Here is a 115,343-nt window from a genome sequence, read left to right as displayed (position 1 = left end):
CGCGGACTGGGCGCTTCGCTGCGCAAGAGAACGCACCTCACCGGCAACGACGGCAAAACCACGGCCATTCTCACCGGCCCGCGCCGCTTCAACCGCCGCGTTCAGCGCCAGAATATTGGTCTGGAACGCGATGCCATCAATTACGCTGATGATTTCCACCACTTTTGAGGATGAATCATTGATGTTGCTCATTGTGGCAACCACGTCATTGACCACTGAAGCCCCCGCTTTCGCCGCGTCGGAAGCCTGTGTCGCCAGCCTGTTCGCCTGCAACGCATTCTCCGCATTTTGCCGTACGGTGCTGGTGAGCTGCTCCATCGACGCCGCCGTTTCAACAATGGAAGCGGACTGTTCTTCCGTACGGGAGGAGAGATCCAGGTTTCCTCCGGCGATCTGCCGCGAAGCGGAAGAAATTGCCGAGGAGCTGTGCCCAACCTGCTGCATCAAATCCTGAAGGAACGCGATGAATTTATTAAAGTTATTGATGATGGCATTAAATTCCGGGCTTTTGCTTTCCACAAGCCGTTGCGTGAGATCGGCGCCGCCGCCGGATAGCGCCTCTATGTTCCTGTTCAGCAGCGTCACATTCCTGAAAATGTTGCGCACAATCAGCATCAGGACAAGAACAATGATAAGGCCGATCACCGTCTGCACGAGCGTGAGTGTTGTCAGTATCGCATTAGACTGGCGCACCAAGTTGCTGCTGGGCGTATCAATCACCAGATACCACGGGCTGCCTTCTATCGACAAAACAAACAGCGAATGGGCACCGTCTTCGCCGTCATAGCCGCCCTCATATTCCGCTTTTTGCCCCTGGCTCAGCAGATTGAGCAGCGGTAAAGCTGACGGAATATTCAAATCGCGCACATTCATCAATGCGGTATTGCCTTGAGTCGGCGCGCCGTTCCCAACAATTTTGCCATCAGACTCAACAATTAATACGGTTCCCTCGACCGCCTTCCCCATCTCTTTTGCCAGTTGGTTAAAAAAGCCCAACGTCACATCGATAGTGGCGACACCCCAGGCCTTTCCCTCTTTCCAGATTGTCATCGCGCAGTTGGTTCTCGGCTGCGGGCTGGCCGAATCCTGGTAGGCTTTGGCCCATGCACACTCACCTTTTGACGCAGCCATACCGTCTTTATACCACGGCTGTTCCCAGTATTTTTCTGACTCCGGCTGGTTCCAGACCGTATTAAGCTGGAGCACGCCACCAGCATCGCGCGCATAAAAAGTGCTGAATTTGTCGCGGCCCGGCTCGCGCAGCCCGGGTAATGGCCAGATGCCGCCGCCAAAAACGTTCAGATCGCCATACTGGTTCACAAACAGCGGCAAGAGCGCGTCAATTTGATCGCTCTGAAGCCCGGAAACCAGTTCGGTGATCGTGCGCTGCTGCGCTTTAACGCGGTTCATTTGCTCTTTTATCGCGTCACTTTGCAGCTCGACCGTGGCTCTTATATTTCTGGTTTCCGTTGCAATAATCTGCGGAGAGACGAATTGTTTGATAACAACAAACGTAACCAACAGTAATATAACAAAAAAACTTATAAGCAGGAGTGTCACTCGGGCTTGAGTTGTTTTCCACATCATGGGGTAGGGTCTCGATCGGTTTGGATAAGTGTTATAACGACATTTATCCGCAATTCTTTACTTATTTCGATCGCTCCGAATAAGGTTTTCCTCACATAAAATAAAAACAGCATTTTAATTAACCGTCGTCCATCTGACCTTGTATAAGGCCGCACATCCGCTTTCAAAAATAATTAAATACATATCATGAAGTTGCACAATCCGCGCAATGCATCGCAGGCTAATGAAGTTTTATTTTTCAACTTATGATGTCAGTTTTATTCCTTACCTTTATTTTTTATCGTCTTGTATTTTTTATTAATACGCCCGTCCCCGCTCCGGCGCGACTGCCGAAGCGGGGCATTCATAGCCAAAAACTAGATAGCACGGCGTTTATAAGGACGATAGTGCGGTAGCCAAAAATGCGCCGTAATGCGCTGTGTTAGCACTGCATCATCCAGCGCATCCGCTACGCCGGACAGCTGCGCCGCCTTCCCCACTTCAAAGGCAATACGGCGGGTTACATCGCATATCATGTTGATTTCCGGCAGCAGTCCTCCGCCATGATGACTCGCCAAAGGCGAGGCGTCGGCAAGCGCGCGGCTCGCCGCCATCAGCATCGTTTCCGTGATCCTCCTGGCGCCGCTGGCAATCGCGCCAAGACCAATGGCAGGAAAGATATACACGTTATTACACTGCGATACCGGTATCGTACGTCCGGCAAAATCTACCGGCTCACAAGGGCTTCCCGTTGCGATAATCGCCTGTCCATCAGTCCAGCGGACAAGGTCCTGCGGCCGGGCCTCCATTCTGGAGGTCGGGTTAGACAACGGCATAATAATCGGGCGTTCGCAGTGGCGATACATCGTACGCACCACCTCTTCAGTGAACAGCCCCGCCTGCCCTGAAACGCCCAACATCACGCCAGGTTTCGCGTTATGAATGACCTCCAGCAAGGACGGCGTCGCGCCAGCGTATGCCCATCCAGATAGCATTTCAGGAGGCTGCGCCAGCGGAACCTGAAAATCAGCCAGCGACGAGGCGGTGGTCATCACCAGGCCGTCGCGATCCACCATGAAAATCGTTTTGCTGGCCTCTGCGGCGTCCATACCTTCGGCCACCCGGCAGGCGATGATATGGCGGGCAATGCCGCAACCCGCCGCCCCTGCGCCAACGATGACCATCGTCTGCTGATTAAAATCACGCTGGCTGGCGCGGCAGGCCGCTAAAATTGTCGCCAGCGCGACCGACGCCGTTCCCTGAATATCATCATTAAAACAGCACAGCTCATCACGATAACGATGCAGCAAAGGAACCGCAGTATGCTGGGCAAAGTCCTCAAATTGCAGCAATACATCCGGCCAGCGACGTTTCACCGCAGCGATGAACATACCGATAAACGCAAAGTAGTCTTCACCGGTGATGCGCGGATGTCGCCAGCCCATATAGCGGGGATCGTCTAATAATCGCGGATTGTTTGTCCCGACATCCAGCATAACGGGCAACGTATGCGCCGGATTTACCCCGCCACAAACGGTATACAGCGACAGTTTGCCAATCGGTATCCCCATTCCCCCAACGCCCTGATCGCCCAGTCCCAGAATGCGTTCCCCGTCCGTCACCACAATCACTTTGATATCGTGTCTCGGGATATCATGCAGAATATCGTCAATACGTTCGCGATCGGGCCACGAAATAAAGACCCCTCTGGCGCGACGGTAAATCCCGGAAAACTTTTCACAGGCCGCGCCAACAACCGGGGTATAAACAATCGGCAGCATTTCCGGGAGATGTTTTTTCAGCAGGTAATAAAATAGCGTCTCATTCGTATCCTGGATATTACGCAAATAAATATGCCGCGCGTTATCAGACTCCGCCTCCAGATATTGTTGGTAAGCGCGTTCCGCTTGCTCATCAATATTTTCGATAGCGCAGGGCAGCAATCCATTAAGATTAAAATCATTCCGCTCTTGCTGAGTAAAACTGCTCCCCTTATTCAATAACGGCGATTCCAGTAACAGTTTCCCCGTAAACGGGACGTATAAAACATCGTGTGTCACGTTGCTGTCCATGAGTTAAACCTGGTAATAAGAAAAGCGTTAAATCAGCACATAGTTGGCAATCAACATCGTGGCAATCCCCGCCAGCGCCGGGAGCAGCGTTCTTCTGACGATCATAAACGGTGAGCATTCGCCCGCTTTGCTCACGGCGATAATGATGCCCGCAACCGGAGAAATAGAGCGCCCCATTCCCGCCATCAGTTGCATAGGCAGAATCATATTGACCGCGCTTTCACCAAACTTCGCCGCGATAGAGGGCGCCAGCCCGGAAAAGGAGAAGAATGCCGCCACGCCAGAACCGGTTAATACCGCAGTAACGCCCACCAGCGCCGTCATCACCAGCGTCATACTGGTAAAGCCCAGACCGGCGCTTTGTACGGACTGAAGGAGATAGTCCACTGCGCCGATCTTCTGTAGCCCCTGGGCATAGATATCCGCGCAGACCAGTAAAGAAACGATACTGGTAAACATGCTTCCCATTCCTTTGAAAAATACCTGCAACCCTTTGCAACAGGCGCGGAAATCACGCGTGGTGAACAGCTCGAAGAAAAAAGCGACCACCGCCCCGAGGATCATCGCCGTCACAACGTCAATTTTGATGGATGCGATCGCCAGCGGGCTGAAAACCAGAACCAGAATGACGGGCAATACAGGCAGCAGCGCATAAATGGCGGGCACTTTGCGTCCTTCTTCTTCCGCTTCAGCAACCTCTTCCGTCCCCGGAACAAACCCATCTTTTTTATCGAAATATTTGGCGGTAAAGAAAATCACCACCGCGACGGCCAGCATAACCACAACCGCCACCGGCATCTGATAGTGCGCAAAGTAAATCGCGCTTTCCATTCCGGCATGTTTGGCCGCAAGATTCGCCGTTCCAACCGCCGGGCCAAGATCCATAAACGCGCACAGGCCGATCATCGCGGCAGCGGACGCTTTACTGACGCCCAGCCGCACCAGAACGGGAAAGAACGTCACCAGTAATAACATCGCCAGCCCGGCTGCGCTGGAGATCGCCACATGCAGAAGCTGCGCGCAAATGTAGCCCAGCGCAAGAATAAGATAAGGCGCTTTAATGACCTGCAAGGGACGAATACACATATTCACCATCGCATTCGAGGCTTTGATGTGATCCATATAACTGGCGAATCCCCCCGCCGCCATAATAATTAAGCCGATACCCGCGATTTGCGTGGTCAAAGACTCTTTTGCAAAACTGAAGATATCCAGCCAGGTTGACCCGGTAGATTTTGCTTTACCATAAAGAATACTATTCTCTGGGTAAAACAGAACAGTAACTGTTAATAACGCCAGCCCCGCGAATAATAACACAGTTTGCGGCTGGTAATTTTTCACAATTAACCACGCGGCAATTACTGTTATCACTATTGCTATAATAAATGCAGTCATAACAACAATCCCTATACCATACAAATCAGAGATGTCAGCCTTATGCAAGCAGCGTTTTCACCAACAGCTAAAAACCTGCTCATACATATTGCCATGAGAATATGTCCGTCAGTTCACGGTATTAAATAATTGTACTGTCGATTTAATCGTAATAAACCACCGTGCTATAAAATATGGGAAAGGGCTTTTCCCATATTTTTTTGTGAGTAAGATCGCATCTTATCTACATGGGGCGCGATTCCGCAGAAAATAAGACTTTTTACTAAATTGCCAGCCACGGAATGATTGACGGCAGAGGTATCTTTTCATATAACAATCTCAATATAAAACGTCACCGGGTACTGCACATGTACAGAAAAAACACATTAAGTCTGGATGAGTATAATTCACTCACCCAAAATATTGGTGACCTGACCGAGTCTGAATGTCGGCTTAATGACTATATTAATAAACACTTCAGCGAATTACCTTATCATGGGATTGTCGATCTTTCCCAGAATGCCGCCGTGAGCAAAGCAACCATCGGGCGCTTTCTGAATAAAGTCGGTTTTACCGGCTATGCAGCTTTCAGAAGAGCGCTGGATACCACGCTGTCAAAAAACAAAATCGCCGCGCCTTTTGAGAAAAACAGTCGCCAGCGGCCTAAAAACACCACCAAAACAGAACAGATTGTTGAGACCTTTAATAATAAAGTCACTTCATTATTTAATGGTTTTAAACAGACTATCAGCATCGATAGCCTGAATAAATTCATCGAACTGGTACTCAACAGCCAGCGCCATATTTATGTGGTCGGCCCTTCCTCCTCCCATGCGATGGCGCTGCATTTTTGTACGTTGTTAAAGTACTTTCGCAGCAACATCACTCTTCTGCCTACCGACATCAGCGAGTTGCCCAAGTGCCTGATAAACATCGAACCAGATGATGTTCTGATCGTATTCTCCTACTATCGCTTTAACCGGGTCGCACTCAATATCGCGAAATGGTTCAGAAAGAAAAATGCGACCGTCGTGCTGATCACCAATTCTGATGCCAATCCTTACGGTAAATTCTGCGATCTTCAGTTTGTACTGCCAAGCGACGTGGAGTCCATTTTTCAAAGCCGAATTCTCGGTTTCTTTTTTATCGAACTGATTCTGCATCTGGCTTATGAGAAGAGTGACAATGAAGGCAACTTTGCCCAACTGGAAGAGTTGTTTCTCTTCTTTGAGACATTTTCCGCTTCTTCACATAATACCTGACCAGCAGAGTCGGGAGGGACGCTCCCGACATAAAGCGCTACGCAATATCGATGACTTTCATTTCATCAAACCGCGCGAGGGTCTCGGCAATCAGCGCATCGTTGCAACCAATATAAGACAACGGCTCGCAGGCATCGGCAATTTCTTCTGCGGATAACGACACCCGAATTTCCGGGCTGGCGTGGACAATGTCGATAAGACTTTGCTCACCATTCGCCTGACTGAGCAGCGCTTTAACTAAATTATAAGCGGGTTCTCGCCCTATTTTGTTCGCCAGACTCATCGTAATCGATTCCGACATAATGAAAGATTTCGAGCAGTCAAAATTAGCGCGCATTCTGTCTTCATTCACAATAAGGTGGGAAAGCAGCTTTTTGGCCCGGCTAAGACTGACCGATAAGGCGTTCGACGCCTCGGGTAGAATCGTCCAGTTCAATACTCTCATCGACGCCGCGCGCACATCCTGCTGATCCAGCATCGCAGGCGCGCCGGAGGCATACATCCAACCCATCCTCGCCAGCGTCTGAATCATATTGCTGGCGCGCGGATTAGCCTTGTGCGGCATGGTACTGGAGCCCCCGCCGCCCTCGCCTTCAAGCACTTCCGCGATGGGGGTGCGTCCCAGGGTTTCCACGTCATTCGCCAGGCGGCAGAGCGTACCGTGAATCAGCGCAAAGCATTGAACCACTTCAACAATTGCATCCTGGCTGGCATTGTTTATACCACAGGGAACGTTTAGCCCCAGCGCCCGCATCAACCGCTCACGCGTCGCCATTCCCTGAGAACCGACGGAGGCAAGATTCCCCACCGCGCCGCCAAACAGACCCGTAATCGCCCGGGGATAGAGCTGTTGCAGCCGGTTCAGATGCCGATTCACCTCCGCCAGATAGCCGGAGACATGCAGCCCCCAGGTCGTGGCGGAGGCATCAACCGAATTGGTGCGCGCAACCATAACGGTGCGGGCATGCTTTAAAGCCATGCCCTTCATCTCTTCCCCTACCTCAATCAGTTGCTGATATACCCGTTGCAGCGTCTGCTGTAATCGCATCGCCACGCCGGAGTCCAGCAGATCCTGGGTGGTGCATCCCCAGTGGAGATAGCGGCTAACCAACGGAGAGCCAGCAGCCGAAATCTGGTCGATCAAGGGTTTAATCGCCATGCCCACCGTTTGCGTTCCCTGGGCTAAGGCAGGCCAGTTTATCTCGATGTTCTGACATGCCTGCTCGATTTCAATCGCCGCCTGTTCAGGAATAATGCCCAGCTCGCTTTGCACGCGCGCTACCGTTGCTTCAAACGTCAACCAGCAGCGAAGCAGATTGTCGTCAGACCAGATCTCCCGCATCCGACTCTCGGTAAAGAGCGATGAATAGAGGTCGGAATCAAATACTGTTGTTTGCTTACCGTACATACTGCGACTCTCCGGCAATATAAAGTATCTTAATATAAAAGGTCGTGAATGAATCTTGCGGGATCGGCCAACTGATTAACAGGGGAAAATAAAATTCCCATTCATAAAATACGTCATGAGAATTTTGTTTTCCCTTTTTAACGCCCGAAAAACACAAAAATGAGATAGCTATCACAATGAGTTGCTTTGTTAGTGCAACGCGTATTCCGCTTTACTTTAACTTTTCGCAAATAAGCATCATTAAATTTAGCAACACGATAAAACAGGACATCGTTATGCGCTAAAAATCACATTTTGTAATGAGAAAAAATAATTCCCATATCATGACTTTCCTTTTTTCCAGAACAATCCCTCCTGCGATAAACCGCTCACTCGAACAGACAAATAAGCTAACTATTGTTTTCTGGGGATGCTATGAAAATAAAAATGATTTCACTCATTCTACTGACGGGGATGACAACCTCCTCATATGCGATGAGTATCTATAATAAAGATGGAAATACGCTGGATATTTATGGCCGTGTGGAAGGTAAAATTGCCAGCGGAGAAAACTCTTATGCCGGAAGCGAAACACGAACGAATCTGGGTGGCCGTCTGGGGATTTACCTCACCCGGGATTTGGATTTTATCCCCGAGACAAAGATCGTGGGCCGTCTGGAATGGCAGGTGCGAACCGAAAAAAACGACAGCAATACCGGGGATAGCGATTTAAAAGCGCGCTACTCCTATATTGGTTTGTCCAATAAAACCTGGGGCGAACTGATTGTCGGCAGGACCAAAAACCCGTTGTATCAGGTCATGAAAATGACTGATAAATATAAAAACTTTACGCCGAATATTTACAGCTACGGCATCACCACCATTGATGACTCCTACCAGTTCAACCGCCAGGACGGCACCGTACAATGGAATGCTAAATTTGCAGGCAATGAGATACAGCTGGCGTGGGTCGCGGGCAATGGCAGCAGTAATGAAGCTCTGGATTATGGCGCAATGGCCAGTTACAGAAACACGCTCAGACTGGGGGATTTCAGACTCACACCGGCGATTGCCGCCAGCCGTTATAAACGCCAGGATGGCGTAAAAACCACCGATGGCCGGAATCAAAACGACCAGATCATGGCAGGCTTGCAGCTCAGCTATAAGAACGTTGAAGCCGCCGTCACCGCATTACGCACATCCATTGCGCGCGATAATAAAAGCGACAATGACTTTAAAGGCATGGATTCATTACTGTCCTGGAAATACGGTAAATTTAAATTCCTTACCGGTTACAGTTTCCTGGATGAGAAAGATAAATCCGTCTATGAAAAAGAGGACTGGCGTGTCGAAACACAAATAACATTAGCCGATGATACCTGGTTATCATTTACTTACGATAAAGCCTTCGCCAATAAAAACCAAAAAGTCAATGATGACGCGCTCATCGTTGGACTCCGCTATGACTTCTGACAGGTGATTTATGAAAAGAATAATGCAGTTATCCCTTGCATCAACTTTTTTATTTGGCAGTTTATGTGTGCATGCTGATGCGCTATTAGCGCCCTCACCCTATGCAAAAATAGAGGGGGATAATAAAATTGTCGCGCTGTATGGCAACTCTTTCACGTTCTATAACAACAATATTAATACCCGGTTGCGGGATCTGACGCGCTCTTTACTGCCGAACCACGCGAAAGGGTATAAATATCGGGGGATCACCATCTCAAGCGGTCATTTAGGCTGGCAAATTCATAATCTCGCCTATCAGAATACATTGCAAAAATGGGACGTTGTCATCTTGCAAGGCAACTCCACGGAGACGATCTCACAGAAAGAGAGCACCCGGCAGAATTTCATCGAATCCGCGACAAAAATGGCGGATATGGCGCATCAGGCAGGTTCAAAAGTCGTGTACTTCATGACCTGGGCAAAGCGGGATCAACCAGAGGATATACAGAAACTTGCTGACGCCTATGTTTCCATTGCGCAGAAAACTGGCGGCTATGTCGCGCCGGTCGGCCTGGCTTTTGAAAAAGCGCGTAAAGCACACCCGGAAATTAATCTTTATTACCACGATGGCGTACACCCTTCCATTGCAGGAACCTATTTAGCCGCCTGTGTGTTCTTTGCCACGCTGTATAACCAGTCGCCAGTGGGCGGAGCGCTGCCCGTAGACACGGATATGACCCCAGCCACCGCAAAAGCATTGCAGCAGATTGCGTGGGAAACCGTCAGCGAATTTCAGAAATCATCATAGCCGGTTCGGTTGCCCGATGGCGCAAGCTTATCGGGCCTACAATCTCACCACACCGTAGTACCGTAGGCCGGATAAGGCGAAGTCGCCATCCGGCATTACCCGCACCATACCGTAGTACCGTAGGCCGGATAAGGCGAAGCCGTCATCCGGCATTACTACCGGGCATCCCTGCCCGTTTTTAACTCAGAAGTCGTAATTAACAGACAGCTTCAGGGTACGCGGTTCGCCACGGAACACATACACGCCATCGTAGTCGGATACGCCAGACCAGTATTGCTCGTTGGTGACGTTATCCACCCCTAAACGCCATACCATCTCATTCTGCTCCTGGTTTACGCGCATCCGGTAACGAACGCCGAGGTTAAGCGTGGTGTAACTGTCCAGCTTCTTCTCATTAGCGGCGCCGTCATACTGCGAGCCGGTGTGATTCAGTCGCGCGGTAGCGGTCAGCCCATCAACCTGCCGGATATCATATTCAGCACCGAGAACGGCGGTGAAACGTGGAGTACCGGAAGCATCATTCCCCTGGTTGACGCCATCCTGCGTTTTGGTCAGTTTCGGCTGTAACCAGGTCGCACTGCTGTTCAGACGCAGACCGTAGACCGGCTCACCAAACAGGTTAACTTCCACACCCCGGTTACGCTGCTCGCCATCGGTCGAATATTCCTGCGTCGTCTCGTTCTTAATCACGGACGGTTTCTTAATCTCAAACAGCGCCAGGCTACCGCCGACGGTGCCGAAATCAATTTTCACGCCCACTTCATTTTGCTTAGAGTGCAGAATACCGATGCTTTTACCGTAATCCGGCGACTCCTGATCGGTAATGTTTTCACCCGGCTGTAATGCCTCGGTGTGGTTGGCATACAGTGACACCGTGTCCCACGGCTTATATACAATACCGTAGGTCGGCATCCATCGACTTTCCGTATAGCGAGAGTCAGTGTCTTCTTCACCGGTCGCATTGCTGTAGTTACGCACCACCACTTTCTGATTACGCGCGGCGACAGTCAGCAGCACCTGGTCATCAAAGAATCCCAGCGTATCGCTGAGGAGATAACCCTGAGTACGGTTTCGGGAGGTTGTCAGCGGATCGTGATAGTTGCCGCCGGCGAGATCCCACTGCGGCATCGGCACGTCATGGTTGTCATAGATATTGGTCATGGAGCCAGGGTTGGCCCAGTTCATACGCCATGCCGTTTTATCGCGTTTGATCACCGCCGAATAGCCCAGGTTCACCTTATGGCTGACCGACCAGGTATCAAATTCGCCGCGAATACCCGCCATACTGCTGAACGCGTCAATAATACGGTTGGTATACAGCACATTGACGACAGCATCACCCGATCTGTCCAGTAATTTTGGCGCGGTATAAATCCCGGTTTCATGCGCATGTTGCGCCCCGGCGCCGCCGTAGACCGTCCAGTTATTCAGGATGTCGTATTCAGCGCGCGCCATACCGAACTGGTTAGTGATATCACTGTAGCCCCACTTCTGGCTGTAGTTATCCGTGTTGTTCGGTACATCCGGCACGAAATCGACGCCGCTTAAGTTAATTCCCATCGTCCCGCCGTGGAACGTCTTTTTCTGGGCGGCGACATCCAGCGAGGAGCGCAGTTTATCGCCGCGATAATCCAGCCCGAGGGCGGCCAGCGTCGTGCGCTTTTTCTCGTTATCAACGGCGGTTTCGCCTTCACGATGCAGAATGTTTACTCGCGCGCCAAACTGATTGTTATCGCCAAAACGACGACCGGCATCCAGCGTGGTGCCTACCTGAGTTGAAGAGGTGTAATCCACTCCCAGGCGCGTCAGCGGCAGGTCATCAGCATGTTTCGGCTCCATGTTGACCATACCGCCCACGCCGGAACTTGCCGCGCCGTTCACGAAAGAGCTGGCGCCTTTAAACACTTCCACGCGCTCAAACAGCGAAGCATCCACGACCTGACGCGGCAGTACGCCAGCCAGACCGCCCCAGGTCACGTCATCCCCCGCCAGCTCAAAGCCGCGAATACGATAGTTTTCTGAGAAGTTCCCGTATCCCTGTACGGGCTGTACTGCGGCGTCGTTTTTCAGCACCTCGCCGATGGTCTTCGCCTGCTGGTCTTCCACCAGTTTTGAGGTGTAACCGATAACGTTAAACGGCACATCCATCGCTTTTTGTTCGCCCAGAACCCCCAGTCGTCCTCCGTGGGCAACCTGCCCCTCCAGGAACGCGGGCACCTGCGCGTCGCCACCGGCTTTAAAACCACTGTTTGCGGATTTGGCCTCAACGACCATCGTATCTTCTTTCCCGGTAGTGTCTTCTGCTGCGTAAACACCGTGAGCGGCGGCACCAATCGCGAATGCCAGCAAGGATTTTTGCAGAGAATAATTATTTTTTGCGCTGCTTTTCATCATTAATCTCATGAATACAAGGACACGAAAAAAACCCTTTAAAATGGGGTTTTATTGAATGAAACCCGAACAAAAATGCTCGTTTTATGTATGGGAAGGGTTTTCCATATATATGTTCTGTGTCCATCCTTGATACGAAGAATAATCACCGAAACCCGCACAGCCAACATGATAATGAGAGTAAAACTCATTATCAATGTTATTTAGATTTTTCATTGTGTGAACAACGGTTACGGGATTTATGGCATTGACACGATTAGCTGTAACGTTACACTAAACCGTTGTAGTTTATACTCTGCTATCCAGATGGCGATACTGAATGAGCCGCCATTCACCGATTGCTGCAAAGGAGATGTATGGCAAACATTCGAGATGTCGCAAAGCATGCGGGCGTTTCCGTCAGCACGGTGTCCAATGTGCTTAACGGCCGCGCCGATCAAATGCGCCCGGAAACGCTGGCGCGCATTCAGCAAAGCATGCAAACGCTCAACTATTTCCCCAACCGGGTCGCCCAGCAACTCAAAACGGGGCAGGCAAAAATGATCGGGTTGCTGGTGCCATCCATCGTGAACCCCAGCTTTGCGGCACTGGCGCGTGAAGTGGATCTGGCCGCCAAAAAACACCTCTACCGCGTGCTGATCGGCAACACCTATCGCCAAATCGAAGAAGAAGAAGCGTTTCTGGAAGATATGTTTGCTCATGGCGTTCGCGGAATTATTGTGGCCGCCTGTGATATCGAAAAGCCGCATTTCGCCCGCGCGGCGGCGCAGGGCATGATAATGGTGAACTACGATGGCCGTATGCCCGCAAGCGTTGACTCTGGCGGTTTCGCGCTGGACAGCGTGTCGATGGATAACGTTGAGGCGGGCCGAATGGCGGCAGAGCATCTTATCGCGCGCGGGTGTCGCCGCCTCGCGTTTGCGACCGTCGCAGGGATGACCCCCAGCCGCGCGCATAAAATAGAAGGCTTTCTCAGCGCGGTACGCCAGCACAACATGTATCGTGAAGGGATGATCATCGAAGGAAAAGCGATGGCCGCCTACGGAGATACCGAAATGACCGAACTGGGCCGTTCTCTGGCGCAAACCCTCTGCCAGCAATCCCTTCGTCCTGACGGCATCGTCGCCATTAACGATGCGCTTGGCATTGGTTTGATGAGTGGTTTGCACGAAGCCCGTATCCGCGTGCCGGAAGAGATCTCTCTCGTCGGTATCGACAATATTTCACTCTCTGGCCTGGTTTACCCCGGCCTGACCTCTATTATGCCGCCGCTCACGGAGATGGCGGACGTGATGGTTGAGCGCCTGATCGCCCGAATAGAGACTCCGGCAATCCCTCCCGACGAGTTTTTGTTTTCCCCTTCCCTGGTATGCCGACAATCGGTGCGGGAAGCGGAAAATATACGATGAGAATAACGCGAGAAGAACGTCGCGTTCTTCTCGTCTTCTCAGAGTAATGTCGGGCCGACGGTGAGGAGAATATTGGCAAAACGGCGGGTTTCGCCCGACGCGATCACCAGCAGCGTATCCGATGATTTCGCCAGCGCGTAAAACGCATTTCGCTCAACATGAGAAAGTTCCGTCATTTCTGAAAGCAGACCACGGTATTCACGCTCAATCGTGTTATCAAATTCAGCCGGGCTCGTCATTAACGTCGCTTTCTCTACGTTAATATAACCAAGAATTTTCTCCAGAATCATCACGCTGCCAATTAAGCCGGGAGAAAAGTTAAGCCAGATAATACGTGCCTGCGGTGACGAGTTGGTCAGGAAAGAGTAATTCGCGTCCGCGATCAGAATATTGGCTTTATGACCGCACTGCGCCAATGCCTGTAATAAATCAGGATGAATAATATCTGACTTTATCATAAAGAGTCCCTTTTAACTCAGGCGGGTTTTACAACCCGCCCGCTTTTACGCCCGATAAATACCGCCATTAATATCAATCGTCGCGCCGGAGACGAAACCATCATATTCAGAGGCGAGGAAACAGATCACCCGGGCGACATCTTCAGGCGTACCGGCGCGCCCCAAAGGAATAGCCTGAATCGTCTGGTCGGCAGAGGCCTGCGTCGTATGCTGATTGTGAAAACGGGTGCCCAGAATCAATCCTGGGGCCACGGCGTTCACCCGAATGCCAGATTCGCCCAGTTCGGCGGCAAGTGAGCGCGTCCAGGTCAAGACGGCGCCTTTCGTGGTGGAATAAACCAGAGAGCCAGCATGGCCGCCGGAACGACCGGCTAATGACGCCAGATTCACAATGCTCGCCCCATCTGGCGAGGCTTTCAGCCAGGGTAACGCCTGCTGGGTGACATTGAGCATCGTGGTCATATTCACGTCAATAACGGTACGCCAGAACTGTGGTTCGATCTCGCCGAGCCATTTTCGGGCGATAATTCCACCGACGTTATTCACCAGAATATCAATGCCGCCAAGAAACGCCGCGCCCTGCGCAACGCACCGCGCGGCATCTTCCTCATTCGTTAAATCAGCATAACCGCAAGCCGCCCGGCTTCCTTTTTGCTCCGCAATGGCCATTAATTCTCGTGGGCCTTCTTCGCCGCTGAAATAATGAATATAGATATCACATCCGGCCTCAATTAATTTTCTGGCCGTTTCTTTACCAATACCCTGTTCCGCACCGGTAATAAAAACTTTTTTACCCACTAATGATCCCATTTCATACTCCACTTATTCAGATTTAAACATCGCCAGGCGATAGCCTGTCGCGTTACTGCCATTTTCAGCGCGCGGACATCCCCGCCACTGAGCGTGGCGAATATCCGTAATGAATAATCAGTAGCCTGCCAGTCCAGGCAACCAGGTGGTTAATGGCGGCGCCATCGCCACAATGATGATGCCGACGAAAACAACCGCCAGATATTTCGCCATTGGCCGAATAACATGTTTCATCTCCACGCTGCAGATGGCGCAGGTGGTATACAGCCCTAATCCAATCGGCGGTGAAAATAAGCCAAAGCCCATCGCCAGAATCATGACAATACCGAAATGCAGCGGGTTAAACCCAAGCTGAATGGCGATTGGCACCAGGATAGGGGCGAAAATGATCAACGCTGGCGCACCTTCCAGAACCGCGCCAAAGATAATCAGAATCACAATGGTCAACAGCAGGAACAGCCAGGCGCCCTGCTTCATCCCAATCCCCACCAGCAGTTCAGCGATTTGCTGCGGAATCATCTGTATCGTCAGCGCATAAGAAAGGCTGGTCGCGCAGGCGACGATGAACAGCAGTACGCCGGACATGGCCGCGATATCAATAAACATTTTTACCGTCGCTTTCAGCGTCAGCTCGCGAAACGCCAGGCGACCGACAACGATGGCGTAAATCACCGCAAAGGCAGAGATTTCTGTCGAGGTGGCAATCCCCATCATCACCCCACGGCCAATCATAAAGATCATGACCAGCCCCACGGCGGCGCCAAGGTAGAGCTGCGCACGCGGGCGTAAAACCGGGTAAGCCTCGCTGACGTTAATTTTTCCGCCGAAACGGTTGGCCGCGATCATCAGCAGTATCAGCAGGCAGACGGCGGGAACCAGGCCGGCGATAAACAGCGCGCCGATGGAGATATTCGCCACAAACCCCATGACGATCAGGTTTACGCACGGAGGAATGGTCTCCGCCATCACCGCCGATGCGGCGAACACCCCTGCGGCCTCTTCGCTGTCCTGCTTAGCGCGACGCACCGCAGGCATCAAGACACCGCCCACCGCAGCGACATCCGCCAGTTTGGAACCGGAAATCCCGGAGAAGAAGGCCATCGACAGCACGGTCGTCATGTTTAACCCGCCGCGAAAGCGCCCCATCCCGCGCACAATCAGCTCAACCAGACGCGTTGACATCCCGTTAATTTCCATTGCCGCCCCGGCAAGTAAAAAGAACGGAATCGCCAGCAGAACGAAGTGGTCTACCCCGGCGGCAACCTGCTGAGAGAAAAAGACAAACGGTAACGACGGATCGCAAATAAAGAACACCATTGCGGACATGCCCAGCGTAAACGCGATAGGCACACCGGCCAGGATACCCAGCGCAAAACAGATCAGCATCAGTCCCGCCGCCGCGCTGGCCGGATCGGCCATCAGCGAGAGTTTCAGATACCCCAGCGCCGCCAGCACCAGGATTCCGCCGCCGCTGAGCAGAACAACCCGCGCGCGTTCATGCAGCGCATGTTCCAGTGCGGCCACCATCATTACCACGGAACCGATCAACACCGGGATAACGTAAATCGTCTGCGGCAGGCCGGTCTCGGTCGTTTGTACCCGCGCGGCCTGCACCAGGTCATAACTGGAAATCACCAGCCCCACCGACACCAGAAACAGCACCCAACGACTGGCGTGGATAACATAAGGGCGCACCTGCTCGGGCAAAAAACGCAGGAACAGATCGACGCCAATATGCCCGCCTCTGCCTGTGGACGTGGCCACGCCAAAAAAGACGAGGGCAATCATCAGCGCACGCGCCACCTCTTCCGCCCAGTGAATCGGTGAATGCAATGCGTAGCGCCAGATAACGGATGCGAATACCACCAGTACGTTGATAAACAGCACCAGTGCCCCGGCCCAGGATGTTAAGGTCGTTAAGCCTCTGCTCAGTCGGCCTAACAGCATCAGCAAAGCATTTTCATCCTTTGCTTTCATAGAGATATCTGCCATGTTGGACTCCTTTCATGGGCTTACCGGGTGATACCGCCGACCCACCCCAAAACCGGCTGAATCGGCGGCTCACGTATTACGACTTATCGCCTGGCGCCGCGGCGGTAATCTCATCAACAATCGGTTTCATATCAGGATATTGATCGAGGAATGCCTTCCAGACCGGCTGCACCTGCTGCGCAAAGTACGCGCGATCGGTCTCGCGGAATGTCACCCCTTTGGCTTCCAGGTTTTTAATCGCTTCCTGCTCTTTCTGGCTTGCCTGCTGGCGCTCGTACTCTGTGGCTTCCTGCGCCGCCGCAAGGACATCGGCCCGCAGCGCTTCTGGAATTTGCTCGAAGCTCTTCTTATTCATGGCGATCATCAGCGGGTTAAAGCTATGGCGGGTCAGGGTGCCATTCTTGATAATTTCATAATATTTGCTGGAGTAGATGGTCGGCGCATCATGTTCAACGCCATCGATAACGCCCATTTGCAGACTGGAATAGACCTCGCCGCCCGGCATCGGAATCGCCACCGCGCCCATATGATTCAGCGTGGCGATAAAGTTAGGCACCGGCAGAACGCGGATTTTCAGATTCTTTAAATCTTCAGGTTTTTCAATGGCCTTTTTGGTATACACATTACGCGCGCCTAAGTTATAGCCATAACCCAGCACCATAACGTTGGCTTTATTCAGCATTAACGCAGAAAGCTGCTCGCCCGCTTTTCCGTCCAGCGTTTTGCCAACCTGGTCGTAATCTTTAAACAGATAACCCAGATCCAGAACGCCGATTTCAGGCACCAGCGTGGCCCAAATCGAGGTGCCGGAGATCATCATATTGATTGCGCCAATGCGTACCTGCTGCGTGGCATCGGCCTCTTTTCCTAACATCCCGTTGGCGAAATAGTTGAGCTTAATTTGCCCTTTCAATTTTTCGTTTTTGTTCAGGTTCTCCTGAAAACGGGTAAACCAGATATAGTGCGCGGAGGAATCATCCCCGGGCAAAGAGGAGTAAACGCGAAAATTAAGCGCTGCCTGAGCAAAAGAAGTCACCACACTGCCCGCTATCAGCGCGGTACTTAAGCAAGCTAAAGCTAAAAAACGTCTGGTCGAACGAAGCTGTTTTATTTCCATCATGATTGTCCTTCCACATACCATTAGGGTAGCGATAACGCCGTCTGGCACCGCTAAATCGCCAGGAGAGTAAATGAGAAAAACTGCTGTATGTTTCTTCTGTAACGTTTTAGTGTAACGTTACAGAAACTATCCGCCTCCCTGTACAAAAGCAAGTCGCTTCCTTTCATCAGCGGGAGTGATATGTGAATTTTGTGGTGGACATCGCTAATTCGCGCAGGTGCGTTACATCGTTAAAACGACATCATTGCTGTTTAGTCACTGTTTAGCGCAGAAGAAAGCGACGGGAGAGAAAAAAGAGGAAAAGGATTGGTGAATGGGGGGCGTCAGTCAACGCAGGAGTGCCGTCGTTATCTGGCGGCACTCCTTTACGCTTTACCGTTCAGTGATATAGCGGGCGACCGTCGCTTTCGCGCCGTTTTCCAGCAGCGACAGGTAAGCCTGCGTTACCTGCGCCACAAACAGCGGCTCATGCGGTAATTCGTTCCCGAAAATGGCCTCCACGCCCAGCAGCGCTTTTACCCGTGCCTCGCCTTCCGCGCTCTGCATCACCGCATTCTGCAAGACCGGCAACAGCGGATCGCTAACGTCAATACGGTTTCCCTGTTCATCCACCCCGCCGACGTAACGCATCCAGCCCGCAACGCCCAGCGCCAGCAGATCAAAACGATGGTGGTGAACCAGGTGCCAGCGAACGGAATCCAGCATGCGCTGCGGCAGTTTCTGGCTGCCGTCCATCGCAATCTGCCAGGTACGGTGACGCAGTCCCGTGTTGCTGTAGCGCGCAATCAGCATATCGGCATAGCGAGTGAGATCCACCCCCGTCACGTTCAGCGTCGGCGCCTGCTCTTCCAGCATCAGCGCCCTCGCGGCGCGTCGGAAGTGCTCATCTTCCATACACTCATTAATGTGCTGATAGCCGGAAAGATAACCCAGATAAGCGAGGAAAGAGTGGCTGCCATTAAGCATACGCAGCTTCATCTCTTCAAACGGCAGCACGTCAGCCACCAGTTCGGCTCCGGCCTTTTCCCATTCCGGGCGGCCTGCGACAAAGTTATCCTCGATAACCCACTGGCGGAATGGCTCGCAGGCCACGCCTGCCGGGTCGCGCACGCCGGTAAGCTGTTCAATCTTATCCAGCGTTTCCGCCGTCATCGCCGGGACGATACGATCCACCATCGTGGAGGGGAACGTCACGTTCTGCGCAATCCAGGCAGCCAGCCCGGCATCAACGGCTTGCGCATAGGCGCATATTACGTTGCGCATAACATGACCGTTTTCCGGCATATTGTCGCAGGACATCACGGTAAACGCCGGGAGACCCGCCGCTCTGCGGCGCGCCAGCGCGGCGACAATAACGCCCGGCGCTGATTTTGGCTGCTGAGGGTTTTGCAGATCGGCAACGATAGCCGGGTGATCGAGCATCAACTGGCCGGTAGCCGGAGAGTGGCAGTAGCCTTTTTCCGTGATCGTCAACGATACAATGGCAACCTGCGGCTCGCACATGGCAGCCAGCACCGTTTCCAGACCATCCACCTGCGCATGCAGCGCGTTCTTCACTACGCCAACCACGCGGGCGGTCCAGGCATCGGCCGACATTTCCGCCACCGTATAGAGGCGATCCTGATTTTTCAGATCGGCGATCTGCTGCTCGCCGCCAATCAGGTTAACTTCGGTGTAGCCCCAGTCGCTGCCGTGTTCCGCAGCCAGAATATCCGCATAAACGGCCTGATGCGCACGATGAAACGCGCCGAATCCCAGGTGAACAATTCGCGGAACCAGCGCGTTGCGATCCCAGTTCGGAACGGTGGCTTTCGCGTGTAATAGCTTATTTTGCATCTTTCTACTCACTGTATAAAAAGAGGGATTGGCGGCAGCAGGCCTATTGCGCCCTTGCTGCCGCCAGGCTGTATCAGCTCAGTATGGAGGTGGGTTCAGCGGGCTTTACCCGTTCAGGCGCGCTTTGACACCAGAGCGAGTCATAGCTGTAGCCCGTCAGGTCTTCCACAATATGGCGGGCTTCCGGCGTCACATCCTGTTTAAGACCATCCGCTTTGAGACGTTCAATTTCGTCCACGAAAATTTTGTGCGTGCGCTTATTCAGATGGAAGGTCAGCGCTTGCCACAGTGCAATGATCAGAAGCCCGGCCGTACCAACGAACAGCAGCATGGCAATGGTCGTGATCGCTTCCTGCGGCTGCGTCTGGCTGCCTTTCACGAAGCCGCCGCTTTGCAGAAGCAGGCCCACGGCAAAGGTCGCAATAGCTACCGTTGTCTTACGGGAGAACGTCATAACGGCGGCAAACAGCCCTTCACGGCGCTGACGGGTGATCATTTCGTCAATGTCCGGGATGAACGGGAACACGTTCCACGGCGTGAACTCCAGAATGCAGCGCCCGACCTGGTAAACCCCGGCGAGAATCACCAGCAATACGATTTTGTTGTCTGTCGGGAACTGGTAAACCAGGAAGAACCCGCCCAGGCACAGCATCATCAGGCTGTAGGAGAAGACATAGAGGCGAGAAGGGCCATATTTAATAATCGCCACGCCCGCCGCCAGCGTGACCGGCAAGCCGACGATACTCATCGACAGCAATGTTCCCGCCAGCGAGGATGAAACATTCAGGCAGTAGACGCAGAAAAAGACGAATACGGTGTTGTAGACATCCTTGGCGGTAAAGGAGAAGAGATAGATCGCCAGATGTTTACGGAACGCGCGTACTTTTAACGTTGAGGCATACTCTTTGAACAGGTTGCCAAACGCCGCCAGTTTTTCGCCAGCGGTCATCGGCTGACGTTCTTTTTCCATTTCCGCCAGCATTTCCGGCGTCAGTTCACGTTCCCAGGTCACTTTCCAGGAGATAAACACACAGACCGTAAACAGCACGGCAAATACAACGCCGTTGATCAGATACGCATCCGCGTTGTTTTCACCCAGCCAGCCGATCAGCAGGCCCGGAATAAAGGTGGCAAGGAACGTCCCGGATGCTGACAGGAACATGCGGCACGTTGACAGTTTGGTACGGTCATTGAAGTCTTTGGTCATCTCAGACGGCAGCGTTTCCCACGGGATCAGCACCATAGCGGCGATAATCTCAAAGGCCAGGTACACAGCGAGATAGAACCAGAAGTTCATGCCGTTCATCCATAACAGGATGTAAACCAGCATGAGTGGCGCGCCAATGAGCAGGAAGAACCGGCGGCGGCCAAATTTCTTGCCCAAATAATGCTTATAGAAATGGTCCGTGAAGCTGCCCATAAACAGGCTCACGATCGCATCGACAATACGCGCGATCGCCACAATAGACGCCGCTTCAATCGGCGACAGACCAACAAAGGTGGTATAGAAGAAAAGCAGCCAGGCACCGATAACGGTAAATGCGCCGCCCCCCATGATATCCGTCAGGCCGTAGCCGATACTGACGGGAATGGTGACTTTTCTGTTCTTACGGGTCATCGTTTATTCCTGCATCAGTCTTATCGAAAACGGAAATAGCGGCGGGCGTTATCCACGCAGATGCCACGAATCATGTTATTGAGGATCGCATCGTCCTCCGGCACTTCCCCTCTTTCGACCCACCCGCCAATCAAATCACAGAGGATTCGGCGGAAATAATCGTGTCGGGTATAGGAGACAAAGCTGCGGGAATCCGTCAGCATACCAATAAAGTTAGAGAGTAATCCCTGATCGGCAAGCGCATTGAGCTGATTCACCATGCCGCGTCGCGTATCGTTAAACCACCAGCCGGAGCCAAATTGCAGCGGGGATTTCACGCCATCTTCACCGCTCTGGAAATTAGCGATGGTGGAGGCAACCACATCGTTATAGCTGGCGTTGAGGTTATAGAGGATCGTTTTCGGCAGACCGTTGTTTTCCGCCATTGCGTTCAGCAGACCATTCAGGCTTTCCGCAAGGTGCGTCTGATCGCCAATGGAATCAAAGCCACAGTTAATGCCGATTTTTTCGAACATTGGCGTGTTGTTGTTGCGAATCGCGCCAAAGTGAATCTGCATTGCCCAGTCGCGCTGTTTGTACATTTTGGCTAAGGCGACAAAAATAAGGCTATCCCAGGCCTGAAGTTCATCTTCACTCAGCGCATCACCTGCCAGTCGGCGCTGGAACAGCGCGGCCTGCCCGGCAGCATCAAGCGGGCGAAAACGAACGGCCAGCGGCCCATGATCCGACACCCGGCAACCCGTGCTGTGGAAAAAATCGACGCGCGCTTCAAGCGCCGCGAGAAACTCATTCAGAGTGGTAATGGTTTTTCCGGTTTTCTGCGACAGGCGAGAAACAAACGTCAGGAAGCGATCGGGATGCGTTTCAAACAGTTCATCGGGACGGAAGGTCGGCAGCACGAGCGTTGAAAAATCACGCTTTTCCGCCAGTCGCTGATGATATTCCAGATCGTCAAGCGGCCCATCGGTTGTGCAAAGCGCTTCAACATTTGAACGGGTAATTAACGCCTGCGGTAAAAAATCATCGCGACGTAATTGTTCATTACACTGCGCCATAATCGTGCGCCAGTTCTTACTGTTTAGCGTTTCCTCAATCGCGAAATAATATTTCAGTTCAAGATGAGTCCAGTGATACAGCGGATTACCAAAACTGGCCTCAACGGTTTGCGCCCACGCTTCAAATTTTTCCTCTGAAGAGGCATCGCCGGTAATTTTCCGCTCGGGTATGCCATTGGCGCGCATCGCCCGCCATTTATAATGGTCCCCTTCCAGCCAAAGCTGGGTAATATCGGCAAAAGGTTTGTTTTCCCAAATCGCTTTCGCTTCAAGATGGCAGTGATAGTCAATAATAGGTAACGTCTTAGCCAGCTCAGAATACAACCGCTGACCCGGTTCGTTATTTATCATAAAACTTTGATTTATCATGGACATAATTACTCCGCACAAGGGGATGGCTTTTGCTAAAACGTCCCCAGGTTGAGGCTAAAATCGGTGTATGACAGGTACTTAATAGCCCCGACATTACCCCTCCCGCCCATTTAAAGTCTACTACCATACAAGTGTAATTAAGAAATTTGTGACTTAAATCATGTTATGCAACTTTCAATAAAAAAATCACTTTCAGTCGTAATGGCGTGTATTAATCCCTGTGCTATAGCGGTTATTTTCACGATAAACGACAAATAAGAACAAACTGATCATTATATTTTACAAAATTAAAACACTTACCGGAAATAAGCTTTCCAGTAAAAGCTTCCCCTTAACGGAAATGTATATTCCTGGCGGCATTTAATCTTTTTTCTACGGTAAGGTTGATCAAATTGTCATTACTGAATATGCTAGTCAATACTAGTATGGTATGAAGTCAAATATACGAAATACGCAATAAGATAAGAAAGGCGGACAAAGAATGCAGATGACAATGCGCTGGTTTGGGCCACAGGAAGACAAAATCCCGTTGGAATACATTCGCCAGGTGCCGGGTGTAGAAGGCGTCGTCGGGGCGCTCTATGATGTCGCCCCTGGGGAAGTGTGGCCGGTTGAAAAAATTAAGGCGCTGGTTGAGCAGGCGCACGCTGCGGGCCTGAAGATGGAAGTCATCGAAAGCGTCAATATCCACGATGACATCAAAATCGGCACCCCGGAACGCGATCGCTATATTGAGAATTACAAGCAGACGATCCGCAACCTGGCGGGCTTTGGCATAAAGGTCATCTGTTATAACTTCATGCCGGTCTTCGACTGGATGAAAACGGACATGAACTACGTCCTGCCGGACGGTTCTCTGACGATGGCCTTTGAAAAACATGGCATTGATAAGACGCTGGAAGAGGTCGTAAAAGAGGTTCTGGATAACTCCAACGGTTTCGCATTACCGGGATGGGAACCTGAGCGCCTGGCTAAAGTGCAGGAATTATTCGCGCGCTACAGTGGGGTGGATGACGACAAGCTGCGGGAAAACCTGTTTTATTTCCTCCGGGAGATTATTCCCGTGTGCGAAGAAGTGGGCGTGAAAATGGCCATTCACCCGGACGATCCGCCGTATTCTATTTTCGGCCTTCCGCGCGTGGTCAAAAACCACGCCGACCTGGCGATGATTTGCGATGCCGTTGACTCTCCGGCGAATGGCATCACCCTCTGTACCGGTTCGATCGCAGAAGATCCAGAAAATAACGTCTATGAAATCCTGGCTGAATTCACGCGTCGCAAGCGCCTCCATTTTGCGCACGTACGCAACATTAAGCTGATCAAAGATAAAGACTTCTACGAGTCGGCCCACCCTTCGCAGTACGGTTCGCTGGACATGTACCGCGTAATGCAGGCGCTCCACGATAACGGCTTTGATGGCTACATCCGCCCGGATCACGGTCGCTTTATCTGGGGAGAAACGGGACGCCCAGGCTATGGTCTTTACGACCGCGCGCTCGGCGTCACTTACCTGTCAGGTCTCTGGGAAGCGCTGGAGAAAAAATAAAGTCCGTTGTGAATCACGATGTAACGAGATAAAAAACCCGCCATTTTGCGGGTTTTTACTTGCCGTACCCCTCAATATCACCGCTTTTCTCACCAAAGTTGATCCAGACGCTATTTTACGAAAAAACGCTTGATGCAAAAATTGATCTTGATGATAATCATTCTTGTTATCATGTTTATTATCATTTTCATAACGGATGCGCCCGCTATGCATAACACTATGGCTGCAATAATAAAAAACAACGCTCCGCTTTCTCCTTCAGGCACCAAACGCCAGATAGACAGCAAAGTATTGCTCGGCGAAGAAGGCTGGGTACTGATTGAGCATAAGGGTGAACATTATCTGCTCCGCCAGACGCAATCCGGGAAACTGATCCTGACTAAATAAATAACCAATTTCGCCAGCCACCCAGGTCTCCCCCCAGGCAGCCAGCACTTTTCAATTTCCTTATGGAGAGTTGTTATGTTACGCCTGCAATCTGCCTCTTTGCGCCCATCTCTGCTGGCGCTGGCAATCGTTAGCACCCTGCCAGGGGCGGCTTACGCGACCACAGACGATATCACCGTCACTGCGACCGGTAATGCGCGCAGCACCTTTGAAGCCCCCATGATGGTGAGCGTTATCGATACGTCCGATCCCGAAAACCAGACTGCCAGCTCGGCAGCCGATCTGCTGCGTCCTGTTCCAGGGATCACCCTGAGCGGAAGCGGGCGAACCAACGGCCAGGATATCAGTATGCGTGGCTATGATCGTCGCGGCGTACTGATTCTGGTGGACGGCGTTCGTCAGGGAACCGATACCGGGCACCTCAACAGCACCTTCCTCGATCCGGCGTTGATCAAACGTATTGAGATCGTTCGCGGCCCTTCCGCACTGCTGTACGGCAGCGGCGCGCTGGGCGGCGTGATCTCTTATGAAACCGCCGATGCGAAAGATCTGCTTCAGGAAGGCCAGAACAGCGGTTTCCGCGTCTTTGGTACTGGCGGCACCGGCGATCACAGTCTGGGAATGGGCGCCAGCGCCTTTGGCCGAACCGATAACCTTGATGGACTGGTGGCATGGTCCAGCCGCGATCGTGGCGACCTGCGCCAGGGCGACGGCTCCACGGCGCCAAATGATGAATCGATCAATAACATGCTGGCAAAAGGCACCTGGTATATTAACGATGCGCAGGCGCTGAGTGGGTCATTACGTTACTACAACAACGACGCGCAAGAGCCGAAGAACCCACAAACGATTGATGCCTCCACCAGCAACCCTCTTGTGGATCGCTCGACCATCCAGCGCGACATGCAGCTCTCTTACAGGATCGCGCCGCAGGGCAACGACTGGCTGAATGCCGATGCTAAAGTGTACTGGTCTGAAGCGCGCATCAACGCCCAGAACGTCGATAACACGGGCGAATTTCGCAAACAAACCACCAAAGGCGGAAAAGTTGAAAACCGCACGCGTCTCTTCAGCGACGCTTTCGCCTCTCACCTGCTGACGTATGGCGGAGAGTATTACCGTCAGGAGCAAAAACCCGGCGGCGTGACAACCGGCTTCCCGGAAGCAAAAATCGACTTCAGCTCCGGCTGGTTGCAGGATGAAATCACCCTTCGCGACCTGCCCGTCACCCTGCTGGGCGGCACGCGTTACGACAACTACCGCGGCAGCAGCGACGGCTATGACGATGTTGATGCCGATAAATGGTCATCCCGCGCCGGGTTAACCGTCAGCCCGACGGACTGGCTGATGCTGTTTGGCTCTTACGCCCAGGCATTCCGCGCGCCGACAATGGGTGAAATGTATAACGATGCAAAACACTTCTCCATTGGCAGCTTCTACACTAACTACTGGGTGCCAAACCCTAACCTGCGCCCGGAAACCAACGAAACGCAGGAGTACGGTTTTGGTCTGCGTTTCGACAATCTGATGCTGTCCAACGATGCGCTGGAGTTCAAAGCCAGCTACTTTGATACCAAAGCAAAAGATTACATCTCCACGACCGTCGATTTCGCCGCCGCGACCACCATGTCTTACAACGTCCCGAACGCCAAAATCTGGGGCTGGGATGTGATGACGAAATATACCGCTGATCTGTTCAGCCTCGACGTGGCCTACAACCGCACCCGTGGGAAAGACAAGGATACCGGAGAGTATATCTCCAGCATTAACCCGGATACCGTCACCAGTAAGCTGAATATTCCCGTCGCGCAGAGCGGCTTCTCCGTTGGCTGGGTAGGAACGTTTGCCGATCGCTCAACGCATATCAGCAGCGAATACAGCAAACAGCCGGGTTATGCCGTCAACGACTTTTACGTTAGCTACCAGGGACAGCAGGCGCTGAAAGGCATGACCACCACGCTGGTGTTGGGTAACGCCTTCGATAAAGAGTACTGGTCGCCGCAGGGCATCCCGCAGGACGGGCGCAACGGCAAGATTTTCGTGAGCTATCAATGGTAATCACCCGCCCCGGTTCGCCGGGGCAAACACTGGAAGGAAGAGACAATGAACCACTACACACGCTGGCTTGAGCTAAAAGAACAACATCCTGGTAAGTACGCGCGTGACATCGCTGGTTTACTGGGGATCAGCGAGGCGGAGCTGACGTTTGCCCGCGTCGGTCATGACGCATGGCGGCTGCGCGGCGACACGCGTGAAATTTTCGCGGCGCTGGAATCCGTTGGCGAAACAAAATGCATCTGCCGCAACGAGTATGCGGTACACGAGCAGGTCGGCGCATTCACCAATCAACACCTGAGCGGTCACGCCGGACTGGTACTGAACCCACGCGCGCTCGATCTGCGCTTATTTTTAAATCAATGGGCCAGCGTGTTCCACATTAAGGAAGCGACCGCCCGCGGCGAGCGCCAGAGCATTCAGTTCTTTGATCATCAGGGCGATGCGCTCCTGAAGGTGTATGCCACGGACAACACCGATACCGCCGCCTGGGACGAGCTTCTGCAACATTTTATCGTGACCGAGAATGCGCCGCTGGCGCTGAAAGCGGCTGAAACCCCTGTTAACGGAACGGCTGCCGATGCCGTGACCGTTGACAGAGAGTGGCGCGCGATGACCGACGTTCACCAGTTCTTCACGCTGCTCAAGCGCCACAACCTGACCCGCCAGCAGGCTTTTGAACGGGTCGCTGACGATCTGGCCTGCAAGGTGCCGAACAGCGCGCTGGCGCAGCTCCTCGACGCCGCCCTTAAAGACGGCAATGAAATCATGGTGTTCGTCGGCAACAGAGGCTGCGTGCAAATTTTCACCGGCGTGGTCGAAAAAGTCGTGCCGATGAAAGACTGGCTGAATATTTTCAACCCGACATTTACGCTGCACCTGCTGGAAGAGACGATTGCCGAGACCTGGATAACCCGCAAACCTACCGCAGACGGCCACGTCACCAGTCTGGAACTCTTTGCGCATGACGGCACGCAAATCGCTCAGCTTTACGGTCAGCGTACGGAAGGCGAACCAGAACAGACACAGTGGCGCAAACAGATTGAGGCGCTGATGCCAAAAGGGCTGGCGGCATGAAAAAACTGCTTGCCCTGATTGCCGCCCTGCCGCTGACGGTTCTTGCCGCAAAACAGGATAAGATCGTCGCGCTCGGCGGAGATGTCACCGAGATCGTGTACGCGCTCGGCGCACAGTCTTCGCTGGTCGCCCGCGACAGCACCAGCCAGTGGCCGCCGGAGGTCACTGCCCTGCCGGATGTGGGGTATCTGCGCCAGCTAAATGCCGAAGGTATCCTCGCCACGCGTCCCGATCTTGTGCTGGCAAGCAGCCAGGCTCAGCCCTCGCTGGTACTCAAACAGGTCGAGCAAAGTCATGTTCGGGTCATTACCGTACCGAGCCGCAACGACCTGCGCGTCATCGACGAGAAAGTGCAGGTCATCGCCAACGCCACCGACCGGGTGGCTGAAGGCGAGGCGCTGCGCCAGACGCTGAATAAAGAGATTTCCGCGCTGCCGACCACGCCACTCAATAAGCGGGTGCTGTTTATTCTTAACCACGGCGGAATGAGCGCGATGGCCGCCGGACAGCAAACGGGAGCGGATGCCGCCATTCGCGCGGCAGGGCTACAAAATGCGATGCAGGGCGTCTCCCGCTATCAGCCGCTCTCACAGGAAGGCGTGATCGCCAGTCAGCCCGATCTGGTGGTGATTCCCCAGGAGGGATTAACGGCGATGGGCGGCGAAGAGAATCTCTGGAAGTTACCGGGACTGGCGCAGACCCCTGCCGGGCGCAATAAGCAGGTGTTCGCGGTCGATGATATGGCGCTGCTCGGTTTTAGCGTGCGTACGCCTCAGGCGATTCAGCAGCTACGCGCGAAAGCGGAGTCATTGCCCTGATGCCACGGCGGATCACGCTTTCTCTGTATACGCTGGCGCTGATGCTGGCAGTGGTGACGGTCGTGGCAAGCGGTTTTGGCGCATTACGCCTGCCGCTCAGCCTGCTCTGGCATGACGGCGACGACGCGTTACGCCAGATCTGGTTCAACATTCGTCTGCCCCGGGTTCTGCTCGCGCTGGTGATTGGCGGCTCGCTGGCGCTGGCCGGGTGCGTGATGCAGGGGCTCTTTCGCAACCCCCTCGCCGATCCGGGACTGCTCGGCATCAGCAGCGGCGCGGCGTTAGCCGTTGCGCTGTGGGTCGTCCTTCCGCTCACGCTGCCTCCCCTGATTATGCTGTATGCGCCGATGCTGGCGGCATTCATTGGCGCGCTCATCGCAACGGTCGTTATTTTCCTGCTCAGCCGACAGCGGGACAGTTCGCTCTCCCGGCTGCTGCTGGTCGGCATCGCCATTAATGCGCTATGCGGCGCGGCGGTGGGCGTGTTGTCGTGGATCAGCAATGACACCCAGCTACGCCAGCTCTCGCTATGGGGAATGGGCAGCCTTGGCCAGGCGCAGTGGTCAACGCTGCTGGCGGTCGCCTCTTTGATGATCCCAACGGTATTTCTCATCTGGCGTCTTGCTGGCGCGCTTAACCTGCTGCAACTGGGAGAGGAAGAGGCGCATTACCTGGGCGTCGATGTCCGGGTTGTTCAGCGAATCCTGCTGATCTGTAGCGCGTTGCTGGTGGCGGCGGCTGTCGCCGTCAGCGGCGTGATCGGTTTTATCGGTCTGGTCGTACCGCATCTGATACGGATGTGGCTAGGGGCAGACCATCGTGCGGTGATCCCCGGCTCCGTGCTGGCGGGCGCCTTTCTGCTGCTGATTGCCGATACCATCGCCCGAACGCTGGTTGCCCCGGCTGAAATGCCCGTCGGGCTGCTGACCAGTATTCTGGGCGCGCCGTGGTTCCTGTGGCTTATTTTCCGCCGGGGAGGTCAGTATGGCTGAACGTTTTCTCGCTGACAGCGTCAGCTACGCCGCTGCGGGCAGAACAATTATTCGCGATATCTCGCTCTCCCTGACCCAGGGAGAACTGCTGGCATTAATTGGCCCCAACGGTGCCGGGAAATCGACGCTGTTAAGGCTGCTCACCGGTTATCTCACTCCGGCAGACGGACGTTGCCTGCTGGCTGGCAAACCGCTTGAGCAATGGCCTGCGCAGACGCTGTCCCGCTACCGCGCGGTCATGCTTCAGCAAACGCGAATGGGGTTCGACTGGCCCGTTGAGGCCGTAATCGGCATGGGGCGAATGCCCTGGACGCAGCAGCCCGAAGCGGCGGTGATTCATCAGGTGATGCAGCTTACGGAATGTTTGCCGCTGGCGGGAAGACGCTACGCTTCCTTGTCCGGCGGCGAACAGCAGCGCGTACAGCTGGCGCGCGCGCTGGCGCAGCTATGGTGCGACGGCTCCCCACGCGGCTGGCTTTTTCTTGATGAGCCCACCTCCGCGCTGGATCTGTTCCACCAGCAGCATTTACTGCGGTTGCTGAAAACGCTGACCCGTAAGGGCCATCTGCATGTTTGCATCGTGCTGCACGATCTCAACCTGGCGGCCCTGTGGGCGGATCGAATCGTGCTGCTGCATGGCGGCAACATCGTTGCCGAAGGCGCACCCGCCGAGGTTCTGCAAGCCGGTACGCTAACCCGCTGGTACGGCGCGGAAGTTCACGTCGGAACACACCCGACAAGCGGCGGACCGCAGATCTTCCTCGCGCCTTAACCGGAAAATGCCGGATAACGGCTTCGCCTTATCCGGCAGACAATTCTGCGGAGAATCGCTTTCCTCAGGCTATACTTTCCGCAAAACTCATCACCAGGCGGAATCATGATCGCACCAAAACAGCTTCCCTCCCTGCGTTTACCGCTGGCAGGACTTCTGATGTTGACGCTGCTGTGGGCAGGTTTCACCGTGCACAGCCATTGGGAAGCGTTTATCCAGTGGTGTCTTGCCGCCCAGATCACCCTGCACCGCTATCTGGTCATGTATTTGCTGCAACTCAATAACCACCAGTACACCGGCGGGCTATGGCTGCTGACCGGCGCGTTCTTCTATGGCGTACTGCATGCGATTGGGCCGGGGCATGGGAAATTTATCGTCACCACCTGGCTGAGTACGACGAAAGAGAGCCTGCTTGCCGCGCGGGTCGTGCCCTTTATTGGCAGCCTGATGCAGGGCGTCAGCGCCATACTGTTCGTGTTTATTCTGGCGGTCGGCTTCAACCTGGCCGCCGGCGATCTCAGCACCAGCCGCTGGTACGTCGAGAAAATCAGCGCCGTCCTGATTGGCGCGTTCGGGCTATTTATCATCTACCAGGCGCTAAAAACCCTGCGTCCAAAGCCCATTTACTCGCGTTTCTCTCTGCCGCACAGCCACGACGAACACTGTGGCTGCGGGCATCACGGCGTGGGCGCAGAACTCACCGACGGCAACTGGAAAACGCGCCTCGGCGTGATTCTGGCGACAGGCGCCCGCCCCTGTAGCGGGGCAATCATGATTTTACTGTTCTCCAACGCGCTCGGCATTGTCAGTTGGGGGATTGCCGCCGTCATGACCATGTCCTTCGGCACGGCGCTGTCGATTATGGGGCTGTCGCTGGCGGTACGTTACGCACGCAACCAGACCCAGGTGCTGTTTGCCGGGAACCATTCCCCCCTGCGCTGGCTGGGGCCGGTTATCCGCATCATCGGCGGGCTGGCGCTGGTACTGTTTGCCCTCATTCTGTTTCTGACGGTGATCCCCATCAGTGCGAACGGTGATTATATTGCGGCGGGTTGTTAACCTGTTTGCCGGGCGATAGCGTGCTTATGCCCCTGTCTTTCCCTACCTCCTTTGAATTACCCGTCCCATCAGGGATAATACCCACACAATGTGTAATCTCAGGATCACGATGAAACATTCTCTGCAACGCCGCGCTGGACGAAAACGCCAGATGAAACTCGGCACGACCGTGATATTGATGGTCAGCGCCGTGTTGTTCTCCGTGCTGCTCGTCGTCCATCTGATTTATTTCTCACAGATCAGCCACATGACGCGCGACGCGCTGGCAGACAAAGCGCTGGCGGTCGCCCGTACGCTGGCGGACTCCCCGGAAATTCGCCAGCGTATGAAGCAAAAGCCGACAGAGAGCGGCATTCAGGCGATCGCCGAGGCGGTTCGCAAACGCAACGATATGTTATTTATCGTGATTACCGATATGAAGAGCATTCGCTATTCGCACCCGGAAGCGCAGCGAATCGGCCAGCCGTTTAAAGGCGACGACATCCTGCTGGCGCTACAGGGGCATGAAAATGTCGCCATCAATCGCGGTTTTCTTGCCAAAGCGCTGCGGGTTTTCACGCCCATTTATGACGACAATCATCAGCAGATCGGCGTCGTGGCGATTGGCCTTGAGCTCAGCAGAGTAACGGAGCAGATCAACAACAGCCGCTGGAGCATCATCTGGTCGATTCTGTTCGGCGCGCTGGTGGGACTGCTGGGCACTTACGTGCTGGTGAAGGTGCTCAAACGCATCCTGTTCGGCCTGGAGCCGTATGAAATTTCCACGCTGTTTGAGCAGCGCCAGGCGATGCTGCAATCCATCAAAGAGGGGGTGGTCGCCGTTGACGACGGCGGCGAGGTGACGTTAATCAACCAGGCGGCGCAGGAACTCCTCGATTACCGCAAATCGCAGGATGACGCGCACTTATCCTCGCTTAGCCACGCCTGGTCGCAGGTAGTGAATCTGAACGACGTGCTCCGCGACGGTACGCCGCGCCGGGATGAAGAGATTACCGTTAAAGATCGTCTGCTGCTTATCAACACCGTTCCGGTGCGCAGCAATGGAAAAATCATCGGCGCGATCTCCACGTTCAGGGACAAAACAGAAGTCCGCCAGCTCATGCAGCGTCTGGACGGAATGGTCAACTACGCGGATGCACTCCGTGAACGATCCCACGAATTTATGAACAAATTACATGTCATTCTGGGATTATTGCATCTGAAGAGTTATAAGCAGCTTGAAGATTATATTATTAAGACGGCTAATAACTATCAGGAAGAGATCGGCTCACTGTTGGGGAAAATAAAGTCGCCCGTTATCGCAGGCTTTTTGCTCAGTAAGATTAATCGCACCTCCGATTTAGGGCACAGCCTGGTGATTAGCAATGAAAGTCGATTACCGGACAGCCGTAATGAAGATCAAATCACCGTATTGATTACCATTCTGGGCAATTTAATTGAAAACGCGCTGGAGGCGCTAGGTCAACAACCCGGCGGTGAAATCAGCGTATCCTTGCATTATCGGCATGGCTGGCTGCATTGTGAAGTCAACGATGACGGGCCGGGAATTGACCCCGAACGCATAGAGCAAATTTTTGACAAAGGCGTCTCGTCAAAGGGAACGGAGCGTGGCGTCGGTCTGGCGATAGTAAAACAGCAAGTTGAGAGTATCGGCGGCAATATTACCGTCGAATCGGAACCCGGGATCTTCACACAATTTTTTGTTCAAATACCCTGGGACGGGGAGAGGACCAGCATATGATCAATGTTTTAATTGTCGATGACGATGCGATGGTAGCAGAGTTAAACCGCCGCTATGTTGCGCAGATCGCTGGCTTTCACTGCTGCGGCACCGCGTCTACGCTGGAGAAAGCAAAAGCGTTTATCTTCGATGGCGAAAACCATATTGATCTGATTTTACTGGATATTTACATGCAGAAGGAGAACGGGCTGGACCTGCTGCCCGTCCTGCACAGCGCCGGATGCAAATGTGACGTCATCGTTATCTCCTCCGCCGCCGACGCCACCACCATCAAAGATTCGCTCCATTACGGCGTGGTCGATTATTTGATCAAACCGTTTCAGGCTTCCCGCTTTGAAGAGGCGCTGACCGGCTGGCTGCAAAAGAAAACGGCGATGGAGAAACACCAGTATTATGAACAATCAGAGCTGGATCGGCTGATTCACGGCAGTGCATCCAATGAGCCGGATACCCGACGCCTGCCTAAAGGGCTGACGCCGCAAACGCTGCGCACCCTGTGTCAGTGGATCGATGCGCACCAGGACCAGGAATTTTCAACTGACGAGCTGGCGAATGAGGTCAATATTTCCCGCGTTTCCTGCCGTAAATATCTTATCTGGCTGGTCAATTGCCATATTCTGTTTACCAGCATCCATTATGGCGTGACCGGCAGACCGGTTTACCGTTATCGTATTCAGGCCGAACATTATTCTTTACTTAAGCAATATTGCCAGTAGAAAAGAAGCCGCTTCGCATTATGCGTTATATAAAGGTAACAATTATTACAATAATGAAAAATAACAAAGGCACAAGTTACACCCTCAAAAATAGAGAATTTGTGCCAGATCAAATATGAACACAAATATGTTTTAATTCATCAGCTTATTATTCAGAAGCGTCACGTTGTTTTTAATTTCAAAAACGGTAACAAAAGTTAATTAAGTATTATGTGACTCGTAGAGTGTGTATTTTTAACTATAAAGGAGTAGTCTGGGATTCACCGGACACATAAAAAAAATTAAAATAACGCTATTTTTGTGAGCAGACGATATGTTCCTGAAATTCAGTGACATAGAATACAAAACACACAACCTGCCCTGCTCTTCTTTGTCAACCAGCCCATCGCCAGGGAGCTTCGTTCTCTGAATACGCCATAAACAGAAGCCAAGAATGACTCATGATTTACTGAAAAATTCTTATTTCATGTTTAGAGATTAATCATCAATACAGACAAAGCGAATATTCGTCAGGCTCTGAGGACAATTCACAAAAAACAGAACATGACTGTGATCTATTTATCAAAAATTAAACAGGTTTATCGCGAGGGTAGATAAATGTTATTTAGTATACAACTTATCATAATATTAGTGTGTTTGTTTTATGGCGCCAGAAAAGGCGGTATCGCGCTGGGTTTATTAGGCGGTATCGGTCTGGTCATTCTGGTCTTTGTTTTCCACCTCCAGCCGGGTAAACCGCCCGTCGACGTAATGCTGGTGATCATCGCCGTGGTCGCCGCCTCCGCCACGCTACAGGCCTCCGGCGGCCTGGATGTGATGTTGCAGATTGCCGAGAAGCTGCTGCGTCGCAACCCCAAATACGTCTCCATCGTCGCCCCGTTTGTAACCTGCACGCTGACCATCCTGTGCGGTACGGGCCATGTGGTGTACACCATTCTGCCCATCATCTACGACGTCGCGATTAAGAACAATATTCGCCCGGAACGTCCTATGGCAGCCAGTTCTATCGGCGCGCAGATGGGGATCATCGCCAGCCCGGTTTCTGTGGCGGTCGTTTCGCTGGTCGCGATGCTGGGTAACTTCACCTTTAACGGTAAGCATCTGGAGTTCCTTGACCTGCTCTCCATCACCATTCCATCGACCCTGCTGGGTATCCTGGCTATCGGTATTTTCAGCTGGTTCCGTGGTAAAGATCTGGATAAAGACGAAGAGTTCCAGAAGTTCATCTCCGTCCCGGAAAACTACCACTACGTGTATGGCGACACCGCCACGCTGCTGGATAAAAAACTGCCGAAAAGCAACTGGCTGGCCATGTGGATCTTCCTGTCGGCCATCGCCGTTGTCGCTCTGTTAGGCGCCTTCTCTGAACTGCGTCCGGTCTTCGGCGGCAAACCGCTGTCGATGGTGCTGGTCATTCAGATGTTCATGCTGCTGACCGGCGCGCTGATTATTATCCTGACAAAAACCAATCCTGCTTCTATCTCAAAAAATGAAGTCTTCCGTTCAGGTATGATCGCGATTGTGGCGGTGTACGGTATTGCCTGGATGGCGGAAACCATGTTCGGCGCGCACATGACTGAAATCGAAAGCGTGCTGGGCGAAATGGTGAAAGAGTATCCGTGGGCCTATGCGATTGTTCTGCTGCTGGTCTCCAAGTTTGTAAACTCCCAGGCGGCGGCGCTGGCGGCAATTGTTCCGTTAGCACTGGCTATCGGCGTAGACCCGGCTTACATCGTGGCGTCAGCACCAGCGTGCTATGGCTACTACATTCTGCCGACCTACCCGAGCGATCTGGCCGCGATTCAGTTCGACCGTTCCGGCACCACCCACATTGGTCGCTTCGTCATTAACCACAGCTTTATTCTGCCCGGTTTGATTGGCGTAAGCGTCTCCTGTGTATTTGGCTGGATCTTCGCCGCCATGTACGGGTTCCTGTAACAGCACCTTGCGTGCCGCCCGTTATCGCGCGGCACGCCATCTATACAATTCAAATAATTCAGGATAATTAAAAAGGCTGGAAGCATATGTCGAATAAAGAATTTATATATCAGGCGCCTTTCCCGATGGGGGAAGACAAAACGGAGTATTATCTCCTGACCTCCGATCACGTTAGCGTTGGCGAATTTGAAGGAGAGTCGATACTGAAGGTTGAGCCACAGGCCCTGACGCTCCTGGCCCAGCAAGCCTTCCACGATGCCTCCTTTATGCTCCGCCCGGAGCACCAGCAACAAGTCGCCTCCATTCTCCATGACCCCGAAGCCAGCGAAAACGATAAGTACGTCGCGCTGCAATTTTTACGCAACTCCGAAATTGCCGCTAAAGGCGTTCTGCCGACCTGCCAGGATACCGGCACGGCGATTATCGTCGGTAAAAAGGGCCAGCGCGTCTGGACGGGCGGCGGCGATGAAGCCGCGCTCTCCAAAGGCGTGTTCAACACCTATATCGAAGACAACCTGCGCTATTCGCAGAACGCCGCGCTGGATATGTACAAAGAGGTCAACACCGGCACCAACCTGCCCGCGCAAATCGACCTCTACACGGTTGATGGCGACGAATACAAGTTCCTCTGCGTGGCAAAAGGCGGCGGCTCGGCGAACAAAACCTATCTGTATCAGGAAACCAAAGCGCTGCTGACGCCTGGCAAGCTGAAAAACTTCCTCGTTGAGAAAATGCGCACCCTGGGCACCGCAGCCTGCCCGCCGTACCACATCGCGTTTGTGATTGGCGGGACATCGGCGGAAAGCACGCTGAAAACCGTGAAGCTGGCCAGTACGCATTATTACGACGGTCTGCCGACTGAAGGTAACGAACACGGCCAGGCCTTCCGCGATATTCAACTGGAACAGGAACTGCTGGAAGAGGCGCAGAAGCTCGGCCTCGGCGCACAGTTTGGCGGTAAATACTTCGCGCACGATATCCGGGTAATCCGCCTGCCGCGTCACGGCGCGTCCTGCCCGGTCGGCATGGGCGTCTCCTGCTCGGCTGACCGTAACATCAAAGCCAAAATCAACCGTGAAGGGATCTGGATCGAAAAACTGGAACACAATCCCGCGCAGTACATCCCGGAAGCCCTGCGTCAGGCCGGTGAAGGCGAAGTAGTGAAAGTTGACCTCAACCGGCCGATGAAAGAGATCCTCGCCCAGCTTTCACAGTACCCGGTATCAACCCGCCTGTCGCTGAGCGGCACCATCATCGTCGGTCGCGATATCGCCCATGCGAAGCTGAAAGAGCGCATCGAATCCGGCGAAGGTCTGCCGCAGTACATTAAAGATCACCCCATCTACTACGCAGGCCCGGCGAAAACGCCAGCAGGCTACCCGTCCGGCTCTCTGGGGCCAACCACCGCAGGACGCATGGACTCCTACGTTGACCTGCTGCAATCTCACGGCGGCAGCATGATCATGCTGGCGAAAGGCAACCGTAGCCAGCAGGTCACCGACGCCTGCCACAAATACGGCGGCTTCTATCTGGGCAGCATTGGCGGCCCGGCTGCGGTGCTGGCGCAACAGAGTATCAAGCATCTGGAGTGCGTGGAGTACCCGGAACTGGGTATGGAAGCGATCTGGAAAATCGAAGTGGAAGACTTCCCGGCGTTTATCCTGGTGGATGACAAAGGCAACGATTTCTTCCAGCAGATTGTCAGCAAACAGTGCGCGAACTGCGCGAAATAACCTGCCCGGCCCGGCGATCCTGTCGGGCCGTTTTTCCCTTTATTTACAGCATGGCGGATACGCCGTTTACCCCCCGATGGCGCTACGTTTATCAGTCCTGTGGCGACGATCGCAGGTCGCCCCACAACCTTAAAAACTTAAGGTTGGCTTAATGTTGCTTTGCGAGGATCGGCGCACTTAGTTGATGGACATACCATAATGCTGAAGCGCGTTTTAAAAAGACCGACCCTCGGACACATTACCTGGCTGTTACTCCTTTCATTCTACATCGCCGTCTGTCTGAACATCGCTTTCTACAAGCAGGTGATGCAAGCCCTGCCGCTGGATTCAATGCACAACGTGCTGGTGTTTTTATCCATGCCGCTTGTCGCGTTTAGCGTCATCAATATCGTACTGACGCTGGCGTCGTTCCTGTGGCTTAACCGCCCGCTGGCCTGCCTCTTTATTCTGACGGGCGCCGCCGCGCAATACTTCATCATGACCTACGGCATCGTCATGGACCGCTCCATGATCGCCAACATGATGGATACCACACCGGCAGAAACGTTCGCGCTGGTCACGCCGCAAATGGCGCTTACGCTGGGATTAAGCGGCCTTCTGGCGGCGGTAATCGCCTGTAGCATCAAAATCAAACCGACCTCTCTGACATTACGCAGCGGCGCGTATCGCGCCCTCAACGTGCTGGCTTCGCTTTTGCTGATCGTGCTGGTCGCCGCCTGCTTCTACAAAGATTACGCCTCGCTTTTTCGCAATAACAAAGAGCTGATCAAGTCTCTCAGCCCGTCGAACAGCCTGGTCGCCAGTTGGTCGTGGTATTCACATGAGCAACTCGCCAACCTGCCTTTGGTACGCATTGGCGAAGATGCGCATCGCAATCCCGCGATGCTGAAAGAAAAACGACATAATCTGACCATCCTGATCGTCGGCGAAACCTCGCGTGGGGATAACTTCTCGCTGTCTGGCTATTCACGGCAAACCAACCCGCGTCTGGCGCAGGATAATGTGGTCTACTTCCCGCACACCACCTCCTGTGGCACCGCAACGGCGATCTCGGTTCCCTGCATGTTTTCCGGTATGCCGCGTAAACACTACAACGAAGGACTGGCGCACCATCAGGAAGGGTTGCTGGACATCATTCAGCGAGCCGGAGTTAGCGTGCTGTGGAACGATAACGACGGCGGCTGTAAAGGCGCCTGCGATCGCGTGCCGCATCAGGATATGACCGCGCTGAAATTGCCGGGTCAGTGCATTAACGGCGAATGTTACGACGAAGTGCTCTTTCACGGGCTGGAGGAATACATCGATAAACTCCAGGGCGACGGCGTCATTGTGCTGCACACCATCGGCAGCCACGGCCCGACCTATTATCACCGTTATCCGCCACAATTTGCGCAATTTACCCCGACCTGCGACACCAATGAAATTCAGACCTGTTCGCAGCAACAGTTAGTGAATACTTACGATAATACCGTACTGTACGTGGACTATATTGTTGATAAGGCAATCAATATATTAAAAGCGCATCAGGATAAATTCACCACCAGCCTGGTCTATCTTTCCGACCACGGTGAATCTTTAGGAGAAAATGGCGTCTATTTGCATGGGCTGCCATACGCCATTGCGCCGGATGCGCAAAAGCATATCCCGATGCTCCTCTGGCTCTCGGAGGATTATCAGAAACGTTACCGGACAGACCTGACATGTTTGCAAAAGCGGGCAGCCCAGGAGGATTTCTCGCAGGACAACCTTTTCTCAACCATGCTCGGATTAACGGGCGTACAGACCAGGAACTACCAGGCCGCAGACGATATTCTGCAACCTTGCAGGAGGCTAACTGAATGAAAATTCTGATTGTTGAAGACGATACGCTGTTATTACAGGGACTGATACTTGCTGCACAAACGGAGGGTTACGCCTGCGACGGCGTTTCTACCGCCCGGGCGGCGGAACACTGTCTGGAGACGGGTCATTACAGCCTGGTCGTGCTGGATCTTGGGTTGCCTGATGAGGACGGTCTGCATTTTCTGACGCGAATAAGACAGAAAAAATACACCCTTCCGGTATTGATCCTCACCGCCCGCGACACGCTCAACGACCGCATCACCGGGCTGGATGTCGGGGCGGATGATTATCTGGTGAAGCCGTTTGCGCTGGAGGAGTTACATGCGCGTATTCGCGCGCTGCTGCGTCGTCATCACAATCAGGGTGAAAGCGAATTGACCGTCGGCAATCTGATGCTGAATCTGGGGCGTCGTCAGGTGTGGCTGGCCGGGCAAGAGCTTATCTTAACGCCCAAAGAGTATGCGCTGCTGTCGCGGCTGATGCTCAAAGCAGGCAGCCCGGTACACCGTGAAATCTTGTATAACGACATCTATAACTGGGATAACGAACCGTCAACCAATACCCTGGAAGTGCATATTCACAACCTGCGCGACAAAGTGGGGAAATCACGTATCCGCACGGTGCGCGGGTTTGGTTATATGCTGGTTGCCGTTGAGGAAAACTAAGTGAACCTTACGCGTTTTCTGCACAGACCGATGACCCTTCGTCAGCGTCTGATGCTGACCATTGGCTCTATCCTGCTGGTGCTGCAACTGATCAGCACCTTCTGGCTATGGCACGAGAGCACCGAGCAGATTGAGCTTTTCGAGCAGGCGCTGCTGGAGGACAGGAATAACGATCGGCACATCAGGCATGAGGTTCGCGAAGCGGTCGCCAGCCTGATCGTTCCCGCCGTGTTTATGGTCAGCCTGACGCTGCTGATCTGCTATCAGGCCGTCCGGCGCATCACCCGCCCGCTTGCCGACCTGCAAAAAGAGCTGGAAGCCCGCACGGCCGATAACCTGACGCCTATCGACATTCACAGCTCGACGATTGAAATTGAAGCCGTCGTCTCGGCGCTTAACCAACTGGTCACTCGCCTGACGACGACGCTGGAGAATGAACGCCTGTTCACCGCCGACGTCGCCCACGAGCTACGCACGCCGCTGGCGGGCGTGCGTCTGCATCTGGAACTGCTGGCGAAAGCGCACAACGTTAACGTCACGCCGTTGATTGCGCGTCTTGATCAAATGATGGACAGCGTCTCACAGCTGCTGCAATTAGCGCGCGTGGGGCAGTCGTTCTCATCCGGTAATTACCAGTCGGTGAAGCTGCTGGATGACGTGATCCTGCTCTCTTACGATGAACTGAACACCATGCTGGAAACACGCCAGCAGACGCTGCAACTGCCGGAAAGCACAGCAGACGCCACCGTGCGCGGCGATGCCACGCTACTGCGTATGCTGTTGCGTAATCTTGTGGAAAATGCGCACCGCTACAGTCCGAAAGGGTCAACCATCACCATTATCCTCAATAATGCGGAAAGCGACGCGATGATGGCCGTCGAAGACGAAGGGCCGGGAATTGATGAAAGTAAATGCGGGGAGTTAAGTGAAGCGTTTGTCCGCATGGACAGCCGCTATGGCGGTATCGGGCTGGGATTGAGCATCGTCTCCCGCATCACGCAGCTGCACCACGGGCAATTCTTTTTGCAAAACCGTGTGGGAACGACGGGAACCCGCGCGTGGGTGCTGTTGAAAAGAGATCAGTAAGTCGTGACCCAGACATACAGGAAACTGCTGACAATCAGCATACTGAACAGGGTTGTCAGACTTTCATACATTCGCGTTTTCATCACACTCTCCTCCGATGGTCTGGAGGAGAGTATGCCTGACGAAGATTAAGCGAACATTAAGATTTGTCGACCTGATAAACGCAGTCTGTAGGCCTGATAAGCGCAGCGCCATCAGGCGGTGCGCTAAAGCTTACTCGTCAATACGCGGATGCTGCTGCACTAACCGCGAACGTTTAGCCTGCAACTCCTCAATCTCCTGATCGATATCTTCGATTTTCTGCTCGATATTATCGTAGTGCTCGCCAAGGATTTCTTTCGCTTCCTGGATATCCGAGGCCGCTGGCGTCGCCCCTTTCAGCGGACGGTTGGCGGTCTCTTTCATGGTAATACCGGTAATAAAACCGACGACCGCAATCGCCATCAGGTAATAGGCTGGCATCATCAGGTTCTGCGAGCTTTCCACCAGCCAGGCGGCCAGGGTCGGCGTCAGACCCGCAATCAGCACCGAGATATTAAACGCCGCCGCCAGCGCGCTGTAACGGATGTGCGTCGGGAACATCGCTGGCAGAGAAGAGGCCATCACCCCGGTAAAGCAGTTCAGGATCACCGCCAGCATCAGCAGACCGGCAAAAATCAGGCCGATAATATTACTGTTGATCAGAATAAAGGCCGGAATAGCCAGCGCAAACAGCGCGATACTGCCCATAATCACAAACGGACGGCGACCGAAACGGTCACTGAGCAGCCCCATCACCGGCTGCACAAACAGCATCCCGATCATGATGGCGATAATAATCAGCACGCCGTGGTCTTCCGAGTAGTGCAGGTTATGCGACAGGTAGCTCGGCATATAGGTGAGCAACATGTAGTAGGTCACGTTGGTGGCAATCACCAGGCCGATACACGCCAGCAGGCTGCGCCAGTGTTTGGTTGCAATCTCTTTAAAGGAGACTTTTGGCCCTTCCTGCAAACCTTCGCGATCGCCCTGCTCCAGCTTATCCACATGCTGCTGGAAGGCCGGGGTCTCTTCCAGCGCATGACGCAGATAAAGACCAATGATCCCTAGCGGCAGTGCGATGAAGAACGGAATACGCCAGCCCCAGTCGAGGAAGTTCTCCTCGCCGACAACGGTGGAGATCAGCACCACCACGCCCGCGCCCAGCACGAAGCCCGCAATGGAGCCGAAGTCCAGCCAGCTTCCCATAAAGCCGCGTTTACGGTCTGGCGAGTATTCGGCGACAAAGATCGACGCGCCGGTATATTCGCCGCCGACCGAGAAGCCCTGCGCCATCTTACACAGCAGCAACAGTATCGGCGCCCAGATGCCGATAGAGGCATAAGAGGGGATCAACCCGATACAGAACGTACTGATCGACATAATCACAATCGTGATGGCAAGAATCTTCTGGCGACCATATTTATCGCCGAGCATACCGAAGAATAAGCCGCCAAGCGGTCGAATCAGGAAGGGAACGGAGAAGGTGGCAAGTGCGGCAATCATCTGCACGCTGGGGTCAGCCCCCGGGAAAAATACTTTACCTAACGCGTAGGCGACAAACCCATAAACACCAAAATCAAACCACTCCATCGCATTACCCAGCGAGGCTGCGGTAATCGCTTTACGCAGTTTACCATCATCAATAATGGTCACATCACGAAGCGTAATCGGTTTTACTTTTTTCCTTTTCAGCATAGCTGTCCTCGTAGACTAAGCCCTGTCTCGCTACATACTGCATTCATTGGCGCACAAAGCGCTAACGTCACCGTCGAGCGTTGGAATCGTGCGGGCACAATTCCTCGTAGAACAAGCGTAGCAGGTTTACTTACACTGACTGGTCAAGGTCTGTACAACCGAACCTGTTGACGCCTGATTGGGCGGTTAATGACCTCTTTACCCTACCAGTGTTTAAATTTGTGATCAACTTCACACATATATTGCCGTTTCGTCAGCGAGCGTAAATAAGGGCATTTTTATCTGTATTTTTACATTGTCAGCAAAGCGCATTATTGACAATAAATGAGAGGCGATTTCGTTATTCTTTTCGAAATATCACGTCCGTCACTATTATGCTGCTAGCAAAAAATCCGCCATAACTCTTCACAAACAATTTACAGCATTTTTAATAATCATCGCGTTCCCTGGCCTTTACGCAAAATATGTGATGAAGATAACTAAAACAGCGTTTTATTTTGATTGAATCAATATTCCACTGAATGCAAGATAACACCCGACGCAACATCCCTGAGGATTGTGACAAACAGACGTATGCCACATTCGATTATGTATCACGCAGGGAGAAAGAGGGTTTCCCGCCGTTCTCTTTGTGAAATAACAAATTGAAATTAAATAATATTTATCGACTTGTCCGTTAGTTCCGCGCGACAAGATGTGAGGACTTTTATGAAAATTAAAGCCACGATTGAACGCATCCCTGGCGGGATGATGTTGATCCCTCTGCTGCTCGGCGCAATTTTAAATACCCTGGCCCCGGATACCGGCGCCTATTTTGGTTCATTTACAAAAGGCATGATCAGCGGCACCGTGCCGATTCTGGCCGTCTGGTTCTTCTGTATTGGCGCCTCGATTGATTTGCGCGCTACCGGGACGGTATTACGTAAATCGGGTACGCTGGTTATTACTAAAATAGCCGTGGCGTGGGTGGTCGCGATGATTGCCGCCTCGTTTATCCCGGATACCGGTATTCAAACCGGCTTCTTCGCCGGTTTGTCCGTACTGGCGATCGTCTCCGCAATGGACATGACCAACGGCGGCCTGTACGCCAGCCTGATGAACCAGTACGGCACCAAAGAAGAGTCCGGCGCGTTCGTCCTGATGTCTCTGGAATCTGGCCCGCTGATGACAATGGTGATTCTGGGCTCCGCAGGTCTCGCCTCTTTCGAACCGCATCACTTTGTCGGCGCCGTGCTGCCATTCCTGATTGGCTTCACATTAGGCAACCTGGACCACGACCTGCGCGCGTTCTTCAGCAAAGCTACGCCGGTGCTGATCCCGTTCTTCGGCTTTGCGCTGGGTAACACCATTAACCTGAGCGTGATTGTCGATACCGGCCTGCTGGGCATCCTGCTGGGTGTCGCGGTTATCATTATTACCGGTATCCCGTTGATTATCGCAGACCGCGTCATTGGCGGCGGTAACGGCACTGCGGGCGTCGCGGCCTCCTCTGCGGCAGGCGCTGCGGTAGCGAACCCGGTGATCATCGCGCAGATTAACCCGGCGTTTGAACCCGTCGCCGCGTCCGCCACGGCGCTGGTTGCCGCCAGCGTGATTGTGACGGCGATTCTGGTTCCGATTATCACCGCCCTGTATGCAAAACGTTTCGGCAACGTCCCGGCGCCGGGCAACGCGGAGGCAAACCCAACGGAATCCCTCCATCACTAAACGTTATACGTCCCCTCTCAGCCCACGAGAGGGGACGGCGCAAAAATCTCCTCAATCATCGCATCCACCAGGCGCTGTGCCGAACACAGCCTTGGCATCCCCAACGCCACCGTCTGCCAGCGCTGGGTCACTGACCAGCACACCGGATGTTTATCGGGATCGCACCAGTCGCCAATCCAGCTCAACATGTCATTGTGCTCCCCCGCGCCGGCCACGGCGGGCGAATGAAGCCACTGATGGTAATAATGACGCGTGGTGGGCGCGGCGTGAATACTGTGCGCCAGATAATCGGTAGCCATCGCGCGCAAATTATCTTTCAGCATCGCGACCACTTCCATATTGCCCAACCGACAGGCATCGCCAAACGGCCCCCAGCGCAGTTCCTCCAGCGCGACAAAACAGCGCCCCGGCAATGACCAGCCGTCATAGGCTCCGGCGCGCCAGCGGGTAAAAATCTGCTCGCTGTGTTCGCCCGCCTGCACCGTCAATCCACGCCGGGTCAGCGCCTTCTCTTTATGTTCGCTGCGCCGGGCAAACCCGTCGCTCAGCGCCGCTAACTGCTGCGTGATGCCAGGAATAGCTTGCCCTCTGGGGCTTTCCGTCTGTTGCAGAAGGGTCAATTGCCGGGAAATGCGCGTTAGCGCCAGATGGCCGGGATCGAGCATCCCCGCCAGTTTTTCCACCAGCTTAAGACGCATCATCAGATGCTCATTGAATACGCCCGCCATGACCCAGGCGCGAAGCTGCGTCTGGCTCAGAATTTCTTGCGTCAGGCGTTCGCGAAAACGCTGCTGCTGTTGCAGGTTGCCGCCAGGTCGCTTCGGCTCTTCTCCCTGAACCAGATCGACCATAAACTTCGGGTGGATGCATTCCAGCATCCGTCCCGGGCCTTCCAGTAACACGTTCGTCATGAGTGCTCGGCTGCAAAAAGGGTCTGGATATCATCACGTAACAGGCGGGAATCTTCATGAATCCACCGGGTGGCGGAGATACTGTGCTGTAACTGTTGGCTCAGTCTGTTCACAACCGATTCATGTTGCTGGCGCGTCACCAGACTCTCGCGCAAGCTCTCCTGCAATCCCGACAGACACAACGAAAAATCGGCAAAAAAGGTCGCCATACCTGCCGTAACAGAAACATCGACCTGGGCATCTAAAGCTTTATGAATTTGTTGGAAGAAATGGCTGACATGCTGGATCAGAGTGTTATGCAATGCCGTTATATCAATGACATAGCGTGTTCTGGCTTCCACATAATCATTCCATCCCCAGTTCGGTTGATTCAGCCAGCGCGCAAAGGTGTCGCGCACGCCGCCCGCGCGAGGCGCGGCACCTTCCGGCGGGTTCTCCTGAGCGACCGCCTCGCTAAACAACGGTTGAGTATTGAAGTTAAACATACTGGCATGAAACGTCGGGAAGCTGATTCGCGCCCGGAACCCCGCCTGGCTCAGATCGTCTTTTACCCGCGCCTCAATTGGCCGCATCGCGTCATTTAACACCCGGCTTAGCGTCGATTCGAGCTGTTCGAAGCGCAGCGCCAGATCGCGGCTAATGTTCTCCTGCGCCGCCAGTAATACCGCTTCGCATGACGCACGCATTTTGCTTAAAACGACCTGCGCCTGCCTTTCGTTATGCAGCACCAGCGTTTCGCCCTCGACCACCGCCTCCTGCTCAGGGGAAAGCGGATCGCGCGGCAGCCACGCCACCACGCTCTCTTCGCGAAAAAGCGGCGCGATACGGTGCAAAATATCGGCCTGCTGCTGGCTCAGGAACGTGTTCGCCGCCTCCATCATCCGTTCAACTTCATGGCCGACCTCATCGCTCACGCGATCCTGGCTCACCTGAAGCTGTCGCATATCTTCTTCGACGCGGGAAATATTGACCTGCAACGCGTCATGCGCCACCGTCAGCCCGTGATAGCGAAAATCCAGATATTCACGCGCGCGCTGTGCGTAATTCAATAATTTATGCGACGCCGACCGGAGCGCATACAGTGAGGCGTTGGCGTAAGCGGCGTGAATCAGCCGCTGTACGGGCTGTTCAAATAGCGAATCTTCCCACAGCAGATCGGCGGCATGACGAATATGTTCGATATCATCAAGATCTGCGCTCCGCCAGCGCCTGCCGAGCGCCGCCTCGGCAAAATCCTGCACCCAGCGCTGCTCCTGATGATCCGGCAACCGCCCGTGCACCCGCAGTTCGTGACGCGCGCGGTTCGCCAGATACCCCCACATGGAAGAGACCGGAAAAATTTGCCCGGGCGTAATGCTGCCATTCATCAGCGTGCCGGAAATCAGCGCGCGAACCTGTTCTTCATCGTCGCTGTTGCGGTCTTTCTGATCGAACTTATTCACCAGCGCGTACAGCGGCACGGATTTCCCCACCGCCGCAATGGCCTGGCGCACCTCTTCATCCGAAATGGATTTCAGTTGGGTGTAATCCATCACCGCCAGTACGGCAGAAGCGCGCGCCAGCTGTTCATTAAGCATCTTTTGCAGGTGCGGCTGCCCGGCTTCATTAGGGCCGGGCGTATCCAGTAGCGTCAGTTGCCCCGGATAGTTCTCCAGCCCCGCCAGATGCACAAACTCCACCTCAATCACCGGAATATGTTCAATCGCGGCATACGCCGCAAAAGGAAAATCGACCCCCAGCGCTTTTGACAAGCGCACCAGATCGTTCAGGCTTTTCAGACAGTGGAAGATGGGCTGCGCGCCCAGGTAATGACGCTCAAAAGCCACGCCCTTTTCAATTCGCTGGAGCAGCGCATTCATGTCTTTATCGATTTCCAGCACCTGGGTCAGATGCTGGCGATCGCACGCCTGCATACGCTGTTGCAGCGTTTGCATGAGCGTATCAATCGGCGCGACGTGAGAAAAATGCAGCACCGGCTCTTTCTGCCCTGGCGTATGGCGAATCAGCGTCGGTAACGCCGTCATCGGCCGATTACGGTTGGGCAGGACTTCGGTTCCGACAATGGCGTTAATTGTCGTCGACTTCCCAGCCTTCATCGTCCCGACAATCGCCAGCACCATCTCCAGGCGCGTTATTTTACGTAGCTCATTATTGAGCGTGCCGTGCTGAGCCTCCACGTCACGCCCGCTAACATGCTGAGGCCGGGTATTTTCATTCCCTTCCCCCCCTTCCTGAGCGGCGCCATCCAGCGAAGCCACAGGCAGTTGTTGCAATAACCGGAGATGTTCCAGAGAAAGCAGCAACAATCTTTCCGCTTCCTGGCTTAATTCATATATTGTCTGTGTGTACATGGAAAATCTTTCCTTAACGCAAACTTTATTACTTTTATTTAGCCGGATGATTTTATTTGTTTGCTTTTCGGCTTTTATAATTACGTGTGGAAATAATTTTATTAAAATAACTTATTGTTAATATTAGAGATATTTTTATCAACCACACCTGTCTCTCTTACCGTGTAAAAGTAAGAGGGATAAAGATTTATAACGCGTCTGGTCGTTCCTCTCACCTTATCTTAAATAGTAAAACGTAGCAATTTCCCTTAAAAAAATAGTCATGACATTTTTCTTACCCTGGCGGCAACCTTCAGCCACAGGTTGTCGTATCCTTAAATTGCGAGTAGTCCCGACAACGTTAAGGATTTTGTGTATAATTGCGGCCTTTTTCGGCAATCTGCCATTTTTTGGGCGCTTTTGCCCCTGCTGACTTTTTTGAGGAAATCGACATGTCATTGCCCCATTGCCCACAATGCAACTCCGAATATACCTACGAAGATAACGGCATGTTCATCTGCCCGGAATGCGCCCATGAATGGAACGACGCAGAACCGGCGCAGGACAGCGACGAGCTGATCGTAAAAGATGCCAACGGCAACCTGCTGGCAGACGGCGACAGCGTGACCGTTGTTAAGGATCTGAAAGTAAAAGGCAGTTCTTCCATGCTGAAAATTGGCACCAAAGTGAAGAACATCCGTCTGGTTGAAGGCGACCACAACATTGATTGCAAGATCGATGGCTTTGGCCCGATGAAGCTGAAATCTGAGTTCGTGAAAAAGAACTGATTTTTCCAGGCCCGGTAAGGCGTTTACGCCGCCATCCGGCATTTATTGCCCGGTGGCGCTTCGCTTACCGGGCCTACGATAACTACACTTAACTGGCTTCTCTTACCTGAGGTCACGATTATGCCGTTAAGTCCCTACATCTCTTTTGCCGGTCACTGTGCCGACGCTATCGCGTACTACCACAAAACGTTAGGCGCGGAACTCCTCTATAAAATCACCTTCGGTGAAATGCCCCCGCCTGAGCAGGGCAGCGAAGACGGTTGCCCGTCAGGCATGCAATTCCCTGATACCTCCATCGCCCACGCCAACGTACGCATTGCAGGCAGCGACATCATGATGAGCGACGCCGTCGCGTCGGGTAACGCGAGTTACTCCGGCTTTACGCTGGTGCTCGACACGCAGGATGTCGCCGAAGGGAAACGCTGGTTTGATAACCTGGCCGCACAGGGACAAATCGAAATGGACTGGCAGGAAACCTTCTGGGCGCACGGTTTCGGGAAAGTGACCGATCAATATGGCGTACCGTGGATGATCAATGTGGTGAAACAGCCGCAGCCGACAGAGTAAACCGACGGGAGGCGCGCCCTCCCGTGCTGTCATCGAAGCCCCTTCAATTCTTCATCGTCAAGTAACCATCCCTTAACTAAAACGTCACATTAATCCGCCACGATGGGGCCACTTTTTTAGGGAGGCCGCATCATGCAAACGGTTATTCGCGTCGAGAAACTCTCCAAAACGTTCAATCAGCATCAGGCGCTGCATGCGGTTGATCTGAACATCTCTTCCGGTGAGATGGTGGCTCTGCTTGGGCCTTCCGGTTCCGGCAAATCCACCCTTTTACGTCACTTAAGCGGTTTGATTACCGGCGATAAAGCGCCGGACTGCCATGTCGAGCTGCTGGGCCGCACGGTACAGCGTGAGGGCAAACTGGCGCGGGACATCCGCAAAAGCCGCGCTCACACCGGCTACATCTTCCAGCAGTTCAACCTCGTGAACCGTCTGACCGTACTGGAGAACGTGCTGATTGGCGCGCTCGGCAGCACGCCGTTCTGGCGTACCTGTTTTAGCTGGTTCACCCAGGCGCAGAAGCAGCGCGCGCTACAGGCGCTGACCCGCGTCGGGATGGCGCACTTCGCGCATCAGCGCGTATCGACGCTTTCCGGCGGACAGCAGCAGCGCGTTGCTATCGCCAGGGCATTGATGCAGCAGGCGAAAGTGATCCTCGCCGATGAGCCGATCGCCTCGCTGGACCCGGAGTCGGCGCGCATTGTGATGGACACCCTGCGCGACATTAACCAGACCGACGGCATCACCGTGGTCGTCACGCTGCATCAGGTGGATTACGCCCTGCGCTACTGCGAACGCATTGTGGCGCTGCGTCAGGGGCATGTGTTCTATGACGGCAGCAGCCAGCACTTTGATAACGATCGTTTTGACCATCTCTACCGCAGCATGAACCGCGTCGAACAGAACGCGCAGGCTGCTTAACATCCCCACAATGAGGAATGGAAATGAGCTACAAAGCCGTTGCCGCGCTGGCGTTCACCAGCATGTTCAGCATCAGCACCTTGTTAAGCCCGGCACATGCGGAAGAACAGGAAAAAGCACTGAACTTTGGCATTATTTCGACCGAATCACAGCAAAACCTGAAGCCGCAGTGGGACCCGTTCCTGAAGGACATGGAAAAGAAACTGGGCGTCAAAGTGAACGCCTTCTTCGCGCCTGACTATGCGGGCATCATTCAGGGAATGCGCTTCAACAAAGTGGATATCGCCTGGTACGGCAACCTCTCGGCGATGGAAGCCGTGGATCGCGCTAACGGTCAGGTATTTGCCCAGACCGTCGCCGCAGATGGATCGCCGGGCTACTGGAGCGTGCTGATCGTCAACAAAGACAGCCCGATCAATAACCTGGACGATCTGATCGCCAAACGTAAAGATCTCACCTTCGGCAATGGCGATCCGAACTCCACCTCTGGCTTCCTCGTCCCCGGTTATTACGTCTTCGCCAAAAACGGCATCTCCGCCAGCGACTTCAAACGCACCGTTAACGCCAGCCACGAAACCAACGCGCTGGCCGTCGCCAACAAGCAGGTGGATGTCGCAACCAATAACACCGAAAACCTCGACAAACTGAAAACCTCCGCGCCAGACAAGCTGAAAGCACTGAAGGTTGTCTGGAAGTCGCCGCTGATCCCGGGCGATCCGATCGTCTGGCGTAAAAATCTCTCCGAAACCACCAAGGACAAGGTGTACGACTTCTTTATGAATTACGGCAAAACAGCGGAAGAGAAAACCGTGCTGGAACGCCTGGGCTGGGCGCCATTCCGCCCCTCCAGCGACCTGCAACTGGTGCCGATTCGCCAGCTGGCGCTGTTTAAAGAGATGCAGGGCGTGAAAGACAACAAGGGACTGAACGAGAGCGAAAAAACCAGCAAAACCTCCGCGATTAAAGCGCAGCTGGACGATCTCGACCGCCTGACCGCCGCGCTGGGCGCGATGACCAGCGTCACCAAAGCGGTGCAGTAAACCTGAGGCCCGGTGGCGCTTGCGCCGCCATCCGGCAATAAACGACGCACGGAGCTAAACATGCAAAGCATCACCGTCGCCCCGCCAAAGCGTAGCTGGTTCTCGCTCCTGAGCTGGGCCATCCTTCTCGCCGTCCTGGTCGTTTCGTGGAAGGGCGCCGAAATGGCCCCGCTCACGCTAATTCAGGATTCCGGCAACATGGCGACCTTCGCCGCCGACTTCTTCCCGCCGGACTTCAGCCAGTGGCAGCACTATCTGGGCGAAATGGCCGTCACCCTGCAAATCGCCGTCTGGGGCACTGCGCTGGCGGTCATTCTGTCGATTCCCTGCGGCCTGATGTGCGCCGATAACCTCGTGCCGTGGTGGATTTACCAGCCGATGCGTCGCCTGATGGACGCCTGCCGCGCGATTAACGAAATGGTTTTCGCCATGCTGTTCGTGGTCGCCGTTGGTCTCGGGCCGTTTGCCGGGGTCATGGCGCTGTTTATCCACACCACCGGCGTGCTCTCCAAGCTGCTTTCCGAAGCGGTGGAAGCCATTGAACCTGGCCCGGTTGAAGGCATCCGCGCCACCGGCGCCAACAAAATTGAAGAGATCCTCTACGGCGTGCTGCCGCAGGTTATGCCGCTGCTCATCTCCTACTCGCTGTACCGTTTTGAGTCCAACGTCCGCTCCGCCACGGTGGTCGGCATGGTGGGCGCAGGCGGCATCGGCGTCACGCTGTGGGAAGCGATTCGCGGCTTTCAGTTCCCGCAGACCTGCGCCCTGATGGTGTTAATCATCATTACCGTCAGCCTGCTGGATTTCCTCTCCCAGCGTTTGCGTAAGCACTTTATCTGATTAGCGAGGCATTGATGGCTATGCACTTGTCTACACATCCGACCAGTTACCCAACGCGCTATCAGGAGATTGCCGCGAGACTTGAGCAGGAGCTTCGCCAGCATTACCGCTGCGGCGATTACCTTCCGGCGGAACATCAGCTTGCCGCCCGCTATGAGGTGAACCGCCACACGCTGCGACGCGCCATCGACCAGCTCGTGGAGCGCGGTTGGGTGCAGCGTCGCCAGGGCGTCGGCGTGCTGGTGCTGATGCGCCCGTTCGATTACCCGCTCAATGCCCAGGCGCGCTTTAGCCAGAATCTACTGGAACAAGGCAGTCATCCCACCAGCGAAAAACTGCTGGCAGTGCTGCGCCCGGCATCCAGCCACATCGCCGATGCGCTGAGCGTCAAAGAGGGCGATAACGTCATCCACCTGCGCACCCTGCGCCGGGTAAATGGCATCGCCCTGTGCCTGATCGACCATTACTTTTCCGACCTCGCCCTCTGGCCGCTGTTGCAGGGCTTTAACCACGGTTCGCTGCATGACTACCTGCGCGAGCAGTGCGGTCTGGCGCTACAGCGCACCCAGACGCGCATCAGCGCCCGCCGTGCGCAGGCCAAAGAGAGCAAGGTGCTGGAAATTCCCAATATGGCGCCGCTGCTGTGCGTGCGCACGCTGAACCACCGTGACAGCGAGGAAAACGCGACGGAGTACTCCGTCAGCCTGACCCGCGCCGACATGATCGAATTCACTATGGAGCACTGACGGAATGCACTTCGATACCGCCACTCGCCAGCGCTGGATGCGCGCGCTGGCTTACAGCAACGCCGACGCGCTTAACGTGAAAATGCAGGCGCTGAAACTCACGCCGGAATATGAACTGATTCGCGCCCCGGAAACCGGGCTGATGCAGATTCAGGCCCGCATGGGCGGCACCGGCAACCGCTTTTTCGCCGGAGATACCACGCTGACCCGTGCGGTGGTGCGTCTTAAGAGCGGCACGCTGGGCTACAGCTACCTGCTGGGGCGCAACAAACACCACGCCGAGCAGTGCGCCGTCATCGACGCGCTGTTGCAGGAGCACACTCACTTCCAGACCTTAATGGAAACCTTAATTGCCCCACTGGAGGCGGAACGCGACGCACACATTACCGCTCGCCGCGCCGAAGTAAACGCCAGCCGGGTTGACTTCTTTACGCTGGTACGCGGAGATAACGCATGACCCTACAAACCGCCTTTACCCTGCCCGTTCAGGACGCGCAACAGAGTTTTCGTCGCCTGCTGAAGGCGATGAGCGAGCCGGGGGTGATTGTCGCCCTGCATCAACTGAAACACGGCTGGCAGCCGCTGAATCTGGCCACCACCAGCGTATTGCTCACTCTGGTCGACGGCGACACCCCGGTATGGCTCGCGCCGTCCATCAACAACGACATTGCCAGTCAGAACCTGCGCTTTCACACCAGCGCGCCGCTGGTTGAACAGCCGCAGCAGGCCGCTTTTGCCGTCGCCGATGAACGCATCAGCAGCGAGCAGCTAAACGCCCTTTCCGCCGGAAGCGCCGTCGCGCCGGAAACCAGCGCCACCCTGATCGTCCAGGTCGCCAGTCTGAGCGGCGGACGCATGCTGCGCCTGACCGGGGCGGGTATCGCCGAAGAACGCATGATTGCCCCGCAGCTGCCGGAGTGCCTCATCCATGAACTGACTGAGCGCCCGCACCCGTTCCCGCTGGGGGTCGATCTCATCCTCACCTGCGGCGAGCGACTGCTGGCGATTCCGCGAACCACCCATGTGGAGGTGTGCTGATGTACGTAGCCGTCAAAGGGGGCGAAAAGGCGATAGCCAACGCCCACGCGTTGCAGGAAAACCGACGCCGGGGCGACGACACCCTCGCCGAGCTGAGCGTGGCGCAAATCGAGCAACAGTTGAACCTGGCCGTGGATCGCGTGATGACCGAAGGAGGCATCGCCGACCGCGAACTGGCCGCGCTCGCCTTAAAACAGGCCAGCGGCGATAACATCGAAGCCATCTTCCTGCTGCGCGCATACCGCACCACGCTGGCAAAGCTGGCGGTCAGTGAGCCGCTGAACACCGCAGAGATGCGTTTAGAGCGCCGTATTTCCGCCGTCTACAAGGATATTCCCGGCGGGCAGCTGCTGGGGCCGACCTACGATTACACCCATCGCCTGCTCGATTTTACCCTGCTGGCAAACGGCGAAACGCCGCCGCTGCGTACCGCTGACGCCATGCAGGACGCCGCGCCGCACGTTTTTTCTCTGCTGGCGAACCAGGGGCTGGCGAAGCGTGAAGAAGACAGCGGCGCCGTACCGGACGACATCACCCGCACGCCGCCGGTTTACCCTTGTTCGCGCTCCTCACGCCTGCAACAGCTGATGCGCGGCGACGAAGGGTATCTGCTGGCGCTGGCGTATTCCACGCAACGCGGCTACGGGCGCAACCACCCGTTTGCCGGTGAGATCCGCAGCGGCTACGTCGGGCTGGAAACGGTGCCGGAGGAGCTGGGATTTGCCGTGAACGTCGGCGAACTGCTGATGACGGAATGCGAAATGGTCAACGGTTTTGTCGCACCGGAAAACGACGCGCCGCACTTTACCCGCGGCTACGGACTGGTGTTCGGCATGAGCGAACGTAAAGCAATGGCGATGGCGCTGGTGGAAAGAGCCCTACAGGCACCCGAATACGATGAAACGGTCACGGGACCGGCGCAGGACGAAGAGTTCGTGCTGGCGCATGCGGATAACGTCGAGGCGGCGGGTTTTGTTTCGCACCTCAAACTCCCCCACTACGTCGATTTCCAGGCTGAACTGGAACTGCTCAAACGCCTGCAACAGGAGGCCGCCCGTGACGACTAACCTCTCCGGCTACAACTTTGCTTATCTCGACGAGCAAACCAAGCGCATGATCCGCCGCGCTATTTTAAAAGCGGTGGCGATCCCCGGTTATCAGGTGCCGTTCGGCGGGCGTGAAATGCCGATGCCCTACGGCTGGGGAACGGGCGGCATTCAGCTTACCGCCAGCGTGATTGGCGAGCCGGACATTCTGAAAGTGATCGACCAGGGGGCGGATGACACCACCAACGCCGTGTCGATCCGCAACTTCTTTAAGCGCGTAACCGGCGTGAACACCACCGAACGCACGGAAGACGCGACGCTGATCCAGACCCGTCATCGGATCCCGGAAACGCCGCTGACCGAAGATCAGATCATTATCTTCCAGGTGCCGATCCCTGAACCGCTGCGTTTTATCGAACCGCGCGAAACCGAAACCCGCACCATGCACGCGCTGGAAGAGTACGGCGTCATGCAGGTGAAGCTGTACGAAGATATCGCCCGCTTCGGCCATATCGCCACCACCTACGCCTACCCGGTGAAGGTCAATGACCGCTACGTCATGGACCCGTCGCCGATCCCGAAATTCGACAACCCGAAGATGAATATGATGCCCGCGCTGCAACTGTTCGGCGCGGGGCGCGAAAAACGCATCTATGCCGTGCCGCCCTGGACCCGCGTGGAAAGCCTCGATTTTGACGATCACCCGTTCACCGTACAAACCTGGGATGAGCCCTGCGCCATCTGCGGTTCAACGCACAGCTATCTCGACGAAGTGGTGCTGGATGACACCGGCAAACGGATGTTTGTCTGCTCCGACACCGATTATTGCCGCCAACAGAGCGAGGCACTCAGCAAATGACGCAACCGCTGCTTTCAGTCAATAACCTGACCCATCTCTACGCGCCGGGCAAAGGCTTCAGCGATGTTTCTTTTGACCTGTGGCCTGGTGAAGTGCTGGGCATTGTCGGGGAGTCCGGTTCCGGCAAAACCACCCTGCTGAAATCCATCTCCTCGCGCCTGACGCCGCAGTCCGGCGACATTTTGTACCAGAACCGTTCACTGTACGGCATGAGCGAAGCCGACCGCCGCCGCCTGCTGCGCACGGAATGGGGCGTGGTGCATCAGCATCCGATGGACGGACTGCGCCGCCAGGTCTCGGCGGGTGGCAATATCGGCGAACGCCTGATGGCCACCGGCGCGCGTCACTATGGTGAAATTCGCGCCACGGCGAAGCGCTGGCTGGAGGAGGTGGAAATTCCGGCCTCGCGCATCGACGACCTGCCGACCACCTTTTCCGGCGGGATGCAGCAGCGTTTGCAGATCGCCCGCAACCTGGTCACTCACCCGAAGCTGGTGTTTATGGACGAACCTACCGGCGGGCTGGACGTTTCCGTACAGGCAAAGCTGCTGGACCTGCTGCGCGGCCTGGTGGTGGAACTGGATCTGGCAGTGGTGATTGTCACCCACGATTTGGGCGTGGCGCGCCTGTTAGCAGACCGTCTGCTGGTGATGAAGCAGGGTCAGGTGGTGGAAAGTGGATTAACCGACCGCGTGCTCGACGATCCACACCACCCTTATACCCAGTTGCTGGTGTCGTCGGTATTGCAGAACTGATTTTTTGTTTTGCTGATTTTTTGTTTTGCCGGGTGGCGCTTTGCTTACCCGGCCTACAAAAAGCGCACCTGTAGGCCAGATAAGGCGAAGCCGCCATCCGGCAATCAGAATTAAGAGGCCAAAATGATTCGCGTAGAAAACGTCAGTAAAACCTTTGTGCTGCACCAGCAAAATGGCGTGCGCCTGCCGGTGCTGCAAAACGCCTCTCTGGAGGTACAGAACGGTGAATGCGTGGTGCTGCACGGCCACTCCGGGAGCGGTAAATCGACGCTGTTGCGCTCGCTATATGCCAACTATCTGCCGGACGAAGGGCACATCCACATTTGTCATAGCGATGAGTGGATCGATCTGGTGCAGGCCCCGGCGCGCAAGGTTCTGGAAGTGCGTCGCTCGACGATCGGCTGGGTAAGCCAGTTTCTGCGCGTGATCCCCCGGATCTCCGCGCTGGATGTGGTGATGCAGCCGCTGCTGGATCTGGGCGTCGCCCGCGAAACGTGCGCCGCGAAAGCCGCGAACCTGTTGACGCGCCTGAACGTCCCGGAACGGCTATGGCATCTCGCTCCCTCCACCTTTTCCGGCGGCGAGCAGCAGCGCGTGAATATCGCGCGCGGGTTTATCGTCGATTACCCGATCCTGCTGCTTGATGAACCCACCGCCTCGCTGGACGCCAAAAACAGCGCCGCCGTGGTCGCGCTGATTGAAGAAGCCAAAGCGCGCGGCGCGGCGATTGTCGGCATTTTTCACGATCAAACCGTACGCGATCGCGTAGCGGATCGTTTGCATCTGATGGGAACCACATCATGATTATCAACAACGTAAAGCTGGTGCTGGAAGACGAAGTGGTGCAGGGATCGCTGGAAATGCAGGATGGGATTATCCGTGCCTTTGCGGAAAGTCAGAGCCGTCACCCTGAGGCGCTGGATGGCGAAGGCGGCTGGCTGCTGCCGGGTTTAATTGAGCTGCATACCGATAATCTCGACAAATTCTTCACCCCGCGCCCGAAGGTGGACTGGCCCGCCCATTCCGCCATGAGCAGCCACGACGCGCTGATGGTCGCCAGCGGTATCACCACAGTGCTGGATGCCGTTGCGATTGGCGATGTCCGCGACGGCGGCGATCGCCTGGAAAATCTGGAAAAGATGATCAATGCCGTCGAAGAGACGCAGAAACGCGGCGTTAACCGCGCCGAACACCGTCTGCATCTGCGCTGTGAATTGCCCCATCACACCACCCTGCCGCTGTTCGAAAAGCTGGTGGATCGCGAGCCGGTAACGCTGGTCTCGCTGATGGATCACTCGCCGGGTCAGCGCCAGTTCGCTAACCGCGAGAAGTACCGTGAATACTATCAGGGCAAATATTCACTCAATGATGAGCAGATGGCCCACTACGAAGAGGAACAGCTTCAGCTTGCGGCGCGCTGGTCGCAGCCGAACCGCGCCGCCATCGCACAGATGTGCCGCGAACGTCATCTCGCGCTGGCGAGCCACGATGACGCAACGCCCGATCATGTGCTGGAATCGCATCAGCTTGGCAGCGTGATCGCCGAATTTCCCACCACGTTCGAGGCGGCAGAGGCGTCACGCAAGCATGGGATGAACGTACTGATGGGCGCGCCCAACATCGTGCGCGGCGGTTCGCACTCCGGCAACGTGGCGGCGCATAAGCTGGCAGAACTGGGGTTGCTGGATATCCTCTCCTCCGACTATTACCCCGCCAGCCTGCTCGACGCGGCATTCCGCGTGGCGGACGACGAGGCCAACACATTTACGCTGCCGCAGGCAATGCGCCTGGTGACACGCAACCCGGCGCGCGCGCTGAATCTCGACGATCGCGGCATCATCGCCGAAGGCAGGCGCGCCGATCTGGTGCTGGCGCACCGTAAAGGCGATCACATTCATATCGACCACGTCTGGCGTCAGGGTAAAAGGGTGTTCTGACTATGGGAAAACTGATCTGGCTGATGGGGCCGTCCGGCTCCGGTAAGGACAGTTTGCTGGCGGCGCTCCGCCAGCGGGAACATACGCAGTTGCTGGTTGCGCACCGCTATATCACGCGTGCGGCTAACGCGGGCAACGAGAACCATATTGCGCTGAGCGAGCAGGAGTTTTTCACTCGGGCAGGGCAAAATTTACTGGCGCTGAGCTGGCACGCTAATGGCCTGTACTATGGCGTTGGCGTGGAGATCGATCTGTGGCTGCACGCCGGTTTTGACGTGGTGGTTAACGGCTCACGCGCCCATCTGCCGCAGGCGCAGGCCCGCTACGGCAAAGCGCTGCTGCCTATCTGTTTGCAGGTCTCTCCCGATATTTTGCGCCAGCGTCTACAGGCGCGCGGGCGTGAAAGCGAAACCGAGATTGCCGCTCGCCTGGCGCGTGCGGCCCGTTACGCCCCTTTTAACTGTCATATCCTCAATAATGACGGAAGTTTGCTACAGTCAGTCGATACCTTATTAACGTTAATGGGCCGCCAGGAGAAAAGCCATGCCTGTCTGTGAACTACGCCGGGCCACGCCGGACGATACCGACGCGGTGTATCAACTGATCTGCGAACTGAAACAAGCGGAGTTCGATCGCCAGGCCTTTCGCGCCGGGTTTGCCTCAAATTTGCAGGATCGCACGATACGCTACCAGCTGGCGCTGCGCGACGGGCAGGTTGTCGGGATGATCGGCCTGCATATGCAGTACCACCTGCATCACGCTAACTGGATCGGGGAGATCCAGGAACTGGTGGTGATGCCGCAGGCGCGAGGTCTGAAAGTCGGCAGCCGGTTGCTGGCATGGGCGGAAGAAGAAGCCCGCCAGGCCGGCGCGGAGATGACGGAGCTGTCCACCAGCGTGAAACGCCATGATGCGCACCGGTTTTATCTGCGTGAAGGGTATGCGCAAAGCCATTTTCGTTTTACCAAAGCGCTTTGAGGTGACTAATGAGCCTGACGATTACGCTTACAGGAACCGGCGGCGCACAGGTCGTGCCAGCATACGGCTGCGATTGTCTCGCCTGCCGTCGGGCACGCTTACAGGAGCAGTATCGCCGCCGCCCCTGTAGCGGCGTCGTCAAATTCAATGACGCGGTAACGCTGCTTGATGCGGGCCTGCACGATCTTACCGATCGCTGGCCCGCCGGATCTTTTCAGCAGTTTCTGCTCACGCATTATCATATGGATCATGTTCAGGGGCTGTTCCCCCTGCGCTGGGGCGTGGGCGCCGCGATTCCGGTTTATGGCCCGCCGGATGAACAGGGCTGCGACGATCTGTTTAAACATCCCGGCATCCTTGATTTCAGCCACACCGTCGAACCGTTTGTGGTCTTCGATCTCCAGGGATTACAGGTAACGCCGCTGCCGCTTAACCATTCAAAACTGACGTTTGGCTATCTGCTGGAATCTGCGCACAGCCGCGTCGCGTGGCTGTCGGACACCGCAGCGCTGCCGGACAAGACAGTAAAATTTCTGCTGAATAACCAGCCGCAGACGATCGTCATCGACTGTAGTCACGCGCCACGCGCGGAAGCGCCGCGTAATCACTGCGATGTAAACACGGTTATCGCGCTCAATGAGGTGATTCACTGCCCACGGGTCATTCTCACCCACATCAGCCACTCGTTCGACGTATGGCTGATGGATAACCCCCTGCCGGGCGGCATTGAAGCCGGATATGACGGGATGGAGATTGTGCTGGAGTAGCCTTACGCCGGATGGCGGCGCATTGCGCCTTATCCGGCCTACGATTGTCGCGCGGTTAACGATCGTACTCGTCTTCCATTCTGCGCTCTTCATCTTCCAGTTGACGACGTTCTTGATCGAGCTGGCGTTGGCGATCGTCCAACTGGCGACGCCGATCTTCAAACTGACGGCGTCTGTCGTCATATTGTCTGCGGCGATCGTCGCTCATCTGGCGCTGCCACTCTTCATCACGGCGGTCATCCTCATAATCCCGCCCGTTGTCAGATTTATACGCGTCATTGATCGCCTGCTGAATATTACCGATGGTGTCATCAACAATATCGGCATGCGCAGGAAGCGTCGTCAGCGACAACAGACCCAGAGCAATGAGCGTAGAATAGCGTTTCATAAAACCAGCCTCGCAGAGATCTTCCCCTCACGGTAGCGAATGGCCTGTTCGACGTGTAGCGGAGGAATCTCATTTGCCCTGCTGTTCTATCGCCATAATCGCCTCCACGCGCTTTTGATGGCGCCCCCCTTCAAACCCCGCATCCAGCCAGGCATCCACGATCATTTTTGCCAGCTCCAGCCCAACAACCCGCGAGCCAAAAGCCAGCACGTTGGTATCATTATGCTGGCGCGAAAGCTGTGCCGAATAGGGTTCGCTGCAAACGACGGCGCGGACTCCGGCAAACTTGTTTGCCGTTATCGAAATCCCCACACCGGTGCCACACACCAGAATACCGCCATCAACCTCGCCAGAGACAACGGCTTGTGCCACCTCGCTGGCATAATGTGGGTAATCCGTGCGCTCCGGCGACCAGGTTCCCTTATCAATCACCGTAATACCGCGCTGGGTTAAGTGCGTCAAAATATCCTGTTTCAGGATAAAACCAACGTGATCACAGCCAAATGCAATCTTTTTCATACTCATTCTCGCCCCGGTAAAACTTTACGAATAAAAAATATTTGTGATTTAAATGAATTTAAAAGAACAATAAATCGACAGAAAGACGCTGTATGGGCCTGTTCTACACACCTCCGTTCGGCAAAGCAAGAGCGACAAATACCCGACCTTGATGCTTACACAGGCTGCGCCTGAACAAGCAAAAACTATAATTCATTGTTTTATATTGACTTATTTTCATTCCGTATTTTTATCAACGTTATTAAATTCACGAAATGACAAACTTTATAAATTTAACTATTTTGTGAAGTAGTCAGCATCTTTTCTGTTCCTGCTGTGGTGATATAGTGGCGTCTTCATTTCAAGGACAAGAGAACGTAATGAGTCAGTCAGAATTTGATTCAGGGCTTCCAAACGGCATCGGGCTTGCGCCTTACCTGCGCATGAAGCAGGAAGGCATGACGGAGAACGAGAGCCGTATCGTCGAGTGGTTACTCAAGCCGGGTAATCTCAGTAGCGCGCCAGCCATTAAAGATGTCGCAGAGGCGCTGGCGGTATCTGAAGCCATGATTGTTAAGGTATCGAAACTGCTGGGATTCAGCGGATTTCGCAACTTACGCAGCGCGCTGGAAGACTATTTTTCTCAGTCTGAGCAGGTATTGCCTGCCGAACTGGCCTTTGATGAAGCGCCGCAGGATGTGGTGAATAAGGTATTCAACATTACCTTGCGCACCATTATGGAAGGTCAGTCAATCGTCAACGTGGATGAGATTCATCGCGCCGCACGCTTCTTTTATCAGGCGAAGCAGCGTGATTTGTATGGCGCTGGCGGGTCGAATGCCATCTGCGCGGACGTACAGCATAAGTTCTTACGCATCGGCGTGCGCTGCCAGACTTACCCGGACGCGCACATCATGATGATGTCCGCATCGCTATTAAAAGAAGGCGATGTCGTGTTGGTGGTGACCCATTCCGGGCGCACCAGTGATGTAAAAGCCGCGGTTGAACTGGCGAAAAAGAATGGTGCCAAAATTATCTGTATCACCCACAGCTACCATTCACCTATCGCCAAATTGGCTGACTATATTATTTGTTCGCCAGCACCAGAAACACCGTTATTAGGGCGTAATGCTTCCGCACGCATATTACAACTCACTCTACTGGATGCATTTTTTGTTTCCGTCGCCCAACTGAATATCGAACAGGCAACCATTAATATGCAAAAAACTGGCGCAATTGTTGATTTCTTTTCACCAGGCGCGCTGAAATAAAATGCTCGTTGCTCTCATTTTCGGGAGCAACACCCTACACTGAGAATACTGCTATGAATAAATATCTGAAATATTTCAGCGGTGCGGCTATGGGCTTAATGTTGTCCACCAGCGCATTTGCCGCCGCCGAATATGCCGTAGTATTAAAAACATTATCCAATCCATTCTGGGTGGATATGAAAAAAGGTATTGAAGATGAAGCAAAAACGCTGGGTGTCAGCGTCGATATTTTTGCCTCTCCTTCGGAAGGCGACTTTCAGTCTCAGTTGCAGCTATTCGAAGATCTCAGCAATAAAAATTACAAAGGTATCGCCTTTGCGCCATTATCCTCAGTAAACCTGGTGATGCCCGTCGCCCGCGCGTGGAAGAAAGGGATTTATCTGGTCAATCTCGATGAAAAAATCGATATGGATAACCTGAAAAAAGCGGGCGGTAACGTCGAAGGGTTTGTCACCACCGATAACGTCGCCGTGGGCGCCAAAGGCGCGGAGTTCATTATTGAGAAACTGGGCGCCGAGGGCGGTGAAGTCGCCATTATTGAAGGTAAAGCCGGTAACGCCTCCGGCGAGGCGCGCCGCAATGGCGCAACCGAGGCTTTCAAAAAGGCAAGCCAAATCAAGCTGGTCGCCAGCCAACCCGCAGACTGGGACCGAATCAAAGCGTTAGACGTTGCCACCAACGTGCTGCAACGCAACCCGAATATCAAAGCGATTTATTGCGCTAACGACACCATGGCGATGGGCGTCGCCCAGGCCGTGGCTAACGCCGGGAAAAGCGGAAAAGTGCTGGTAGTGGGTACAGACGGTATCCCGGAAGCCCGCAAAATGGTGGAGGCCGGACAGATGACGGCGACCATCGCTCAGAACCCTGCGGATATCGGCGCGACAGGGCTCAGGCTGATGGTGGATGCCGCGAAATCAGGCAACGTGATCCCGCTGGATAAAGCGCCGGAATTTAAGCTGGTCGATTCCATCCTGGTCGCAAAGTAAGTCCGTAAATCTGCCGGATGGCGACGCGAACGTAGGCCTGATAAGCGTAGCGCCATCAGGCAATGGCACTGATTTAGTCAATATTTTTCTTACACAAAATCATTCGAGATGCATCGAGGCGGCAACTGAGTAAATCCCCAGGAGCTTACATAAGTAAGTGACTGGGGTGAGCGAAGGCAGTCAACAAAGAGGCAGCTTGAAGGATGAAGTGTAAAAGAGGTTAATTATGGTCACGCCATATATCTCGATGGCGGGGATCGGCAAATCCTTTGGTCCGGTTCACGCATTAAAATCGGTTGATTTAACGGTTTATCCTTATGAAATACACGCATTATTAGGAGAAAATGGCGCCGGTAAATCAACGTTGATGAAGGTTCTGTCGGGAATACATGAACCGACCAAAGGCACCATTACGATTAATAACGTTAATTACGACAAGCTGGATCATAAATTAGCGGCACAACTCGGCATTGGCATTATTTATCAGGAACTCAGCGTGATTGATGAATTAACCGTGCTGGAGAATTTATATATTGGTCGTCATCTGACGAAAAAAGTCTGTGGCGTCAATATTATTGACTGGAAAGAGATGCGCGTACGGGCCGCCATGATGTTGCTGCGCGTCGGTTTAAAAGTCGATTTAGACGAAAAGGTGGCGAATTTATCCATCAGCCATAAGCAAATGCTGGAAATCGCCAAGACGCTGATGCTCAACGCCAAAGTGATCATCATGGACGAACCCACCTCCTCGCTCACCAATAAAGAGGTGGACTACCTGTTTCTGATCATGAACCAGCTACGCAAAGAGGGCACCGCCATCGTCTACATCTCGCATAAGCTGGCGGAAATTCGCCGCATCTGCGACCGCTATACGGTGATGAAAGACGGCAGCAGCGTTTGCAGCGGGATGGTGAGCGACGTCAGCAACGACGATATCGTCCGCCTGATGGTTGGTCGCGAACTGCAAAACCGCTTTAACGCCATGAAAGAGAGCACCGGCAACATCGAGCGCGATACGGTATTCGAGGTGAAAAACGTCACCAGCCGCGACAAGAAAAAGGTTCGCGATATCTCCTTTAGCGTCAGCCGGGGCGAAATTTTAGGCTTCGCCGGACTGGTCGGCTCCGGGCGCACCGAGCTGATGGATTGCCTGTTCGGCGTCGATAAACGCGCAAGCGGCGAGATCCGTCTGAACGGGAAAACCATCTCCCCGCGCTCACCCCTGGATGCGGTGAAAAAAGGGATGGCTTACATCACCGAAAGCCGCCGGGATAACGGCTTCTTCCCCAATTTCTCTATCGCCCAGAACATGGCGATCGGCCGCAGCCTGAAAAGCGGCGGCTTTAAGGGGGCGATGGGCCTGTTCCACGAAGGCGACGAGCAGCGTACCGCCGAAGCGCAGCGCGAACTGCTGGCGCTGAAGTGTCATTCCGTTAACCAGAACATCACCGAACTCTCCGGCGGAAACCAGCAGAAGGTGCTGATTTCCAAATGGTTGTGCTGTAGCCCGGAGGTGATCATTTTCGACGAGCCGACCCGTGGTATCGACGTCGGTGCGAAAGCCGAAATTTATAAAGTGATGCGCCAGTTGGCGGACGACGGAAAAGTCATCCTGATGGTGTCATCTGAACTTCCTGAAATTATCGCCGTCTGCGACCGCATCGCCGTGTTCTGCGAAGGACGACTGACGCAAATCCTGACCAATCGCGATGACATGAGCGAAGAGGAGATTATGGCATGGGCATTACCACAAGAGTAAAAGGTGACGTGAACGGGAAGAAACCGTTCAACTTTGCGCTGTTCTGGGATAAATACGGCACCTTCTTCATCCTGGCGATTATCGTCGCCATCTTCGGTTCGCTGTCGTCAGAATATTTTCTGACCACCAACAACATCACCCAGATTTTTGTCCAGAGTTCGGTAACGGTGCTGATCGGCATGGGTGAATTCTTCGCCATCCTGGTCGCCGGTATCGACCTCTCCGTCGGGGCGATTCTGGCGTTGTCCGGGATGGTGACGGCCAAACTGATGCTGGCAGGCGTCGATCCGTTCTTTGCGGCGCTGATTGGCGGCGTGCTGGTCGGCGGTGCGCTGGGAGCGATTAACGGCTGCCTGGTGAACTGGACTGGCCTGCATCCGTTCATTATCACCCTTGGCACTAACGCGATTTTCCGTGGTATCACGCTGGTGATTTCCGACGCCAACTCGGTATACGGCTTCTCATTCGACTTCGTGAACTTCTTCGCCGCCAGCGTGTTAGGTGTCCCCGTGCCGGTCATCTTCTCGCTGATTGTCGCGGTGATCCTCTGGTTCCTCACTACCCGCATGCGGCTTGGGCGCAACATCTACGCGCTCGGCGGCAACAAAAACTCGGCGTTCTATTCCGGGATTGACGTGAAGTTTCACATCCTGGTGGTGTTTATCATCTCCGGCATTTGCGCGGGACTGGCGGGCGTGGTTTCTACTGCGCGACTCGGCGCCGCAGAACCCTTAGCCGGAATGGGTTTTGAAACCTACGCCATCGCCAGCGCCATCATTGGCGGCACCAGCTTCTTCGGCGGCAAGGGGCGCATCTTCTCGGTGGTAATTGGCGGCTTAATCATCGGCACCATCAACAACGGTCTGAATATTTTGCAGGTACAAACCTATTACCAGCTGGTGGTGATGGGCGGATTAATTATCGCGGCTGTCGCCCTTGACCGTCTTATCAGTAAGTAAGGAATGGATCATGAAAATCTCTCCCTCTTTAATGTGTATGGATCTGCTGAAGTTTAAAGAACAGATCGAATTTATCGACAGCCATGCAGACTATTTTCATATTGATATTATGGACGGCCACTTTGTGCCGAATCTGACGCTGTCCCCCTTCTTCGTCAGCCAGGTCAAGAAACTGGCGAGCAAACCTCTTGATTGTCATCTGATGGTGACGCGTCCGCAGGATTATATTGGTCAACTGGCGCGCGCCGGTGCGGATTTCATCACGCTGCACCCGGAAACCATCAACGGTCAGGCATTCCGTCTGATTGACGAAATCCGCCGCCACGGTATGAAAGTGGGCCTCATTCTCAACCCGGAAACACCGGTTGAGGCGATGAAATACTATATCCATAAAGCTGATAAAGTGACGGTGATGACCGTCGATCCCGGCTTTGCCGGGCAGCCGTTCATCCCGGAAATGCTGGATAAAATCGCCGAGCTGAAAGCCTGGCGCGAGCGTGAAGGGCTGCATTACGAAATTGAAGTGGATGGCTCCTGCAATCAGGCCACCTACGAAAAATTAATGGCGGCAGGTGCGGATGTCTTTATCGTCGGCACCTCCGGGCTGTTTAACCACGCGGAGAATATCGACGACGCATGGCAAGTGATGACGGCGCAGATCCTGACGGCGAAAAACGAGGTACTGCCTCATGCAAAAACAGCATAGCGTTGTGGCGGGTGTGGATATGGGGGCAACCCATATCCGTTTTTGCCTGCAAACGGCAAGCGGTGAGACTCTGCACTGTGAGAAACAGCGTACGGCGGAGGTGATTGCGCCCGGCGTGGTGGCCGGTATTGCGCAGATGATTAGCGAACAGATCGCACGCTACGAGGCGCGCTGCCGTGGTCTGGTGATGGGATTTCCGGCGCTGGTCGGCAAAGACAACCGCACCATCATTTCGACACCCAATTTGCCGCTGCAACCTGAAGAAGTGCATGACCTCGCGGGAAAACTGGAGGATGCGCTGGGCTGCCCGGTCGCGTTTTCCCGCGACGTTAACTTACAGCTGTCGTATGACGTCGTGGAAAATCATCTCACACAGCAGCAGGTGCTGGCCGCCTACCTCGGCACGGGAATGGGCTTCGCGGTGTGGATGAACGGCGCGCCCTGGACCGGAGCGCATGGCGTGGCGGGCGAACTGGGGCACATTCCCCAGGGCGACATGACGCAGACCTGCGCCTGCGGCAATCCAGGTTGCCTCGAAACGGTCTGTTCCGGGCTGGCGCTGAAACGCTGGTACGAACAACAGCCACGGGATTTCGCGCTGGACGCACTGTTTGTCCACGCCGGAGAGGCGCCATTCGTCCAGGCGCTGCTGGAAAGCGCCGCCCGCGCGATTGCCACCAGCATAAATCTGTTCGATCCCGATGCGGTGATTTTGGGCGGCGGCGTGATGGATATGCAGGCTTTCCCGCGCGAACAATTAATTACCCTGATCCAAAAATACCTGCGCCGACCGTTGCCGTATCAGGCCGTACGTTTTATTGCCGCCTCGTCCTCCGCGTTTAACGGCGCGCAGGGCGCAGCAACGCTGGCACGCTGCCGTTTTCTGTCGTCGCGGTGATATCGCGACGCTTATCAGGCCTGCACATGCGCCGCCCGCAGCGCCTGCGCGAGCTGCGCCCGGGTAAACGGTTTACGCAGCAGCGCCACATCCGGCAGCGCGGGGTTATGCGCCGGGCGTAAATCCTGCCCGCTGATAAGCAGCAGCGTCAGGCGGGGATAATGCTTGCGGGCATGGTTGATCACCTCCACGCCGCTCAGACTGCCTGGCAGCATTAAGTCGCTGATAAGAACATCAATCTCGCCGGATGACGCCAGCATCTGCATCGCCTGCTCGCCGTTGGCGGCCTCCAGCGTCAGGTACCCCAGCAGATGAAGTTGCTCGCACAACGTCTGACGAACATCCGCCTCATCTTCCAGTACCAGCACCAGTTTCTCGTCGCTGGCGGTACTTTGCACCGCAACCGGCTCCAGGTTTGCCACCGCAGGCGCGATGGCGCGGGGAAGCTGCAATCTGACCGTCGTCCCCTGCCCCGGCGCGCTCTCAATTTCGACACGACCGCCTGACTGGCGCACAAAGCCGTAAACCATCGATAACCCAAGCCCGCTGCCGCTGCCGGTCTGTTTGGTGGTGAAGAACGGCTCGAACACCTGCGCCTTCACCTCCTGCGACATACCGCAACCGTGATCGATCACCTCCAGCGCCACCATATCCTGACGACGTCCGTCACTGCGCGTAACCCGCTGGTTCCAGGTGCGGATTTTGATCGTCCCTGTCTGCCCTTCCATCGCATCGCGGGCGTTCATCACCAGGTTGATGATCGCGTTCTCCAGTTGGCTGACGTCTATCCACGCGGCCCAGGCGGGCGACTGGGCTTCTATCTCCAGCGTCAGCGTGGCTGGTAGCGAGTGACGCATCAGTTCGCTCAGGTTTTCCAGCAGCGTTTTCAGTTCCACCGAGTGCGGATGCAGCGACTGTTTACGGGAGAACGCCAGCAGGCGTTGCGTCAGCAGCGCCCCGCGCTCGGCGGCCTTCAGCGCGCGGGTAATGCGCGGCGCATCCGGCGAGTCGGGGCTGACCAGTTCCAGACTGCCGATAATCACCGCCAGCAGGTTGTTAAAATCATGCGCCAGCCCGCCCGTCAGTTGCCCTACCGCTTTCAGTTTCTGGCTGTGCAGCAGCGCCTCTTCCAGCCCCTGACGCTCCGTTCGGTCGATCTCCATCTGGGAGGTCTTTTCTTTCAGCAGGCGGGAGGTGCGCTCCAGCGACGCCGTATTGCGGGCAAAAACGTTAAACGCGCGCGCCAGTTCCCCCAGCTCGTCCCGCCGCTGCAAGGCAGGGACGCTGACATCCGATTCGCCGTGCGCCAGCCGGGTCATGGCGCGCGAAATCGCCGTCAGGTTAGAACCGAGGTTGCGGTAGATATACCACCCGGCAAAGCCGGTAATCACCACCGCCAGCAGGGCGAAGGTCATGATAAACAACGCGCCGGAGCGCAATTCCTGATGGCTTTGCGCCACCCGCTGTTCTGAGATGATCGCCACCTGCGCCGCATACTGATTGATGTCGCTGTTTAAAATCGCCACCAACGCTTTGATGTGAAACATGTACCAGCTGATGGCCAGGTCGCTTTGCTCCAGCGCCGCCGAGAGCGGTTCAAGTTTGCGTAACTCCTGGTTAAAGTCAGACAGAATCACGTTCACCAGCGGATCGGCATGTTGCTCAGGCAGGGCGCGCATCACGCCATCCAGCTGTTTAATGACGGCGCGCGGCGTCGGCGTTTCGATGGCGGCGCGAATCAGGCGATCCATTTGACTGAACAACGCCGCATCCTGCGCCGCATCAAGCTGTTGCAGATGACGCAGGTAACTCTGATTCTGATACAGCGAACTCAGCAGCGTATTACGTTCCAGATGCCGCCGCTGCCCGCGCTGCAACATGCCCGCCACGCTGGTCTGCAACTCGTTGCTGCGTTGAATAATGCGGGCCACCAGCCCCGGTTCCTGCTGCGCCAGCGGGGCGGTCGCCAGTTGTTCGAGTGAATGCCTGAGCGCCCGCTGAGTCTCCTGCAACCGCTCCGCTTCGCCCTTGTACTCCAGCGCGCCGACCACCTGCGACAGCCGCACCGCTGCCGTCGCCACGTTCGCCGTATCGCGCGCCAGGTTCATACTGCCGGTCATGTCATCGACGGTTTGCTGCTGCACCTGCTCCTGTATTTGACTCGCATGCTGAAAACCCAGCACCGCCACGCCGCTCACCATCAGCGTCACCGCCACTACCAGCAGATTAAAAAACAGCAGTCGCCCGCGCGCACTGGCGAAAAAGTGACGTCTGTGCTGCGGCATATCACGCTCCATGAAGAAAAATCGCAATATGACAAATATGAACGGCTTCTGACATTTTGCATTTACTTTCCTGTGATGGAGTGCTGATATCGCTAACCCCGCAGGAGATCCGCCATGAGCAGGACACCGGTTCTGGAGATGCGCAATATTGCCAAAGCGTTTGGCAAATTTTACGCGCTGAAAGGGGTCGATCTGACGGTATACCCCGGTGAAATCCACGCGCTGATGGGCGAAAACGGTGCCGGTAAAAGCACCCTGATGAAGATTCTCGCCGGTGCATATACCGCCACCAGCGGCGAGATTCTGATCGACGGTCAGCCCTTTCATATTCGTGGGCCGAAAGATGCCCTGAGCGCAGGCATTACTCTGATTTATCAGGAGATGCAGCTTGCGCCTAACCTTACCGTCGCCGAAAATATTTTCCTCGGCAGCGAACTGTCGCGCGGCGGCATCGTGCAGCGTAAAGAGATGGTGTTGCAGGCGCAAAAGGTCATCGACCGGCTCGGCGCGCAGTTTAAAGCCAGCGATCGGGTAATGCGGCTGACCATCGCCGAACAGCAGCAGGTAGAGATCGCCCGCGCCCTGCATCGCAACAGCCGTATTCTGGTGATGGATGAACCTACCGCCGCCCTCTCATCTCGTGAAACCCACCGTCTGTTTGAGCTGATCATGCGCCTTCGCGATGAAGGGATGGCGGTTATCTATATCAGCCACCGCATGGCGGAGGTGTATGAGCTGTCCGATCGCGTCAGCGTCCTGCGCGACGGACAGTACGTCGGCAGCCTCACCCGCGACAAACTCAACGCGTCCGAACTGGTGCGCATGATGGTGGGGCGTCCGTTAAGCGACCTGTTCAACAAAGAACGCGACATCCCGCTCGGTAAACCGCGTCTGAACGTTCATCACCTTACCGACGGCGGTAAAGTGCAGCCGTGCAGCCTGCTGGTACGTTCCGGCGAAATCGTCGGCCTGGCCGGGCTGGTCGGCGCCGGGCGTTCCGAACTGGCGCACCTGATTTTCGGCGTGCGTAAAGCCACCGGCGGGATGATCGAGGTGGATGGCGAGCCGGTGGTGATCCACTCCCCGCGTGAGGCCATTGAGCACGGTATTGGCTACCTCACCGAAAACCGCAAAGAACAAGGGTTGTTTTTAGAACTGGCGGCGGCGGAGAACATTACGATGGCGACGCTGGAGCGCGACGCCAACTGGGGGATGCTGAACCGTAAAAAAGCCCAAAGCATCTCCGATGACGCCATTCAGTTGCTCAACATTCGCGTGCCGCATGCCCAGGTCCGCGCCGGAGGTTTGTCCGGCGGCAATCAGCAAAAGCTTCTGATCTCACGCTGGGTCGCCATCGGCCCGCGCATTCTGATTCTGGACGAACCAACGCGCGGCGTGGATGTCGGCGCGAAAAGCGAGATCTATCGCATCATGAACGAAATGGCGCGTAAGGGCGTGGCGATCCTGATGATCTCCAGTGAATTGCCGGAAATCGTCGGCATGAGCGATCGCGTCTACGTCATGCATGAAGGCAGCATTGCCGGGGAATTGTACAGCCAGGACATTACACAGGAAAACATCATGCGGCTGGCGACCGGCGTAAACGACTCCCACCTTGAGGCGGTGAAATCATGAATAACCCAACCACTCCCCAGCAGGTGGCGAAGTCCGCCTCCGCAAAAAAGATGTTGATGAGCGATCTGATGCAAACGGTCGGTATTTTACCGATTTTAGTGCTGATCGTGGCGGTATTTGGCTTTATCGCACCTAACTTTTTCACTGAAAGCAACCTGCTGAACATCACCCGCCAGGCGTCGATCAACATCGTGCTGGCGGCGGGGATGACGTTCATCATTCTGACCGGCGGCATCGACCTCTCCGTGGGGTCGATTCTCGGCACCACCGCCGTGGCGGCGATGGTGGTCTCTCTGATACCGGAGTTCGCCATGCTGTCGATTCCGGCGGCGCTGATGCTCGGCCTGGGGCTGGGGCTGGTTAACGGCGCGCTGGTGGCCTTCGCCGGGCTGCCGCCCTTTATTGTCACGCTCGGCACCTATACGGCGCTGCGCGGCGCGGCCTACCTGCTGGCGGACGGCACCACGGTGATCAACTCCAATATCAGCTTCGAGTGGATCGGCAATAACTATCTTGGCCCGATTCCGTGGCTGGTGGTTATCGCCCTCGCGGTGATCGTGCTGTGCTGGTTCATTCTGCGCCGCACCACGCTGGGCGTACATATTTATGCCGTGGGCGGCAACATGCAGGCGGCGCGTTTAACCGGCATCAAAGTGTGGCTGGTGCTGCTGTTTGTGTACGGCATGAGCGGCCTGCTGTCGGGGCTGGGCGGAGTAATGAGCGCCTCGCGTCTCTACAGCGCCAACGGCAACTTAGGCATGGGGTATGAGCTGGACGCCATCGCAGCGGTGATCCTCGGCGGCACCAGTTTTGTCGGCGGGATCGGCACGATCACCGGCACGCTGGTGGGCGCGCTGATCATCGCCACCCTGAATAACGGCATGACGCTGATGGGCGTCTCTTACTTCTGGCAACTGGTGATCAAAGGGGCGGTGATCATCATAGCGGTGCTGATCGACAAATACCGTACCCGACACCATCAAAGTGCATAGACAAACTTGCCGGATGGCGGCGCAGGCCTACCCGTTCGCAGGCCAGATAAGCGCAGTGTCATCAGGCTTATAACAACAATACCCTACGTGAGGAAAAGAGTATGCGTTTGAAACCATTAGTGACCGCGCTCTGTGCTGGCGCGTTACTGGCCGCATCGCCGTTTGTACAGGCCAAAGAACTGAAATCCATCGGCGTGACGGTGGGCGATCTTGCCAACCCGTTCTTCGTGCAGATAACAAAAGGGGCGGAGCTGGAAGCACGCAAACTGGCCGGTGATGGCGTAAAAGTGACGCTGGTATCCAGCGGCTACGATCTGGGTCAGCAGGTTTCGCAGATCGACAACTTTATTGCCGCGAAGGTGGATATGATCATCCTTAACGCCGCAGATTCGAAAGGGATCGGCCCGGCGGTGAAACGGGCGAAAGACGCCGGGATCGTGGTGGTCGCGGTTGACGTGGCTGCCGAAGGCGCAGACGCCACCATCACCTCTGATAACACCCAGGCGGGCGAAATGGCCTGTAAATACATTACCGATCGTCTGAAAGGCAAAGGCAATGTGGTGATCATCAACGGGCCGCCGGTTTCCGCCGTGCAGAACCGTGTCGAGGGCTGCCAGACCGAGTTCAAACGCCACCCGGATATCAAGGTGCTCTCCTGGAACCAGAATGCCAAAGGCAGTCGCGAAGGCGGGCTGGAAGTGATGACCGCCCTGCTGGCTGCGAATCCGAAGATCGACGGCGTATTTGCGATCAACGATCCGACGGCGATCGGCGCCGATCTGGCGGCAAAACAGGCACAGCGCAATGAGTTCTTTATCGTCGGTGTGGATGGTTCGCCCGATGGCGAAGAGGCGCTGAAGCGTGAAAATTCCCTGTTTGTGGCGACCCCCGCACAAGATCCGCAGGTGATGGCGGCAAAAGCGGTGGAGATCGGCTATGACATTCTACAGGGCAAACCGGCGCCTGGTGAACCTGTACTGATTCCGGTGACGATGATCGATAAAAACAACATCGGCAGCTACAAGGGCTGGACGGTGAAATAACGGAAAGCGGCCTCTGCGTAGGCCCGATAAGCGCAGCGCCATCAGGCAGTAAACCCATGCCGGATGGCGGCAAAAATGCCTTATCCGGCCTACAAGGCTACATCACAATAAGGAGAATTCTTTCAATGAAACGCTCCGAAATAAACGAGATTCTCGGCCACACGCGGCAATTCTTTTCCATGCATGACGTCCACCTGCCGCCTTTCGCCAGCTTTGCCCCATCGCAATGGCGTCATCTTGATGCCGCCTGGAGCGAAATATTCGATCTCAGGCTCGGCTGGGATGTTACCGCGTTCGGCGGGACAGATTTTGCCGCTCAGGGACTGACGCTGTTTACCCTGCGCAACGGCTCGCCCAAAGGCATGCCTTATGAGAAATGCTATGCGGAAAAAATCATGCATGTGCGCGACGCGCAGGTTACGCCGATGCATTTCCACTGGCGCAAACGTGAAGACATTATCAATCGCGGCGGCGGTAATTTAATCGTTGAGCTGTGGAACGCCGACTCCCGGGACCAGACCGACAATACCGACGTCACCATTGTGATAGACGGCTGTCGACAGACCCATGCGGCAGGCAGCCAGCTGCGCCTTTCGCCAGGAGAAAGCATTTGCCTGACGCCGGGCCTGTATCACAGCTTCTGGGCGGAAAAAGGGTTTGGCGACGTGCTGGTCGGCGAAGTTTCTTCCGTCAATGACGATGACCATGACAACCATTTTCTCCAGCCGATCGCCCGCTATAACGACATTGAAGAAGATGAACCGGCGCAACTGGTGTTGTGTAACGAGTACCGCCTGTTCTGCTGAACAAGGAGCACATTATGCCGTTGATTTCTCTTGCCGATGGACTCGACCATGCCCGCAAGCATCGCTATGCGCTGGGGGCGTTTAACGTTCTGGATTCCCATTTTTTACGCGCGCTGTTCGCCGCCGCCAGGCAGGAACGCTCGCCGTTTATCATTAACATTGCCGAAGTCCATTTTAAGTATGTTTCGCTGGACTCGCTGGTCGAAGCAGTAAAATTCGAAGCCGCCCGACACGATATTCCGGTGGTGCTTAACCTCGACCACGGGCTGCATTTTGAATCCGTGGTGCGGGCGTTACGTCTGGGCTTCAGCTCGGTAATGTTTGATGGTTCCACGCTGGAGTATGAGGAAAACATCCGCCAGACCCGGGAAGTGGTGAAGATGTGCCACGCCGTTGGCGTGTCGGTAGAGGCGGAACTTGGCGCGGTTGGCGGCGATGAGGGCGGTGCGCTGTATGGTCATGCCGACGAATCGCTGTTTACCGATCCGCAGCTGGCGCGCGATTTTGTTGACCGCACCGGTATTGATGCCCTGGCCGTCGCCATCGGCAACGCTCATGGCAAATATAAAGGCGAGCCCAAACTCGATTTCCCGCGTCTGGACGCCATTCGCCAGCAAACGGCGCTGCCGCTGGTGCTGCACGGCGGTTCCGGCATCAGCGATGAAGATTTTCGTCGCGCCATTACGCTGGGCATTCACAAAATCAATTTCTACACCGGTATGTCGCAGGCTGCGCTGGCGGCGGTGGAATCACGGATGACTAACCGCCAACCGCTGTACGATGAGTTCGCCGAACTGCTGCTGGGCATTGAAGAGGCGATCACCGATACGGTATCGGAACAGATGCGCATTTTTGGCAGCGCGGGGCAGATCTGATGGAACGCAAAGGCATTATCGCGGCGGGCAATATGTTGGTCGACCATGTGCACCAAATCGTACAGTGGCCGGAGCGCGGCTGGCTGGCGGAGATCACCCATAGCGAACGTTCGACGGGCGGCGCGCCGCTTAATGTTCTGCTGACGCTGGCAAAGATGCACACCGGGCTGCCGTTACAGGCTGTGGGATTAATCGGCCAGGACGCCGACGGAGACTACATTATGGCGATGCTGGAGCAGTATCACGTCAATCGCCAGCATGTCCAGCGCACCACGTTTGCCCCCACGTCGATGTCGCAGGTGATGACCGATCCCAGCGGGCAGCGCACCTTTTTCCACTCCCCCGGCGCTAACCGTCTGTTGGCTCTGCCCGCGTTCGATGAGCTTGATGCCTCGATGAAGATTTTCCACCTGGGCTATCTGCTGCTGCTCGACAGTCTGGATATGCCGGATGATGACTACGGCACCCGCAGCGCACGGCTGATGGCGCAGATGCATGAGGAGGGCTTTGAGACTTCGCTGGATCTGGTGTCCCGCAAAGGCGATCCGCGCTATCAGCCGCTGGTTTTGCCCGCGCTACGCCATCTGGATTATCTGGTGATCAACGAGCTGGAGGCCGGGGAGTTCAGCGGTCTGGAGATCCGCCAGCCCAACGGCGAACCGCATATTCCGCACATCGCCGCAGCCGCCCGCGAATTGCTGGATGCAGGCGTCCGCCAGCGGGTGGTGATTCATTGCCCGGAAGGCGCCTGGGGCGAAACGCCGGATCAGCCTGGCGTCTGGATACCATCGCAAAAGCTGGAGCAGAGGGAGATAGTCGGTAGCGTTGGCGCGGGAGATGCGTTCTGCGCCGGTTTTTTGTATGGCTGCCACGAAGCATGGCCGCTGGCCGAGAGCATTAAGCTGGCGCACACCTGCGCGCGGGTCAGCCTGCTGTGCGCCAATGCGATTGATGGCGCGAAAACGCTTGAGGAGTTACGAACGCTTTTGTAGCCAGTTCGCCTGATGGCGCTGCGCTTATCAGGCCTACAAATACGCCGCCATCCGGCAACTGCGCCTGATTACGCGGCTTTATCGTGGTGCTGCACATCGGCGGCAAAAACATACCCGAGGCCGCGCAGGGTTTTGATCAACGTCGGCTGATGCGGATTGATTTCAATTTTGCGGCGCAGACGCATAATCAACACGTCAATGGTGCGATCAAACACCTCAACGCTGTCGCTGTGCGTTAATTCCAGCAACTGCTCACGGCTGAGCACCCGACGGGCGTTTTGCGCCAGCGCCAGCAGCAAACTGTATTCCCCCTGGGTGAGATCCACCGCCTGCTGCTGCGGATTGTGCAACTGACAGCGCGCGGTATCCAGATGCCAGCCATTGAAAGAGAGGCCAGACGTCTGCACGCTTCCGCCTTCGGCGATCAGCACGCCAACCCGACGGAGTACGGCTTTCATCCGCGCCACCACCACGCGCGGGTTAAACGGTTTGCTGATGTAGTCATCAGCGCCCATCTCCAGCCCGACCACCACATCCGACTCGCTCCCCAGCCCCGTGAGCATCACCACCGGCAGCGTAGGCCTGATCTTCTGTACCTGCTGCAACACCATCAAACCGTTCGTGTCGGGCAGCATCATATCCAGCAACACCAGCGCAATCTCCGGCTGGGTTTCGACGCACGCCAGCGCAGCCTGCCCGGTATGGCAGACCGTCACCGCAAAAACGTGCTCATTCAGGACATCCTGCAACAATGCGCAGACCGCCGCGTCATCATCCACGACCAGTATGGCTGGTTTCATCACCCTTCCCCATTTCACATCCCCTACAGATGAGTGTGATTGATTCTGCCCGGAGTGACAGATATTGCGCAGCAGGAGATGCAGGAAACATAACCCTGGTCACACTGCCGGGCCGTCACCGCTTTTCCTGTTCGTCACGTCAAAACTGACGACAGCCTGTTTTTCGTCAGGGTTTTGACCAAATTTTACCCGTAATATCAGGGAAAGACCCCAATAAAAACATGGCATAAAAGATGCATAATGAGGCCGACAGCGCGTATGCGCGATTTGATTAACTGGAGCGAGACCGATGAAAAAAGTCGTCACGGTTTGCCCGTATTGCGCATCAGGTTGCAAAATCAACCTGGTGGTCGATAACGGCAAAATCGTCCGGGCAGAGGCGGCGCAGGGGAAAACCAATCAGGGTACTCTGTGTCTGAAGGGCTACTATGGCTGGGATTTTATTAACGATACCCAGATCCTGACCCCGCGCCTGAAAACCCCTATGATCCGTCGCCAGCGTGGCGGCAAACTGGAATCCGTTTCCTGGGATGAAGCGCTGAACTACGTCGCCGATCGCCTGAGCGCCATCAAAGCGAAGTATGGCCCGGACGCCATCCAGACGACCGGTTCGTCTCGCGGCACAGGTAACGAAACCAACTATGTAATGCAAAAATTCGCGCGCGCCGTTATTGGTACCAATAACGTTGACTGCTGCGCTCGCGTCTGACACGGCCCATCGGTTGCAGGTCTGCACCAGTCGGTCGGTAACGGCGCAATGAGTAATGCGATTAACGAAATTGATAACACCGATTTAGTGTTTATCTTCGGCTATAACCCGGCGGATTCCCACCCTATCGTGGCGAATCATGTGATTAACGCTAAACGCAACGGCGCGAAAATTATCGTCTGCGATCCGCGCAAAATTGAAACCGCGCGCATTGCCGACATCCACATCGCGTTGAGAAACGGCTCGAATATCGCGCTGCTCAACGCTATGGGTCATGTCATTATTGAAGAAAATCTGTACGACCAGGCGTTCGTCGCCTCCCGTACTGAAGGCTTTGAAGAGTACCGTAAGATTGTCGAAGGCTACACGCCGGAATCCGTTGAGGATATCACCGGCGTGAGCGCGCACGATATTCGCAAGGCGGCGCGTATGTACGCCGAAGCGAAAAGCGCCGCAATCCTGTGGGGCATGGGCGTGACCCAGTTCTATCAGGGCGTGGAAACCGTGCGTTCGCTGACCAGTCTCGCCATGCTGACCGGCAACCTTGGTAAGCCAAGCGTGGGCGTGAACCCGGTTCGCGGCCAGAACAACGTTCAGGGCGCATGCGACATGGGCGCGCTGCCGGATACCTATCCGGGCTATCAGTACGTGAAAGACCCGGCTAACCGCGAAAAATTCGCCAAAGCCTGGGGCGTGGAAAGCCTGCCAGCGCATACCGGCTATCGCATCAGCGAACTGCCACACCGTGCTGCGCATGGCGAAGTTCGCGCGGCGTACATTATGGGTGAAGATCCGCTGCAAACCGATGCGGAACTCTCTGCGGTACGCAAAGGGTTTGAAGACCTGGAACTGGTCATCGTGCAGGACATCTTTATGACCAAAACCGCGTCGGCGGCGGATGTTATCTTACCGTCTACGTCGTGGGGCGAGCATGAAGGGGTGTTTACCGCTGCTGACCGTGGTTTCCAGCGCTTCTTTAAGGCCGTTGAACCGAAGTGGGATCTGAAAACGGACTGGCAAATCATCAGCGAAATCGCCACCCGTATGGGCTACCCGATGCACTACAACAACACCCAGGAGATCTGGGATGAGTTGCGTCATCTGTGCCCGGATTTTTACGGGGCGACTTACGAGAAAATGGGCGAACTGGGCTTCATTCAGTGGCCTTGCCGCGACACGTCGGATGCCGATCAGGGGACGTCTTATCTCTTCAAAGAGAAGTTCGACACCCCGAACGGTCTGGCGCAGTTCTTCACCTGCGACTGGGTCGCGCCGATCGACAAACTCACCGAAGAGTACCCGATGGTGCTGTCTACGGTGCGTGAAGTCGGCCACTATTCATGTCGCTCGATGACCGGGAACTGTGCCGCGCTGGCGGCGCTGGCGGATGAGCCAGGCTATGCGCAAATCAACACGGCCGACGCCGCGCGTCTGGGCATTGAAGATGAAGCGCTGGTCTGGGTTCATTCACGTAAAGGCAAAATTATCACCCGTGCGCAGGTCAGCGATCGTCCGAACAAAGGGGCGATTTACATGACCTACCAGTGGTGGATTGGCGCCTGTAACGAGCTGGTGACGGAGAACTTAAGCCCGATTACCAAAACGCCGGAGTACAAGTACTGCGCCGTGCGCGTCGAGCCGATCGCCGATCAGCGCGCCGCCGAGCAGTATGTGATTGATGAGTACAGCAAGCTGAAAACCCGTCTGCGCGAAAGCGCAATGGGGTAATCTGCCGGATGGCGGCATGAGAATGCCTTATCCGGCCTACGACCTGTTTCCACCGTCGGCCTGATAAGATGCGTGAGCATCGCCATCAGACATTTTCCTTGCAACAGCCTCCGCCGGAGGCTGTTTTTTTATCCATACGATCTCTTTATACTGTCTACTCCGTACCCTAAATAAAACTCAAAATGAAACCACTTCTTGCATTGATGTTCTTAATGACATTCTTTGCCCATGCCACCGATACTGAGCCTGGCAGCCAGTATCTGAAGGCGGCGGAGGGCGGAGACCGACGCGCACAGTATTTTCTTGCCGATACCTGGTTCAGTTCCGGCGATCTCAGCAAAGCGGAATACTGGGCGCAAAAAGCCGCAGACAACGGTGATGCGGATGCCTGCGCATTGCTGGCGCAAATCAAAATCACCAACCCCGTCAGTCTGGATTATCCGCAGGCTAAAACGCTGGCCGAAAAGGCGGCACAAGCGGGCAGCAAAGCCGGAGAAATCACTCTGGCGCGCATTCTGGTCAACACCCAGGCGGGGACGCCGGACTATCCAAAAGCCATTTCACTGCTGCAAAACGCCTCAGAAAACCTGGAGAGCGATTCTGCCGCCGATGCGCAGATGCTGCTCGGGCTGATTTATGCCAACGGCGTGGGCATTCCTGCCGATGACGATAAGGCGACCTGGTATTTCAAACGCAGTTCCGCCATTTCCCGTACCGGCTACTCCGAATACTGGGCCGGAATGTTGTTCTTAAACGGCGAACAGGGCTTTATTGAGAAGAATAAACAGAAGGCGCTGCACTGGTTGAATCTGAGTTGTACGGAAGGGTTTGATACCGGCTGCGAAGAGTTTGATAAGTTAACCAACGGGTGAATGTAATATTGCCGGATGGCGGCGCAAGCGCCTTATCCGGCCTACAGACCACAGCTTCCCGTAGGCCGGATAAGCGTAGCGCCATCCGGCAATCTGTCATGAATTACTGATTCGCGGTCTTATCAAATTTGCCCAATACCTCGCGCTCATACGCCAGCGCTTTCTTACGGTCAAACTTGTGTTCCCACTTGGCGATAACCAGCACCGCCAGCGCATTACCCACCACGTTCAGCGCGGTACGCGCCATATCGAGGATACGGTCAACACCGGCGATAAACGCCAGCCCTTCCAGCGGAATGCCCACGCTACCCAGCGTCGCCAGCAGCACCACGAAGGAAACGCCCGGCACGCCCGCAATCCCTTTCGAGGTGACCATCAGCGTCAGCACCAGTATGATTTCCTGCCACAGCGACAGGTCGATACCGTACAGCTGCGCGATAAAGATCGCCGCAATACTCTGGTACAGCGTTGAGCCATCAAGGTTGAAGGAGTACCCGGTCGGCACCACAAAGCTGGTGATCGACGCCGGAGCGCCATAGGCCTCCATCTTCTCGATAATGCGCGGCAGCACGCTCTCAGAGCTGGCCGTGGAGTAAGCCAGAATCAGTTCATCTTTCAGGATACGAATCAGAATCCAGACGCTCAGACCGCACAGACGCGCCACGATGCCCAACACCACCAGCGCGAAGAACAGAATCGCGAAGTGTACCAGCAGCACCAGTTTCGCCAGCGGCCACAGCGACGCAAAACCAAAGTTCGCCACGGTAACAGCGATCAGCGCAAACACCCCGACCGGCGCGTAACGCATCACCATGTGGGTCACTTTAAACATGGTTTCTGAGATGGAGCGGAACACGGTGACCAGCGGTTCACGGTGAGTCGCAGGCAGGGAAGACAGACCCAGGCCAAACAGCACCGAGAAGAAGATAATCGGCAGCATGTCGCCCTTCGCCATCGACGCGACAATATTGGTCGGAACCAGTGACAAAATCGTGCCCATCAAACCGTGCGCATGGCTTTGTACTTCTGCCGTCGTGCTTTGGTATTTCGAAATATCCACGGTCGCCAGTTGCGACATATCAATCCCGGAACCGGGTTGAAACACGTTCGCCAGTGTAATACCGAGGATAATGGCGACGGTCGTGATCACTTCGAAATAGATAATGGTTTTGGCACCGATACGTCCTAACTGTTTCGCATCGCCGACACCGGCAATACCGACAATCAGGGTGGAAATAACAATCGGAACGACGATCATTTTGATCAGATGGATAAAGATATCACCCGCCGGTGACAGCAGGTTGGCAACCAGCCATTCGCGGCTGTCGCTGTGATAATGCAGATAACTGCCCAGAAGAATACCCAGCACCATGGCCAGCAAAATCTGCCAGGCCAGGCTGATTTTCAAGTTTTTCATAACAACAGACTTCCTCAATGAAGCGCCGTTCTGCATTCAAAAAAGGATGAGAACAGTACATACTGAAAGGGTATGAATTGTGTTGCGTTCGTTTGTGGAGTTTTTTAACGCGCATAATCAGTACCATTTGCATGGCATACTGCGCAACCCTTTCAGAACAGGGCATCTAACTGATTTTATGCATAATAACGCGAGTTTATCGCGATCATCATGAATAACTATTTGTTATGGAAAGATTTTTATTTCCTCAAAAACGAATAATACCTTTCTGGAATTATTTTAACGCCACCGTTCATTCGCTTACTTTTTAAACAGCAAAAACGACACAAATCACAAAAAAACAAAATTATTTCTGACGATTCTGCAACAACTTCGCCATATTAATAGCGTCAATGAGTTGCACGCGATTAACCCTTGGCGAGTTCAAATCCAGTAATTTTTGCCAGAATGCGATGGCCTGCACATAATCAGCCTGCATAAACGCATCAGCGGCCAGCAGCATTAACGCGGTGACTTCCGAAGCATCAAGCGCCAGCGCTTTATCGATCATTTCACGCGTTTCCGGCGTCATATGCTGCCCGGACTGGTAATAGCGCACCGTCGCCAGCGCCGAATAGAGCTCCGCGTTCTCTCCCCGCAGGCGCAGCGCCTGCTGATACGCCAGCAGAGCATTGTCATAGGCATTACGCCAGAGGTAGTACTCGCCCAGCGTCGCCCACTGCGCGCTGTCCTGCGGGTTTGCGCGAATCGCCGCCTGCAACGTCAGCAACTGCTTTTCCGCCGTCGGTTCATCGGTAAACGCCCGCAGCGGATCGGCCAGACGCTGCTGCTCCTGGCGAACGGCCTGCCATTTTGACGACGCCAGATAGCCGCCGACGCAAGCCATCACCATGACGATTGCAACGGCCAGCAGCGCTTTCACCGGCAGCAGGCGCGACGGCGCGTCCGAAGCCACAGGCTCCGCCAAATTATGATGCAATTCCTGTTGTAGCTGCGCCTGGTGCTGGCTGTGACGCAGCAGCAGTACGCTCACCTGATGCAGACTCATTCACTCCCCCTCCTCTTTACGCTGACGCGCTATCACTCGCCACAGCGCCACGCCCACCAGCAGCAACAGCAGGAAAGGCAGCGCCCACAGCAGCAACGTTTGCCCGGTTAGCACCGGGTTGTAGAGGACAAACTCACCGTAGCGTTCGGTCATCCAGGCGGTGATTTCCTCTTCGCTTTTACCTTCCGCCACCATGGTATAGACCTGATGGCGCATACTGACCGCTACCGGCGCGTTGGATTCCAGCAAGTTTTGATTCTGGCACTGCGGGCAGCGTAGCTGGCTGGCAATAAATAGTGATTTTTCCTGCTGTTGCGCGTTTTCAAAGCGCCAGGTGTCCACAACCTGGGCATGTGTTGCGAAGGTGATGAAAAACAAAATGATAGCCAAGAGTAAACCTATTCTGCCGGATGGCGCTGCGCTTATCTGGCCTACAATGTGTTGCGCACCCCGTACGCCGCCATCCGGCAACGCGTTGATTAATTTACTCATCACGCTTCCTCCCACGCCAGCCGCTGAGCGCCGCGCCTGCAATCATCAACAGCCCTCCGCCCCAGATCCAGCGCACGCCGGTCTGGACATACAGACGCATGGCATAGCGATCCTGCCCGGTTTTTTCGCCCATCACCGCATACCAGTCATGCAGCAGATTCCAGCGAATCCCCGGCTCCATCATCTGCTGACGGCGCGCCGCGTAAAAACGCCGCTCTGGCGTGACGTGCCCAATGTGCCGTTTATCCTGCTCAATGGCGATCTGCGCTTTCTCGGTGGTGTAATTGCCTTTCGCCTCCAGATCGAGACGTTCAAAACGAAACGTGTAGCCTGCCAGTTCCACCTGCTCTCCGGGGCGCAGATTAAGGCTGATCTCGTGCCGACTGCCGCTGGAGAAAATAATCCCGGCGGCGATAATCAGTACGCCGATGTGCGCCAGCAGCGCCGGAAGCTGGCGACGCACAGACACTTTCCGGCTTCTGATTGTCGCCAGTACGATAACTAACAGCATCAGTAGCCCAAACGGCAGCGTGGCGCGATTAAAATAGGGCGCGCCGACGGAGAGTCGCCCCCAGCCGAACAGGCCGTAAATCATCGGATAGAGCGTCCCGATAAGCACAATCAGCAGCACGGCGCTAAAAAGCAGCAGCGCGGCCAGAATCATCATCTCACGCGACCAACTGCCAAAACGCGCATTCTGGCGGACTTGCTGGCCTCGCCACGCGTACAACCCGAGCGACGCCAGGCTCAGGAGCGTAAACAGCGCGAACAGCGGCACCGCACGCACGTTGTCCAGCGCAAAGGCATGGACAGAGACCAGAATGCCGGAGCGCACAATCAGCGTGCCCAGCAGGGATAAAATCAGCGTCAGAATCGCCAGCAGCAAAGACCAGTGGCGGAAGATGCCGCGCTGGCGGGAAACGAACAGGCTGTGCAGTAGCGCGCTGGCGGAAAGCCAGGGTAATAAAGAAGCGTTTTCCACCGGGTCCCAGAACCACCAGCCGCCCCAGCCCAGTTCGCAGTACGCCCACCACGACCCGAGAATGATGCCCAGCGTCAGCGCGCACCAGCCGGGGAGCGCCCAGCGCCAGCAGACCCAGGCGGTGGCCGCGCTAAAGCCGCCGCGCAGCAATGACGCCAGCGCAACGCCCGCTGCGACCATCAGGCCGCCATAGCCCAGATAAAGCAGCGGTGGATGGAGAATCAGCCCCAGGTGTTGCAGCATCGGATTGAGATCTCGCCCCTCAATCGCGGGCGGAAAGATACGCACAAACGGGTCCGACCAGACCACGACAAACAGCAGCAGCAGGGCGGTCATCATCGACAGAATACAGAGCGTTAGCGGAAAGAGCGCATCGCGCTCGCCTTTGCAACGCCAGGCGAACAGCGCGCTCCAGCCGGAAAGGAACAGCACCCACAACAGCAGCGATCCTTCATGACCGCCCCACACCGCCGCCAGTTTTAATCCCCACGGCAGCAGGCTGTAGCTATGCTGTGCAACGTAGACAACCGAAAAATCGCTGGTAAGAAAGCAGAAAACCAGAATAGCGAACGCCAGTAATAACAGCGCGAATTGCGCCAGGACGCCGATTATCGCCAGACGTCTGATGCCCTGCCAGCGCTGGCGCAACCCCACCAGCGTGGCAAGTGGGGTCAACACGTTGACCCCAAGACTCAGTAATAATGCCAGAAAACCGGCTTCAGGAAGGAATACGTCCAGAGATCACCCTGCCTAAGCTCACGCGACCGTTAGCTGTCCCGCATAAAGAATGAAAAAGCGCAGCAGCAGGACACCGGTCAGGCTGGCGCCGCATACCGCCAGCACGCCGTGAAACGTCGAACCGCGATTCGCCCACGGCTTCAGCAGCATTGGCACAATCAGCCCCAGCCCCGCGACGCCAAGCCAGAACCACCATGTCCAGAATCCGCCGCCCAGCGCCGCAGTCAGCGCGCGCATTTTACCGTCATCGCCCAACGCCAGCCCAACGAAGAACGCCGCCAGCAGGAAGATTTCCAGCCAGACGACCGGCGTTTCCATGCGATGCACAAAATGCGCTTCAGTGCTGTGCGGATTGCTGCGATGACGCAAGGCCATCGCAATCAGCGCCACCGCTGCCCCGGAAGAGATCCCCGAGAACAGGAACAGCACCGGCAGGATCGGGTTATTAAGGAACGGATAGGACTTCAGCGCCGACAACAGGAAGCCGGTATACGCCCCCAGCAGTACCGCCAGCACCAGCATTACCGTCTCAAGCAGGCGATGGAACGGCGTCAGCAGCATCAACGCTTTTTGCACCATCCCCAGACGCGGCAACCAGCGCTGTTGCAGGGCAAGCACCTCTTTTTCAAAGATTTTCGCCAGCCACAGAACCAGCACCACCATATAGAGCTGGAACAGCATGACGCCCATCGACATCACCGACGTGAAGCTGTAGTGGAACATCAGTTTCCAGAAGGTCCACGGGCGCGTCAGGTGAAAGATCAGGATCAGCAGGCCAAGAATAATTGCCCCCGGCCCCACCACCAGCGTCGTACGCAGCAGCGTGCTGTCTGCCCCGCCCGCTTCCGGGTGAATGCGGCGCAGCAAAATAGCCAGCGTCACTAACCCGGCAGAAATACCAATCAGAAACAGATAGATGGCGATGGGCCAGTCCCACACCAGCGATTCAAAATGGAAAGCAGAAGCGTGCGTCATTGGCTCACCTCCCCAAATTTAAAGGGAACGCGGTAGACCTTCGGTTTCGTACCCAGCGCCAGCTTGTAGCGGTAGGTGGTTTTCTGCCGCAGCAGACGAGAGATATCGCTGTTGGGATCGTCCAGGTTGCCAAACGTCAGCGCCTTTGTCGGGCAGGACTCGACGCAGGCGGGCAACTTACCCGCTTTCAGGTTGGTTTTCCGGCAGAAATCGCACTTATCCGCCGTCTTGCTGACCGGATGGATAAAGCGTACGCGATAAGGACACGCCGCAATGCAATACTGGCAGCCGACGCACAGATCCGGGTTCACATCGACGATACCGCTGGCGGCATCGCGGAATGAGGCCCCGGTCGGGCAAACATCGACGCAGGGCGCATGATCGCAGTGCTGGCACGAATGACGGAAGAATTGATACTTCACGTCAGGAAACGTCCCCTGCGGCTCGCTGCGGATAATCGTCAGACGCGACACGCCCTCCGGCACCTGGTTCACTTCCCGACAGGCATCCATGCAGGCGGTACAGCCGATGCATAATGACTCATCATGCACCATGCCGTAACGCACGCCGTTGATATTCAACGTTTTCGCCACCACGCGTCCTGCTGTTCCGCTGACCGCCACCAGCGCGCCGACGCGGGTGATAAACTGGCGACGAGAGCAACTCATGGATGCTCCTTAAGCAAGGGAACGGACGCCGGGTTAAAGTGCGGATTAGTGCGCTGATCGCTGTGGCAATCGACGCAAATTTTAATCCGTCCTTTCTCATTGAGCGTCTGCATCGTGTCTTGCTGTGGATGCAGCGAGTGACAGCTGGCGCACGCCACTTTGGTCACATGGACATCATGCGGCCAGAACGCTTTTTGCAGCTGCTCAGGCAGGTGGCAGGACATACAGACGCTGTTCTGCTGCTCTACCGTATACATCGGGTCGTTAAAGCGCATCACATCTTTCACCCCTTCGCGGTGTTTAGGCGATGGCTGACCGTGACAGTTGGTGCACGTAACCGGCAGCTTGTTGTTCGGGTTAACGACAGAAGCGTGCTTACCGTGCATACCCTCGGTATCCGGCTTGTGGCAATCCAGACAAGCAGCATCTGGATTACGCTGCTGGGTGACCGTCCAGCGTTGCTCTGAGTCCTGCGGCGTTGGGGTAGCGGTTATCCCACACAGGCTCCAGAACAGACCTGACGCCAGCACCCCAGCAGTTAATAACGAACGTAATACGCTCATATTCACTCCGTTGCATAATGCCTGATGGCGCTACGCTTATCAGGCCTACAAGACTTCCGTAGGCCGGATAAAGCGCTTGCGCTGCCATCCGGCAAATTTGTCACATGTGAGGTTATTGGCTTAACAGACCGTTTTTACGCGCCTGATCTTCCCATTGCGGAATCACCGTCTTGATGAAGTCCTGCTTCTCGGCGTTGATTTGCTGCATGTTCAAACCAATCGCTTTCTGGGCTTTCTCTTTGGTGGAGATATCCGGCAGCGGGATTTCATGAGTGATGCCTTTACTGCCCAGCAGACGCACCAGTTTGGTACGGGCATCCGCCGCTTTATCCATCGCGCCGCCCAGCATACGCAGACCTTCATCCGGGGCATGCATATGGATGCCGTGCGAGGCAATCGCCAGATCCCAGCGCCACTGCGCATGACGGATATCGTCCAGAATCGGTTTCATTTCCGCTTCTGTCGCGCCCGCATCCCACGCCGCTTTCGCTTCGAAATGCGCGTGTACTAACTGATCTTCAACCTTGATTTTCAGGTCATGAATCGCCTGTTTACGCTCAGCAACCACTTTTTGCAGGGAGGCTTTATCCTGGGTGTGGCAGTTGGCGCAGGTCTGGGCGAAGTTATCAAACGGGTTGCCAATCTTATGGTCGGTGTAGAGTTTGCCTTCGGCGTTCTGCACTTTCGGCATGTGACAATCAATACAGGTCACGTTGTTCTTGCCGTGAATGCCCACGCTCCAGGTTTCATATTCCGGGTGCTGCGCTTTCAGCATTGGCGTTTTCGACAGCGGGTTTGTCCAGTCAGAGAAGGCGATGGCGTCGTAATATTTCTCCATATCCTCGACTTTTGTTCCCTCATCCCACGGGAATTTGACGGCTTTGTTTTTACCGTCAAAGTAGTACTCCACATGGCACTGCCCGCACACCATAGATTGCTGGTCAAAACGGCTGGCTTTATCAAACGGTTTGCCGATGGTTTCCATCGCGCGCTCGGCATAAGGACGGGAGAGCGTTAACGCCGGTTTGCCTTTGGCGAAATCGTCTGAGGCGGTGTTATGGCAGTCGGCGCAGCCCAGGGCATTGACGATTTCCGGGCCGCCGCGCGCCCATTTACCGTGGAAGTAGCCGTCTTCGCCATCTTTCTGGATCAGACGCGCCACATCCGGGCTTTTACAGCTCCAGCAGGCCATCGGCAATGGGCCATCTTCGGCATTTTTCGGTGCGCCGGTACGCAGGGTTTCACGCACATCGGTAACCGCATAAGCGTGCCCGCGCGGCTTATTGTAGTCACGCGAGAAGGGGTATCCCGCCCACAGGATCACCAGACGCGGGTCTTCTGCCAGCGCATCTTCACGCGTTGACTGTTCTGACGTCGCTTTCCATGAGAGATATTGATCGGGATGCTGAGGGGCGAAGGTTTCATTCTTCGCTTCAACGGTGACGGTCTTTGCGGGAACGGACGTTTGTTCAGCGTATACAGAGGAAATAAAAAAAAACGGTAATATCAGGCTGAAGAAACGGCGTGCGCGTAATATTGTCCTTGCCATAGAGGTCTCATCCAGATTGCGCCATTGCCTTCAATGGCGGTTCTTTATTTTGTTTTTCCACAACAGCAACCGCACGAATACTGTCATGACATTGCTCCCCTCTATGTGTAACAAAAAACCACATTAAAAATGTTGTTTTTAATCAATTGTAAGTGCATGTAAAATACCACTTTAGAGTTATGCCACCCTCCTTAAACCTACTCCTTTCGTTAGCATTCGACGCGGATCACTTTTTCAACAACTCGCCTGTAACTGCATGTTATCGCGGGTATTAATCCATTTTTGCGAGATTCCTTCAAAAATCACTTTGCCGTTTATTTGCACAGTTCCGTTATTGCGTGATCTGCCGCGCAAATACTAAACAAAACTGCCAAAGCCCCTACATTTAACTTTTGTGAGACATATTATTAACATCTTACAAGGAGAACAAAAGCCATGAGCCAAATACATAAACACGCTATTCCCGCAAACATTGCGGATCGTTGCCTGATAAACCCGGAGCAGTATGAGGCGAAATATCAACAATCTATTAACGAGCCAGATACCTTTTGGGGTGAACAGGGAAAGATTCTCGACTGGATTACACCGTATAAAAAAGTGAAGAACACCTCCTTTGCGCCCGGCAACGTGTCGATTAAATGGTATGAGGATGGCACGCTGAACCTGGCGGCAAACTGCCTTGACCGCCATCTGCAAGAAAACGGCGACCGTACCGCCATCATCTGGGAAGGCGATGACGCCACCCAGAGCAAACACATTTCATATCGCGAATTGCATCGCGATGTTTGTCGTTTCGCCAATACGCTGCTGGAGCTGGGCATTAAGAAAGGCGACGTCGTGGCTATTTATATGCCGATGGTGCCGGAAGCGGCGGTGGCGATGCTGGCCTGCGCGCGCATTGGCGCGGTGCATTCGGTGATCTTCGGCGGCTTCTCGCCGGAAGCGGTTGCCGGGCGAATCATCGACTCCAGCTCACGTCTGGTGATCACCGCCGATGAAGGCGTGCGTGCCGGACGCGGCATCCCGCTGAAAAAGAACGTCGATGATGCGCTGAAAAACCCGAATGTGAACAGCGTTGAACATGTGGTGGTTTTAAAACGTACTGGCGGGAAGGTCGACTGGCATGAAGGCCGCGATCTGTGGTGGAGCGACGTGATTGAGAAATCCAGCGCTGACCATCAGCCGGAAGAGATGAATGCGGAAGACCCGCTGTTTATCCTCTACACCTCCGGTTCAACCGGCAAGCCAAAAGGCGTGCTGCATACCACCGGCGGCTATCTGGTCTATGCCGCCACCACCTTTAAGTATGTCTTTGACTATCACCCGGACGATATCTACTGGTGCACCGCAGACGTAGGTTGGGTGACCGGGCACAGCTACCTGCTGTATGGGCCGCTGGCCTGCGGCGCAACCACCCTGATGTTTGAAGGCGTGCCAAACTGGCCGACGCCAGCGCGGATGGCGCAGGTGGTGGATAAGCACCAGGTTACTATTCTCTACACCGCCCCAACCGCTATTCGCGCTCTGATGGCGGAAGGCGATAAGGCGATTGAAGGCACCGATCGCTCTTCGCTGCGCATCCTCGGTTCCGTCGGCGAACCGATCAACCCGGAAGCGTGGGAATGGTACTGGAAGAAGATCGGTAACGAAAAATGCCCGGTAGTGGACACCTGGTGGCAGACCGAAACCGGTGGATTCATGATCACGCCGCTGCCTGGCGCGACTGAACTGAAAGCCGGTTCCGCCACGCGTCCGTTCTTTGGCGTGCAGCCCGCGCTGGTGGATAACGAAGGCCACCCGCAGGAAGGGGCGACCGAAGGCAATCTGGTGATTACCGACTCCTGGCCGGGTCAGGCGCGTACCCTGTTTGGCGATCACGAGCGTTTTGAGCAGACCTACTTCTCTACCTTCAAAAACATGTATTTCAGCGGCGACGGCGCGCGTCGTGATGAAGATGGTTACTACTGGATCACCGGGCGCGTCGATGACGTACTGAACGTTTCCGGCCATCGTCTGGGCACGGCGGAGATTGAATCCGCGCTGGTGTCGCATCCGAAGATTGCTGAAGCCGCGGTGGTCGGTATTCCGCACAACATCAAAGGCCAGGCCATCTACGCCTATGTCACGCTGAATCACGGCGAAGATCCGTCGCCGGAGCTGTATACCGAAGTACGCAACTGGGTACGTAAAGAAATTGGCCCGCTGGCAACACCGGACGTGCTGCACTGGACAGACTCACTGCCGAAAACGCGTTCCGGCAAAATCATGCGCCGTATTTTGCGCAAAATCGCAGCGGGCGATACCAGCAATCTGGGCGATACCTCAACCCTCGCCGATCCTGGCGTGGTCGAGAAACTGCTCGAAGAGAAGCAGGCCATCGCAATGCCTTCATAACCCTAACCGTGAAATGCCCGATGGCGCGCTGCTTATCGGGCCTACAGGTTCAACATCGCTTGTAGGCCGGATAAGGCTTCAGCCGCCATCCGGCAAAATCAAAAAATCCCCCTACCTTATCTCTGGAGACTCTGTGATGAATGACAATATTTATCAACGGATAGAAGACAGTGCGCGTTTCAGGGAGTTAGTCGAAAAACGGCAACGGTTTGCCACCATCCTGTCGGTCATCATGCTGGCGGTTTATATCAGCTTTATTCTACTGATTGCCTTCGCGCCGGGCTGGCTGGGCACTCCGCTACACGCCGGCACCAATGTCACCCGGGGTATTCCAATTGGGGTGGGCGTCATTCTGATCTCCTTCATCCTGACCGGTATTTACATCTGGCGGGCGAATGGTGAATTCGACCGTCTTAACAACGCCGTACTGCACGAGGTTAAAGCATCATGAAGAGAGTCCTGACGGCGCTTGCCGCCACACTACCCTTCGCTGCAAACGCAGCGGATGCCATTAGCGGTGCAGTAGAACGCCAGCCAACCAACTGGCAGGCAATCGTCATGTTCCTGATTTTCGTGGTGTTTACGCTCGGTATCACCTACTGGGCCTCTAAACGCGTCCGTTCACGCAGCGACTATTACACGGCAGGCGGGAATATTACCGGCTTCCAGAATGGGCTGGCGATCGCCGGCGACTATATGTCCGCCGCGTCGTTCCTCGGGATTTCCGCTCTGGTGTTCACCTCCGGTTATGACGGGCTGATCTATTCACTCGGCTTCCTGGTGGGCTGGCCTATCATTCTGTTCCTGATCGCCGAGCGCTTGCGTAACCTGGGTCGCTATACCTTTGCTGACGTCGCCTCTTACCGACTGAAACAGGGGCCGATCCGCATTCTGTCTGCCTGTGGTTCGCTGGTGGTTGTGGCGCTTTACCTCATCGCCCAGATGGTGGGGGCAGGTAAACTGATCGAGCTGTTGTTCGGTCTGAACTACCACATTGCGGTGGTGCTGGTGGGCGTTCTGATGATGATGTACGTCCTGTTCGGCGGCATGCTGGCAACGACATGGGTACAGATTATCAAAGCCGTACTGCTGCTGTTCGGCGCCAGCTTTATGGCGTTCATGGTGATGAAGCACGTCGGCTTTAGCTTCAACAACCTGTTCACCGAAGCGATGGCGGTACACCCGAAAGGTTCAGCCATTATGAGCCCGGGTGGTCTGGTCAACGACCCGATCTCCGCGCTGTCATTAGGCCTGGGGCTGATGTTCGGTACGGCAGGCTTACCGCACATTCTGATGCGTTTCTTTACCGTCAGCGATGCCCGCGAAGCGCGTAAAAGCGTGTTCTACGCCACTGGCTTTATGGGTTATTTCTACATCCTGACCTTTATTATCGGCTTCGGCGCGATCATGCTGGTCGGCGCGAACCCGGAGTATAAAGATGCCGCAGGCGCGTTAATCGGCGGCAACAACATGGCGGCGGTTCATCTGGCGAACGCGGTAGGCGGCAACCTGTTCCTCGGCTTTATCTCTGCGGTGGCCTTCGCAACGATCCTGGCGGTCGTGGCCGGTCTGACGCTGGCAGGCGCATCGGCGGTATCTCACGACCTGTACGCGAACGTGTTTCGTAAAGGCGCGACCGAACGCGAAGAATTGCGGGTGTCGAAAATTACCGTACTGGTGCTGGGCGTGATCGCCATCATTCTGGGCGTGCTGTTTGAAAACCAGAATATCGCCTTCATGGTCGGCCTGGCGTTTGCCATCGCGGCGAGCTGCAACTTCCCAATCATCCTGCTCTCCATGTACTGGTCGAAGCTGACCACGCGCGGCGCGATGATGGGCGGCTGGTTAGGCCTGGTGACGGCTGTCGTGCTGATGGTTCTCGGCCCAACGATTTGGGTGCAAATCCTCGGCCACGAAAAAGCCATCTTCCCGTATGAGTATCCGGCGCTGTTCTCCATCAGCGTTGCCTTTATTGGGATCTGGTTCTTCTCCGCTACCGATAATTCTGCGGAAGGTAATCGCGAACGTGAGCAGTTCCGCGCCCAGTTCATCCGTTCCCAGACCGGGTACGGCGTTGAGCAAGGCCGCGCGCATTAATTCAGCGCACTCCTCCGGCCTACGGGTCGGAGGACAACATCAGAACATCACTTTTGCGACCAGCGGCGCCGCCAGCACCATCATCACACCGGACAGCATCATCACCAGACTGGCGACGACGCCCTCCTGCTGACCCAGTTCATACGAACGCGCCGTACCTGCCCCATGTGATGCCGCGCCAAACCCGGCGCCTTTCGCCATCCCTTCACGAATAGACAGGCGCAAAAACAGCGCATCGCCAACCGCCATCCCGAACACGCCAGTCACCACCACAAAGAGCGCCACTAAATCCGGCTGACCGCCCAGCGGCTCTGCCGCCGCCAGCGCAAATGGCGTGGTGACGGAACGCACGGCCAGGCTGCGCTGAATCTCATCCGGCAGCGTAAACAGGCGCGCCAGCCAGACGGAACTGGTGACCGCCACCACGGTTGCCGTTACCACGCCCGCCGTCAGCGACATCCAGTGGCGTTTAATGATGGCGAGATTATCGTAAACCGGAACGGCAAACGCGATGGTCGCCGGGCCTAACAACCACAGCAGCCAGTGCGATTCACCAATGTAGTTCTGCCAGGAGATATGGCCAAACACCAGTATCAATACCAACAGCGCGGGCGTGAGCACCAGCGGCATCAACGGCAGCTTACGAAAGCGACGGTACAGCCGCTTATTGACGAAATAGATCCCCAGCGTGATGACCAGGCACAGTACGCTTAGCTGAAAATTACTCACGGTTTACCCTGCTCATCTCATAGCGGTACACGTTATCCACCACCCATGCGGTTGCGCCAAGCACCATCAGCGTGCTGATCGCAATCACGGCGAAGATGCGCCAGCCGTCCATCAACAGCAGTTGCGCATAGTTAACGACCGCTACTACGGCGGGGACAAAGAACAACAGCATCTCCGCCAACAGCCAGCGTGCGCCCGCACGAACCCAGTTAAGCGGGATCACCCGACAGACAATCAGCGCCAGCATCAGCGCCATCCCAACCAGATTGGCGGGAAGCGGCAGATGCAGCCATGAAACAAGATATTGAGCAAAAACAAATAAACCTGCATACAGCAGTACCTGAACCGGTATCTGGAGTCGTTGCATAACAGCAGGCGTAACGCGGCTTATCGCCACAGCCATGAGGGAATGTCCTGAAAAATAAAACGGAACGCCAGTATAGAGAGCGCCCGTCCGCTACTGAAATGAATTAAACTCATTGCAGGCATAGTCTTAAGGAATAATCATGGATATCAGAACGCTGCGTTATTTTGTCGAGGTGGTGCGCCAGCAGAGTTTCACCCGCGCAGCGGAGAAGTTATTTGTCACTCAGCCCACCATCAGCAAGATGCTGAAGAATCTGGAAGATGAGCTTAATTGCACGCTGCTGATCCGCGATGGGCGACGTCTGCTGCTGACGGATACCGGGCGCGTGGTGTTCGAGCGCGGCCTGGCGATCCTCGCTGAATTTCGCCAGCTGGAAGCGGAGCTGGGCGATATTAACCATCTCAATAAAGGGCTGCTGCGGCTTGGCATCCCGCCGATGGTCGGCATGTTGATGGCCGGGCCGATTAGCCTGTTTCGCCAGCGTTATCCGGGTGTGGAACTGAAGATTGCAGAATTTGGCGGTTTGACGGTACAGCAGGCGGTAATGAACGGCGAGCTGGATGTGGCGATGACCGCGCTGCCGGTGGAGGAAGAGAGCGGACTGACGACCTTGCCGCTGTTCAGCCACCCGCTATGCGTGCTGGTGCCGCGTTCCGGTAAGTGGATGGCGTGCGAGTCGATTTCCCCCGAAGCGCTGGCGGAGCATCCTCTGCTTATCTACAACGAAGATTTTGCGTTGAATCGCCAGTTGATGCGGCTTTTTAAGCAGCATGATGTGAAGCCGCGTATTGCGGTACGCAGCGGTCAGTGGGATTTCCTGGCCGCTATGGTGCAGGCCGGCGTCGGAATTGCGATTTTGCCGGAGCCGATTTGCCAACGGCTGGATAAACAAACCCTGCGTTGGCTCCCGCTGGAGAGTGATTTACGCTGGCAGTTGGGCATGATCTGGCGCGAAGGCGTTTATTTGTCCCACAGCGCCAGAGCGTGGTTGACGTGTTGTGAAGGGTTTTGGTTAACGCAGGAATAACGCCTCGCTCGCCGGATGGCGGCGCAAGCGCCTTATCCGGCCTACGGGAGTGCATTTTGTAGGCCCGCCACCGGGCAATTTCCACCCCTGTAGGCCCGGTAAGCAAAGCGCCACCGGGCAATTTAATCACCGCGTTCACCAACATTAAGCCCGGTAATCTCTCCCGCCCAATCCGCAGGGTATATCCCGTGGCGAACATCGCGATGAAATGTTGAAAAGGGCCAATCCTTTACCTGTTTAACCCAGGCATGTTTAACCGGATTGATATAACTATAATCAACATGCTGGCGATAATCGTATTCATCCCGAATCGTGTGTTCCCAGAATCGAGGTTGCCAGACCTGACGCAAACCCAGCGATTTAGAGAAATGTTTTTTAATTTCGCGCCAGCGAGAGGAGAAATCGTGCTCGTTTTCAGGGAGGGTCCATACACAATGCATATGTTCGGGTAATACAACCCAGGCGTTGATATGAAAAGGTTTACGCCGTTTAACGCTGGCGATGGCATGACGAAGCGCATGAATATGGGACGTAAGAAGACCGCTTTTACGATCCTGAAGATTAACGGTGAAAAACCACGTTCCACCATTAATGTAATAACGACGATAGTTGGACATGTTGGCTCCTTTTCTCCGAGCGTAGAGGGAAAAGGAGAAAGCCAGCAATGAGCAGAGGTAAATTCAGGAAAACGGCTCGCAAAATTGTTGCGCCGCCAGGCAATTTCCGCCCCCTGTAGGCCCGGTAAGCGAAGCGCCACCGGGCGATACGGGTGCTTACTGATTTTCGATCAACAATGCTTCCAGCAAATCCAGGTCATGCAGCAGTTTTTGCAGGGTTTCGTTACTGATCTCACGCGTCGCGCGCAGGTGGTACAACTCTGCACGTTCCGAGCGTAGCGCCGCCAGGCGGAAGCGCCGTTCAAGGTTCTCTTCCTGCATTGAGCTTTCCACATCGTTACGCCCATCGGCGCGGCGACGCAGGTTACCAATCACACGGGAGCTGACCTCGGTGAGCAACTGGTTATCGATGTTCTCTTCGGTATCCGCCGCCAGACGCTCTTCCATCTTCTGAATCGCGACAATCGCCACTTCCGCCGTGGCGGCGCGGGCGATTCGCTCCTCTTTCTGCTGCTGTGAGTGATCGCCCACTTCCAGATGTTGCAGCAGAATCGGCAGCATCACGACCCCCACAAACAGCGAGAACAAAATCACGCCCGCCGCAAGGAATACCAGCTCATAGCGCGCCGGGAAGCCGTTACCATCCGGCAACAATAGCGGGATAGAGAGCACACCGGCCAGCGTAATCGCCCCGCGAACCCCCGCAAAGGAGGCGATGAGGATTTCACGCATCGTCCAGGCGCCAAACTCCATCGGCTTTTTCTTCAGGAAGCGATTACTGAAGTTCTTCATCGTCCACAGCCAGCCAAAGCGCACCAGCATCAGCGCGGCATAAATCAGCACGATATCGGTGAACAGCATCCAGGTTTCAACGTTGGGATCGGCTTCCGCCGCCACCAGCGACGACTCCAGAATCCCTGGCAGTTGCAGACCCAACAGCAGAAAGACCATGCCGTTAAAGACAAACTCCAGCATCGCCCAGGTGCTGTTGGCGCGCAGACGCATCGCCAGCGGCGCGCGACGCATAACGCCGGAGCGGGTGATGGTCATCCCGGCCGCCACAGCGGCAAGAATGCCGGATACGCCGATATGTTCCGCAATCAGGTAGGAGGCGAACGGCAGCAGGAACAGCAAGACGATTTGCGTCGCTGGCTCATCCCCGCCCCAACGGCTCAGGAAACGCAGGGAGCGACCGTATAACCAACTGACGACAAAGCCCGCCAGAATACCGCCCACTGCGACTTTGAAGAACTCCACCGTCGCCCCGCCGACGGTAAACACCATCGTCCCCATCGCCACAGCGACGGCAAATTTCAACGACACCAGGCCGGACGCGTCGTTCATCAACGCCTCGCCTTGCAGGATGCCCATAATTTTCTTCGGAATGCGCCCCTCGCCGACAATGCCGGAAAGCGCAACCGCATCGGTCGGCGACAGTACGGCAGCCAGCGCGAAGGCCGGTATCAGCGGAATACCCGGCACCAGCCAGTAAATCATAAAGCCAATTCCGACCACCGTGACCAGCACCAGCGCCAGCGCCAGACCGAAAATCTCTCGCCCATGTTCGAGAAACTCCCGGGTCGGCGTTTTCCAGCCGTCTGCGAACAACAGCGGCGGAATAAACAGCACCAGGAACAGTTCAGGGTCAAATTCCACATGCAAACCAAACGTCGGCCATGCCAGCAGCGCGCCAATGGCGATTTGCATGAGGGGTAAAGGAAGCTGGAAGGGCAATACACGAGTAAATACCCCCGACAGCGAGACCACAAGGGTCATGATGAGTATTGTGAAGAAGATTTCCATGCGTTCCCTGTTTGCGATATTTCTTATGTTTTAAAACGTGAGGCGTCGTGCCTCAATTCTATCTTCCTCAGAGTAACGCAAAAGACAACGGGATGTGTCCTGAAAATAAAAACGGGCGGCAAAAGCCACCCGTTTTTAGAGGACGCCAGGAATCAGATAGCCCAGCCGCCCGCATAGAAGGCGACCAGCGCTACGGCAATCACCACGGTGCCGACGTTCAGCTTACGCCATTCGCCCGACACAATGCGGCCGATCACCAGCGTAGCAAAACCAATCATAATGCCGGTTACGATGTTGCAGGTCAGGACGATAAACACCGCCGTGATCAGACCCGCCATCGCATCCACAAAGTCAGCGAAGTCGATTTTCGCCACGTTGCTCAGCATCAGCAGGCCGACGTACATCAGCGCGGGCGCGGTCGCGTAGACCGGAACCAGATAAGAGAGCGGAGAGAGGAACAGGATCAGCAGGAACAGGACGCCGACGGTGATCGCCGTCAGACCCGTTTTACCGCCTGCCGCCGTACCCGCCGCCGATTCAATGTATACCGCCGCAGGCGCTGCGCCAACCAGACCAGAGAACACGCTGCTCAGGGAGTCGGTGGTCAGCGCTTTGCCGCCATCGATAATCTGCCCGTCTTTATCCAGCAGGTTTGCCTGGCCAGCGACCGCGCGAATCGTGCCGGTGGCGTCGAAAACAGCGGTCATCACCAGCGCCAGCACGCTCGGCAGGACGATCGGGTTCAGCGCGCCCATAATATCCAGGCTGCCAATCAGCGAGTTGCCGTGTTCATCACTTAAAGACGGCATAGCAAAAAAGCCGGAGAAATGGACGGATGGATCGAAGATCAAACCCACAACCGAAATACCAATAATGGTCAGCAGAATGCCGCCCGGCACCTTCAGTTTTTCCAGGCCGATAATGACCGCCAGACCAATCAGCGACATGATAACCGGGAAAGAATCAAAGTTACCCAGCGCGACCGGCAGACCGTCCAGCGGGTTCTTAATCACCAGACCCACGCCATTCGCGGCGATCAGCAACAGGAACAGGCCGATACCGATGCCGGTGCCGTGCGCCACGCCATGCGGCAGATTGCGCAGGATCCAGCTACGGATACCGGTCGCCGAGATGATGGTAAACAGCACGCCCATCAGGAATACCGCACCCAACGCTACCGGAACGCTAATGTGCTGACCCAGCACCAGGCTAAACGCGGTGAAGGCGGTCAACGAGATGGCGCAACCGATAGCCAACGGCAGGTTCGCCCACAGACCCATAACAATAGAACCGACGCCAGCCACCAGGCAGGTCGCCACAAATACGGCGGCAGGCGGGAATCCGGCTTTACCCAGCATCCCCGGAACCACGATAACGGAGTAGACCATCGCCAGGAAAGTCGTTAATCCGGCAACCACTTCCTGACGGACGGTGCTTCCACGGTGTGAAATTTTAAACCAGGCGTCGAGTGAACCGCCGGTACGCGCTGAAGGCGTAGACATAGAAAACATCCCCTGAGAGTTTATTTTTCGTCGAGTATGCGTGGTGGACAATCCACTGCCAGCGAAACGTCATCTCCTTGTGCTACGTTTGCAACAATAAGGGGTGTCGCAAAAAAGCAAACGTTTAACTCCGCGCATACAAAACGGGTAGTAAAAAAAAGCAAACGATTATCCAGCGATAATACGGGGCTTTTCAACTAAACTTTGCGGCTTTTTGCTTATTTCTTTTCATCACGCTCAATAAATCGCCAGTCGATGCGCAAACGTTATCGTCAATGCGCAATCTGATAACATTTTTTCTCGGGCGGACGACTGACACATCCGTCTATCCGCCAGGGATCTCAAAAGGACCGCCTTGCTGGATAGCCCTTTGCCACGCCGGGCGCATCTCTACGCGCTTCTTCCAGGCACTAATGTGCGTCAGGTCGTTAATTCCGCCTCGGCTCAGTAACGCAAACAGAGGAAAACTCATCTGGATATCCGCCATGCTGATATGTTCCCCGGCAAACCAGGGCTGCGCGGCAAGATGCGCATCAATGTAGCGCGCATGCGTCTCCAGTTGCGGGTTGAGATACGCTTTTTGCACGCCCTGCCCCAGAATGCCGCCCAGCGTGCGTAACCCAAATGGCACCGGCGGTTTACCCAGGCTGACAAACACCAGTTTCATTAACAGCATTGGCATTAACGAGCCTTCCGCATAATGCAGCCAGAACCGATACTGCCGTTTTTGCCGGGCATCGGCAGGTTTAAACTGCCCTGCGTGGTCATAGGTTTCCTGCAAATACTCCAGGATGGCGCCGGATTCGGCGAGGATCTCACCGTTATCTTCAATAACGGGCGATTTTCCAAGCGGGTGGATTTTTTTCAGCGCCGGTGGCGCAAGCATGGTTTTTTCACGCTGGTAGCGAACAATCTGGTAGGGCAGCGACAGCTCCTCCAGCGCCCAGAGCACGCGCTGGGAACGAGATTGATTCAAATGATGCACCGTCAGCATGGCTGTCTCCTGTTTTTCATTCAAATTAACTATAGAAAAGAGCGAGAGATGGCGTAAAAATTTCGGCTAAAAAACAGACAATGCACTGGCAAACGGGCGGGCATGGCATACAATTACAGTATCAACACAAACCGGAACCTCCACCACGTGCTCGACTGAGGGGTGTTGATGTCGGGGGAAACCCTCCCGTGAACCAACGGGATAGAGCGAAAGACAAAGACCGGAAACAAACTAAAGCGCCCTTGCGGCGCTTTAGTTTTATGCGCGGCGATATGGCGCTCGCTTATCCGGCCTACGCGCGTCCCGGCGAAACGACATTTAATCATCTTCCAGCAATCGCGCCCCTGTTCCCTGCGTACCGAGCTGATCGCCGGGGTTGCGCAGCGGGCAATCGCTACGCGACAAACAGCCGCAGCCGATGCAGCCGTCCAGCTCATCACGCAACGCCACCAGAGTATGAATACGTCTGTCCAGCTCCTCGCGCCATTGCGAAGAAAGCTGCTTCCACTCCTTTGCGCTCAACGTATGCCCCTCAGGCAATACGCCAAACGCTTCGCCAATGGTCGCCAGAGGAATGCCAATACGTTGAGCAATCTTGATGATCGCCACATAGCGCAGCACATCGCGCTTATATCGCCGCTGATTGCCGCCATTACGGACACTGCTGATAAGCCCTTTGCTCTCATAAAAGTGCAGCGCCGATACCGCCACACCGCTACGTTTCGCCACCTCACCCGGCGTAAGCAGGGACTTTATACGCGGTAATTTCTTTTCCATAAATCGCTTTACCTCAAGTTAACTTGAGGAATTATACTCGCCCGCAGACAAAACGACGAATCGAACACTGAGAAAGAGGCAGCAATATGTCCCATCAGCAGATAATTCAGACCCTTATTGAATGGATTGATGAACATATCGACCAACCGCTGAACATTGATGTGGTCGCAAAAAAATCAGGTTACTCGAAGTGGTATTTACAGCGGATGTTCCGCACGGTGATGCATCAGACGCTGGGCGACTATATTCGTCAGCGCCGACTCCTGCTAGCCGCCGTAGAGCTACGAACGACCGAGCGCCCCATTTTTGATATCGCGATGGATCTGGGATATGTGTCGCAACAGACATTTTCGCGCGTCTTCCGCCGCGAGTTTGACCGCACGCCCAGCGACTACCGTCATCGCCTGTAACCTTACTGCCCGCGCTGCATCAGGAGTGCGGGCGACTGTTGCAGCCACTGAATAAACGCCTGCGGCGGCATCGCCTTCGCAAAATACCATCCCTGACAATACTGAACGCCGCGCTTGAACAGCCAGTTCACCTGATCTGCCGTTTCCACGCCCTCGGCAATGGCCTTCAGGTGTAAACTTTGCGCCATTTCGATGATATGTTCCGCGATCAGATGGCTGGTGCTATTGGTGGTCAGCGTGTCGATAAAGGATTTATCAATCTTCAGAATATCGACATTCAATGAATACAGGTTGTGCAGGTTTGAATACCCTGTTCCAAAATCATCAATCGCCACTTCAAAACCCGCCTGACGAAATGCCTGAATAACCGGCGTGGTTTTCGGCACGTCAATAAAGCCGCGCTCCGTCACTTCCACCTTAATTTGTTGCGCAAGAACGGAATGCTGGCGGGCTTTCTCCGCAATTAACGCGATAAGCCGGGAGGAGTGGAAATCAGAAGCAGAGAGATTAATAGAGATATAAAGATGAGGTTGCGAGGCGAGAAAATGTCCCAGATCGTTGAATACTTCTTCCACAACGTAATCGGTAATCTGCGCAATCATCCCCTCTTTTTCAGCCAGCGGGATAAACTCTGCCGGGCTCATCACCTGCCCTTCAAAACCAGGCCAGCGCAATAGCGCCTCCGCCCCCACGCATTTTTCATTTTGAATATCAATAATGGGCTGATAATAAAGACGCAGTTGACGTTTATCGATCGCTCGCTGCAACAAACGGCGCGGTGAATGATATTCCTCACGCGTACGCGACCACATCAATAACACAATGATGCTACAGATAATGCCTAACGGCAGCGTTAACGTCGCCTGATGGTACAGGTTCTGATAGAAACGCGCGTTATCAGTGGAAACAATTATCGCGATCGGACGTTTTTCTGAATGGGCAATGGTATAGAAGCGATTATTTTGCTGAAAGGTAGATTCATCACGGTGCAGTAACGGTAATAATTGCTCGACGTTTGCCTGTTCGCTCACGGAGAAAAAGGAGTTCGTCACCGTGTCATATACGCCCCAGGCCAGAGTCGGATCGTCTGACATCACCTCGCTGTAAGACAACGGGTTTATTACCGCGACATAGTGCCCTCTTTGCATATACGTCATTTTGTAGCCAGCAAAGAATGGCGTATCACGATAGTAATAAATAGAAACGTCTGGTTCTCGTTTATAATCTGCGGCAGGGATAATATAAGGACTGGCAGGCGCCATTACCGTAGAGCATAAAAAATGATCGTCTTGCGCATAAATTAACTCGCTGATATACAGACGACCACGAATAATATCCTGCATTCGTTTTTGATGCGCAGGAGTACAGGCTTTTCCCTGATACTGCTGTATCGCGTCGCGGGCCAGCTCCACCTGCTGGACAACCAGTTCCGTTTTTTCTAATGCCAGCTCGGCAAAAGAGTGCAGTTGATTACGGGTTTCAGACACCGCCCGCATGTGGGCAAACCATAGCGCCAGCATCACGGGGAGTAATACCACCATGATTGTTCCAAGGAATCTCAGCAACTTTCGTTGCGCGCTATGATTCATTTCGGCCCTGTATCCCTGAATTGTCTGTGCCTGTCATCATCAAGGCGGATGCTATAACAAACAGGTGATTACGTTGCATGAATTAAGCGACATTAGCAACAGACTTTTCCTGGTAAAAGTCTGATATTGACGGATGACGATAATATTTTCCCGTAAGGCAAACTTAAAGTTATGCTTATTTTTATTAGGGAATATTCTAATCCAAAAGGAGTAAGAATTTTCCAGGTTTTTTTCCGATTAATGCAGAAAAATTAAGTTAAATTTCCAGGCTGGTTAATTTTCCGGCGCTAATAAAATGGTAATAAAAATACATCTTCAATAACCAGCCCCATAATCTTCCGGTATAGCCCCCTCCAAATACCCATATTTAATTTGTGGTTATAAAGCGCACAAAAAAGGGTGCCCTGCACTGGCTAACAAACAATTTATTGTGATATAGTTCACAAAAATGATGAAACAGAAACGTTGTTTCATTCAGTGTCGATGTCATGCCCGTCGATAGCCAGAGTGTACCACGCCTTCCGTGAGCAACGCCGCGCTGTCCAGGGCACCTGCTATTCTCAGAGGAAATGTTTCATGGCTACCATAACCACTGGCGTGGTTCTTCTCCGCTGGCAACTGCTGAGCGCTGTGCTCATGTTTTTAGCCAGCACGCTCAATATTCGCTTTCGTAAATCCGACTATATCGGACTCGCGGTGATCAGTAGCGGCCTTGGCGTCGTGTCGGCCTGCTGGTTTGCAACCGGGTTACTCGGCATCACTCTGATGGATGTCTCCGCAATCTGGAACAATATCGAAGCCGTGATGGTGGAAGCCATGAGCCATACCCCGCCAGAGTGGCCGATGGTGTTGACCTGATGCTGATATAAGCCTCCGCCCGGAGGCTTTTTTATTCTCTCAAAAACAGCCAGTTAACCTTTATCCCGCTAAAATCGCCGTATCATTTATTGTAATGAGAACTATTCTCATATTAACATCCCCGCCGTGATGATTAACTTTTGATACTTTTCCGCTATGCCGACTCCAGTTCAGTGCGCTCCTTTAACGTTTGAATCGCTGTATCGCGCGCATCACGGCTGGCTGACGCACTGGCTGGCGCGAAAGTTACAGTCGGCGTTCGACGCCGACGACGTCGCCCAGGACACCTTCCTGCGTATTATTAACGGTGAATCTCTGACGGCGATTCGCGACCCAAAGTCGTTTCTCTGCACCGTCGCCAAACGGGTGATGATCGACCTTTTCCGCCGCAATGCGCTGGAAAAAGCGTATCTGGAGATGCTTGCGCAGTTACCCGAAACGCTGGCGCCTTCCGCTGAAGAAAAGCAGTCGCATCTCGAAACGCTGCAACTTGTCGACAGGATGCTGGACGGGTTGAGCGCCAAAGCGAGAACGGCCTTCCTGCTTTCTCAGCTTGACGGGCTGACCTACAGCGACATCGCGCAACGTCTGAATGTTTCCGTCAGCTCGGTGAAAAAGTACGTCGCGAAAGCCACGGAACACTGCCTGCTGTTCCGCCTGGAGCATGATCTGTGAAAACCTCCCTCACCGATGCCCGCCGCCAGGCGCTACGTTCAGCCTCACACTGGTATGCCGTTTTAAGCGGGGAGCGCGTAAGCCCCCAGCAGGAAGCGCGCTGGCAGCAGTGGTATGAACAAGATCAGGATAATCAATGGGCCTGGCAGCAGGTCGAAAACCTGCGCTGCCAGATGAGCAGCGTCCCCGGCAAACTCGCCAGCCACACGCTGAAAGACAGCCGCCTGACGCGCCGCCACGTACTGAAAGGATTGCTGTTGCTGGTCTGCGCGGGCGGCAGCTGGCAGCTCTGGCGATCGGAGTTGGGCGAAGGTCTGCGTGCTGATTATCGTACCGCCCGGGGGCAGACTCGCCAGCAGACGCTGGAGGATGGCACGTTGCTTTCGCTGAATACCGACAGCGCGGTTAACGTGCGATTTGACGGTAGCCAGCGCCAGATCCAGCTCTGGTACGGCGAGATCGCCATTACCACCGGAAAAGACGCGCTGCAACGCCCGTTTCGTGTACAGACGCGCCAGGGCCAGCTCACCGCATTGGGTACGGAATTTACCGTACGCCAGGACGGCGATGAAACCGTCCTTAGCGTCCGCCAACATGCCGTCGAAGCGATTCTCGCCGGAGATCCGCAACAAAAACGGGTTATTCAGCAAGGTGAAACGGTGCGCTTCAGCGCCTCACAGTTTGGCGACGTCGCATCATTGAATGACGAGTCTGCAAGCTGGACGCAGGGCGTGTTAAGTTTCAGCGACAAACCTCTGGGCGACGTCATCGCCACGCTCTCGCGCTACCGGCACGGCATACTGCGTTGTGACCCGGCCGTTGCCGGATTACGCCTGACAGGGACGTTCCCGCTCGGCAACACCGATGCCGTACTGAATGCGATCGCGAAAACACTTCCTGTGAAAATTCAGTTTGTTACGCGTTACTGGGTCACGCTGTCCCCCGCCATTTAAACGATAACGAAAAAAATTATCATTTTTATTGTCCCTTTTGCCCCGCTCGTTCGACTTCATAACTGAATACAAATAAAGAAATGATGATGGAGACGTGATGGCCTTTCATAACACAGCACCTCTGGTGATGGCGATTCGTTTAAGCCTGCTTCCGCTTGCCGGACTGGCTTCACTGCCTGCATTTGCCACGCAGTTCGATATTGCCGCCGGAGACTTAGACAAAGCACTTAATCAATACGCTGCCCGCAGCGGCATTATTATGTCAGTAGATGCTTCGCTCACGCGGGGCAAACACAGCGACGGACTGCACGGCGACTACGCGCTTGAAGATGGCCTGCGCACACTGCTAAAGGGGAGCGGCCTACAGGAAAAATCGTTAGGCGATAACACCTGGACGCTGGAAGCCGCCCCGGTTGCCAGCGAGGACTCGTTGACCGTAGTCGGCGACTGGCTGGGTGAAGCCCGGGAAAACGACGTGTTCGAACATGCCGGCGCGCGTGACGTTATCCGCCGGGATGATTTCACCAAAACCGGCGCGACGACCATGCGCGAAGCGCTGAACCGTATCCCCGGCGTCAACGCCCCGGAAAACAACGGCACCGGCAGCCATGACCTGGCAATGAACTTCGGTATTCGCGGTCTTAACCCACGCCTGGCCAGCCGCTCGACGGTATTGATGGACGGCATCCCCGTGCCTTTTGCGCCATACGGTCAGCCGCAGCTGTCGCTCGCGCCGGTCTCTCTGGGCAATATGGATGCCGTTGACGTGGTGCGCGGCGGCGGCGCGGTGCGCTATGGGCCGCAAAGCGTGGGTGGCGTGGTGAACTTCGTGACCCGCGCGATTCCGCAGGATTTCGGTATTGAAGCCGGCGTTGAAGGGCAACTCAGCCCCACCTCGTCGCAAAACAATCCAAAAGAGACGCACAACCTGATGGTAGGCGGAACGGCGGATAACGGTTTCGGCACGGCCCTGCTCTACTCCGGCACGCGCGGCAGCGACTGGCGCGAACACAGCAACACCCGTATCGACGACGTGATGCTGAAAAGCAAATATGCGCCTGACGAGGTACATACCTTCAATAGCCTGCTGCAATACTATGACGGTCACGCCGATATGCCCGGCGGCCTGTCCCGCGCCGACTACGACGCCGATCGCTGGCAGTCCACGCGCCCGTATGACAGCTTCTGGGGCCGCCGCCAGCTTGCCAGTCTGGGGTATCAATACCAACCCGACAGCCAGCACAAATTCAATATTCAGGGTTTCTACACCCGCACCCTGCGCAGCGGTTATTTAGAGCAAGGAAAACGCATTACGCTCTCACCGCGCTACTACTGGGTTCGCGGCATTGAACCGCGCTACAGCCAGAGCTTTATGATTGGCCCGTCTGCGCATGAAGTCGGCGTAGGCTATCGCTATGTCAATGAATCCACGCATGAAATGCGCTACTACACCGCAACCACCAGCGGTCAGTTGCCGTCAACATCCAGCCCTTATGACCGTGATACACGTTCAGGGACCGAAGCTCACGCCTGGTATCTCGATGACAAAATTGATATCGGCAACTGGACCATTACGCCAGGTATGCGTTTTGAACACATTGAATCCTACCAGGACAACAACGTTAAAGGTACGCACGAAGAGGTGAGCTACAACGCCCCGCTTCCGGCGCTTAACGTCCTCTACCACCTCACTGACAGCTGGAATCTTTATGCCAACACTGAAGGCTCGTTCGGCACCGTACAGTACAGTCAAATTGGCAAGGCTGTGCAAAGCGGCAATGTGGAACCGGAAAAAGCGCGAACCTGGGAAGTCGGAACCCGATTCGACAACGGCGCGCTGACGGCGGAAATGGGGCTGTTCCTGATTAACTTTAATAATCAGTACGACTCCAACCAGACTAACGATACGGTCACCGCCCGTGGCAAAACCCGTCATACCGGGCTGGAAACGCAGGTACGTTACGATCTCGGCGATATGACGCCCACGCTGGAAAATGTCGCCGTTTACGCTAACTACGCGTACGTTAACGCCGAAATTCGCGAAAAAGGCGACACTTACGGCAATCAGGTGCCGTTCTCACCAAAGCATAAAGGGACGCTGGGCGTGGATTACAAACCCGGCAACTGGACGTTCAACCTGAACAGCGATTTCCAGTCCAGCCAGTTTGCCGACAACGCCAATACCGGGAAAGAGAGCGCAGACGGCAGCACCGGGCGTATTCCGGGTTACATGCTGTGGGGCGCGCGCGTGGCGTATGACTTCGGCCCCGAGATGGCCAACCTGAACCTCGCGTTTGGCGTAAAGAATATCTTCGACCATGAGTATTACACCCGCTCGTATGACGACAACAACAAAGGCATCTATGCCGGACAGCCACGAACGCTGTACCTGCAAGGGTCACTGAAGTTCTGATTGTTCATTTGTTGCCGGGTGGCGGCGTAAATGCCTTACCCGGCCTACAGAGTGACGTAGGCCAGGTAAGCGCAACGCCATCCGGCAACCGGAGTTGACTATGTTTGCTTTTATTCGCGTTTATTTTTTCAGCCTGATCGTCCTGGCTGCGCCGGTTTTTGCCGTGACGGTGCAGGATGAACACGGCGCCTTTACCCTGAATAAAACGCCGCAACGGATTGTCGTACTGGAACTGTCGTTTGCCGATGCGCTGGCGGCGGTGAACGTCAGTCCGGTGGGGATCGCCGATGACAACGATCCCACGCGTCTGCTGCCGGAAGTGCGCCAGATTATTGGGCAATGGCAGTCCGTCGGCACCCGCGCTCAGCCGAGCCTTGAGGCGATCGGCGCGCTAAAGCCTGACCTGATTATCGCTGACAGCAGCCGCCACGCAGGGATTTACGCCGCGCTGCAAGAGATCGCCCCCGTGTTGTTGCTCAAATCCCGTAATGAAACGTACGCCGAAAATCTGCAATCCGCTGCGATCATCGGGAAAGTATCAGGTAAAGATGCGGAAATGCAAAAACGACTGACGTTGCATCGGGAACGTATGCGCGCATTTGCCGCCCACTTGCCGAAAGGGGCCAGCGTGGTATTCGGCACCTCACGCGAACAGCAGTTTAATCTGCACAGCCACGAATCGTATACGGGCGGCGTGCTCGCTGCGCTGGGTCTGCGCGTGCCGGAGGCAATCAGCTCTGCGCCAATGACCACGATTAATCTGGAGCGGCTACTGGCGCTCGATCCGCAGTGGCTGATTGTCGCGCACTACCGCCAGGAGAGCATCGTTAAACGCTGGCAGCAGGATACGTTGTGGTCCATGCTCCAGGCGTCGCAACACCACCAGGTTGCCGCTGTCGATAGCAATAGCTGGGCGCGGATGCGCGGGATTTTCGCTGCGGAACGCATTGCCGGCGATACGGTGAAAATCTTTCATCACCAGACGCCTGATACCACGCAATGAGGACATTGATCATTTGGGGAGCGCCCGTACTGGCGCTCCTGGCAGCGTTCTGGCTGAGCCTGTTCTGCTACTCGGCGATCCCGATTTCACCCGTCAGTGCTCTGCATGCCCTGTTTCCTTCTTCAACGCCTCCGCTTTCGGAGGCGTTGGTGCGTAATTTACGTCTGCCGCGCAGCCTGGTGGCATTGCTGATTGGCGCCAGCCTTGCCCTGGCGGGAACATTGCTGCAAACCCTGACCCATAACCCGCTAGCCTCCCCTTCTCTGACCGGCATTAACAGCGGTGCGGCACTGGCGATAGCGTTAACCAGCGCATTCAGCCCCATATTGCTCAGCGGGTATTCCATCGCGTTTATCGCCGCCGCAGGCGGAGGCCTCGCCTGGCTTCTGGTGATGCTGGCTGGCGGCGGCTGGCGACAGGAGCCCGACCGCAACAAACTGATTCTCGCCGGAATCGCGCTCTCCGCGCTGTGTATGGCGCTGACCCGCATCACGCTGTTATTGGCGGAAGACCACGCTTACGGCATTTTTTCATGGCTGGCGGGCGGTATTGCCCATGTGCGCTGGGCTGAGTTCTGGCAGCTCTTTCCTTTTGTTCTGGTGATTATTCCCGCCATGCTGCTGTTGGCGAACGCCCTTAATCTGCTCAACGTCAGCGATGTCGCTGCACACACGCTCGGCGTAAACCTGTTTCAGCTGCGGCTTACCGTCAATATCGGCGTGCTGGTGCTGGTCGGCGCCTGCGTCAGCGTGGCGGGGCCGGTGGCGTTTATCGGCCTGTTAATGCCGCATCTGGCCAGGGCGTGGTCAGGTCACGACCAGCGTAAGTTGCTGCCGATGAGCCTACTGATGGGCGCAACGTTTATGCTGCTGGCGGATATTCTGGCGCGAGCGCTGGCCTGGCCGGGCGAACTTCCGGCAGGCGCAGTGCTGGCGCTGATTGGCGCGCCGTGTTTTGTCTGGCTGGCAAGGAGGCGTGGATGAAAGCCTTTATTCTGCTCATCACGTTGCTCCTGCTGAGTATCACCGCGCTGCTGTCATTGCGTCTGGGCGTGGTTCCCCTGCCCTGGTCCGCGCTGATCGATGGCTGGCATACCGGTCACGAGCACCACTATGTTCTGACCCAGTATCGCCTGCCGCGACTGCTGCTGGCGATATTCGTCGGCGCCGCCCTGGCGATTTCCGGTGTACTGGTGCAGGGCATCGTGCGTAATCCGCTGGCCTCGCCGGATATTTTAGGGGTGAACCATGCCGCCAGTCTGGCAACAGTAAGCGCACTCATGCTGCTGCCATCGCTGTCGGTCGTCTGGCTGCCGCTGCTGGCATTTGTGGGCGGGCTTTGTGCGCTGATCTTACTGCGTGCGATTGCGGGTCGTTCCTCCCCCCTGCGCCTGGCGTTAATCGGCGTGGCGTTGTCGGCAACCTGGGCCAGCCTGACGGATTACCTGATGCTCTCCCGCCCACAGGACGTTAACAACGCGCTGCTGTGGCTGACCGGCAGTTTATGGGGACGCGGCTGGTCGTTTGTGTATGTGGCGCTGCCGATAATGCTGGCGCTTATTCCACTCAGCGCCTGGTTTTGCCGCGATCTGGATCTGCTGGCGCTGGGCGATGATCGCGCCAGCACGCTCGGCGTCCCGGTCAGGCGGGCGCAGCGCCTGGGATTGCTCCTCGCCGTCGCGCTGGCAGCCACCAGCGTGGCAGTTTGCGGGCCGATAGCTTTCGTCAGCCTGGTCGTGCCCCACCTGACCCGACGCCTGCTGGGAGGGCGCCATCACTGGCTGCTGCCCGGCGCTGCGCTAATCGGCGCATTTGTCTTAACGCTGGCCGATTTGCTGGCAAGGATCATTAACCCTCCCACGGAGCTTCCGGCAGGCATGCTCACCGCCATTATCGGCGCGCCGTGGTTTATCTGGTTGCTTGTGAGGATGCGCTAGATGGATATCAGATGTGAAAACCTGACTGCCGGATACGGTGATAAACGCATTCTTGACGGCCTGTCGGTTACGCTACCCGCCGGGCAGATCACCGCATTACTGGGGCCTAATGGCTGCGGCAAATCGACGCTGCTGAAATGCCTTGCCCGCCTGCTCATACCGCAATCCGGCACCTTGCACATTGCGGGTAAGCCGCTGTCGGCATTCTCACCCCGCGCGCTTTCGCGTCACCTGGCGCTACTGCCGCAACAGCACATGACGCCGGAAGGGATCACCGTGCGGGAACTGGTCAGCTATGGCCGCAGCCCGTGGCTGCCGCTGTGGGGGCGGCTTTCTCGCGACGACCATCAGCATGTCAACCGGGCAATGGCGCAGACGCACACTGACGCGCTGGCAGACAGGCGGCTGACGGAGCTGTCCGGCGGTCAGCGGCAGCGCGTGTTTCTGGCGATGGTGTTAGCGCAGGATACGCCCATTGTATTACTGGATGAACCCACCACCTGGCTCGACATTAATCATCAGGTGGAGTTGATGGCGCTCATGCAGATGCTAAAACAGGCGGGAAAAACGGTCGTGACGGTACTGCACGACCTGAATCAGGCAAGTCGCTATTGCGATCATCTTGTCGTGCTGGCGCAGGGGAATGTGATTGCGCAAGGGCAACCTGTTGATGTTATGCAACCAAAATTATTACGCAAGGTATTTCAGGTTGATGCGGAAATTCACCCTGAACCGCTGACAGGAAAACCAATGTGTATTATTCGTTAGTCTGCTAGCCATATTTTTACCTGTCCAGAGCAGTCTGTTCATCCTGTCAGACTGCTCATCAAAAATATATTCTTATGCCCTTTATTTTTATTCTCTGTCATTAACTTTAAATATTTAAAAGTTATGTAAGGAACACTATATTTAGTGTTTTTCAACCCAGATATTTAACGAAGGCGTAGGTTGAAATCCCGCTAATTACCGCGATGATAATTGCAAAAATAACCAGTAACATCAATCGCCTACCGCTATATATTCCTAACATAATTACCTCCTTTACTAAATTTACACTTCCATCAAAACACTGAAAATATACGCTACAAGCGTTATCTAACCATCAAGATAAAATAATCTTTAACGAAACGCCATTGATTAATGTCAATAATTCAGACTCTTTATTTTAATAGTATAAGCGCGATTCAAAACATTATGCATTTTATACTTCGAGGAATTTTAAATTGACCAGAATGCCGAATAAAAATCGTCTCCATTCTGCGCCATGCGTTGAAAAAAAACCGTACCAGCAATCTGTTAACGAGGTACTTGAAAAAAAGCAGAGTCAGCCTTCCGGGCTGACGCAAAATGAAGCCAGCGCGCGCCTCGCGCAGCATGGGCCTAACGCGCTGCCAGAAAAAGCAGGCAAACCGGCATGGTTACGCTTCCTGGCGCATTTCCACGATGTTCTGATTTATGTCCTGATCGCTGCGGCGGTGCTGACTGCGGTCATGGGTCATTGGGTGGATACGGCCGTCATTTTGGGTGTTGCCGTTATCAACGCGCTGATTGGCCACATTCAGGAAAATAACGCGGAAAAGTCGCTGAAAAGCATCCGCAATATGCTGTCGAACTCAGCGGTCGCTATCCGCAACGGTCAACATGAAACCGTCCCCACAACCGAACTGGTGGTGGGCGATATCGTCGTGCTGCGCGCAGGCGATCGCATCCCGGCAGATCTTCGCGTTATGGAAGCCCATAACCTGCGGGTTGAAGAGGCCATCCTGACGGGCGAGTCCACCGTTGTCGATAAAACAGCCGACACCCTTACCGGCGAACTGCCGTTAGGCGATCGTAAAAATCTGCTGTTCTCCGGCACCACCATCAGCGCAGGCGCCGGGCTGGGCGTGGTTATCGCCACCGGTGAAGAGACTGAACTCGGCCACATCAACCAGATGATGACGGGCATTGAGAAGCACCGTACCCCGCTGCTGGTTCAGATGGATAAACTCGGCAAAGCCATTTTCGCCATTATCGTCGCCATGATGGCAGGACTATTTGTGTTCAGCCTGCTGCTGCGCGATATGCCGATGGGCGAACTGCTGCTTTCTCTGATTAGCCTTGCCGTCGCGGCCGTACCGGAAGGGCTACCCGCGATCATCTCAATTATTCTGTCGCTCGGCGTACAGACGATGGCCCGCAAACGCGCCATTATCCGCAAGCTGCCAACGGTCGAGACGCTGGGTGCGATGTCCGTGATCTGTTCCGATAAAACGGGCACCCTGACTATGAATGAGATGACGGTAAAAGCCATTATTACGGCGGACAAAAATTACCGCGTTCAGGGCAACAGCTATGAGCCAATGGGCGAGATCCATACTGAGGAGAGCGACGCTGCGGTAGAGATCCTGCCTGGCAGCCTGCTGGAGAACTACCTTCGCACTATCGACCTGTGTAATGACAGCCAATTGATTCAGGACGAAAACGGTCACTGGGGCATCACCGGCGGGCCAACGGAAGGGGCCTTAAAAGTGCTGGCGGCAAAAGCGCGCCTTCCCGCCATTAAAACTGAACTGCGCAGCAAAATCCCGTTCGATTCGCAGTACAAATACATGGCGACGCACCATCGCATTGGAAATGAAGAGCGCGTACTGGTGACCGGCGCGCCAGATGTGTTGTTTAAACTGTGCCAGCTACAGCAAACCGCTACCGGTACTGAAGCCTTTACGCAAAATCACTGGGAAGCGGAGATCGCGCGCTATGCGAAAGAAGGTCTGCGCATGGTTGCGGCAGCCTGGAAGCCAGGGCGTGCAGAAGCCGCCTCTCTCACCCATGAGTGCCTGAATGACGGCCTGATCTTCCTGGGCATCGCAGGCATGATGGACCCGCCGCGTCCAGAAGCCATTGACGCAATCCAGGCCTGCCAGCAGGCGGGGATTCGCGTGAAGATGATCACCGGCGATCACCCGCAAACGGCCATGAGTATCGGCGGCATGCTGGGGATTCATAACAGCACCCACGCGGTAACGGGCTACGAACTGGAGCAGATGGACGATGCGGCATTAGCCGAAGCCGCTGTCACCTACGACATCTTTGCCCGCACCAGCCCCGAACATAAACTGCGTCTGGTGAAGGCGCTGCAAAACAAAGGCGAGATTGTCGGTATGACCGGCGACGGAGTCAACGACGCCCCCGCGTTGAAGCAGGCGGACGTCGGCATCGCGATGGGCATCAAAGGCACGGAAGTGACAAAAGAAGCCGCTGACATGGTACTGACGGACGATAACTTCGCCACCATCGCCAGCGCCGTGCAGGAGGGGCGTCGCGTTTACGACAACCTGAAGAAAACGATTCTGTTCATCATGCCCACCAACCTGGCACAGGGTCTGCTGATCATCATTGCCCTGTTGGCTGGGAACCTGATCCCGCTCACGCCGGTACTGATTCTGTGGATGAACATGGCGACCTCCGCCACGCTGTCGTTCGGGCTGGCATTTGAAGCCGGTGAGCGCAACATCATGCGACGCCCGCCACGCCAGAGTAATGAGAACGTCATGGATGCCTTTGCTATCTGGCGCGTCGGTTTTGTCGGAACGTTAATTGCGGCCTGCGCCTTTGCGCTGGAAGCCTGGTTGCAGCCTCGCGGCCACAGCCCGGAGTTTATCCGTACCGTGCTGTTGCAGACGCTGGTCACCGCACAGTGGGTATATATGCTCAACTGTCGGGTTTCGGATGGTTTCTCGCTGGGACGCGGGCTGCTGATGAATAAAGGCATCTGGATGGTCAGCGGCATTCTGTTGCTGTTACAACTGGCGATTATCTATATGCCTTTCATGCAGATGCTGTTTGGCACAGAAGCGCTGCCGCTGCGTTACTGGGGCATAACCTTCGCTATCGGCGCAGTGCTGTTCTGCATTGTGGAGATAGAGAAACCGCTCACCCGTAAATTCCGCCGGAAATAGCCGGCGGTTCACCGCGAAGCAAAAAGCCTCCCGTAGCGGAGGCTTTTTTTTGCCGATGGGGGAGGCATTTTGTAGGCCCGGTAAGCAAAGCGCCACCGGCATAACGCCGGATGGCGGCGCAAGCGCCTTATCCGGCCTACGGGAGAGAGGTTTTGTATGCCCGGTAAGTGAAGCGCCACCGGGCATGGCACCGGATGGCGGCACAAGCACCTTATCCGGCCTACGGGAGAGAGGTTTTGTCGGCCCGGTAAGCAAAGCGCCACCGG

Annotated in this window: 99 protein-coding genes and 1 pseudogene (2 of these 100 cut by a window edge); 65 read left to right on the top strand and 35 right to left on the bottom strand. The window is 55.1% G+C overall.

The window, feature by feature from the left end:
- The 3 genes from OGX84_RS02060 to dcuC form a co-directional block, all read right to left on the bottom strand.
- On the bottom strand, positions 1-1,587 hold the 5' portion of the coding sequence (locus tag OGX84_RS02060; RefSeq protein WP_112001330.1) for a methyl-accepting chemotaxis protein. The gene continues 312 nt to the left of window position 1, outside the view; only the first 1,587 of its 1,899 coding nucleotides appear in the window; it begins with the start codon at positions 1,585-1,587; its stop codon lies beyond the left edge, outside the window.
- Positions 1,588-1,943: 356 nt separating this feature from the next.
- Complete coding sequence (locus tag OGX84_RS02055; protein WP_112001331.1) at positions 1,944-3,638, bottom strand: NAD-dependent malic enzyme; 1,695 nt, start codon at positions 3,636-3,638, stop codon at positions 1,944-1,946.
- Between the two features lie 27 nt (positions 3,639-3,665).
- Positions 3,666-5,033 (bottom strand): C4-dicarboxylate transporter DcuC, encoded by a 1,368-nt coding sequence (gene dcuC / locus OGX84_RS02050; protein WP_286457323.1) that lies wholly within the window; start codon positions 5,031-5,033, stop codon positions 3,666-3,668.
- A gap of 347 nt (positions 5,034-5,380) precedes the next feature.
- On the opposite strand from dcuC, the gene OGX84_RS02045 reads away from it, so the two are divergent.
- Positions 5,381-6,274 (top strand): MurR/RpiR family transcriptional regulator, encoded by an 894-nt coding sequence (locus OGX84_RS02045; RefSeq protein ID WP_047463819.1) that lies wholly within the window; start codon positions 5,381-5,383, stop codon positions 6,272-6,274.
- Positions 6,275-6,311: 37 nt separating this feature from the next.
- Here OGX84_RS02045 and OGX84_RS02040 read toward each other — a convergent pair whose 3' ends face one another.
- Positions 6,312-7,682: a class-II fumarase/aspartase family protein gene (locus tag OGX84_RS02040; RefSeq protein WP_112001332.1), complete on the bottom strand. Its 1,371-nt coding sequence runs from the start codon at positions 7,680-7,682 to the stop codon at positions 6,312-6,314.
- 414 nt (positions 7,683-8,096) lie between these two features.
- Between OGX84_RS02040 and OGX84_RS02035 the strand changes: the two genes are divergently transcribed.
- Positions 8,097-9,134: a porin gene (locus tag OGX84_RS02035; RefSeq protein ID WP_012134495.1), complete on the top strand. Its 1,038-nt coding sequence runs from the start codon at positions 8,097-8,099 to the stop codon at positions 9,132-9,134.
- Positions 9,135-9,144: 10 nt separating this feature from the next.
- Positions 9,145-9,921 (top strand): SGNH/GDSL hydrolase family protein, encoded by a 777-nt coding sequence (locus OGX84_RS02030; protein WP_012134496.1) that lies wholly within the window; start codon positions 9,145-9,147, stop codon positions 9,919-9,921.
- Positions 9,922-10,104: 183 nt separating this feature from the next.
- On the opposite strand, the gene OGX84_RS02025 is transcribed toward OGX84_RS02030, so the two are convergent.
- Positions 10,105-12,312 carry a TonB-dependent receptor gene (locus OGX84_RS02025; protein ID WP_165383390.1) on the bottom strand — a complete coding sequence of 736 codons (2,208 nt, stop codon included), beginning with the start codon at positions 12,310-12,312 and terminating at the stop codon, positions 10,105-10,107.
- Positions 12,313-12,653: 341 nt separating this feature from the next.
- Between OGX84_RS02025 and OGX84_RS02020 the strand changes: the two genes are divergently transcribed.
- Entirely contained in the window at positions 12,654-13,721 is a 1,068-nt protein-coding gene (locus OGX84_RS02020; protein WP_353654421.1) for a LacI family DNA-binding transcriptional regulator, read from the top strand.
- Between the two features lie 38 nt (positions 13,722-13,759).
- Here the strand turns inward: OGX84_RS02020 and OGX84_RS02015 are convergent, their stop codons facing one another.
- The 7 genes from OGX84_RS02015 to uxaC all read right to left on the bottom strand — a co-directional run bounded on the left by OGX84_RS02015 (position 13,760) and on the right by uxaC (position 22,985).
- Positions 13,760-14,179: an RbsD/FucU family protein gene (locus tag OGX84_RS02015; protein WP_049011918.1), complete on the bottom strand. Its 420-nt coding sequence runs from the start codon at positions 14,177-14,179 to the stop codon at positions 13,760-13,762.
- A 45-nt stretch (positions 14,180-14,224) separates the two neighbouring features.
- Positions 14,225-14,989, bottom strand: a complete 765-nt coding sequence (locus OGX84_RS02010) for an SDR family NAD(P)-dependent oxidoreductase (RefSeq protein ID WP_049011919.1) — start codon at positions 14,987-14,989, stop codon at positions 14,225-14,227.
- Positions 14,990-15,106: 117 nt separating this feature from the next.
- On the bottom strand, positions 15,107-16,981 hold the full coding sequence (locus OGX84_RS02005; RefSeq protein WP_286457316.1) for a TRAP transporter large permease: 1,875 nt from the start codon (positions 16,979-16,981) through the stop codon (positions 15,107-15,109).
- A gap of 76 nt (positions 16,982-17,057) precedes the next feature.
- Entirely contained in the window at positions 17,058-18,101 is a 1,044-nt protein-coding gene (locus OGX84_RS02000; RefSeq protein ID WP_012134504.1) for a TRAP transporter substrate-binding protein, read from the bottom strand.
- Between the two features lie 372 nt (positions 18,102-18,473).
- Positions 18,474-19,937, bottom strand: coding sequence for a mannitol dehydrogenase family protein (locus OGX84_RS01995; protein WP_112001337.1), 1,464 nt, complete (start codon positions 19,935-19,937; stop codon positions 18,474-18,476).
- Positions 19,938-20,010: 73 nt separating this feature from the next.
- On the bottom strand, positions 20,011-21,555 hold the full coding sequence (locus OGX84_RS01990) for an MFS transporter (RefSeq protein ID WP_047459551.1): 1,545 nt from the start codon (positions 21,553-21,555) through the stop codon (positions 20,011-20,013).
- A 20-nt stretch (positions 21,556-21,575) separates the two neighbouring features.
- Positions 21,576-22,985, bottom strand: coding sequence for a glucuronate isomerase (gene uxaC / locus OGX84_RS01985; RefSeq protein ID WP_047459554.1), 1,410 nt, complete (start codon positions 22,983-22,985; stop codon positions 21,576-21,578).
- Positions 22,986-23,463: 478 nt separating this feature from the next.
- On the opposite strand from uxaC, the gene uxuA reads away from it, so the two are divergent.
- From uxuA to pmrB, 15 genes are all read left to right on the top strand, one after another.
- A complete protein-coding gene (gene uxuA / locus OGX84_RS01980) occupies positions 23,464-24,528 on the top strand; it encodes a mannonate dehydratase (RefSeq protein ID WP_012134508.1) in 1,065 nt (354 codons plus the stop codon).
- A gap of 150 nt (positions 24,529-24,678) precedes the next feature.
- On the top strand, positions 24,679-24,915 hold the full coding sequence (gene hemP, locus OGX84_RS01975; protein WP_077956852.1) for a hemin uptake protein HemP: 237 nt from the start codon (positions 24,679-24,681) through the stop codon (positions 24,913-24,915).
- 75 nt (positions 24,916-24,990) lie between these two features.
- Positions 24,991-26,973 carry a TonB-dependent hemoglobin/transferrin/lactoferrin family receptor gene (locus OGX84_RS01970; protein WP_012134511.1) on the top strand — a complete coding sequence of 661 codons (1,983 nt, stop codon included), beginning with the start codon at positions 24,991-24,993 and terminating at the stop codon, positions 26,971-26,973.
- Between the two features lie 45 nt (positions 26,974-27,018).
- Entirely contained in the window at positions 27,019-28,047 is a 1,029-nt protein-coding gene (gene chuS, locus OGX84_RS01965; protein ID WP_286457312.1) for a hematinate-forming heme oxygenase ChuS, read from the top strand.
- Positions 28,044-28,865, top strand: a complete 822-nt coding sequence (locus tag OGX84_RS01960; protein ID WP_049011924.1) for a heme/hemin ABC transporter substrate-binding protein — start codon at positions 28,044-28,046, stop codon at positions 28,863-28,865. The genes chuS and OGX84_RS01960 overlap by 4 nt, the downstream gene beginning before the upstream one ends.
- The gene (locus tag OGX84_RS01955; protein ID WP_047459566.1) at positions 28,865-29,857 is read left to right on the top strand and encodes a FecCD family ABC transporter permease; all 993 of its coding nucleotides are present in this window, start codon (positions 28,865-28,867) and stop codon (positions 29,855-29,857) included. Before OGX84_RS01960 ends, OGX84_RS01955 begins: the two co-directional genes overlap by 1 nt.
- On the top strand, positions 29,850-30,629 hold the full coding sequence (locus OGX84_RS01950) for a heme ABC transporter ATP-binding protein (protein WP_049011926.1): 780 nt from the start codon (positions 29,850-29,852) through the stop codon (positions 30,627-30,629). Before OGX84_RS01955 ends, OGX84_RS01950 begins: the two co-directional genes overlap by 8 nt.
- A gap of 105 nt (positions 30,630-30,734) precedes the next feature.
- Positions 30,735-31,688, top strand: a complete 954-nt coding sequence (locus OGX84_RS01945; protein ID WP_060815984.1) for a nickel/cobalt transporter — start codon at positions 30,735-30,737, stop codon at positions 31,686-31,688.
- 109 nt (positions 31,689-31,797) lie between these two features.
- Positions 31,798-33,429, top strand: coding sequence for a sensor histidine kinase (locus OGX84_RS01940; protein ID WP_024130815.1), 1,632 nt, complete (start codon positions 31,798-31,800; stop codon positions 33,427-33,429).
- The gene (dcuR, locus tag OGX84_RS01935; protein WP_012134518.1) at positions 33,426-34,145 is read left to right on the top strand and encodes a two-component system response regulator DcuR; all 720 of its coding nucleotides are present in this window, start codon (positions 33,426-33,428) and stop codon (positions 34,143-34,145) included. Before OGX84_RS01940 ends, dcuR begins: the two co-directional genes overlap by 4 nt.
- Before the next feature lie 597 nt (positions 34,146-34,742).
- Positions 34,743-36,083 carry an anaerobic C4-dicarboxylate transporter DcuB gene (gene dcuB / locus OGX84_RS01930; protein WP_012134520.1) on the top strand — a complete coding sequence of 447 codons (1,341 nt, stop codon included), beginning with the start codon at positions 34,743-34,745 and terminating at the stop codon, positions 36,081-36,083.
- 86 nt (positions 36,084-36,169) lie between these two features.
- A complete protein-coding gene (gene fumA / locus OGX84_RS01925; RefSeq protein ID WP_047459573.1) occupies positions 36,170-37,816 on the top strand; it encodes a class I fumarate hydratase FumA in 1,647 nt (548 codons plus the stop codon).
- A 198-nt stretch (positions 37,817-38,014) separates the two neighbouring features.
- Positions 38,015-39,658, top strand: a complete 1,644-nt coding sequence (gene eptA, locus OGX84_RS01920; RefSeq protein ID WP_058668434.1) for a phosphoethanolamine transferase EptA — start codon at positions 38,015-38,017, stop codon at positions 39,656-39,658.
- Positions 39,655-40,323, top strand: a complete 669-nt coding sequence (gene pmrA / locus OGX84_RS01915; RefSeq protein ID WP_012134524.1) for a two-component system response regulator PmrA — start codon at positions 39,655-39,657, stop codon at positions 40,321-40,323. The genes eptA and pmrA overlap by 4 nt, the downstream gene beginning before the upstream one ends.
- Complete coding sequence (gene pmrB / locus OGX84_RS01910) at positions 40,324-41,409, top strand: two-component system sensor histidine kinase PmrB (RefSeq protein WP_286457308.1); 1,086 nt, start codon at positions 40,324-40,326, stop codon at positions 41,407-41,409.
- On the opposite strand, the gene pmrR is transcribed toward pmrB, so the two are convergent.
- Together pmrR and proP are read right to left on the bottom strand one after the other, a co-directional pair.
- Positions 41,403-41,492, bottom strand: a complete 90-nt coding sequence (gene pmrR / locus OGX84_RS01905) for an LpxT activity modulator PmrR (protein ID WP_052194426.1) — start codon at positions 41,490-41,492, stop codon at positions 41,403-41,405. The genes pmrB and pmrR overlap by 7 nt on opposite strands.
- A 130-nt stretch (positions 41,493-41,622) precedes the next feature.
- Entirely contained in the window at positions 41,623-43,125 is a 1,503-nt protein-coding gene (gene proP, locus OGX84_RS01900; RefSeq protein WP_047459579.1) for a glycine betaine/L-proline transporter ProP, read from the bottom strand.
- 708 nt (positions 43,126-43,833) lie between these two features.
- Here proP and kdgT point away from each other — a divergent pair.
- Positions 43,834-44,832 (top strand): 2-keto-3-deoxygluconate transporter, encoded by a 999-nt coding sequence (gene kdgT, locus OGX84_RS01895; protein ID WP_012134529.1) that lies wholly within the window; start codon positions 43,834-43,836, stop codon positions 44,830-44,832.
- A gap of 17 nt (positions 44,833-44,849) precedes the next feature.
- On the opposite strand, the gene OGX84_RS01890 is transcribed toward kdgT, so the two are convergent.
- Together OGX84_RS01890 and crfC are read right to left on the bottom strand one after the other, a co-directional pair.
- Positions 44,850-45,743 (bottom strand): diguanylate cyclase regulator RdcB family protein, encoded by an 894-nt coding sequence (locus tag OGX84_RS01890; RefSeq protein WP_012134530.1) that lies wholly within the window; start codon positions 45,741-45,743, stop codon positions 44,850-44,852.
- Entirely contained in the window at positions 45,740-48,094 is a 2,355-nt protein-coding gene (gene crfC / locus OGX84_RS01885) for a clamp-binding protein CrfC (RefSeq protein ID WP_047459582.1), read from the bottom strand. The genes OGX84_RS01890 and crfC overlap by 4 nt, the downstream gene beginning before the upstream one ends.
- Positions 48,095-48,525: 431 nt before the next feature.
- Here crfC and OGX84_RS01880 point away from each other — a divergent pair, with 431 nt between their 5' ends.
- The 16 genes from OGX84_RS01880 to phnP all read left to right on the top strand — a co-directional run bounded on the left by OGX84_RS01880 (position 48,526) and on the right by phnP (position 60,355).
- Positions 48,526-48,861 carry a zinc ribbon domain-containing protein YjdM gene (locus OGX84_RS01880; protein WP_003031835.1) on the top strand — a complete coding sequence of 112 codons (336 nt, stop codon included), beginning with the start codon at positions 48,526-48,528 and terminating at the stop codon, positions 48,859-48,861.
- 120 nt (positions 48,862-48,981) lie between these two features.
- Positions 48,982-49,428, top strand: a complete 447-nt coding sequence (gene yjdN, locus OGX84_RS01875) for a VOC family metalloprotein YjdN (RefSeq protein ID WP_047459584.1) — start codon at positions 48,982-48,984, stop codon at positions 49,426-49,428.
- Between the two features lie 132 nt (positions 49,429-49,560).
- Entirely contained in the window at positions 49,561-50,349 is a 789-nt protein-coding gene (gene phnC / locus OGX84_RS01870; RefSeq protein WP_112001340.1) for a phosphonate ABC transporter ATP-binding protein, read from the top strand.
- 23 nt (positions 50,350-50,372) lie between these two features.
- Positions 50,373-51,389, top strand: coding sequence for a phosphonate ABC transporter substrate-binding protein (gene phnD, locus OGX84_RS01865; RefSeq protein ID WP_024130817.1), 1,017 nt, complete (start codon positions 50,373-50,375; stop codon positions 51,387-51,389).
- 60 nt (positions 51,390-51,449) lie between these two features.
- The gene (gene phnE / locus OGX84_RS01860; RefSeq protein ID WP_012134539.1) at positions 51,450-52,229 is read left to right on the top strand and encodes a phosphonate ABC transporter, permease protein PhnE; all 780 of its coding nucleotides are present in this window, start codon (positions 51,450-51,452) and stop codon (positions 52,227-52,229) included.
- Between the two features lie 20 nt (positions 52,230-52,249).
- On the top strand, positions 52,250-52,975 hold the full coding sequence (gene phnF / locus OGX84_RS01855; protein WP_112001341.1) for a phosphonate metabolism transcriptional regulator PhnF: 726 nt from the start codon (positions 52,250-52,252) through the stop codon (positions 52,973-52,975).
- Between the two features lie 4 nt (positions 52,976-52,979).
- Entirely contained in the window at positions 52,980-53,432 is a 453-nt protein-coding gene (gene phnG, locus OGX84_RS01850) for a phosphonate C-P lyase system protein PhnG (protein ID WP_012134541.1), read from the top strand.
- On the top strand, positions 53,429-54,013 hold the full coding sequence (phnH, locus tag OGX84_RS01845) for a phosphonate C-P lyase system protein PhnH (RefSeq protein WP_012134542.1): 585 nt from the start codon (positions 53,429-53,431) through the stop codon (positions 54,011-54,013). Before phnG ends, phnH begins: the two co-directional genes overlap by 4 nt.
- Positions 54,013-55,080 (top strand): carbon-phosphorus lyase complex subunit, encoded by a 1,068-nt coding sequence (locus OGX84_RS01840; RefSeq protein ID WP_012134543.1) that lies wholly within the window; start codon positions 54,013-54,015, stop codon positions 55,078-55,080. Before phnH ends, OGX84_RS01840 begins: the two co-directional genes overlap by 1 nt.
- A gap of 46 nt (positions 55,081-55,126) precedes the next feature.
- Complete coding sequence (phnJ, locus tag OGX84_RS01835; RefSeq protein WP_174234025.1) at positions 55,127-55,918, top strand: alpha-D-ribose 1-methylphosphonate 5-phosphate C-P-lyase PhnJ; 792 nt, start codon at positions 55,127-55,129, stop codon at positions 55,916-55,918.
- A complete protein-coding gene (gene phnK, locus OGX84_RS01830) occupies positions 55,915-56,673 on the top strand; it encodes a phosphonate C-P lyase system protein PhnK (protein WP_047459591.1) in 759 nt (252 codons plus the stop codon). Before phnJ ends, phnK begins: the two co-directional genes overlap by 4 nt.
- A gap of 123 nt (positions 56,674-56,796) precedes the next feature.
- The gene (gene phnL, locus OGX84_RS01825) at positions 56,797-57,477 is read left to right on the top strand and encodes a phosphonate C-P lyase system protein PhnL (protein WP_112001343.1); all 681 of its coding nucleotides are present in this window, start codon (positions 56,797-56,799) and stop codon (positions 57,475-57,477) included.
- Positions 57,474-58,610, top strand: coding sequence for an alpha-D-ribose 1-methylphosphonate 5-triphosphate diphosphatase (gene phnM / locus OGX84_RS01820; protein WP_012134547.1), 1,137 nt, complete (start codon positions 57,474-57,476; stop codon positions 58,608-58,610). The genes phnL and phnM overlap by 4 nt, the downstream gene beginning before the upstream one ends.
- A gap of 2 nt (positions 58,611-58,612) precedes the next feature.
- On the top strand, positions 58,613-59,167 hold the full coding sequence (gene phnN / locus OGX84_RS01815) for a ribose 1,5-bisphosphokinase (RefSeq protein WP_012134548.1): 555 nt from the start codon (positions 58,613-58,615) through the stop codon (positions 59,165-59,167).
- Positions 59,154-59,588: an aminoalkylphosphonate N-acetyltransferase gene (gene phnO / locus OGX84_RS01810; RefSeq protein ID WP_012134549.1), complete on the top strand. Its 435-nt coding sequence runs from the start codon at positions 59,154-59,156 to the stop codon at positions 59,586-59,588. Before phnN ends, phnO begins: the two co-directional genes overlap by 14 nt.
- Before the next feature lie 8 nt (positions 59,589-59,596).
- Positions 59,597-60,355, top strand: a complete 759-nt coding sequence (phnP, locus tag OGX84_RS01805; protein ID WP_112001344.1) for a phosphonate metabolism protein PhnP — start codon at positions 59,597-59,599, stop codon at positions 60,353-60,355.
- 55 nt (positions 60,356-60,410) lie between these two features.
- Here the strand turns inward: phnP and yjdP are convergent, their stop codons facing one another.
- Positions 60,411-60,743, bottom strand: a complete 333-nt coding sequence (yjdP, locus tag OGX84_RS01800; protein WP_012134552.1) for a DDRRRQL repeat protein YjdP — start codon at positions 60,741-60,743, stop codon at positions 60,411-60,413.
- A 69-nt stretch (positions 60,744-60,812) separates the two neighbouring features.
- Complete coding sequence (gene rpiB, locus OGX84_RS01795; RefSeq protein ID WP_024130821.1) at positions 60,813-61,262, bottom strand: bifunctional allose-6-phosphate isomerase/ribose-5-phosphate isomerase RpiB; 450 nt, start codon at positions 61,260-61,262, stop codon at positions 60,813-60,815.
- Positions 61,263-61,621: 359 nt separating this feature from the next.
- Here rpiB and OGX84_RS01790 point away from each other — a divergent pair, with 359 nt between their 5' ends.
- From OGX84_RS01790 to alsK, 6 genes are all read left to right on the top strand, one after another.
- On the top strand, positions 61,622-62,512 hold the full coding sequence (locus tag OGX84_RS01790; RefSeq protein ID WP_012134556.1) for a MurR/RpiR family transcriptional regulator: 891 nt from the start codon (positions 61,622-61,624) through the stop codon (positions 62,510-62,512).
- A gap of 53 nt (positions 62,513-62,565) precedes the next feature.
- Positions 62,566-63,501: a D-allose transporter substrate-binding protein gene (gene alsB / locus OGX84_RS01785; RefSeq protein WP_012134557.1), complete on the top strand. Its 936-nt coding sequence runs from the start codon at positions 62,566-62,568 to the stop codon at positions 63,499-63,501.
- A gap of 226 nt (positions 63,502-63,727) precedes the next feature.
- The gene (gene alsA / locus OGX84_RS01780) at positions 63,728-65,260 is read left to right on the top strand and encodes a D-allose ABC transporter ATP-binding protein AlsA (RefSeq protein WP_112001345.1); all 1,533 of its coding nucleotides are present in this window, start codon (positions 63,728-63,730) and stop codon (positions 65,258-65,260) included.
- Positions 65,239-66,219 (top strand): D-allose ABC transporter permease, encoded by a 981-nt coding sequence (gene alsC, locus OGX84_RS01775; protein ID WP_012134559.1) that lies wholly within the window; start codon positions 65,239-65,241, stop codon positions 66,217-66,219. The genes alsA and alsC overlap by 22 nt, the downstream gene beginning before the upstream one ends.
- Positions 66,220-66,229: 10 nt before the next feature.
- Entirely contained in the window at positions 66,230-66,925 is a 696-nt protein-coding gene (gene alsE, locus OGX84_RS01770) for a D-allulose-6-phosphate 3-epimerase (RefSeq protein WP_047459608.1), read from the top strand.
- On the top strand, positions 66,909-67,823 hold the full coding sequence (alsK, locus tag OGX84_RS01765) for an allose kinase (protein ID WP_049011255.1): 915 nt from the start codon (positions 66,909-66,911) through the stop codon (positions 67,821-67,823). The genes alsE and alsK overlap by 17 nt, the downstream gene beginning before the upstream one ends.
- 14 nt (positions 67,824-67,837) lie before the next feature.
- Here the strand turns inward: alsK and OGX84_RS01760 are convergent, their stop codons facing one another.
- Positions 67,838-70,108 (bottom strand): hybrid sensor histidine kinase/response regulator, encoded by a 2,271-nt coding sequence (locus tag OGX84_RS01760; protein ID WP_047459614.1) that lies wholly within the window; start codon positions 70,106-70,108, stop codon positions 67,838-67,840.
- Positions 70,109-70,222: 114 nt separating this feature from the next.
- Between OGX84_RS01760 and OGX84_RS01755 the strand changes: the two genes are divergently transcribed.
- From OGX84_RS01755 to OGX84_RS01730, 6 genes are all read left to right on the top strand, one after another.
- The gene (locus OGX84_RS01755; protein WP_058668426.1) at positions 70,223-71,743 is read left to right on the top strand and encodes a sugar ABC transporter ATP-binding protein; all 1,521 of its coding nucleotides are present in this window, start codon (positions 70,223-70,225) and stop codon (positions 71,741-71,743) included.
- Positions 71,740-72,735, top strand: coding sequence for an ABC transporter permease subunit (locus OGX84_RS01750; RefSeq protein ID WP_049011261.1), 996 nt, complete (start codon positions 71,740-71,742; stop codon positions 72,733-72,735). Before OGX84_RS01755 ends, OGX84_RS01750 begins: the two co-directional genes overlap by 4 nt.
- Positions 72,736-72,836: 101 nt before the next feature.
- Positions 72,837-73,778: an ABC transporter substrate-binding protein gene (locus tag OGX84_RS01745; protein WP_012134567.1), complete on the top strand. Its 942-nt coding sequence runs from the start codon at positions 72,837-72,839 to the stop codon at positions 73,776-73,778.
- A 125-nt stretch (positions 73,779-73,903) separates the two neighbouring features.
- A complete protein-coding gene (locus OGX84_RS01740; protein ID WP_112001348.1) occupies positions 73,904-74,584 on the top strand; it encodes a D-lyxose/D-mannose isomerase in 681 nt (226 codons plus the stop codon).
- Between the two features lie 14 nt (positions 74,585-74,598).
- Positions 74,599-75,459 carry a ketose 1,6-bisphosphate aldolase gene (locus OGX84_RS01735; RefSeq protein ID WP_012134569.1) on the top strand — a complete coding sequence of 287 codons (861 nt, stop codon included), beginning with the start codon at positions 74,599-74,601 and terminating at the stop codon, positions 75,457-75,459.
- On the top strand, positions 75,456-76,451 hold the full coding sequence (locus OGX84_RS01730) for a carbohydrate kinase family protein (RefSeq protein WP_112001349.1): 996 nt from the start codon (positions 75,456-75,458) through the stop codon (positions 76,449-76,451). The genes OGX84_RS01735 and OGX84_RS01730 overlap by 4 nt, the downstream gene beginning before the upstream one ends.
- Before the next feature lie 68 nt (positions 76,452-76,519).
- Here OGX84_RS01730 and OGX84_RS01725 read toward each other — a convergent pair whose 3' ends face one another.
- Positions 76,520-77,251 (bottom strand): response regulator transcription factor, encoded by a 732-nt coding sequence (locus OGX84_RS01725; RefSeq protein ID WP_012134571.1) that lies wholly within the window; start codon positions 77,249-77,251, stop codon positions 76,520-76,522.
- 289 nt (positions 77,252-77,540) lie between these two features.
- Here OGX84_RS01725 and fdhF point away from each other — a divergent pair, with 289 nt between their 5' ends.
- Together fdhF and yjcO are read left to right on the top strand one after the other, a co-directional pair.
- Complete coding sequence (gene fdhF, locus OGX84_RS01720; protein WP_077956844.1) at positions 77,541-79,688, top strand: formate dehydrogenase subunit alpha; 2,148 nt, start codon at positions 77,541-77,543, stop codon at positions 79,686-79,688.
- Between the two features lie 182 nt (positions 79,689-79,870).
- Entirely contained in the window at positions 79,871-80,560 is a 690-nt protein-coding gene (gene yjcO / locus OGX84_RS01715; protein ID WP_012134575.1) for a Sel1 family TPR-like repeat protein YjcO, read from the top strand.
- 103 nt (positions 80,561-80,663) lie between these two features.
- Here yjcO and gltP read toward each other — a convergent pair whose 3' ends face one another.
- From gltP to nrfA, 7 genes and pseudogenes are all read right to left on the bottom strand, one after another.
- Positions 80,664-81,977, bottom strand: coding sequence for a glutamate/aspartate:proton symporter GltP (gene gltP, locus OGX84_RS01710; protein ID WP_024130825.1), 1,314 nt, complete (start codon positions 81,975-81,977; stop codon positions 80,664-80,666).
- A 346-nt stretch (positions 81,978-82,323) separates the two neighbouring features.
- Complete coding sequence (gene nrfG / locus OGX84_RS01705; protein WP_502873611.1) at positions 82,324-83,025, bottom strand: heme lyase NrfEFG subunit NrfG; 702 nt, start codon at positions 83,023-83,025, stop codon at positions 82,324-82,326.
- Positions 83,026-85,237, bottom strand: a pseudogene (gene nrfF / locus OGX84_RS01700) (heme lyase NrfEFG subunit NrfF). It lies immediately after the preceding gene.
- Between the two features lie 18 nt (positions 85,238-85,255).
- Positions 85,256-86,212 carry a cytochrome c nitrite reductase subunit NrfD gene (nrfD, locus tag OGX84_RS01695; RefSeq protein WP_286457304.1) on the bottom strand — a complete coding sequence of 319 codons (957 nt, stop codon included), beginning with the start codon at positions 86,210-86,212 and terminating at the stop codon, positions 85,256-85,258.
- Entirely contained in the window at positions 86,209-86,880 is a 672-nt protein-coding gene (nrfC, locus tag OGX84_RS01690; RefSeq protein WP_012134582.1) for a cytochrome c nitrite reductase Fe-S protein, read from the bottom strand. Before nrfC ends, nrfD begins: the two co-directional genes overlap by 4 nt.
- Positions 86,877-87,443: a cytochrome c nitrite reductase pentaheme subunit gene (gene nrfB / locus OGX84_RS01685; RefSeq protein WP_024130827.1), complete on the bottom strand. Its 567-nt coding sequence runs from the start codon at positions 87,441-87,443 to the stop codon at positions 86,877-86,879. Before nrfB ends, nrfC begins: the two co-directional genes overlap by 4 nt.
- Before the next feature lie 112 nt (positions 87,444-87,555).
- On the bottom strand, positions 87,556-88,992 hold the full coding sequence (nrfA, locus tag OGX84_RS01680; protein WP_012134584.1) for an ammonia-forming nitrite reductase cytochrome c552 subunit: 1,437 nt from the start codon (positions 88,990-88,992) through the stop codon (positions 87,556-87,558).
- A gap of 435 nt (positions 88,993-89,427) precedes the next feature.
- Between nrfA and acs the strand changes: the two genes are divergently transcribed.
- The 3 genes from acs (at position 89,428) to actP (ending at position 93,483) form a co-directional block, all read left to right on the top strand.
- Positions 89,428-91,386 (top strand): acetate--CoA ligase, encoded by a 1,959-nt coding sequence (gene acs / locus OGX84_RS01675; protein ID WP_012134587.1) that lies wholly within the window; start codon positions 89,428-89,430, stop codon positions 91,384-91,386.
- 136 nt (positions 91,387-91,522) lie between these two features.
- Positions 91,523-91,837 (top strand): DUF485 domain-containing protein, encoded by a 315-nt coding sequence (locus OGX84_RS01670; protein ID WP_024130828.1) that lies wholly within the window; start codon positions 91,523-91,525, stop codon positions 91,835-91,837.
- Positions 91,834-93,483, top strand: coding sequence for a cation/acetate symporter ActP (gene actP, locus OGX84_RS01665; RefSeq protein ID WP_012134589.1), 1,650 nt, complete (start codon positions 91,834-91,836; stop codon positions 93,481-93,483). The genes OGX84_RS01670 and actP overlap by 4 nt, the downstream gene beginning before the upstream one ends.
- 39 nt (positions 93,484-93,522) lie before the next feature.
- Here the strand turns inward: actP and OGX84_RS01660 are convergent, their stop codons facing one another.
- Positions 93,523-94,212, bottom strand: a complete 690-nt coding sequence (locus OGX84_RS01660) for an LrgB family protein (protein ID WP_012134590.1) — start codon at positions 94,210-94,212, stop codon at positions 93,523-93,525.
- Positions 94,205-94,615, bottom strand: coding sequence for a CidA/LrgA family protein (locus OGX84_RS01655; RefSeq protein WP_012134591.1), 411 nt, complete (start codon positions 94,613-94,615; stop codon positions 94,205-94,207). The genes OGX84_RS01660 and OGX84_RS01655 overlap by 8 nt, the downstream gene beginning before the upstream one ends.
- A gap of 103 nt (positions 94,616-94,718) precedes the next feature.
- On the opposite strand from OGX84_RS01655, the gene OGX84_RS01650 reads away from it, so the two are divergent.
- Complete coding sequence (locus OGX84_RS01650) at positions 94,719-95,606, top strand: LysR family transcriptional regulator (RefSeq protein WP_012134592.1); 888 nt, start codon at positions 94,719-94,721, stop codon at positions 95,604-95,606.
- A gap of 122 nt (positions 95,607-95,728) precedes the next feature.
- Here the strand turns inward: OGX84_RS01650 and OGX84_RS01645 are convergent, their stop codons facing one another.
- From OGX84_RS01645 to soxR, 5 genes are all read right to left on the bottom strand, one after another.
- Positions 95,729-96,223 carry an REP-associated tyrosine transposase gene (locus OGX84_RS01645; RefSeq protein WP_071257216.1) on the bottom strand — a complete coding sequence of 165 codons (495 nt, stop codon included), beginning with the start codon at positions 96,221-96,223 and terminating at the stop codon, positions 95,729-95,731.
- A gap of 156 nt (positions 96,224-96,379) precedes the next feature.
- Positions 96,380-98,026 carry a Na+/H+ antiporter gene (locus OGX84_RS01640; protein ID WP_049011571.1) on the bottom strand — a complete coding sequence of 549 codons (1,647 nt, stop codon included), beginning with the start codon at positions 98,024-98,026 and terminating at the stop codon, positions 96,380-96,382.
- A gap of 152 nt (positions 98,027-98,178) precedes the next feature.
- Positions 98,179-99,528, bottom strand: coding sequence for a guanine/hypoxanthine transporter GhxP (gene ghxP / locus OGX84_RS01635; RefSeq protein WP_024130830.1), 1,350 nt, complete (start codon positions 99,526-99,528; stop codon positions 98,179-98,181).
- 325 nt (positions 99,529-99,853) lie between these two features.
- Positions 99,854-100,522: a glutathione S-transferase family protein gene (locus tag OGX84_RS01630; RefSeq protein WP_012134597.1), complete on the bottom strand. Its 669-nt coding sequence runs from the start codon at positions 100,520-100,522 to the stop codon at positions 99,854-99,856.
- A 318-nt stretch (positions 100,523-100,840) separates the two neighbouring features.
- Positions 100,841-101,299 carry a redox-sensitive transcriptional activator SoxR gene (gene soxR / locus OGX84_RS01625; protein ID WP_049011570.1) on the bottom strand — a complete coding sequence of 153 codons (459 nt, stop codon included), beginning with the start codon at positions 101,297-101,299 and terminating at the stop codon, positions 100,841-100,843.
- Between the two features lie 86 nt (positions 101,300-101,385).
- Between soxR and soxS the strand changes: the two genes are divergently transcribed.
- Positions 101,386-101,709, top strand: coding sequence for a superoxide response transcriptional regulator SoxS (gene soxS, locus OGX84_RS01620; RefSeq protein ID WP_012134599.1), 324 nt, complete (start codon positions 101,386-101,388; stop codon positions 101,707-101,709).
- Between the two features lie 2 nt (positions 101,710-101,711).
- On the opposite strand, the gene pdeC is transcribed toward soxS, so the two are convergent.
- Positions 101,712-103,298 (bottom strand): cyclic di-3',5'-guanosine monophosphate phosphodiesterase PdeC, encoded by a 1,587-nt coding sequence (gene pdeC, locus OGX84_RS01615; protein WP_012134600.1) that lies wholly within the window; start codon positions 103,296-103,298, stop codon positions 101,712-101,714.
- A gap of 576 nt (positions 103,299-103,874) precedes the next feature.
- Between pdeC and OGX84_RS01610 the strand changes: the two genes are divergently transcribed.
- The 10 genes from OGX84_RS01610 to OGX84_RS01565 all read left to right on the top strand — a co-directional run.
- Positions 103,875-104,156: a YjcB family protein gene (locus tag OGX84_RS01610; RefSeq protein ID WP_012134601.1), complete on the top strand. Its 282-nt coding sequence runs from the start codon at positions 103,875-103,877 to the stop codon at positions 104,154-104,156.
- A 156-nt stretch (positions 104,157-104,312) separates the two neighbouring features.
- A complete protein-coding gene (fecI, locus tag OGX84_RS01605; RefSeq protein WP_012134602.1) occupies positions 104,313-104,831 on the top strand; it encodes a ferric citrate uptake sigma factor FecI in 519 nt (172 codons plus the stop codon).
- Positions 104,828-105,784, top strand: coding sequence for a ferric citrate uptake sigma factor regulator FecR (gene fecR, locus OGX84_RS01600; RefSeq protein ID WP_012134603.1), 957 nt, complete (start codon positions 104,828-104,830; stop codon positions 105,782-105,784). The genes fecI and fecR overlap by 4 nt, the downstream gene beginning before the upstream one ends.
- A 97-nt stretch (positions 105,785-105,881) precedes the next feature.
- Positions 105,882-108,197 (top strand): TonB-dependent Fe(3+) dicitrate receptor FecA, encoded by a 2,316-nt coding sequence (fecA, locus tag OGX84_RS01595; protein WP_047459636.1) that lies wholly within the window; start codon positions 105,882-105,884, stop codon positions 108,195-108,197.
- Positions 108,198-108,297: 100 nt separating this feature from the next.
- The gene (locus tag OGX84_RS01590; protein WP_112001353.1) at positions 108,298-109,200 is read left to right on the top strand and encodes a Fe(3+) dicitrate ABC transporter substrate-binding protein FecB; all 903 of its coding nucleotides are present in this window, start codon (positions 108,298-108,300) and stop codon (positions 109,198-109,200) included.
- Entirely contained in the window at positions 109,197-110,183 is a 987-nt protein-coding gene (gene fecC, locus OGX84_RS01585) for an iron-dicitrate ABC transporter permease FecC (RefSeq protein ID WP_112001354.1), read from the top strand. The genes OGX84_RS01590 and fecC overlap by 4 nt, the downstream gene beginning before the upstream one ends.
- Positions 110,180-111,136 (top strand): Fe(3+) dicitrate ABC transporter permease subunit FecD, encoded by a 957-nt coding sequence (fecD, locus tag OGX84_RS01580; protein ID WP_049011977.1) that lies wholly within the window; start codon positions 110,180-110,182, stop codon positions 111,134-111,136. Before fecC ends, fecD begins: the two co-directional genes overlap by 4 nt.
- Entirely contained in the window at positions 111,137-111,904 is a 768-nt protein-coding gene (fecE, locus tag OGX84_RS01575) for a Fe(3+) dicitrate ABC transporter ATP-binding protein FecE (protein ID WP_112001355.1), read from the top strand.
- Positions 111,905-112,359: 455 nt separating this feature from the next.
- The gene (locus OGX84_RS01570) at positions 112,360-115,077 is read left to right on the top strand and encodes a cation-transporting P-type ATPase (protein WP_423191613.1); all 2,718 of its coding nucleotides are present in this window, start codon (positions 112,360-112,362) and stop codon (positions 115,075-115,077) included.
- A gap of 55 nt (positions 115,078-115,132) precedes the next feature.
- Positions 115,133-115,343, top strand: the beginning of a protein-coding gene (locus OGX84_RS01565; protein ID WP_286457299.1) for a hypothetical protein. The gene runs 302 nt beyond the window's last position; 211 of the gene's 513 nt are visible here — the first part of the coding sequence; the start codon lies at positions 115,133-115,135; its stop codon lies beyond the right edge, outside the window.

Origin of the sequence: Citrobacter sp. CK202, from assembly GCF_030333225.1 — a bacterium.
Lineage (GTDB): Bacteria > Pseudomonadota > Gammaproteobacteria > Enterobacterales > Enterobacteriaceae > Citrobacter_B > Citrobacter_B koseri.
This window is presented reverse-complemented; position numbering and strand designations above follow the sequence as displayed.

Bases quoted from the DNA above. Each gene is read 5' to 3' on its own strand.
- rpiB (WP_024130821.1), bottom strand. From the start codon at position 61,262: ATGAAAAAGATTGCATTTGGCTGTGATCACGTTGGTTTTATCCTGAAA.
- OGX84_RS02035 (WP_012134495.1), top strand. From the start codon at position 8,097: ATGAAAATAAAAATGATTTCACTCATTCTACTGACGGGGATGACAACC.
- chuS (WP_286457312.1), top strand. From the start codon at position 27,019: ATGAACCACTACACACGCTGGCTTGAGCTAAAAGAACAACATCCTGGT.
- phnN (WP_012134548.1), top strand. From the start codon at position 58,613: ATGGGAAAACTGATCTGGCTGATGGGGCCGTCCGGCTCCGGTAAGGAC.
- OGX84_RS02000 (WP_012134504.1), bottom strand. From the start codon at position 18,101: ATGATGGAAATAAAACAGCTTCGTTCGACCAGACGTTTTTTAGCTTTA.
- OGX84_RS01655 (WP_012134591.1), bottom strand. From the start codon at position 94,615: ATGGCTGTGGCGATAAGCCGCGTTACGCCTGCTGTTATGCAACGACTC.
- dcuB (WP_012134520.1), top strand. From the start codon at position 34,743: ATGTTATTTAGTATACAACTTATCATAATATTAGTGTGTTTGTTTTAT.
- phnC (WP_112001340.1), top strand. From the start codon at position 49,561: ATGCAAACGGTTATTCGCGTCGAGAAACTCTCCAAAACGTTCAATCAG.
- OGX84_RS02040 (WP_112001332.1), bottom strand. From the start codon at position 7,682: ATGTACGGTAAGCAAACAACAGTATTTGATTCCGACCTCTATTCATCG.
- nrfA (WP_012134584.1), bottom strand. From the start codon at position 88,992: ATGGCAAGGACAATATTACGCGCACGCCGTTTCTTCAGCCTGATATTA.
- OGX84_RS02045 (WP_047463819.1), top strand. From the start codon at position 5,381: ATGTACAGAAAAAACACATTAAGTCTGGATGAGTATAATTCACTCACC.
- OGX84_RS01640 (WP_049011571.1), bottom strand. From the start codon at position 98,026: ATGGAAATCTTCTTCACAATACTCATCATGACCCTTGTGGTCTCGCTG.
- fecC (WP_112001354.1), top strand. From the start codon at position 109,197: ATGAGGACATTGATCATTTGGGGAGCGCCCGTACTGGCGCTCCTGGCA.
- uxuA (WP_012134508.1), top strand. From the start codon at position 23,464: ATGCAGATGACAATGCGCTGGTTTGGGCCACAGGAAGACAAAATCCCG.
- OGX84_RS01740 (WP_112001348.1), top strand. From the start codon at position 73,904: ATGAAACGCTCCGAAATAAACGAGATTCTCGGCCACACGCGGCAATTC.
- soxS (WP_012134599.1), top strand. From the start codon at position 101,386: ATGTCCCATCAGCAGATAATTCAGACCCTTATTGAATGGATTGATGAA.
- OGX84_RS01995 (WP_112001337.1), bottom strand. From the start codon at position 19,937: ATGCAAAATAAGCTATTACACGCGAAAGCCACCGTTCCGAACTGGGAT.
- phnO (WP_012134549.1), top strand. From the start codon at position 59,154: ATGCCTGTCTGTGAACTACGCCGGGCCACGCCGGACGATACCGACGCG.
- phnL (WP_112001343.1), top strand. From the start codon at position 56,797: ATGATTCGCGTAGAAAACGTCAGTAAAACCTTTGTGCTGCACCAGCAA.
- alsA (WP_112001345.1), top strand. From the start codon at position 63,728: ATGGTCACGCCATATATCTCGATGGCGGGGATCGGCAAATCCTTTGGT.
- soxR (WP_049011570.1), bottom strand. From the start codon at position 101,299: ATGGAAAAGAAATTACCGCGTATAAAGTCCCTGCTTACGCCGGGTGAG.
- OGX84_RS01960 (WP_049011924.1), top strand. From the start codon at position 28,044: ATGAAAAAACTGCTTGCCCTGATTGCCGCCCTGCCGCTGACGGTTCTT.
- OGX84_RS01990 (WP_047459551.1), bottom strand. From the start codon at position 21,555: ATGACCCGTAAGAACAGAAAAGTCACCATTCCCGTCAGTATCGGCTAC.
- OGX84_RS01950 (WP_049011926.1), top strand. From the start codon at position 29,850: ATGGCTGAACGTTTTCTCGCTGACAGCGTCAGCTACGCCGCTGCGGGC.
- yjdN (WP_047459584.1), top strand. From the start codon at position 48,982: ATGCCGTTAAGTCCCTACATCTCTTTTGCCGGTCACTGTGCCGACGCT.
- pdeC (WP_012134600.1), bottom strand. From the start codon at position 103,298: ATGAATCATAGCGCGCAACGAAAGTTGCTGAGATTCCTTGGAACAATC.
- yjcO (WP_012134575.1), top strand. From the start codon at position 79,871: ATGAAACCACTTCTTGCATTGATGTTCTTAATGACATTCTTTGCCCAT.
- OGX84_RS01880 (WP_003031835.1), top strand. From the start codon at position 48,526: ATGTCATTGCCCCATTGCCCACAATGCAACTCCGAATATACCTACGAA.
- OGX84_RS01750 (WP_049011261.1), top strand. From the start codon at position 71,740: ATGAATAACCCAACCACTCCCCAGCAGGTGGCGAAGTCCGCCTCCGCA.
- acs (WP_012134587.1), top strand. From the start codon at position 89,428: ATGAGCCAAATACATAAACACGCTATTCCCGCAAACATTGCGGATCGT.
- OGX84_RS01840 (WP_012134543.1), top strand. From the start codon at position 54,013: ATGTACGTAGCCGTCAAAGGGGGCGAAAAGGCGATAGCCAACGCCCAC.
- phnF (WP_112001341.1), top strand. From the start codon at position 52,250: ATGCACTTGTCTACACATCCGACCAGTTACCCAACGCGCTATCAGGAG.
- alsE (WP_047459608.1), top strand. From the start codon at position 66,230: ATGAAAATCTCTCCCTCTTTAATGTGTATGGATCTGCTGAAGTTTAAA.
- phnG (WP_012134541.1), top strand. From the start codon at position 52,980: ATGCACTTCGATACCGCCACTCGCCAGCGCTGGATGCGCGCGCTGGCT.
- phnP (WP_112001344.1), top strand. From the start codon at position 59,597: ATGAGCCTGACGATTACGCTTACAGGAACCGGCGGCGCACAGGTCGTG.
- hemP (WP_077956852.1), top strand. From the start codon at position 24,679: ATGATAATCATTCTTGTTATCATGTTTATTATCATTTTCATAACGGAT.
- OGX84_RS02030 (WP_012134496.1), top strand. From the start codon at position 9,145: ATGAAAAGAATAATGCAGTTATCCCTTGCATCAACTTTTTTATTTGGC.
- actP (WP_012134589.1), top strand. From the start codon at position 91,834: ATGAAGAGAGTCCTGACGGCGCTTGCCGCCACACTACCCTTCGCTGCA.
- phnH (WP_012134542.1), top strand. From the start codon at position 53,429: ATGACCCTACAAACCGCCTTTACCCTGCCCGTTCAGGACGCGCAACAG.
- OGX84_RS01735 (WP_012134569.1), top strand. From the start codon at position 74,599: ATGCCGTTGATTTCTCTTGCCGATGGACTCGACCATGCCCGCAAGCAT.
- OGX84_RS01970 (WP_012134511.1), top strand. From the start codon at position 24,991: ATGTTACGCCTGCAATCTGCCTCTTTGCGCCCATCTCTGCTGGCGCTG.
- OGX84_RS01890 (WP_012134530.1), bottom strand. From the start codon at position 45,743: ATGACGAACGTGTTACTGGAAGGCCCGGGACGGATGCTGGAATGCATC.
- phnM (WP_012134547.1), top strand. From the start codon at position 57,474: ATGATTATCAACAACGTAAAGCTGGTGCTGGAAGACGAAGTGGTGCAG.
- kdgT (WP_012134529.1), top strand. From the start codon at position 43,834: ATGAAAATTAAAGCCACGATTGAACGCATCCCTGGCGGGATGATGTTG.
- fumA (WP_047459573.1), top strand. From the start codon at position 36,170: ATGTCGAATAAAGAATTTATATATCAGGCGCCTTTCCCGATGGGGGAA.
- OGX84_RS01650 (WP_012134592.1), top strand. From the start codon at position 94,719: ATGGATATCAGAACGCTGCGTTATTTTGTCGAGGTGGTGCGCCAGCAG.
- OGX84_RS01610 (WP_012134601.1), top strand. From the start codon at position 103,875: ATGGCTACCATAACCACTGGCGTGGTTCTTCTCCGCTGGCAACTGCTG.
- alsK (WP_049011255.1), top strand. From the start codon at position 66,909: ATGCAAAAACAGCATAGCGTTGTGGCGGGTGTGGATATGGGGGCAACC.
- phnE (WP_012134539.1), top strand. From the start codon at position 51,450: ATGCAAAGCATCACCGTCGCCCCGCCAAAGCGTAGCTGGTTCTCGCTC.
- OGX84_RS02015 (WP_049011918.1), bottom strand. From the start codon at position 14,179: ATGATAAAGTCAGATATTATTCATCCTGATTTATTACAGGCATTGGCG.
- proP (WP_047459579.1), bottom strand. From the start codon at position 43,125: ATGCTGAAAAGGAAAAAAGTAAAACCGATTACGCTTCGTGATGTGACC.
- nrfC (WP_012134582.1), bottom strand. From the start codon at position 86,880: ATGAGTTGCTCTCGTCGCCAGTTTATCACCCGCGTCGGCGCGCTGGTG.
- OGX84_RS01940 (WP_024130815.1), top strand. From the start codon at position 31,798: ATGAAACATTCTCTGCAACGCCGCGCTGGACGAAAACGCCAGATGAAA.
- uxaC (WP_047459554.1), bottom strand. From the start codon at position 22,985: ATGTCCATGATAAATCAAAGTTTTATGATAAATAACGAACCGGGTCAG.
- fecI (WP_012134602.1), top strand. From the start codon at position 104,313: ATGCCGACTCCAGTTCAGTGCGCTCCTTTAACGTTTGAATCGCTGTAT.
- OGX84_RS01955 (WP_047459566.1), top strand. From the start codon at position 28,865: ATGCCACGGCGGATCACGCTTTCTCTGTATACGCTGGCGCTGATGCTG.
- nrfG (WP_502873611.1), bottom strand. From the start codon at position 83,025: ATGAGTCTGCATCAGGTGAGCGTACTGCTGCTGCGTCACAGCCAGCAC.
- phnK (WP_047459591.1), top strand. From the start codon at position 55,915: ATGACGCAACCGCTGCTTTCAGTCAATAACCTGACCCATCTCTACGCG.
- fecD (WP_049011977.1), top strand. From the start codon at position 110,180: ATGAAAGCCTTTATTCTGCTCATCACGTTGCTCCTGCTGAGTATCACC.
- OGX84_RS01760 (WP_047459614.1), bottom strand. From the start codon at position 70,108: ATGCCGCAGCACAGACGTCACTTTTTCGCCAGTGCGCGCGGGCGACTG.
- fecA (WP_047459636.1), top strand. From the start codon at position 105,882: ATGGCCTTTCATAACACAGCACCTCTGGTGATGGCGATTCGTTTAAGC.
- OGX84_RS01745 (WP_012134567.1), top strand. From the start codon at position 72,837: ATGCGTTTGAAACCATTAGTGACCGCGCTCTGTGCTGGCGCGTTACTG.
- gltP (WP_024130825.1), bottom strand. From the start codon at position 81,977: ATGAAAAACTTGAAAATCAGCCTGGCCTGGCAGATTTTGCTGGCCATG.
- OGX84_RS02005 (WP_286457316.1), bottom strand. From the start codon at position 16,981: ATGGCAGATATCTCTATGAAAGCAAAGGATGAAAATGCTTTGCTGATG.
- OGX84_RS01645 (WP_071257216.1), bottom strand. From the start codon at position 96,223: ATGTCCAACTATCGTCGTTATTACATTAATGGTGGAACGTGGTTTTTC.
- ghxP (WP_024130830.1), bottom strand. From the start codon at position 99,528: ATGTCTACGCCTTCAGCGCGTACCGGCGGTTCACTCGACGCCTGGTTT.
- pmrA (WP_012134524.1), top strand. From the start codon at position 39,655: ATGAAAATTCTGATTGTTGAAGACGATACGCTGTTATTACAGGGACTG.
- OGX84_RS01630 (WP_012134597.1), bottom strand. From the start codon at position 100,522: ATGCTGACGGTGCATCATTTGAATCAATCTCGTTCCCAGCGCGTGCTC.
- OGX84_RS01755 (WP_058668426.1), top strand. From the start codon at position 70,223: ATGAGCAGGACACCGGTTCTGGAGATGCGCAATATTGCCAAAGCGTTT.
- fecE (WP_112001355.1), top strand. From the start codon at position 111,137: ATGGATATCAGATGTGAAAACCTGACTGCCGGATACGGTGATAAACGC.
- alsB (WP_012134557.1), top strand. From the start codon at position 62,566: ATGAATAAATATCTGAAATATTTCAGCGGTGCGGCTATGGGCTTAATG.
- OGX84_RS01670 (WP_024130828.1), top strand. From the start codon at position 91,523: ATGAATGACAATATTTATCAACGGATAGAAGACAGTGCGCGTTTCAGG.
- phnJ (WP_174234025.1), top strand. From the start codon at position 55,127: ATGATCCGCCGCGCTATTTTAAAAGCGGTGGCGATCCCCGGTTATCAG.
- OGX84_RS02025 (WP_165383390.1), bottom strand. From the start codon at position 12,312: ATGAAAAGCAGCGCAAAAAATAATTATTCTCTGCAAAAATCCTTGCTG.
- eptA (WP_058668434.1), top strand. From the start codon at position 38,015: ATGCTGAAGCGCGTTTTAAAAAGACCGACCCTCGGACACATTACCTGG.
- dcuR (WP_012134518.1), top strand. From the start codon at position 33,426: ATGATCAATGTTTTAATTGTCGATGACGATGCGATGGTAGCAGAGTTA.
- OGX84_RS02010 (WP_049011919.1), bottom strand. From the start codon at position 14,989: ATGGGATCATTAGTGGGTAAAAAAGTTTTTATTACCGGTGCGGAACAG.
- OGX84_RS01945 (WP_060815984.1), top strand. From the start codon at position 30,735: ATGATCGCACCAAAACAGCTTCCCTCCCTGCGTTTACCGCTGGCAGGA.
- dcuC (WP_286457323.1), bottom strand. From the start codon at position 5,033: ATGACTGCATTTATTATAGCAATAGTGATAACAGTAATTGCCGCGTGG.
- OGX84_RS02055 (WP_112001331.1), bottom strand. From the start codon at position 3,638: ATGGACAGCAACGTGACACACGATGTTTTATACGTCCCGTTTACGGGG.
- nrfD (WP_286457304.1), bottom strand. From the start codon at position 86,212: ATGACGCACGCTTCTGCTTTCCATTTTGAATCGCTGGTGTGGGACTGG.
- OGX84_RS01590 (WP_112001353.1), top strand. From the start codon at position 108,298: ATGTTTGCTTTTATTCGCGTTTATTTTTTCAGCCTGATCGTCCTGGCT.
- phnD (WP_024130817.1), top strand. From the start codon at position 50,373: ATGAGCTACAAAGCCGTTGCCGCGCTGGCGTTCACCAGCATGTTCAGC.
- yjdP (WP_012134552.1), bottom strand. From the start codon at position 60,743: ATGAAACGCTATTCTACGCTCATTGCTCTGGGTCTGTTGTCGCTGACG.
- OGX84_RS01725 (WP_012134571.1), bottom strand. From the start codon at position 77,251: ATGAAACCAGCCATACTGGTCGTGGATGATGACGCGGCGGTCTGCGCA.
- crfC (WP_047459582.1), bottom strand. From the start codon at position 48,094: ATGTACACACAGACAATATATGAATTAAGCCAGGAAGCGGAAAGATTG.
- alsC (WP_012134559.1), top strand. From the start codon at position 65,239: ATGGGCATTACCACAAGAGTAAAAGGTGACGTGAACGGGAAGAAACCG.
- OGX84_RS01790 (WP_012134556.1), top strand. From the start codon at position 61,622: ATGAGTCAGTCAGAATTTGATTCAGGGCTTCCAAACGGCATCGGGCTT.
- pmrR (WP_052194426.1), bottom strand. From the start codon at position 41,492: ATGAAAACGCGAATGTATGAAAGTCTGACAACCCTGTTCAGTATGCTG.
- nrfB (WP_024130827.1), bottom strand. From the start codon at position 87,443: ATGAGCGTATTACGTTCGTTATTAACTGCTGGGGTGCTGGCGTCAGGT.